The following is a 115,343-nucleotide window of genomic DNA, read 5'->3' as shown; positions in this document are numbered from 1 at the left end:
GGTCTCCTTTTTTTGTTGAGCCGTGATAAATTAAGTGCAGTATTTCTTTTCGAGTAAATTCTTTACCTGTGTGTTTAAAAATTACTTCACTATTATTATATTCTAAAGTTACCTCAATAGTATTTGTGTCTTTAGCATCTTTTGCATTTTGTAATAACTCCCAGAACCATCTACTACCATTTTTATCTATTTCATTTTCTAAACTGCGTATGTGCTGGTAGATGAATTGTGCATTGTTTTCTACTAATACATCTTCTTTGTCCTCATCAATTGTGCTCATACGCTAATTATTTCAATTTCTTAATTGCTGGTTGTAATGCAGATTCAAATTTTGGTAAGTATTCAATTAAAAATCCACTCATTTTATCCCAATCAGCTTTATCAAATAAATTAACACCAGTTAGCTCATACTTAATTCGACTCATTTTATGTTCTGCCAATTCTTCCCATTCCAAAGGTTTACCGAAATCATTTTCAATACTATCTTTTTGATTTAATAGTTTTTTAAAGTATTTCTTGTTCTTCTCTTTGCTTGAAGATGTAATACCCAATTCAATTCTTGCGTATTTACTTGTTATTACAAAAGTGTAGTTTAAACCACTTATACCTGCTCCAGAACTTAACCAATGGTCTTTTGATGCATTTACATTGCCAAATAATTCTGTATCTACAATTTGAGGTAATAATTGCTTCCAAAACTCTCTACGTACTGCAAATCTATTTTGCGAATCTTTACTTTCTTTATCTTCATATTTTATAACTAATTCATCTTCAAGCTCAAATAGATTAAGTATTTTTTTTAGGCTACTAAACTTTGAATTACTATCTAAATTAGATTCTATAAAATAACCATTATCTAATTCTTGTGGTGTTCTAAAATCTTCGGCATTCCTTGTAATTTTAAAAATGTCTGTCGCTTCTAATAGTAGTTGTGGGTTCTTTTCATATAGTTTCTGAATTACATAAACATACATTTGAGATATTACCTCTTCATCTACTTTAGTATTTTCAAAAATGAAATACTCTAACTTCTTATGCGTTGGTGATTCTGCATTAAATATGTTTTGTGCTTCACTATTATCTGAAACAGGAATAGTTACATTAGGGTATTCCCAAATCTTTAAAAACCTATTGTAGATTAAATCAAAACGTTTATTGTAGTTGCTAATATCCCAATTATCTATTGATTTAAGATAATCATTCAGCCAAAGGCGACTAAAATTATAACCTTGTTCAGCACCTTGTCTGTTCATTGATTTTTTCTCTTGAAAAGACTTATTACTCAAAGCACCATTATTACCTGATAATGTTAGATTAGCTATTGTATTAACATACTTTTCTTTAAACTGAAAATAATCATCAGGTGTAATATCCTTATTCCAATCATCATTAGGATTTTGAGGAAAAATATGCTCAATAGTTATATTCTCATTAGATGTATCTACATATTCACGGTTATTAAAATTCTCTAATAACTCAAACATATAGTTCCTGTTTTTAGATTGGATATTGTATAAATCTTTATCTCTTAAAGCTGTTTTTAAATCTTCATCTGTTGGAAACTTTGCACTACCTCGTTTCTTTATTAAAGCTAGCGCTATGGAATCAAAATATTCTTCTGTATCTACTTCAGAATATAGAGTCATAAATATTTTATTTAAAGCATTGGTAGGTAAGCCTACAACAAACCTACGCCAAGTATAGGTCTGTATTAACTTTAATACTTTAAGTAATTCTTCATTTGTTATCAATCCATTTTCTGCATCTTCAAATACTTGCAATAGAAATGGAAATGCTACATTAATTTCAAGACGAGAAATATATTCTAATTCTCTTCTTATGTTATGTTCTTGAACTGTAGACGGATTAATAAACTTCTTATAGTGTGTAGAAAGCGATTTAATATTTTCTAACTCTTGATGATATGCTTCATCTTTTATGGTGTATAGCTTCTTGAACTCTATATACACCTTGTTTTTATTAGGTATTTTTTTATTACGTAGTGTTAGGTAGTCTCTTATGTAAGATGATACTAAAGATTTCTGTTTTGTTAAATCTCTTGCATTTTCTTCAATAGGGTTCCAAATTTGCTCAAATACTTTATGCTGATTTTTTGGGTCTAAATCCATTAGAATATAATTCCTAATTAAATCGGATTGTGATAAATCTAAACCTGTAGAGTTTAAACTCTCAAAAATACGTTGTGGGTCATCCTTACCACGTTCTAAAGATATTTCTACAAAAATGAGGCGTTTTAAGCCATTAAGTATCGTATTGAAGCTATCTTTAGTAATAGCCAATTTGAAAAAATTAAAGTTCTCAATTACATTAGAATAGTGTCCAAACTCATTTTCTGTACTATTCATTATCGCTTTAAATGCTAATGAATTGGTATCTGTTTGCTTTAACTTTAGTTTACTTGATTCTTGCTGAACGTATTGATTTACTAAAAACATATTGTGCAACATATCTGCTTCTTGTTGCATACCGTTATCTTTTGCAAAACGATATAATGCTACATATAAAATGTTGATAGTAGTCAACCTTTGTTGGCCATCAATTATAACTAACTCTTTAACCTCACTTGTACTATATGCACCCTCGTGAATAAAAACGATGCTACCAATAAAATGTGTGCCTCTATCTGCTGTTTCTACAGCTATTATATCGTTTAATAATTCCTTACATTCATTGTTTGTCCAATCGTAATTACGTTGATATACAGGTATTACAAATTGTACATTAGGTGCTTGTAAAAAATTTATAATTGGTAGTTCGTTTGCTTTCATATAGAATAAAGAATGGTCTTATTGGTTTGTATATTTTTTTTGAAATATCTTTTTATATATTTCTTACTCTGCTATCTATATAGCTCCATTCGTCATCTGTTATGCCCCAAAGTTTACATAATTGCTTATCCGTGTATGTACCTTGATATGTTTCTAAATCAGGAATAAATGCAAATACCTTTTTGGTAACGTGTTGAGAAATAACTCTCTGTAATAAAAGAAATCTTACGGTTTTTGTTAGGAGATAAGTTTTAAAAGATTGGACTTCTTTTTCTGTTTCAAATGCTCCTGCAATAATAAAAGACTCAGTACAACATTCCCCTGGTTTTGCTATACGAGTATTCCCGTCATAATAAAAGCCTATTGGTTTTGTAAAATCTGTTTGACCCGCAATTGGCGCAGGTGGAACTAATAATTTCCACTTATTTAAATAATTTCCACTATCAATTACATCTTCTTCATTAGCATATTTTAAACCTATTTTTTGAATGAACCAACAAGGAATACCTTTGTTTTTTGGTTTGTAATTTGTTGGAAGAGCAAATGGTTTTCTTGAAGAAACTCTATCAGCTAATGTATTATTTGATGCATTTAAGTTTTGTACTTTCTTTAAAATAGGAATTGCTTTATTGTCTCTAATTAAAATATCAAATGTATCTAAGTCTCTTGTGTCTGTACTTAACTCACCGTTTATATAATTTGTTATTTTAGTTTTTCCATTGTATTCTTTATCCCAAAGGAAATAACACAAACCACCTGCAATATCTACGTTTGTAAAGCAATCGTTAGAATTAGGATAATCAAATAATTTTGAAATGCCTTTATCATTAAGCATTGTTTCTCTAAATGTATCTAAACCTTTACCACCTGCATACCATCTTGCTGGCATAATTAAAGAGACATAATCAGGTTTAATACTTTTTGCGATGTCTACAAAGTGATGATATACTGGTTTTGCGCTTACGCTATTACCACCATCCATTACTTGATACGGTGGATTGCCAACTATTGCGTTAAATTTCATATCGTTATTGTTATTTGCTTTTCTGTAGGTTTTTCCTTTTCTAATTTTTTCGATGAATTTATCAGGTCTATCGGTTATTTGATGTACTAAATCTTCAAAGTAACGTGTGTTAACTGCTACATCTCTAAAGCCTACCAACGTGCGTTTAGTAATACTTTTTGCCATTGGTGTTTTACACAGTACATAAACATTATTTGCTACTACTTTATCCCAAATTTTATGTTGTTCTTTAACTGTTAGCTCATTATATTCTTTTTCAGGATAGGCTATTTTTATTGCATTTCTATATACACTATAAGCCATAAATAATGGATATAAGCCTGATTTTGAATTAATTTCAAGGATATAACTATCTGTATTGTATACCTCTTCTGTTACTTTATCTTGTTTTATATAGCGAGGTTCAAGTGTTGTGTTTTCAAATTTCTCATCAAAAAATACATAACCACCAAGACAATTACCTATATGCATATTAACTACTCTCCAAGGTGTTAATACGGTTTCTTTATCAGGGTTTTTAAATTTCCCAAATATTGCTGTAATGCGTTCTATGCGTTCATCTATAGTTAAACTATCTGTTGCTCTTGATAGCGCACGTATGCGTTTTCCTGCTGCTCTAAACACGTCTGGCTCATAGTATTTCTTGAATTTTTTAAATGTAGCTTTTGTTACGCCTTTAGGCATAAATTCTTCCCAAGATTGGTCGTCAACTAAGTCAGCAAAATTATCAATAGTTAATTCCCTTTCTTCATTCTTAATATCTGCGCCATAAATTAGAAGTGGCATACGAATAGAAATACCTCTAAGAATAGAAACCGCTGTATCTCTATTTTTCTTTTTCTCTTTTCGTTCGTCTAAAAGTCTTTTATCCTCTTCAGTTAGGTCTTCTTTTTTCTTTTTCTTGGCAGCTTCTAATTTTTCGTGTTCTTCATCTGTAAAACCTTGTTTATTTACATCTATCTCACTTGTTTTAGGCATTGCCTTTGTGCTACCAATAATCTTTTTAAGTCCATCAAATTCCTCTAATTCTACAGACTCCAGTTTCATTAATTGGTCGTTATTGTATAAGTGAGAATCTTCAAAACCATTACTTACTACACGCTCTATATATACTTTTTTAAGTTGTTCAAGCATTGTATTGACGTTATACTCTTTCATTTGAGTACCATCAGCAGAAATAATAGGACAAAAGTTGAGGAACTCGCCCATTATTTTACGGTCTTGGTCTGTTGTTTTACCTGCCTTGGCAGACATTTTAGCAGTTTCAGCAATAACTTTAAGTGTTCTATCTGGTGCAAAGTCGAATACAAAACATTCTTCCTTAACCTTACCATTTATGGTTGCAGGTGTTTGCACTCTAAAAATAGTTTGCATATAACTTGAAGCAGAAGTATTGTGAGAACCTGATAACATAAAAACAGCTGTCCACGCTTTTACAGAAACACCCGTTGTTAGACGACCACAGGATAAGGTTATTGTATATGTATCTTGTGGTTTATCTGTTATAGCATTTTCTACTTTTTTAAGTGCTTCTTCGTTAGCTTCTTCCTCATCTCCATCTCCAGCAACATTGACAATATTGAAGTGACTAAAAACTGGGTGTGATTTTAATAAGGCACTTAAAGCACGAGCTTCTTTAACACCAGGAACCATCCATAAAGAATGTCTAAAGTTATCTCTGTATTCCTCTGTAGCGAATGGGTAGTTACTTTCAGAATCACCTTTACAAATAAGATTTAGAAATTTCTCTACGTCCTTTTTATGTATAAAGTTGTCCGTTTCATCAACTCTAAAAAACTCTTTAAAATTAAAAGCAACATCTTCATCAACAAAATTATTAATAAGTTTCCCTAAATCATAAGTAAAAATATTCATCTTAGGTAGAGATGTATATGGGTTAGGGTCACCAAAGTGTATTTCGTCCCATTCGGCTTTTGCCTTTTGCTCCATTACATAATCCCAAGTGTAGATTTCCTCTTCTTTATAATCATCAATTAAATTAAATGGTGTACCTGATAAATGAAGAATTTTAGGATTATTGTTTTTTAGACCATTTAGCACATTTTTACCAAGGTCGGTTTGCGTTCCTTCGTGTGCTTCATCTACAATTATAAAATCCCAAGCAGCATCAAAAATCTCATCATTTTTATCAAAATTACCACCTACCGACTCAGAACCTCTTAGGTCTTGCATAGATGCAAAATAGATGTAATGAATATCTTCTTTTTTACTACGCTTTTCTAAAGAAAGAAACTCACCACCTTTATTTTTAGAGCCATAATGATACTCTTGTTTGTCATAAAATATTTTACCAAAATCTTCAAACCAACCAGAATCTACAACAGGTCTGTGCGTTAAAATTAATGTTCTTTTGAAATCGTGTTCTCTAATAACTTGTAAAGCTGAAAGCGTTTTACCAAAACGCATTTTAGCAAACCAGAGCATTTCATTACTCCTCTTAAACTGCTTTTTAGTTCTTGCAATAGCATCTTTCTGTTCAGGTCTAAATATTATAGGACTTTGATTAGTAGACACTTCACTTGCGTTTAAAGATGCTTTGCCTTCTTTTACAGCCTTGATTGCTTTTTTAACAGTTTCTAAATCCGTTATAAACCACTCATTAGCCTTGTTTTCAATATCAAAAACCTTTCTTTTAATACCAGACCTTATTAATACATTGTGAACTTCCGAATCGGAAAAAGAGCTAATTGTTCCGCTATTATTGTAAAGTGTAACTTCTGTATATAATAAATCGTAAGAGATACCAGCAGTTTGCGTGTATTGATTAATTCTTGTCTTAGCAGACTTATTAAGTAAACTACTATTTGGTTCAAGTCCCCAAATATCTCCACTATCTGAAGTAGCTTCGCCAACTTTTAAACAACCCAAATGTGCAGTATCGTTAATACGAAACACATATATTAATTTAAGTTTTAGTGATGATGTAAATTTCATTAATCTTAATTTTTTAATAGGTCTATAAATCTCATCTTCTTGCCTTTGCGCCCTGTTGTTTTATCTTTATTTGACCAGTCCTTTACTAAACAGTATATTCCATTATGCTTTTTGATATTATCCTTTTCACAACCAGCACAAGGGATGCACTTAATTTCTTCGATACCAAATAAGATTTCGGTGGTTGTACAATTTGTTTGGCAAGAATCAGGAATAACTCCTTTTATACCATCCATTTGCCAAACATTCCAAGATATTATATAAGCTATGTATTTTATTGACTTTAGCAATGGTTCTTTACCAAATTTCAACGTGTAGTTTTCAATAAATGTAAATAACATTGCTTCTCTTGCTAACAACAAACTATCTCCTTGCCATTCATAAGCATAAGTAGATTTAAAAGCATCTTGCGCAGCTTTTAACCATTCACCAGATGTATTTTCATTCTCATTAATCACTCTAAGTTTACGGTCTAATATTCCTATTCTTTCATTTACAGGGATAAATGCTCCTGTAGTTGTATCATAACGACTTGTTATATAAGGTGCTTCACCACAAGCCATTTCAAGACGTTTATCTCGTATATAATCTTTCCACTTTTTATTTTTTGGAAAAGTTATTTTTTGTGGATTTACCTCCCAAACCCAACTACCATTATCAAGCTCTATTTCTTTATTAAAAACGTTTTGTTTCTCGAACCAAGAATTATCAATAAGATTATTTTGTGCATTACAAATCCAAGATGGTGTAAATACTTCCGCCATATTTCTTGCTCTTGATTGTTGCAAGATTTTATCCTTTTGTACTCTTGGCATAATTACATTTCCATTATGACCTGTAATAGATTCAGGACTAATTTCAGATTTGTAATTATACGATTGACCTAAGTCGCTATAGTTATTAGTAGCCCATAAAATATTGCGTTGAGTTGTATGGTCTCGTAAAAGAACATCCAAAACATCAGGATATTTTTCAAGAATTTCATTTTCTAATATGTCTACTTGTGCGTACACTTAATACTATTGTTTTTGCGTAACTAATAATTCTTTTGCATCTATTTTAAGTATTGAAGCAATCTCGTATAGGGTTTCTAAACTTGGCTGTGTACGATTCTGCACATAACCATTTACAGTATTGAAACTCTTACCTAATCGCTCAGCAAGCCATACCTGCTTAACTCCTCGTTCTTCGAGGACTTCTTTAATACGGTTCATAGGGAATTATTTTGAATGTTAAATATAGTATTTACTTTGTATTAATACATCGTAATACGTTATATATTTATAATAAATATGAATGTAGGTGATTATGTGTTAAGCGACAACCTTTGCTTTCTCCTTTAAAGTTTCAAGATGCTTCACCATATTGCTCTTACACCATTCCTCTGGCTCTAATTTAGGTGGGTGACCTATCGCTTTGGTTAATTCCTCTGTCATTATAGCCTCAACTACATCTACATATTCTGCTGTGGTAGAAATACTATCGTGTATTGTATATATTGGTGCATCTGGATATTCTATAGAAATACGTTTTGCTATAACATCTATCATTAAGTAACTCTCAATACTCTGCAACAATCTTGGAAGTAGTGATTTGTCTTTACTCTTAATCTGTCTAAACACCTCATACACGTATGGGAACATCTCCTTAAACATTTTCTTTGGTTTTGCATCCTCTTGCCCCAAGAATCTATTATCTGTAAATAGCACTTGGAATACTGCTGTTTTAACCTCTTTGCGGTTAGCAAATGTTTCTCCCAATCGCTGACTAAACTGCTGTTCTAAAAACTCATAAAGTGTACCACTCACCACAAGGTTTATATACTGACTAAACTCATTATTCATAAGGGTTTTATCAATATCTCCTAACATAATGTAAGAATCAGTATCGTGTATTTTGATATGTGATATATTCAATCTATCATCAATCCTACCATCAATCTCATAATTATTATCATTTATATTATTAAAAGAAGAAAATAATGACTTTTTGGGCTCGTCAAACGTGATTGATAACTCTTTTGGTGCATTTGGCTCATTTTTTTGCTCAATCCAGAACGAGCGACTCAACAATATGGTGCTTAAATATGGTTGGCTATTTTTAATATCAATCGAAATTAATTTTTGGCCATCATACGTTACTGCATTTCTGATAACGCTTCGCATATTAGTAAGGTTGGAATGAAAGCGATATACATTATCATCGTGCAACAAATAATAATCTTGACGACTTATTTTTTCTGCGCTAATTTTTGCGTGGTTTAATTGGTCAATCGGTCTTTTATATTTGACTTCGACTTTGCCATAATTATTAACCTTTTTGGATTGCCACAAAGATTTGTTGTCTTTCTTCAACGCATACTCTTCTGCTAAAAACTTGTTGACGTAATCAATATCAATTTCTAATTTTTCATCAAACCATTTGGTTAGATAGTTTAGATGTTTTACTGAAACTGCTCTATTATTACGCTCCACTTTTAGTTTCCTATGAAATGTTTGGTCGCTAATAGAATGAATAGCTACTTCGCATCTGTATTTTTCAGTAAGTCTAAACCCTTTTGATTTTGAGCCAACAAAATATTGATTATCCGTTTCTATAATTTTTGCAACATTGATAAGATAGTTTAAGTACTCTTTATAATTAGAGATTTTGTCCTGCAAGATTTTTGCACTTATAGATACAAAGTCATCATACATTAAATCTTTGTTGTAGAGTGTAAGCGCATTTATTAAGTGAATAACATATAGTAGCTTATCTCTTTTGTGTTTGTATTTCTTAAAATTAGGTGGGTAATCATAGACAATTTGGTCTATGTCTAAATTCTCTGGTATGTATAATCTCATTAAGCACTTTTGTTTTGGGTTAAAATTCTAACTACATCGTCATACTCATAGTACATTGTTTTACCCATTTTGGTAAAGGGTAGTGTACCATTGATTCGTAAATTCTGCAAAGTACCTGGTGATATATTTAATAGCTCACGTACGTCTGCTGATTTTAACCACTTTTTTTGCTCTGTTTGGCTTCCTAAAATTGTCTTAAGTTCTGTAATGATTTCTTGTTTTAGAGTCTTTAAATCATCCTTTGTAATTACTTCAAATGTCATTCTGTATAAAAAAATATTAATAGGTATTAACTACCTGATTTCTAACATACAATATACGCCAAAATCACCTTTTTTAAATGAAAAGTTATTGAGAGTTATTAACGAAACAGCAACATTTATAAACGAAAAAACCCTTGAATTTACAAGGGCTTAAGCATATACTTATGTTCTTTGTTTATATGTGTTAATTAGCGATTCTTTTGGAAGCATCATTATTAGTTTTATTAGCAAACTTTTGTTTTAAAATTGCCATATCATCGCTTACTTTTCTATCCAATATTTTAGCATAGTGTTGTGTCGTTTTTAGTGATTTATGACCTAACATCTTGCTTACAGATTCCATTGGCACACCATTAGAAAGTGTTACTGTAGTTGCAAAGGTATGACGAGCTAAATGGGTGGTTAAGTTTTTATTGATACCACACAAGTCTGCTATTTCTTTTAAATAGGCATTAGACTTTTGATTGCTTAATACAGGAAGTAATACATCTTTTGTAACTGCCTCTGGGTGGTTCTCATATTTCTTGATGATTTCTAAAGCTGTTGGAAGCAGGGGAATGTTACTGCGTGTATCTGTTTTAGTACGTTTTACTTTTATCCATTTATCGCCATCTATACCAAATACCAAATTATCATTAGTAAGTTTCTTAACGTCACTATATGCTAAACCTGTGAAGCAACAGAATACAAAAATGTCTCTCACTTGCTCTAAACGATTAGTGTGTAACTCTTTTTCGAGCATTGTTTGTATTTCTTCTTCTGAAAGGAATTGACGTTCCACTTCTTTTAAACGAACTTTATAATTAAGAAATGGGTCTCTTTTTATCCAATTATTGGCGATTGCAATACGTACTATTTTCTTGAAGTTCTTAATATATTTTATAGTACTGTTATGACCGCAGTTTCTAACTGATTTTAAGTAAAACTCAAAGTCTGTAATAAATTGATGGTCTATTCTTTTAATGTTTATATCGCTTATTCTGTATTGGTACTTTATAAACTGATGTAGATGTTTACGTACTGTTTTATAGCGTTCTAAAGTACCTGGTGCAAATTCTCTACCAAGTAATTTCTCTACTTGCTTATTGTGATTATCAAAGATGGTTAAAAGTGTTCTTTCCTTGTCTTCAATACCTAAAACCTTGTTTTTTAGAGTTTGAGCAGTTACATCTTTATCATCTTGAATCAAGTCTCTTTGACTTTGATATACTTTTGTCGTTAGTGAATCTAAATAGGCGTTAAGCTCTCGTATATCTTCTGTTCTTCCAATAGCTTTATTGGCTTGATTGCTCCATTTTGCAATCTCAATTGTACGCTTTGTACTAATCTCTGTACGCTTACCATTTATGGTAATACGTAGATAAATAGGGCATTTGCCCTGTGCATCTACTTTACTCTTTTTTAAGTAGAATAATAATCCAAATGTTTTGTTCATTCTGGTGACCTTTAATTATACATTAATTTACAAAATATTGAGGTCTTTTAATTGATTTATATTGCTGATTTATAAACAGTTATAAGTAATTAGGTGACCTAATTAAGGTTTAAAAAAGGTCACCGAATAGGTCACCAACAGAATGGTTTTTAATACACTTTTTGATGTTTTGGGATAAATAAAAAGTCCCGTAAACATAGTGTTTACAGGACTTTGATAGAAATTGAATAAATTTCAGCGGAGAAAGAGGGATTCGAACCCCCGGACCTGTGACAGTCGCTAGTTTTCAAGACTAGTGCATTCGACCACTCTGCCATTTCTCCTGAGTGCCTCATCAGGTATTCCCTGAATGCGGATGCAAATATAGAAACCTTTTTTAAAATTGAAAACAAAAAAGAGACTTTTTTAAGAAAAAAATCAAAAAAAATCCACAACACTTTTTTAATGTATTGTGGATGTTATAGTTATCCTATATTGGGCATTCGTTAATAGAGAGTATACACCAAGTATCTGTACATCTACAACTATTTCCTTGTGTTACGGTACAACAAGCTGTCCAATATGTGCGTCCACCTTTAACTTCTTCTTGCTGTAAATTAGAAACTGATTTCTTGTTTAAGGATAATCCTTTTAAATTTTGTTTTTTCATTTTTATAAAATATTGGTTATGAGTATAATACTACAAAAAATAAAGCGAAAAACATAATTTTAAGAAAAGGTATTCTAGTATATGTGTTTGATTATGTGATACTTATTGGGTTTTTGTTATCGTCAATAGCAACAAATGTAAAGAAACCTGTTACTGCTTTTTTCCGTCCATCTTTATACATATTTTCTCTAAAAATATCTACTTGTACCACACAACTAGTATTTCCAACTTTTACTACTTTTGCAACAAGTTCTACTAAGGTTCCTTGTGGAATAGGCTCTGTAAAATCAATCTTATCTGTAGAAACAGTTACAACTTTCTTTCGACTAAATCGAGTAGCGCAAATAAAGGACGCCTCGTCCATTAATTGCAATGCTGTTCCACCAAAAAGTGTATCGTAATGATTGGTAGTATTTGGGAAAACAGCTTTAAATATATGAGTTTCAGAACTTTCAATGCGACTTAATGTATGTGCGTCCATGAGGATTGTATTTTATTTATAAGGCAATTAATTTAATCTATAGGAAAGCATGAGTTTTCCCTTTTAGTATTGCGTATTTTTGTTTGAATGTAATTTAATCGAATTCAAAGATAGAATATATGCAAATAATAGACAGTCTAAAATGGCGATATGCCACGAAAAAGTTTGATGCAAATCGCTTTTTAGATGATAATCAGATAGAAACACTAAAAGAATCCTTTAACCTTACTGCAACTTCATATGGTTTGCAGCCAATTCGTTTAGTTGTTATTAAAAATAAAGAGTTACAAGAGCAACTTGTAGAACATTCTTGGAACCAACGTCAAGTAGCAGATGCATCTCATTTGTTAGTGATTTGTATTGAAAACACGGTAGATGAAGCGTATATTGATTCGTATTTTAATCGTGTAAAAGCAATTCGTAACACACCAGATGATATTTTAGCACCTTTTAAAGACTTTATGATGAATTCTTTTAAAGATAAAACACAGGAAGAATTAAAAACATGGTCATCAAAACAAGCTTATATTGCCTTAGGGAATTTACTAACAGTTTGCGGAGTTGAACAAATTGATGCATGTCCAATGGAAGGTTTCATTCCAGAAAAATATGATGAAATTTTAGGTTTGGAAGCACACGGACTTTCTTCAGCATTAGTATTGCCAGTTGGATACCGAGCGGAAGACGATATGTTTGCTGATTTTAAGAAAGTACGCAAGTCTATTTCAGAAAGTGTATTAGAATTGTAATAAATTGGCAAGATTATTGTTTTAAAAGAAGAAAAATATATATTTGTTTATTGCCTTATAACACAACACATATGAAAAAGTTTCTGTTTTTAGCCGTTTTATTCATTGGATTCTCAGTGAGCGCACAAGAAGAAGTAAAGCTTACTTGGTTGACTGATTTTGAAAAAGCGAAAAAAATTTCCAAAAAGGAAAAAAAACCAATCTTAATCTATTTTACTGGAAGTGATTGGTGTCCACCATGTAAAATGCTAAAAGAAGATTTCTTTTACACAGAGAAATTTAAAGAAAAATCAAAAAACTTTGTATTAGTAATGGCCGATTTTCCAAGACGTATTGATATCATTACTGAAGATCAGCGCGAGGAAAATAAAAAATTAGGAAGAAAGTATAATGTTAAAGGAAAATTCCCAAATATTGTAGCTGTTGATCATAAAGGCAAAGAAATTGACAATATAACGTCGTACAATATGATGAGAGATACATCAAGACATTATAAATTTCTTGAAAAAATAATGAAAAAGTATTAATACGATATACATAAAAAATAACCTCTTTTCTATACTTTTGTATAATAGGAAAGAGGTTTTTTCTTTTGTATTAGTTTCTTTGGACAAACAAAGAAAATGATAATATTGAACTTAAATTAGATAAAAATATAAGTTATGCCAGGATTTGAATTATTTAGTGACGCCGAACGAAAAGAAGTACATGACGTTTTGGATAGTGGTGTATTAATGCGTTACGGATTTGATGGAATGCGTAATGGACATTGGAAAGCAAAAGAACTAGAACGAGCTTTAGAAGCGCAATTTGATGTAAATCACGCGCAATTGGTTTCAAGTGGAACGGCAGCCGTTTCAGTAGCATTTGCAATTACAGGAATTGGAGCAGGAGATGAGGTAATTATGCCAACATTTACATTTGTAGCTAGTTTTGAAGCAATCATGATGTTAGGCGCAATTCCGGTATTAGTAGATATCGATGATACACTTACGTTAGATCCTGAAGCAATTCGAAAAGCAATTACACCAAAAACAAAAGCAATCATGCCTGTGCACATGTGCGGAAGTATGGCAAACTTAGACGAAATCAAGGCTATCTGTGATGAACACAATTTAATCTTGGTAGAAGATGCTTGTCAGGCAATTGGAGGAACGTACAATGGAAAAGCATTGGGAACAATTGGTGATGTTGGTTGTTTTTCGTTCGATTTTGTAAAAACGATGACTTGTGGTGAAGGCGGTGCCATCATTACAAATAATAAGGATTTTTCTACACATGCAGACCATTACAGTGATCACGGACATGATCATGTTGGAAATGATAGAGGAGCCGAAACACATCCATTCTTAGGATTTAATTTTAGAATTTCTGAATTAAATGCTGCAGTTGGTTTGGCACAAGTTCGCCGTTTGCCGGAATTCTTAAGCATTCAAGAAAAACACTATACAATTTTACGAGAAGCATTAGCAGATATTCCTGAAGTAACCTTTAGAACAGTTCCAGAAGGTGGCGTTGAAAGTTATGCTTTTTTAAATTTCTTCATGCCAGATCTAGCTATAGCTAGAAAAGTGATGGCAGGATTTAAAGAAAATGGTATTGATGTATGTTTTCATTACTATGATAACAGTTGGCATTACATTCGTAAATGGGAACATTTAAAAGAATTAAAATCATTATATCCAATTTCGAAAGAAGTCAAAGATGGAATGCAATATTTAGATACAAAAACATTTGAGCAATCAGATCATTACATTGCTCGAAACATTTCTTGTTTAATAAAAATGTCTTGGACTGAAGAAGAAGTAAAAGCAAGAGGAGCAAAGATGCGTGAAGTGATTTTGAAAGCAATTTCATAATTGTTTTATGTCGTCACTTTTAGAAATAGCGAAATTTTTTGAAACAGAACATCCTTTAAATCAGGAAGGTTTGCAAGAATTGTTTGCGGCGTTTTCAGTTCGAAAGTTTAAAAAAGGAAGTTGTATTCTACAAGAGCATACATTAGAGAACCATTTACGTTTCTTGAACTATGGAACGGTAAGAGAGTATTATGCAACTGAAGATAAAGAGACGAATATTAACTTTTATATAAAACCTCAATTTATTACGGATCTATTGGCGTTTAATAACGATTCAGAAACGCGAAAATTTCAAGAATGTCTAACGGAAGTTGAGTTGTTAATAATTGATAAAACTACATTCCGATCACATTTAGAAAAATATACCTGTGGAAAAGAATTTGTAAAAGCTACATTTCAAAAGTTATTTCGACATAAAGAATTGTTAGAATACAATAGAATTACCAAAACACCTGAAGATTTATATAAAGAGTTATTGATCTACAAACCAGATTGGCTGCAAAAAATTCCACAATATCATATTGCTTCGTACTTAAATATTACTCCAGAAACATTGAGTAGAATTCGAAAACGCATTTCTTGATTTGAATCAATGTGATTGGTTTCAATGTGTAATTTCTTTGTAAAAAGAATAAAATACACGCAATCATGTTAAAAATTCATCACTTTAGAAATGCTACTTTTGTTATAGAAACGGACACAGATGTTGTTTTGGTTGATCCGATGCTTGGACCAAAAGGAATAATGCCTCCATTTACTTTTTTTAGAGCAAAAGCTCGCAAAAACCCTACTGTTTCATTGCCAGAATCTTGTAATGAAATCCTTCAAAGAGTCACGCATTGCTTAGTAACACATAGACATCCAGATCATCTAGATACAGCTGCGATTCGTTTCTTGAAAGAAAAATCAATTCCTGTAACCTGTAGTTATAAAGACGAAAAAATACTAAAAAAGAAAGGTTTACAAGTCGCAAATGCACTTTCATATAAAAAACAAGTTTCTTTTTTAGGTGGAATCATTGAAGGAATTCCAGCAAAACACGGTTACGGATTTGTGGCTAAACCTATGGGAAATGTAATGGGTTTTTATATTGAATTGCCAAATCAGCCATCTATCTATATAAGTTCAGATACTATATATACAGCTGTTGTTGATGAAGTTTTGAAGCAGTACAAACCTCAAATTACAGTAGTTGCTGCTGGAAGTGCACAATTTGATCTATTCAGTCCTGTATTAATGACAATGGATGATATTATCACTTTCGTTAGAAACTCTCCAGGAAAAGTAATTGCAAATCATTTAGAAGCGATCAATCACTGTCCTACAACGCGAAAAAACTTGCGAATGACTTTAGAGGAACATGGACTTTCTGAAAAAGTTTATATTCCTGAAGATGGAGAAGTAATTACAACGTTGGTATAAGCAGGTAATCATATAAAAATTAATAAAGATTAAAAGAAATCATGGTCTTTTTTGATTGATGCTTTTAGAGTGAAAACTCTATTTATACCTTACTACACAGCTTTTTATGCATATTACACAATGCGTATGTTTTTTCTTATATATGTTTTATATTATTGTATCACTTTAACCAAAATAATGAAAACATGAAAAAAAGAAACTTAAAGAAATTACAACTAAATAAGAAGTCAATTTCTAGAATTCAAGAAAAAGCTATTGCAGGAGGAGACGTATCGTTACCAAATCCAGCTACAGGTCATTTATGTGATCTTACAGGTGCAAATTTTTGTCTCTCTTGGCAAGCATGCAATACAGTTCCAAATCTTACATGTATATTTACTGTAAATCCAGGACCAACAATACCTGGTGGATTAACAAACGATTGTATTATTTCAAGACTTGCTTGTTAATAAAAAAATATAAATCCAGCGTGTTAAAGACATTCTGGATTTTTAGTTGGATATAAATAAATATGTGTTTTTAATTCGAATTGAATCATTCAAAGATAAAAAGGAGCAAAGCGATTTAAAAACTTAAAGGTTATTCCAAAGCATTTAATAACTCCAATGCTTTTGAATATTGATAATTAGTTTTTGAAGCAGTAATTGTCTTTAAGGTCTTCTGTAAATTCTTGGTATCTTCTGTTTTCAAATAAATCAACGCCATATACCACAATCCTTTACTTGCATCAATAGCATCACTTTCAGAAATCGTTTTAAACGTAGTCAATGCTTTTGTGTATTCACTCAATTTCACCAATGCAAATCCTTTGTAAATCATCACATTTGTTTTGTCGGTACTTGAAGTGCTTAAAAATGTTTCGGCAGTAGTAACACATGCTTCGTATTGTTCATTTTTATATAAAAGTTCAATTTGTTCTTTTAGATTAGTTGCATCTTGATCTTGTACAATGAAAGAAGGTGTATCATTCCAAGTTCCATATTCAGTGTACAATTGTTCCATAGTTGGTTGTGACGTAAACTGATATATAACTGTCATAAATAGTGCAATACATGCCGCAGCAATAGGAATCCAATATTTTCTTAATGAATATACTTTCTTTTTAGTTGTAAATGCGATATCAGCATGTTGTTGGATTTTCTCTTTAAAATTGAGCACATCATCTTCTTGATACCATTTCTTTACCGTATTGTAATGTGCATTCGTATTTTTATGATGCAACCAATCATCTTCACTTAGTGCTTGTTGTAATTCTTTGCTAAGCGTTACGTATGCTTTTAAATCAGGATTGTCAATTTGTTCCTGTTCAAAAGCTAGAAGTTCTTCTGGCGTCAATTCGCTATTCAAAAAGCGTTCGGTTTTTAATTCCCAAAGAAAATCTTCCATGCTAGTTATTTTTTAGTTTTTTGAATCTAGGATCCGATTGTATCATCTTAAATAATTTGGTTTTACACCGAAATGTTTTCTGTCGTGCTGCATTCTCATTAGAAAAATTTAGTTTTTTTGAAATTTCAGCATACGAAACTTTTGCTAAGGTCATTTTAATAATTGTCTTGCACATTTCTTTTAACAATTCTAGCTTCTCTCTATATAAATCCCATTGCAATTGCTCTATGTGAAAATGGGCTAAGTCTACAGGTTCATCAACAAGAGTTTCTATAGTTAATTTTGTTACGTTGTTTTTAGAAGATTGTTTAATCCATAAATTTTTACAGACTGAAAATAAATAGTTGTCAAAAGATGAAATTTGTATTTTTTCTTTTTTCAATAAGGTATATAAAACTAATAATCCTTGCTGAAAAATATCTTTTGCTTGTGCTTTAGTTCCACTATTCTTTAATACATACGTTTCAACACCATAATAGTTTTTGGTGTATAACTGTTGTAGAAAAGTAGCATCTCCATTTAAAAATTTACGAATAATAGCTTCGTTTTCAGTCATTTAAAAATTTGTAATTATTTTTTTTGATAAAAAACCGTAACAAAGATGCTAAAAATACTCTACATGAGAAAAACAACGTTTAACATCCGATACGCGATTTCAAAGTTGGATACAATCTAAAATTAACCTTATAATGAAAAAAACCATCTTTATGTTAGTAGCCTTAGCCTTTTTTAGCTGTAGTACTGATGACGAACAAACCATTCAAGAAGAAGCAAAAACAAATTCTGAAACTATAATAGCGAAAGCAAATTATAGAAACGATCAATGGGGAAGTATGAATGTTTATGATCCTGTAAATAGAGAAGCAGTGAAAGTATGGGTGAAATATGGAGATTATAATACGTTAAAAAGGCAAGGAGCCAGCGGAATGGAAGTTTATAAAGTACCAAACAGACCTGTGTATCTTATAGGAGCGAGAATAAATAATGGAGCTTCTGATGGAACACCATTTCCAAATACTGGAGGTGAAGATCCATTACCTTTTGTAGACTGCAATTATTTTAATGATTTTGCCAATGGTTCATCTTTTTGGGCATTGGATCTTATTGCAGGAAAAATATCTTTAGAAAAAGCAATAGAATATGAATATATTTCTCAAGAAGCAGAAGCATATGCTACTGGTCAAGGTATCTTTTTAGTGGTATGTTACAATGGCGTTGTGGTTGGAGTTATAAGTGTCATTCTTGATGATATAGGATTGGTGTCAAATCCAGGCGGTGTAGTAACAGAACCAGGAGAGCTATCTGGTTCATGGAGTCCAGCTGAGTAATACATAAAAACAAAGCTCTTCTTTTAAAGGGCTTTATTATCTTTCTCCTAAACTTACCTAAATCTTTTATGATGAAAAAAATTATATACCTTACATTAATTATATGTTTTATGAGTTGTGAATCTGAACTGATTGAAGCTACAGCTATAAACAAACAAGAGCAACTTCAAAAAGCGTCAACTGCGCACAATAATGAAAATGTAGTCATTCGTTTTACCGCAGGATTATCGGAAATAGAAAAAGCTACAATAAGAGCTGATTATGGCGTAATTAGCTATGAAGTATGTTCGTGCGGCGATCAAAATTTAGAATCATGGGATTTAGAAACAATTCATGAAGGCGCTACTATTGAAGAACGTGTAACTTCAATGGAGCAAGATCCAGAAATGGAAGGCGCCGATTTCAATTTTGATATGGCAGTTTCGAGCCAAGTTCCTTCAGGAGTTATAACTGGATCTATACATTATCAAAGTGTATTTTCAAAAATAAAAACACAAAAAGCAACTGTATCAATAGGCGTGTTAGATACTGGAATTAATCCTGAATATTTCGGGTTTCAAGAAGCATTTATACACAACAGTTCTTTTGATGAAACAACTTGTGGAAATGAGTTTTTTGGTTGGAACTTCGTCGAAAATAACAATCTACCTTTTGATGACAACGGACACGGAACCATTGTAAGTTACTTAGCGTATCAACAACTTGAAAACACAGGAACTAATTTTGAAATAGTACCAGCAAAAGCGTTTGATGCGGAAGGAAAAGGAACATTATTTCGCGTAGGTTGTGGTTTAAGTTATCTAATCAATAAAAGAGTAAACATCATTAATATGAGTTTTGGATGGACGGAAACTTCTTCTACAATCATTGAAAACTATATAAAAGAAGCAGAACGCGATATTCTAATGGTGACTTCTGCAGGAAATACAGGCGAAAATAATGATGAAGTTGAACATTACCCATCATCATATACGCCAAGAAACATTTTAGCAGTCACTGCTATAGATAATGCAACGCCACCAAATCTTGTAGATTCATTATCTAATTACGGACAAACCTCTGTAGATATTGCTGTAAAAGGTGTTGGAATTCCGTTTTATATAGCACCAGAAACAGCGCCAATTTCGATCACAGGTTCATCCTATTCAAGTGCAAAAGCAGCAGGTTTTTCTGCGTCTAAGTATCAAGAAGAAATGTCGATGTCCGTTTTTTATCATAAAATTTTATTCGATAAAATTCAGGCTGGTAGCTTGAATCAAATTAAATATGCTTCCTATTTAGATTTATAGTATTTTAGTATCTTCTACCAAAGAAGATCAACAAATGAGCGTACCAGTTTCTAGTAAAATGAGCAGTCTAAGGCAAGCATTACTAGTAATTTGTATGCTCTTTTTATTGCTTGAAGTAAAAGCACAACACGATGCGCAAAAAGTGTACGATTCTGTCATGGAACTTTCTATTTCTAGAAAAGAAAAAATAAACATCTTCGAGTCTGAAATTCTTCAGAAAAATTATACAAATACTGAAACACATGCAACGGTTTGTTATTTGGTTGTAAAAGAACTGTGTTTGAAAGTAGACAGAGCAAGTGGAATTCCTTTTTTGAAAAAAGAACTTGCGTTGCGAAAGAAACATGTAGCATCTAACGAAGATTTAATTGCCAGAACTTATAATAACTTGGGTAATTTTTATTGGTATCAAAAAGACTATGCGAATGTGTTGAATTATCATGATAGTTTAGTTTCCTATACTACGGTAAAAAATAAAAGGTGCGGAAATGCATATAGAGTTATGGCTGATGTCTATAAAAAAATAGGTGATTATCAACGCGCATTAACACATTATGAACAATCAGAAACCATCCTGAAAAAAGTTGGAGCAAAAGATGCTTTACTAACAACATACAGCAATAAATTAAGTATGTATGTTGAACAAGAATATGGAATTACGAAAGATGATTTTAGAATCTTACGATTAAAAGCAACAAAGCTTGCGGACGAAATTAAAGCAAAAGACAAGAAGCGACTTAGTATTGTGTTTAATTCTGGAGCAATGTTATATCATTATAAAGAATACGAAGCTTCTTTGAAGTCTTATAACAAGTCATTATCAATCGCTGAAAATCTAAAAGATTCTTTAAGAATTGCTGAAATTTACACAAACATGGCTTTAATTCATGTGAGAAAAGAAAGGATAAATGAAGCACTTTTGATAAATGAAAAAGCACTTTTATTTGTTGGAAATGATTCAGATCAAAAAAGTACGATATACGACAATTTAGGCGACATTTATAAGGGAAAACAACAGCATGACACTGCTTTAAATTATTACAATAAAGCGGTTAATGAATTGCTACCTTTTGACTGGAAAACAAAAGAGAATCTTCCTGAATACGAGCGCATTATAATCTCTCCAGATCGTAAAAATATTTTAAGTTATTTGATTGATAAACAGAATGTTTGGCTTGCATATTACGAACATACAAATGATAAAAAATACTTAGTAGCTGCTGAACAAACGTTACAATTAATTGATAAAACGATTGATTACGTATACTTTGAAAGCAAAGAGAAAATATCAAAATTATTCTGGAGAAAAGAAGGCGCAGCGCTTTATATAAACGCAGTGAAAATATGTTTTTTGCTGAATAAACCGGCAAAAGCATTTTATTATATTGAAAAAAATAAAGGAGTTTTGCTATTAGATAATATTTCTGCATTTAGCGCAAAACGAATGGCAAAATTGCCACAAACGATTATTGATAAAGAGTATGAGTTACAAAAAAAAGTAAAAGCACTGGAACAAAAAATGATTTCACAAACAGTGCCGGATAGCGTAAAGGAAAACTATTTTGTAGTAAAAGAAACGTATTATAAATATGTAACTAGTATTGAGAAAGAATATCCTGAATATTATCAATATAGAACAAGTTTGCCTATCCTTTCTACAAAAAGTGTTCAAGAAACTTTAGAAGAAAACGAAGTTGTCATTGCTTATATTTTGGGAGAAGAAATTGGATATGTATTGTTGATGGATCAAAAAACAACACAATTATATCCATTGAATAATGTCTCTGCATTTGAAACCGAACTTATAGCATTTCAAAAATTATACGCAAAACCTTTTGAAACTGAACTTGAAGCAACACAATTTCAACAGCAAGGAAATGAAATCTATCAAGAAATACTGCCTTTTAGAAATGATTCTATTTATCAAAAAGCAAGGAAACTCATTGTAATTCCTGATGGAATGATCAATTCACTTCCTTTGGAAATATTGCCAACGACTACAACGCAAAATTTGAATGATGCATATCTCATACAGAAAAAAGAAATAAGTTATTGTTATTCATTCTCTTTAGATGCACAAAACGAATTAAAACCTAGTAAAGCGAGGTCTGAAAGTACTTCTTTTATGCTCACAAAATTCAAAGATGCTACATTAACGACGCTAACTGTGAGTCCAACAGAATTAGTTGATAATGCAACGCACATCAATGAAAAAGCTACCAAAGAAAGCTTTTTGAAATCATATAATAAAGCTTCAGAAGTTTACGTTTCTTCGCATGCAGGAAACACGAATGACATTCCGTGGTTGGCTATGTATGATGGAAAAGTATATCCGAATGAATTATTTCTCTTAAACAATTCGAAAGATTTAGTGGTGTTAAACGCTTGTAAAACATCTGCGGGAATATTTAAAGAAGGAGAAGGCGTTTTTAGCTTGACACGAGCATTTTTAAATTCTGGAAGTAAAAGTGTGGTGTCTTCTTTATGGAATCTGAATGAAACAGCAGGAATGGAAATTTTCAATACATTTAGAGGAAATCTAAAGTCAGCACAAACAAAATCTGAAGCGCTTCAAAATGCAAAACTTACGTATTTAGAAAAGTATAAAAATACAAGTCAAAGCTCACCATATTATTGGGGCGGAATTGTCATAACGGGAAATACAGATGTATTACACACACCTTTTAATTATTGGAAGTCAATAGGTTTCGCTATTGCTGGAATCATTATTCTTTTTCTATATTTTAGGTATAGGAAGCGTGCTTATTAAATCATTATTAAAGTCAAAGTACTTCTCGATACAATTCGCTTAGACGAATCACTCGAAGTGACGTTTCAGTATTGTTGAATTGAAAAGGCATTTGGTATTAGTTAGAACACAAGTTGTTAAGTCATAAAAAGATGTTATTAGAAGCAGAAATAATTCGTGTAAATATTCTACAGGAAACAAAAAAGAAAAACAATTCGTGCATTCGTGACAAAAAAATCAAAGTACTTCTCGATACAATTCGCTTGGACGAACCACTCCTTTAGACGATTTGAAATGATGAATGTCAAATACTAAATGTAAAAGTATTTTTGAATAACGAATAACGAATAACGAATAACGAATAACGAATAACGAATCAACAAAAAACATTGAGCGAAGCGAGCCAAGAGCCAAGCAAGTCTAAAAGCGAAGCGTTCTAATACCTAATATCTAACAGCGGCAGCGATCTATTAATAAGATACATAATCTACAATCTCTAAACCGTAGCCGATCATTCCGACACGTTTTTCTTGATGTGTATTTGTAACTAATTTTATTTTGCTAATGTTGATATCATGTAGAATTTGTGCGCCAATTCCGAAGTCTTTCGAATCCATTTTAATTCTTGGAGCTTTGTATTCACCATCGTTTTGTAATGCTTTCAATTCCTTGATTCTTCGTAGTAAATTCAACGAACTAGAATCCTGATTGATAAATATAATTGCGCCTTTTCCTTCATCATTAATCAAGCGAAACATATCATCAAGCTTTTTATCTGCATTATTTGTCAACGTTCCTAAAATGTCATCATTAACTAACGTAGAATTGATTCGTGTCAAAACAGGTTCGTCATCTGACCAACTTCCTTTGGTTAACGCTAAATGTATTTGACTGTTTGTCGTTTGCTGATAAGCGCGTAAACGAAAATCTCCAAAACGTGTTTGTACGTCAAAGTCTTCTTTTTTCTCAATCAAAGAATCATGTTCCATTCGGTAAGCAACCAAATCTTCAATAGAAACTATCTTAAGGTCGAAATTTTTTGAAACTTCCATTAATTGTGGTAAGCGTGCCATCGTTCCGTCTTCGTTCATGATTTCTACAATCACACCAGCAGGTTGTAATCCAGCTAAACGCGCAAAATCAATTGCAGCTTCTGTGTGACCAGTTCTACGCAATACGCCACCTTCTTTTGCTTTCAATGGAAAAATGTGTCCAGGACGTGCTAAATCGAACGGACGTGTATTTTTATCAATAAGTGCTTGTACAGTTTTTGATCTATCTGCGGCTGAGATTCCAGTTGTTACACCATTTCCCTTTAAATCCACAGAAATTGTAAACGCCGTTTCCATCGGATCGGTATTATTACTTACCATCATGCCAAGTTGCAATTCTTTACAACGGTTTTCTGTCAATGGTGCACAAATTAAACCACGACCATGAGTTGCCATAAAGTTGATCATTTCTGGCGTTACCTTTTCAGCTGCAGCTAAAAAATCTCCTTCATTTTCACGATTTTCATCATCAACAACAATGATTACTTTTCCTTGACGAATATCTTCAATGGCTTCGTGAATACTATCTAGTTGTATTTTAGTACTTGCTTTCGTAGTTGCGGTCATGAATTTGTAAGTTTGCTCACAAAAATAATAATTCTTATTGAATCCGCTTCATAAAAACATAGCAAAGATTGATGCGAGTATTGGGAGATTTTATGGGGAAAGTTTAAATAAAAAAAACGAGCCGAGACTCGCTTTGTAATTTTAACAACAAACCCATTTTTCTCCATTAAAGGTGAGGCAAGCACAGACCAATCCGCCAGTGACTTCTTTTTGAGTTTCTTTGTTTAATTCTTGTACGCCTTCTAGCGCTAAAATGTTTTTTAACATGATCTAAAGTTTTGGTTATGTAGTAAAGTTACAAAACCAAAAGACTGTTACCCAGAAAATTTAAACTTATAAAATACTCTTAATATCTTGCTTAAGACGATTTTTGATAAAAAAGTATACTACAAAATAAAGCGGAATACCAATTAATATTAAAAGACCTGATAATAATTTATTTGTTGCTTCATTTTTTGTAGCATCCGTAATATTTTTCAAGTAAATATTGGTACGGATATAGTGGTATAAATAGAATAGGGCAGCAACTATTGTAATTGCAAATAATCCAATCATCATCCATTCTTCCATATCAACATTATTGTTTATGATTGGTAAAGCTAAACCAAGAAGTAAATATGGAATGTAGAAGTATAACGTAAGTTTAGATGATTTTTGTAAAGATTTATAATCTTCTTTTGCTGCTTCATAATCTTTGTTTTCAAATGCACCAAGTATCTGTAAACGTTCTTCTGTGACATCTCTAGAAGCTAAAATATCAACTCCAAGCGATCTTTGTCCTTCTGTATAATTGTATTGTTGGTAATTTCGAACAAGGTCAATTAGTTGCTGATCACTTAGTGAACTGAATTTATCAAAACTTCCTTGATCGTGCTCAGTAATGAGTGATTTTTCGTATACGACTTCTTTTTCGGCATCTTCTCTTGGTTTTACGAATAGATGTTTAAGTCTTACAAAGAATCCGCCAAAACTAAACAATCCTTGATCAGAAGTTGCACGTCTTGTAAAGTAGACACTTAATGGGAACATAATTAGCGTGGACATCCACGCACCTAACCAAGGAGGAATACTTCCGTCTTCGGCACTGTTTTTACCAAAGATTCCTATAAAGTGATAAGCTAAGAATAGACAAATAGCAATTACCATTGGTAATCCAATTCCACCTTTACGTATGATGGCTCCTAACGGTGCACCAACAAAGAATAGTATAATACATGCAATTGCAACGGCAAATTTATCGTGCATGTATATCTTTTGATGATTTATTTTCTTTTCTATTCGTTCAAAACGATGCTTTGTATTTTCAAGTGTTTTACGACGACCACCAATACTACTTATAGAAATATCTAAGGCACGTTTTTTATTTTTAAGCGATAAAACATCTAGTATGTTTTCAATAGTAGCAATAGAATCTTGGTGGACTCTATTGGTCGTATCTTTAGCGATGACGACTATGCCTGTACGTTTATACATATTGTCACCAAAACCAATTTTCTCTCTCTTATATTCACGTTCAATACCATTAATAGTGTCAATTAGTTGCTGTACATTGAACATTTTATAGGTACTATGCTTTTCATCTTCAAAATCGACTTTGTTTATTTCACGTAAGTCAATATTCATGGTATATTTCTCAAACGAAACTTTTGCATGTGGTACACGAGCAATGTCTTTTGGTTCGGAAGGATTTATATCTTCATAACGATTTCCATCAAACAAAACCATTTGTAAAATGTCTGAATCTGGACTACTTTTCAGTTCTCCACTTTTAGATTTTATTACAGTACGATTCTTTCGATCTTTTGATTTTTGATGAATAATTACTTTGTCTAGTAATTGATCATTATCACCGTGTTTTCTATCTACCTTAATATTATTGTTCCCAATATCATTAAAAACACCTTCACCAATAGCTAATGCAGGTTTTTTCTTGGCTAAATTTTTACGTAAGTTATATTGTTTGAATTCTGACCAAGGAATAACATTGTTTGCAAAGAAAAATGTTCCGACACTTAATAAAACGATGAATATGATCAAACTTCGCATAGCACGTTGCAATGAAATCCCTGTAGATTTCATGGCTGCAAATTCGTAGCTTTCTGCAAATTGACCAAAGGTCATAATAGAAGATACTAAGATACTCAATGGTAAAACAAGCGGAATTAGTTTGGGCGTTGTATACAGTAAGAATTTAAGAATAATTCCTGCATCTAAGCCTTTTCCAGCAAGTTCACCTATAAAAAGCCAAACGGTTTGTAATATAAATATGAACATAAATATTACAAACACAGTAAGGAAGGTAAAGAGATAACTCTTTAGAATATATCTATCTAATATTTTCAAGTAGACTAATCGTTTTTATCAATATAATAATCCTCGTATTTCGATTCGTCAAATATAAATAAGCTTTTTGATAAAGGCTGATTAGTTTTAAAAGAATTAACAGTTAAAGTGGTATTTGTGCCATTTTTTCCTGTTTCAATTAAGTTGTAGATATGTTTTGTTTTGATGTCAATTCCTAGTAATACACTTTTAATGTCTGATTCACTGTCAGTTGGCGTTAATTTGATGTATTGAATTTTTCTTCCTTTAATATTTTGTAAAATATCCCAAGTATATGAATATCCATTTTTATAAAACGTCAACATTTGTGATGGAGATAGTGAACCTTCTTCATCTTCTGCATTTGCAACGGTAACTTCTTCATTTGCAGGTACAATAGTGTATACCTTTTTTGTATCGTATATTTTTGTAAATCCTAAAAAGTTCAATAAATATTTTTCACCTTCTAAGGTTACATTCCCTTTAGATTCTTGCTTTGTATTCGATTCTCTATTGTTAAGTTCATACTTGAAATCGATATATATATTGTTGTAACTATTTACTTTCTGAGAAACTTCATCCAATAGTTTTTTTGCTTTGTCTGCATTTTGCGCATTTGCACTGAATGCGAATACTCCTAATACCAACACTAAAACTAATTTTTTCATCTTATCCATTTTTTTCGTTTTCTAATAATTGTTCTAAAGCTAAAATATCAGGAACAAGCACTTGTCGCGCTTTACTTCCTTCAAATTGACCTACAATTCCTGCTGCTTCCAATTGATCAATAATACGTCCAGCTCTGTTATATCCAAGTTTTAGTTTTCGTTGTAGTAACGAAGCCGAACCTTGTTGCGCAATTACAATAACTTCTGCAGCCTGACGGAATAGTTTGTCTCTGTCTGAAATGTCTATATCAAGACTTGTGCCACTTTCTTCACCAAGATATTCTGGTAATAAATGTGCGTCAGGATATGCTTTTTGAGCGCCAATAAAATCTGTAATTTTTTCTACTTCTGGTGTGTCAACAAAAGCACATTGAATTCGAATTAAATCGTTTCCTTGTGTGTATAACATATCTCCACGACCAATTAATTGATCGGCTCCAGAATTGTCTAAAATTGTACGTGAATCTATTTTCGACATTACACGAAACGCTACTCTGGCTGGGAAGTTTGCTTTAATCATACCTGTAATTACGTTTACAGAAGGACGTTGCGTAGCAATTATTAAGTGAATTCCAATGGCACGTGCTAACTGTGCTAAACGTGCAATTGGTGTTTCTACTTCTTTTCCTGCTGTCATGATTAAATCCGCAAATTCATCCACAACTAAAACAATATATGGTAAAAACTTATGTCCGTCATTCGGATTTAGTTTTCTGGCTTTAAACTTTGTGTTATATTCAACGATGTTACGACACAATGCATTTTTTAGCAAGTCATAACGTTGATCCATCTCTATACAGAGTGAATTTAATGTATTAATTACTTTAGAATTGTCTGTAATAATTGCTTCTTCCGAATCTGGAAGTTTGGCTAAGTAATGACGTTCTATTTTGTTGAATAAGGTTAATTCTACTTTTTTTGGATCGACCAATACGAATTTTACTTCCGCAGGATGTTTTTTGTATAAGATTGATGTTAAAATACAGTTCAATCCAACCGATTTACCTTGTCCAGTTGCTCCAGCCATTAATAAGTGTGGCATTTTAGCTAAATCAACCACTAAGGTTTCGTTGCTAATCGTTTTACCAAACGCAATTGGTAACTGCATTTCTGCTTCCTGAAACTTCTTTGATGCAATTGCAGAACGCATAGAAACAATTGCAGGTTTTTTGTTTGGAACCTCAATTCCGATCGTTCCTTTTCCTGGCATTGGCGCAATGATACGAATTCCTAATGCTGCTAGTGATAAGGCAATATCGTCTTCTAAGTTTTTAATTTTAGAGATACGTACACCAGCTTCTGGAATGATTTCGTATAAAGTTACCGTTGGTCCAACAGTTGCTTTTATGCTTGCAATTTCTATTTTGTAATTACGAAGTGTAGTTACAATCTGGTTTTTATTTTCTTCAAGTTCTTCTTGATTTATCGTAATTGAACTTCCGTTGGTATAATCTTTTAAAAGCTCAATAGTTGGGAAACGGAAATTGCCAAGTTCTAATTTTGGGTCAAATTCGCCGTGTTCTTTTACAAGTTTATCCGATAAATTTTCAGTAACTGTTTTTTCTTCTACAACTTTTTCTACTTCAATTTCTGTTTCTTCTTCTTTTGGAATTTCTACTTCAAATGAGGTATCTTTTATTTCTATATCTTTTTTCTTCTCGTCTCGATCAGAATGATTTTTTATAGTTGGTTGCAGGTTTTCAACAGATAATTCAAATTCAGATTTTTCATCTTCTACTTTTATTTTCTTTCCTGTAGCTTCTGCAATGGTAGCATTTTCAGGTGATACTTCAGTTGAATTTCCCGTAGTAGTTTCTTCCTTTAGTGTTGGTTCAATGTCTGCTTCATTTGCAGCAAAGTCTTCTTCAAGCGCTGCTTTTTTCTTATTGAAATATTCCATTACATTTTCTGGCGTAAGCCTTAAACGTAGTACTCCATATGTGATTGCGCCAAATAATAATACGAGGACAACACCAATTTTACCAATATAATCCTGCAAAAATGAATTGATTTCAAAACCGATAGTTCCACCTAATAACGGATATGAGGAGAAGAAAAATCCTGAAAATATAGAAAACCAAATTACAATGATGCTCCCCCAAAACCAATTGTTGAAGAGTTTTCGTTCAGATGATAAAAACATGCTTAGTCCAGAAAAGAATAGGAGACTGGCAAAAATTAACGATGCAATTCCAAAACCTTTATAGATAAAAAAGTGGCTAATATTAGCGCCAAATTTTTGCATCCAATTTTGTGTTTCGGAAACTCTAGTAATTTCGCCTAATTCACTTTGGTCAACTTCCCAAGTAAAGAAAAAAGAAATAAACGCAATAAACAGCGCTAAGGCAAATAACATAAGTAAACTTCCCAAGACAATTTTGTGTTGTCGAGTGAATGTAAAATCAGGTTTTTTGAATTTCGAGACTTTAGGAGTTTTTTGGGTTTTCTTTACGGGTTTCTTCTTTGCCATTCAGGAATCTCTATTTACTGCAAAAATACAAATTATGCTTAATCTGCAAGATATTTAAAATTATCTGTACCCGAAAAGTTTTTCCATAAAATACGAGTATATATAATGAATAAGAGTGAAGATGTGCTTTGTGATAAATAATTTATGGAGAGAAGTGTATAGAAAAAGAAAAAGCGGGATTGCTCCCGCTATGTTTTAATTAGGAACAAAAATCGGTTTTTATTTCACAATTTATGATACCACAAGTTTTTCGAATTGGTCCAACACATCCTGTTGCGTTTGGACATTCTTTTAAAGTAGGAATAGCTCCTCCTCTCAATACATTTTCTAAATTAGAAATAGACTTCTTGTTTAATGCTAAATTTTTTAATTCTCGTTTTTTCATTTGATGAAATGTTTTTTGATTAATATTACTAACAAGGTAAGAAAAAATTGAACATGTAATACAGTTTATGTAGCAGAGTAATGAATTTTTAAGAAAACTTTGGGATATAGATGAAGCAACCAATAATGACTGCTGCAATGGCAAATATGAATACCGCACCTGCCGCCAAATCTTTAATGAGTCCTATTTTCTTGTGATGCTCAGGATGTATGAAGTCTGCAATTTCTTCAATTGCAGTGTTGAGTCCTTCTAAACTCATAATAAGCCCAATAGTAAGTATTTGAACAATCCATTCGGCTGTGGATATGTTGAAGTAAATTCCAGCAATAGTAATTAGAACGCCAATAAAGAATTGCGCTTTTACACTGGCTTCGGTAGTAATGAGCAGATATGCGCCTTTAAACGCATATCCGACTCCTTTTATTCGTCCTTTAATGAATTTAATCATCTAATAATGCTTCTAATGCTCCTTTATAATTCGGCTCATCTACGATTTCAGAAACTTGTTCAGTATATTTTACAACTCCGTTTTCGTCGATAACAACAACTACACGTGAATGTAAAGTGTCTAATGGACCATCAACAAAGTTTAAACCGTAATCTTTTCCAAAACTTCCGTTCTTATAATCAGAAAGGTTTACAACATTTTCTAAACCTTCTGCACCACAAAAGCGTGCTTGTGCAAATGGTAAATCATGAGAAACACACAAAACTTTTGTGTTTTCTAATTCACTTGCTTCTCTATTAAATGTACGAACTGAGGTTGCACATGTTCCTGTATCAATACTTGGGAAAATGTTTAATACTACTTTCGATCCTTTAAAGTCTTCTAGTGTTTTTGTTGATAAGTCATTTGCCGTTAATGCAAAATCAGGTGCTTTAACTCCAACTTCAGGTAAACTTCCTGAAGTATGAAATTCGTTTCCTTGTAAGGTTACTGTTGCCATGGGTTATTTGTTTTTATAGTTTCTAAAAATAACTATTTTCTATTCCAAAAATCGTAAATAATCGTTAATTTTTTCAACAACTTAGTATAGTAAAAATCTATCACAAAATAAAAACAATCAATTTGTTTTATCGAAAATAACGATATTATTAAGTAATTTTAAGACATTGAAATTAGACAGTACAATAATTAACCAAATATCAAACACTAAAAAATTATGAGCGACGAAGGTAAGTGCCCATTTGGGCATGGAACTACAAAAAGAATAGCTGGCGGCGGTACTTCAAATAGAGATTGGTGGCCAAACGAATTAAAACTAAACATTTTGCGTCAACATGCAGAGAAATCTGATCCAATGGGAAAAGATTTTGATTATGCAGCGGCATTCAATAGTATTGACTATGCAGCGTTAAAACAAGATGTCATAAACTTAATGACCGATTCTCAAGATTGGTGGCCTGCAGATTATGGACATTATGGAGGTTTCATGATACGTATGGCTTGGCATAGTGCCGGAACTTACAGAGTAGGAGATGGACGTGGAGGCGCAGGAACAGGAACGCATCGTTTTGCACCATTAAATAGTTGGCCAGATAATGGTAATTTAGATAAAGCTCGTTTATTGTTGTGGCCCGTAAAACAAAAGTATGGGCGAAAAATCTCTTGGGCAGATTTAATGATTCTTGCTGGAAACTGTGCATTAGAATCAATGGGCTTTAAAACGTTTGGTTTTGCTGGTGGACGTGCTGATGTTTGGGAGCCAGAACAAGATATATATTGGGGAATGGAAAATGAGTGGCTTGGAAATGAACAACGCTACGAAACAGGAGAATTGGAAGATCAATTAGGAGCTGTGCATATGGGACTTATTTATGTAAACCCTGAAGGACCAAATGGAGAGCCAGATCCTTTAAAGTCAGCGCATGATATTCGAGTGACTTTTAAGAGAATGGCAATGAATGATGAAGAAACAGTTGCTTTAGTTGCTGGAGGACATACTTTTGGAAAAGCGCATGGAGCGGCAGATCCAGATGAGCATGTTGGTCCAGAACCACATGGAGCTTCTATAGAAGAAATGAGTACTGGTTGGAAAAATACATATAAATCGGGTGTATTAAATGATACAATTACAAGTGGAATTGAAGGACCATGGACACCAAACCCAATACAATGGGACGCTGATTTCTTTGATGTGTTATTAAATTACGATTGGGAATTAACAAAAAGTCCAGCTGGTGCACACCAATGGACACCAACAGCAGCATCAAACGCACGAACAGCTCCAACAGCTGGAGATGCTAACGAGCGACAAGCGTTGATGATGACGACGGCTGATATGGCATTGAAAAGAGATCCTGAGTTTTTAAAGATTTCTCAGCGTTTCCATGACGATCATGCAGCTTTTGAAGATGCTTTTGCACGTGCTTGGTATAAATTAACTCACAGAGACATGGGACCAAAAGATCGTTACTTAGGTCCAGAAGTACCAAAAGAAGAATTAATTTGGCAAGATCCAATTCCAACAGTAAATTATACATTAAGTGGTTCAGATCTTACAGAATTAAGAAAATTAATTTTAGGTTCAACTTTAACCGTTTCACAATTAGTGAAAACAGCTTGGTCTTCTGCTTCAACGTATAGAGGATCGGACATGCGTGGAGGCGCAAATGGAGGACGTTTACGTTTAGAGCCACAAAGAAGTTGGGAAGTAAATAATCCTGTAGAGTTAGGGAAAGTATTAAGTGTACTTGAAGGAATTCAAAATGAATTTAGTGGAACGATTTCTATGGCAGATTTAATTGTATTTGCTGGAAATGTAGGAGTTGAAGAAGCTGCTAAAAACGCAGGAGTTACTGTAACAGTTCCTTTCACTCAAGGTAGAGGAGATGCTTCACAAGAACAGACAGATGTAGAATCTTTTAATAATTTAAAGCCTGTTGCAGATGGTTTTAGAAATTATATGAAATCTGGTTTGAAATCTGCTGCAGAAGATGCATTGGTTGATAGAGCTAATTTACTGACATTATCTATTCCAGAAATGACTGTATTGGTTGGAGGATTACGTGTGTTAGGCGCAAACTACAACGGATCTAATCACGGAGTATTTACAGATACTGTTGGAAACTTAACAAATGACTTTTTTACAAATGTGTTAGACTTTGCAAATACGTGGAAAGCAACATCTGATGATGATCAGTTGTTTGAAGGGCGAGATAGAAGAACAGGTCAGATAAAATTCATTGGAACACGTGCAGATCTTATATTTGGTTCAAATACAGAATTGAGAGCTATTGCAGAAGTGTATGGAGCAAATGATGGACAAGAAAAATTTGTTCACGACTTTGTAGCTGCTTGGGCGAAAGTGATGAATCTTGATAGATTTGATTTAAAATAATTCATAAATTCACTCATAAATAAAAAGTCACTTTGTACAATACAAAGTGACTTTTTTTATGCTTGAAAATAATTATCTGTATTACTTATCAATTGATCCCATAACACGTTTCATAAAACCATTTAAAGCTTCTTTTCTTGGTGTTCCTTCCTTTTCTATTTTATGTACTTCAAGTGCTCCATACATGTTAGAAATAAGTTCACCAATAACATCCAATTCTTCATCTTTTAATGAAGGTACTTCTGTTAACGCTTCTAATGTTTCAATAGTTTCCACAACATAGTCCTCATCATTCTCAGCAATAAATTGTGTTAAGTGTTTAATTACAGGTAATTTCATTGAAAATTTTATTTTTCATTCCCGTAAAAACGGAAACCTTGTTCTAATTATTAAGCTATTTCTGCTACTAATTCTTTCAAAACATCAAACTTGTTAGTTTGTACTTGATTTACAAATGCACCATTTTTGAATGTTGCAAAAGTAGGTAAGTTATCAACTGTAGCTAACTGTCTTGATTCTGGGAACTTTTCTGCATCAGCGATTATAAAAGTAACATCTTCTAACTCACTCGCTAGTTTTTTTACTTTCGGTTTCATGATACGGCAATTGCCACACCAAGTTGCAGAATATTGTACAACAACTGTTTCATTGTCGCTTACAAGTTCTTGTAAATTATCTTGATTTAATTCTTGAACCATTGTAAATTAGTTTACATGTGCAGCTAAATACTCAGCAACACCATTTCTATTTGCGTCCATTGCTTCTTTTCCTTCTTCCCAGTTTGCAGGACAAACTTCTCCTTTTTCTTGAACGTGTGTGTATGCGTCTACCAAACGAATAAACTCATTTACATTTCTACCTAATGGCATATGATTTACACCTTCATGAAAAACAGTTCCTTCTTCGTCAATTAAATATGTAGCTCTGAAAGTTACATTATCGCCTTCAACCTGAACAGTTCCAGTTTCTTCATCATATACTTCGTTAGTAATATCTAAAATACCTAAAATGCTTGATAAGTTTCTGTTTGAATCTGCTAATAAAGGATACGTAACTCCTTCAATTCCTCCGTTATCTTTAGCTGTATTTAACCAAGCGAAATGTACTTCAGGAGTATCACAAGAAGCTCCAACTACGATTGTGTTTCTTTTTTCAAATTCACCTAAAGCAGCTTGAAAAGCATGTAATTCTGTTGGGCAAACAAAAGTAAAATCTTTTGGGTACCAGAATAACAATACTTTTTTCTTATTGTTGATTGCTTCATCTAAGATGTTTAATTTAAAAGTATCGCCCATTTCGTTCATTGCGTCTACATTTAAATTTGGAAATTTTTTTCCTACAAATGCCATAATTATATATTTTTAAAAGTTATTATTTTTCAGCGGCAAATATAGCTAAGTAGATCTAGGTTTTATGTGAAGAAAATTTTAATTACTTATCAAGCAATAGATATCATTTATACTATGGGTTTATGGAAATAAAGTACGCTTATACAAATTCTTAAATACGTCAGATGGCGTATTTTTTAAGTTGCTAATTTCTAGGAGATTTGTCTTAATTAAAACAAATATTGATACGCTATGGTTTTGGAATTTTATAGAAAAGCATCTACCTTATCCTATTATTTAAAATTATTAAATTAATTAGATTTTTATCACATGAAATTAATTCGACAATTTACATATAAGGTTTTTATAATTATTTGTTTGCTACAATGTGTTTTTACTAGTTTATATGCGCAAGCGAATCAGCAAGTAATTGATAGTATTTCGAAAGTTTCTAGCACAATGGAAAACGATTCTACACGCGTGCAATACTTACACAAAGTATTTTTTAAATATGCGTATTCAAAACCTGAAATCTCAAAGGAATTATCAGAAATAGCTTTGCAAAAAAGTAAACAGATAAAAGATAATTGGCTTGTAGTACGCTCGCTATTGCGGAAAGGAATTTACTATGATATTATTGGAAAAAAAGACAGCGCACTTTATACATATGACTTGGCATACGATATTGCTAAAAAAGAAGCAGATAAAGATGCGATGGCTTCCGTGTATAATAATAAAGGTTTGATTCATTGGGGAAAAGAAGAATATCAGCAAGCAATGGATTATTACTTGAGTTCATATGAAATATTTAAAGAACTAGGGAAAGAAGGAGGACAGGCTAACAGTTTGAATAATATAGGTTTATTACTTTCTAAACTGCAACGACATAAAGAATCGAATGTATATCACAAACGCAGTTTGGCACTTCATAAAAAAAATAATAACACCTACGGAGTTGGCGCTTCGTATACAAATATGGTGATGAATTTTTCATCACTTAAACAATTAGACTCTTGTGTGTATTATGCACAAAAATCAATTGTTACCAAAACCAAAATTAACGATGTCAAAGGATTGGCGACAAGTTATAATAGTTTGGGGAAAACATATCAACAACTAAAACAACGCGATTCCGCGATTTACTATTTAGAAAAAGCAGATAAAATCTATGCACGTTTCAATGCTAGAAAACATCGTGCAAAAAACATTCAATTATTAGGAATTGCACATTATGATCAAGGAAATTATAAAGCTGCCGTAGATGCATATACGATTGCTTTGAATAACTTGGATGATTCTCAGGTAATGATCAAAAGTCAAGCAGTTCGTAGAATGGCAAACGCGTATCGTGAATTGGGCGATCATAAAAATGCTTCTGATTATTATCAGGAAACGATCACGTTATTAGATACAATTCAAAAAGAAAAAGAAACGATTGCAACAAACGAAATTTTTGAAAAATACCAATCTTCCGAAAAGGAAAAAGAAATTCTTTTACAACGTGCTCAAATTGCAGAACGAAATTCAAAAATAGTAAATAAGAATATGACCATTTACGGAATGTTAGCAGGTATTTTGGTATTATTCGCAATAGGTTATTTACTCTACAATCAACAAAAATTAAAAAATAGACAATTACAAAAAGAGCACGAGTTAAAAGATGCTTTAATCAAAGTAGAAACACAAAATAAATTGCACGAGCAACGTTTAAAAATCTCTCGCGATTTGCATGACAATATTGGTTCGCAACTAACATTTATAATTTCATCAATAGACAATTTAAAATATGGTTTAAAAGAAATGAATCCTGAGTTTACTGAGCGTTTATCGAATATTAATTTCTTTACTAGAAATACAATCAATCAATTGCGTGATACGATTTGGGCAATGAATATGGATACGGTAAATTTTGAAGATTTAAAAACACGTATGATGAATCATATTGGTCAAGCCAAAGTATTAACAGGCGCTTCTATTGAGTTTGAAAATGAAGTTTCTGAAACCACCACATTTTCATCATTGGTTGGAATCAATATTTTCAGAATCATGCAAGAAGGTATAAACAATGCAATAAAACATGCAAACTCTAAAGACATTACGATTAATTTCAAAGAAACAAAAGATCAATATATTTTACACATTGAAGATGATGGAGTAGGTTTTGATAATGCTTCTGAAGCTCAAGGAAATGGTTTAGAAAATATGCAGTTGAGAGCTGAAGAAATCTATGGAAAACTCAATATAATATCTGCTTCAAATGCAGGAACGAAAATTACACTAACTTTAGATAAAGTAGTTGCAGATAACATTTAATAACATATATTCATATGAATTATAAAATTGCCATTGCAGAAGACAATACTTTTTTAGCGAATGCTTTAGTAGAAAAACTTTCTTTCTTTAAAGAAACACTTCAATACACATTTCGTGCACGTGATGGTAAAGAACTGATTGAAAAATTAAAAGAGGATGTAGCGGTTGACTTGATTCTAATGGACATTAAAATGCCTAATATGAATGGAATAGAGGCAACAAAATATATAAAAACACATTATCCAGCGATAAAAATTGTAATGATTACTGTATTTGATGATGATGAAAACATCTTTCAATCTATTCAATCTGGGGCAAACGGATATTTATTAAAAGAAGCAACTGCTGACGAGTTGCATAAAGGAGTTATAGATGTTATGAATGGTGGCGCAACGATGACACCAAGTATTGCCATGAAAACACTCAAAATACTGCAAAACGCTGAAATCAATACGTATGAAGAAAACCACGATATCAAACTCAGTAAGCGTGAAAAAGAAGTTTTAGAACAACTAAGTAAAGGTTATGGATATCAGTTAATTGCTGAAAAACTATTTGTATCACCAGCAACTATTCGTAAACACATTGAAAACATTTACAGAAAGTTGCAAGTACACAATAAAATAGAAGCTTTAGAAAAAGCAAGAAGACATCGTTTGTTATAAACTAAAAAGCCTCTAATTCTACATTAGAGGCTTTTTTATATCTGATAATATCTTATGCTGTTTTTGTTGTCAATTGCTTTATTTTGATTCGGAAAGCTGCGAATAATAATGTTGTAAATGGACTCAGCCAGTTAAAGATGGCGTAAAAGAAATATTCGCCAACGCCAACGCCTAACACTCCAGATTGATACGCTCCACAAGTATTCCACGGAATCAATACTGATGTTACAGTTCCAGAATCTTCAAGTGTTCTACTTAAGTTTTCAGGTGCTAAACCTCTATCTTCGTATGCTTGTTTAAACATTTTACCAGGTATTACGAGTGCTAAGTATTGATCAGAAGCAATAACATTCAATCCTAAACAACTTGCTACTGTACTTGCAAATAGTCCAAAAACGCTTGTTGCCATTTTTAACAATGCTTGTGTGATTCTAGATAATGCGCCAATTGCATCCATAACACCACCAAAGACCATAGCACAAACAATAAGGAAAATTGTCCATAACATTCCGTTCATTCCACCAGAACCAAATAACTTCTTTAACCTTTTAATTGTGATTAATTTTTCTAGGTTTTGTGCTTTGATCGCAACGTCAGTTTGTGACAATGATAAGCCAGTAAAAACACTTTCTAAATCTTCTTTGGTATAAATATCCTCAACATCATCATCCGTAAAAATGTTATTTAAATCTGCATTAGATTTTATTGCTGTAAGTTCTTGTTGATTAAATGTAGCAATATATGTATCGTTTGGAATTTCAATATTAGTATCAGTCAAGAGTGCATTTGTAATCACTTCAGTTTTAGAAGATGATAATTTATTGATCACATCTGTTTGAAATATCAGTGCAAATATTGCTGCAAGAATAACACCAGTAGCCAATGCAATTAATGGTTTTACTTTAAATAATATTAATGCAATTACTGTTAGCGGAACTAGAAATAACCAAGGTGTAATATTAAAATTTGTGCTAATAGTTTCTAGTAAAAATGCAGTATCAGTATTTCCGTTTGTTTCAATAGTTGTACTTAAAATTGTAAATGCAATTAGCGTTACTATAATTGTCGGAACTGTAGTTAATGACATATAGCGAATATGTGTAAACAAATCTGTTCCAGCCATTGCAGGTGCTAAATTTGTAGTATCACTCAATGGTGACATTTTATCTCCAAAATATGCTCCAGAAATTACAGCTCCAGCAATCATTCCTGTTGGAATTCCTAATGTACTACCAATTCCAATTAAAGCAATTCCAACGGTTGCAGATGTTGTCCAGCTACTACCAGTAGCAATAGAAATAATAGCTGCAATAATTACAGATGCTGGTAAAAATATTTCAGGACTCAATACTTGTAAACCATAAAAAACCATTGCTGGAATAATTCCACTAATCAACCAAGTTCCTGCCAAGGCACCAACAAGAAATAAAATCATAATCGGGACAAATACACTTCTAAGATTTTCCCAAATTTCCTTTATCATTAAACTGATAGAAACTTTATTAAATAGCCCGTCAACAATAGCAACTGCAGCACCAAGTAATAAAATTATTTGATTCGTATATGCTCCAAATAATTCTTGTCCTTCTACAAAAAAGATGTTGTACGCTAATAATCCCATAAGAATAACTACAGGGATTAATGCTTCCCAAATACTTAATTCTTTGTTATTAATAATTCTTTGGTCATTAATCTGAGTTTCAGAAATGTTATTTTCTTCTTGCATAATAGTGTGGTTGGTTTCCTAGCGTAATGTTACGATTTTGTAAACTAGTATGCAAATCAATTTGGTTGTGTACCTTTGCGAACTTATAATTAATCATAGTTTGATAATAGCATACTATATATTTCTGTGGTTTTTTCTTTTTCTGAAGTGTAGAAAAGGTTTTACGTTGAATATTTCTGAAGCCTTGGAAGAAATTTAGTAAAAGATTTTAGATTTTAGTTTTCGATAGAAAAACTAAAAACACCTGCCAGAAAAATGCCTTTTCTTTTGTTTCTATTTTCTTTGGGCGAGCAAAGAAAATGAAAGTAATAAATAGAAATGGTTGTTATTATAAATGTTTAAAATTTAAAATTGTTCATGGATTCATTAACGCAAATAGTATTAGGAGCCGCTTGTGCAGAAGCAGTTCTAGGAAAAAAAATAGGAAATAAAGCGTTATTGTATGGTGCAATTGGTGGTACAATTCCAGATTTAGATGTATTTATTGGAGATTGGATTTATAACAATCAAATTGACGCCATGCTGTTTCATAGAGGATTTATGCATTCACTACTCTTTGCAATATTAGCTTCGTTTTTGCTTGCTTGGCTTACGCATAAAGGATATGAAGGCGGTAAAAAGAATAAAATTATTAAATCGATATTTTCATTTCTTGAAAGATTTTGGATAAGTAGATTCCTTTTTAGATGGTATGACAGGTATAGAAATGAAGTTGTAACTACTCGAAAAAACTGGATTTGGCTATTTTTATTAGCTATAGGAACACACCCTATTTTAGATTGCTTTACAGGATACGGGACACAATTATTTTTGCCATTCTCAAATTATCGCGTAGCATTTAGTAATATTTCTGTTGCTGATCCGGCATACACATTACCTTTTTTACTGTGCCTGATTGTGATGATGTTTTTCAACCGTAAAAATCCAACACGAAAATTATGGTTAAAACTGGGTGTTGGAATTAGTTCTGTATACATGTTATTTACGATTGGAAACAAGTTTTATATAAATTCTGTATTTGAAAAATCGTTAGCTGAGCAAGGAATCCAATATGATCGTTACAATACAGAAGCTTCTATTTTGAATAATATTCTATGGTTTGGAATTGCGGAAACCGAAACCGATTATCATGTTGCGTTCTATTCATTATTTGATACAAAATCTACTTTTACAGATTGGAATGTAATTCCAAAAAACCATGATTTAATTCCAAAGTCAAACGAAGATTTAGCACAACTAACTTGGTTTAGTAATGAATTTTACAATCTTCAAGAAAACGAAGACGGAACATACCTTTACAGTGATTTGCGATATCCTTCTATAGATACAGGAAACGGAAAATCGGCAGTTTTCTCGTTTATAGTATTTGAAGATGGAACTCGACTCGACATGAGACCTTTTGCACCAGAGTTTGATGAAAATATGACAATTGGAGATATTTTAAGGATCTTTTGGAAGCGTATAAAGGGGAAATAATTTTATGGTTATGAGTTGAGGATATTTATCAAAAACGTCTCTTCGAGTGATTTTTCATAATGAAATGCAGAAAAATTGCATCGAAAAATAATGTATTTTGTTTAAAACCAGTGTGTTACATGTGGATCTATACTGTAAATTCACAAACATTTTCTACAAACTATCCTCATATAAGCCATCTTCATACAAATGTCCAACACATTTGCTACAAACGTTTTTTCCGACTTTCGCACATTGTTTTCGAGCACTATTTTCAGGTTGACAAGAAAAAATAGTCCATGAATTTTCTTCAATATCCATTTTTCCACAAATTGATTTTTGTTGTGAACGACAATCATCATCTTTAGTTTTAGAGGCTAAAAATAAGTGCATTTCTCCTGAGTCTCTATGTTCTCTTAAAATATAAACGTTTTGGGCCATTCTGTAGGTTTCTTATATAAATCATTGAATTCAGAATTCAATGATAACTATAACCTATAAATGAATTTTACGGAAAACCGTAATGCTGTAATATTTTTTAAAAATTAGGTATAACTACTTAAGTTTTTTCTTTTTTTAGCGTAAGTATTTATATAAAAAAAGGAACATCTTTCGATATTCCTTTTTTCTCGTAGTAACTAAAATTGCCTAATTACACTAAAACAGGCTTTAAAATATTAAGTTCATGCATACATTCACGCATGATTGTGTAGGTTCTTTGAATATCATTGTCCAAACCTATAGAGAAACGAATCAAGCCATCTGTTAAGCCCATTGCTGCTTGTTCGTCTTCCGGGATTTCTGAGGATGTTGAAGTTCCTGGTGCACTAAATAGTGTTTTGTAAAACCCTAAACTTACTGCCAAGTATCCTAAATTTCTTTTTTGCATTAACTCCATAAATTGGTTGGCTTTGTCTATACTTCCAACATCAATGGTAAGCATACCTCCAAAACCATATTCTTCATTCATCATACTTTTAAATAATTCATGTGAAGGATGCGAAGCCAAACCAGGATAGACCGTTTTTAAACCGTCTTCTTGAAATTTTTTTGCTAAATATGCTGCATTGTGACTGTGTTGCTTCATGCGAATGTGCAGCGTTCGTAAATTTTTCAATACGGAAGCTGCTCGCAAACTATCCATTGTAGACCCCAATAGCATAGAAGCACCGTCATTTACATTTCGCAATTCATCAATAAATGCTTGTGTTCCACAAACAACACCACCAACAGTATCACTTGAACCGTTGATAAATTTTGTCAAACTATGAATCACTATATCAGCGCCTAACTTTACGGGCGCAATTGATAATGGAGAAAATGTGTTATCAACCACTAATTGTAAATTATACTTCTTGGCTAATTTGGCTAGACCGGAAATATCAGCAACTTCTAACAACGGATTGCTCACAGATTCACAGTATAATACTTTTGTATTTGGCGTAATTGCTGCTTCAACAATAGCTAGCTTTGTAATATCTACAAAGGAAGTTTCAATATTAAATCGCGGTGTGAAGTTTTTCAGAAAGGCATACGTTCCACCGTAAATAGTTCTACTAGAAACAATATGATCGCCACTTTTACACAATTGTAATAATACTGGCGTAATGGCGCCCATTCCAGAAGCAGAAACATTTGCTGTTTCTGTTCCTTCCATAGCTGCCAATGCTTCGCCCAAATATAAATTACTTGGAGAAGTATGTCTTGAATATAAATAACAACCATCTGCATTCCCTTCAAATGTATCAAACATGGTTTTTGCAGACAAAAATGTATAGGTTGATGAATCTGAAATAGAAGGGTTTACACCTCCGAATTCACCAAAATATTGTAAATCTTGAATAGTATTAGCTGGATTAAATTTCATAGTTTGTAAGCTTAAATTTTTATCAAAAATCTATAATACTAGAATTAAAATCAAGTATTATTAAGTTATATAGAAAATAAAACTATTATAATTTATTTAAGGTGAAATATTTTTTATATTTGATTGAAAAATAATTGAATCGTAGAATTTTTTCCATGTTGAAACTAGATCAAACTGACCGAACGTTGTTAATGCTGTTGCAAGAAGATAGCAAACAAACAACCAAAGAGTTATCAAACAAGTTAAACTTATCTATTACAGCGGTGTATGAACGTATTAAAAAGCTTGAAAAAGAAGCCGTTATTAAAAAATATGTAGCAATTTTAGATAAGAAACGAATTGCAAAAAGTTTTATGGCGCAATGTCATGTCCGTCTCACACAACATTCAAAAGACTTTGTAATGAAGTTTGAACGCGAAATCATAAAACTTGAAGAAGTGTTAGAATGTTATCATGTAAGTGGTGATTACGATTATATTCTGAAAATATTAGTGGAAGACATGGAAGCATATCGCGATTTTATGGTGATGAAATTAACGGCAATTCCCAATATTGGAAATACACATAGTATTTTTGTAATTGGAGAAGTAAAACATACTACAGCAATTTCTGTTTAGAAATACATACCTTTAGCTTTTAACACAATATCGAATGGATTTTCAAAACATCAAATACAAACTCACAGAATTCTTCTTGATTTTTATTCTCATGCCCGTGAGTTTAGTTTTAGACTATCCTGTATGGTTAAAACTCGGATTTGGTGTAACTGGTTTTGTATATATCTGTTGGATGTTACTCAGAGTAGAAAAACAACGTTTTAAACTCAATGAACATCTCAATTGGAAAGCATTTTGGAAACGAACTTTAATTCTTTTGGCTTGTATTTGTGTGTTGACAATTGTATATGTGTGTGTTACAGATGTTTCAAAACTCTTTATTGTTCCCAAAACAAAACTGCTTCTTTGGGTATTTATTCTATTCTTTTACAGTGTATTTTCAGTATATCCACAAGAGTTGATTTATCGTACGTTCTTCTTTGTGCGGTATGAAACCTTATTTAAAAATAAAAATCTATTAATATTTATCAATGGAATTGTATTCTGTTTGGCACATTTCTTTTTTCAAAATACATTGGTATTAATCTTAACCTTCTTAGGTGGAATTTTATTTGCGCTCACTTTCATGAAAACAAAATCAACACTATTAGTAACTATTGAACATGCTATTTACGGAAGTTGGTTATTTACGGTTGGAATGGGAGAAATGCTAGGATTTCCAGTATAAATTACCTCAGTTTTTCTTTTAAAATTGCTTTATAACTTTTGCTGACAGGAATTTTTACAGTATTGATAAGTACATGATTTTGGTCGAATAATTCAATACGTTCCAATTGTATAATGTACGATTTGTGGACTTGAACGAAATTAGAAGGTAACTTTGCTAATGCTTCTGAAATACTTTCTCTAGCTAAAATTTTCTTTGAACTTGTATGATATGTCATATAATTTCCTTCTTTTTCTAGATATAATATGGTTTCTGGCGCAATTTGAAATGTTTGGTAACCACTTTTTATAATAATTCGTTTAGAAACTTTAGTCTCTTTACTAATAGAATTAGATTTCAATTTGTCGATAGACTTCACAAAACGTTGAAACGTAATAGGCTTCAATAAATAATCACTTGCATTGAGTTCATAACTTTCTACAGCGTATTCAGCATATGCAGTAGTGAAAATAATATGTGTAGATTTTGGAATAATTTTAGCAGCTTGAATTCCTGATAAATTGGGCATGTTGATATCTAAAAAAACGACATCTGGCGCTTTTTTTTCAATATAAAGCAGTGCTTCTACTGGATTTCGAAACGTTTGCATACATTCAATATTGGGAATTCGATCACAATAATTTTCAAGTAATTCAATTGCTTTTGGTTCGTCATCTACAATAATGGCTTTTAAGATCATAGCGTTAATTTTAAGATGACTTCATATATGTTTTCTTTTTCTGTAATAACTAATGAATGTTTGTCTGGATACAAAATTGCTAATCTTCTTTTTACATTTTGTAAACCTACACCAGAATCTTCTTTTGGTAAAGTATCATTTTTAGATTTTGTAACAATAGAATTATGACACTTAAAAATAAGTTCTGAAGCTTGCATTTGTATAGAAATATCTATGAAAGATGGTTCGTATATAGAAATTCCGTGTTTAAATGCGTTTTCAACAAAAGGAATAAAAACGGCAGGCGCAATAGTTTTATCTAAAATAGTAGGATCAATAGTAAGCTGAATATTTATAGGATCTTTTACGTCAAATCGCAGTTTATTGAGTTGAATGTAATTTTCTATAAAATGAACTTCCTTTTCAACAACAATAAGATCATCGCCTGTAGAATATAACAAAAAACGGAGCATATCTGATAATTGTGCAATACTGCTTGAAACTTCTGTTTGTTGATGTTTTTCAGCAATGGACAACATGTTGTTTAATGCATTAAATAAAAAATGAGGATTGATTTGAGATTTCAAAAGGTTTAATTCGGCAGTCAATCGATCTTCTTTCAATCGCTGTTTTAAAGCTTCTTCTTTTTGCCAGCGTAAAATCATTAAATGCACAAAGGAGGTTCCAACAAAAAAGATATACAACCATACATCTACCAAGAATGTTTCAAACCTATAGAACTTGAAACCATAAATGAATCCAGACTTTAAATAGTCTAGCACAAAAGCAATAGATATGGTAATGAGTAGAAAAAGGACATATTTGCCAAAAGCCTTTCGATCTATAAATCTTGACAAAAAATATACATTTATATAATACAAAATCATTTTAATAAGTAAACCAATAGAACTGCCATAAATTGACATTGCATCATAATGAATTTCTACTGTTTCGATACCGTCAACAATTTCAATTTCACGATTCACAGGGCTGAAAATCATGAAAATGACACAGCAACTAATAGTCCAGAATAATAGATTCAATCCTATGGATATGATTTTTTTCATATTCAAAAATAAGTTTTAAAATGGAGAAGCCTTTCTTCAAAGTACAATATGTGATAAACGTGCTTTTAAATGGTACCAATAAACAGAATGTAAAGAAAATACCGTAAAAAAGAGGTCTCATACCATTTTATTGTAAGCTTTTGCATGAACAAGTACTTTCGATCTAAATAATAAAAAACGAACAGAATGAAAAAAGTAATAGTAGTAATGTGTGTACTTATGTTGCACATGTATTGTAAAGGGCAAAATCAAACACCTAACGAAGTAAAAGGCAAAATTGAAAACTATTTAAAAACACTAGAAAAGGAAGGATTTTCAGGAAGTGTTTTGGTTGCATATAAAGGAAAAAAGATAATTTCGGACGGATATGGATTCGCGAATCGAGAAAAGGAGATTAAGAACACAAAACAAACCGTTTTCGATATTGGGTCTATCACTAAACAATTTACGGCAGCTGGTATTTTAAAGTTGGAAATGCAAGGAAAGTTAACTGTTGATGATAAAATTTCTAAATACTTTAAAAACGTTCCAAAAGACAAACAAGCAATCAATATTCATCATTTATTGACGCATTCATCTGGTTTGCCGTCTGCAATTGGAGATGATTATGAATACATAACAGAAGCTGATTTTGTAAAGAAAACATTCAAAGACAAACTAACATTTAATATTGGAACATCATATAAATACTCAAATGTTGGCTATACATTATTAGCTATGATTATAGAAAAAGTTTCTGGCGCATCATATGAAGATTATTTATATAAAAACATATGGAAACCAGCTAACATGTTTCAGACAGGTTATGAGCGACCTAATTACAATCAAAAAGAAGTAGCTATTGGATATGGGAAAACAAAAGTTTTTGGAAAGCCTAATGAAAAATGGGATGCAAACGGACCTTCATGGCATTTAAAAGGAAATGGAGGCGTATTATCTACCATAGAAGATATGTATAAATGGCATAAAGCTTTGGCAGGAACAAAAATACTAAGTACAAACACAAAGCAAAAATACTATACAAAACATATTGAAGAAGGTGAAGATGCAGGCTCTTATTACGGATACGGATGGGCAATTTTTCCAACGCCTCGAAATACAGAGTTGATTGCGCATAATGGTGGAAATGGAATATTCTTTGCTGACTTTTGGAGATATCTAACAGAAGATATTGTAATCTTTTCTACGAATAATGCTATTTCTGGGCACTATGATCGCATTAACATGGAAATAGCAGGAATCATACTTAGAAAAGAATATGAACCCAATACGGATTTAGGCAAATCTAGCGGAGATAACTTTGATGGAAATGAAGTAGAAGAATTAGGTGTGATTTTCTTGAAAGGCATTCAACAAAATGATAAAAAGAATTGGAAAGAGTTTATTCAAACACATACAATGGATCATTTTCAAGAATTAGTTTCTATGGAAAAGCACCTAAAAATGTTTACTAAAATTCATGAAAAAGTAAAAAATAAAAAATTGAAAGAAGTACGATTAAGCGAAGGTGAATTAACTCTAATAGTAGGAAACAAAGAATTGATTTTGAATATAGAACAGCAAAATAAAAAACTAAAAATTGCTGGCATTTTTATAGAGTAATCTAAAAGCGAAGCAGCCAAAAGTGATAACGTTCTAAGAGCAATGTGTGTTCAGTAAATCAGTCATATGAAAAATTTATGATGTTTTTTCATTATGTAATATTTTTAACAAAAATGCAACTCAGTTGCATTAATATAACATTAGTTTTGTTAAAGCTATTTTTTTAACAACAACCTTAATGTAACCTTAATTTTTCTATTAAAAAAATGTAAAAACCTTAAAAAATGTATGTTTAACTTTTTTTAGCCACTAAAAATTTTAGATAATATTGTGCATAACCAAAAATTAAATAACATGAAAAAAAATGTAACACTGATTTACGTATTACTATTAGTATTCTTTGTATCCTGTTCAACGGATGACAGTACAACAATAACCGAAACCGACAACCTGTTGGAGAAAAAATTTGACCAAGCAGAAGTTATACCTGGTGAATATATTGTGGTATACAAAAAAAGTACTACACCTAGCAAGATGAATTATTCTGCGACAAGAAGAGGATTAACTCCAGAGTTAAAGAAAGTTCAAGATTATTACAAAGAAAGATCAATAGCTACGTTAAAGTTAATTGGTAGAAGCGAGAAAAATTTAGGACTTGTTTATACTGGAGCAATTCAAGGTTTTCATGCTAAAAATCTATCTATGGACGATGTAGAGATCTTATTAAGCGACGAAACGATTGACTTTATTGAACCAAATCGTAGAGTTGTAAGCGATTTACCAAAGCCAAAAAATCCTCAAGGAGTAAAATTACCATCAATTAATGAAGTAATCAACAAAGCAGATAGCTTTTTACCGAGTGGAGACTTTTTACCATGGGGTGTAGATTACACTGGTAGAGGGAATAACGCTGGTACGAATAGATATGTATTTGTAATAGATACAGGGATTGATCAACATCCAGACTTAACTATTGATACTGGATTATCAGCAAGTTTCTATCCTGGAGAAAACTGGGTTGACAGAAATGGTCATGGTACACACGTTGCTGGAACAATTGGAGCTAAAGCAAATGGCTCTGGAGTTATAGGTGTGGCTTACGGATCTACATTAGTAGCAGTTAAAGTACTTGGAGGTACACAAGGAACTGGTTCTGACGCAGGAATTATTGCGGGTGTTGATTATACATATAATAATTCTATAGCAGGAGATGTATTTAATTATTCTGTTGGGTATCGTACAAGACGAACTAGCAACGCAATAGACAATGCATTTACAACATTAGATAATAAAATATATGGAGCTTTAGCAGCAGGGAATAGTAATGATAATACATTATACTATTCTCCTCAGCGTTTACAAACTAGTCGTACTTGGATGGTTGGTAATCTAACTCGTAATATTACTCCAAACTCTGGTTCAAATTTTGGGGCATCTGTAGATAGATGGGCGCCAGGTACAGACGTATGGTCAACTTGGTTAAACGGTCAGTACAACAGAATTTCTGGAACTTCAATGGCATCTCCGCATGTAGCTGGAATATTGGCAGTTCGCGGAAACAATTCAGTTGGAACAAACGGAAATACAAGCAAAGGCGGTTTTACAGCTCCAAATGCAAAAAAATAAGTTTATAACTTTTACTTCTTCGTTTGATACCTACAAAAAACGTTGAAATTTTTAAACGAATGAAATCTCAGGTAAGATAACTGTCTTATCTGAGATTTTTTATATGTTTTCAGTTCACCTTATTTGATGGTTAGTATCATTAAATGTTTACCGAGATTTAGTTATATTTTCGAAAGTAAAGTACTTCCAATAGGCGAAGCGAGTCAAAAAAATCTAAGAGGAAGGCGCGTCCAAAAGCTATAGTAAGTCTAAGAGCAACGCGTGTCTAAAAGCGTCAGCGTTTCTAAAAACACTTGTGCTGAGTTTACCGAAGTGAAGTGTGTCTAACAATCTAACAACAAAGCATTGCACAACCCTAAAATAATTGTACTTTTGTTGTATTGACAAATAAAAAAGTTCAAAAAATAAGAATATGAATTCATACGATGTAGCCGTAATTGGCTCTGGTCCTGGTGGATATGTTGCTGCCATTCGCTGCGCACAACTAGGCATGAAAACTGCAATCATTGAAAAATATAACACACTTGGTGGAACCTGCTTGAATGTAGGTTGTATTCCGTCAAAAGCGTTGTTAGATTCTTCTCATCATTACGAAGAAGCAATCAAGCATTTTGATACGCACGGAATTGAGATTTCAGGAGAAGTAAAAGTAAATCTTGAAAAAATGATTGCCCGTAAAGCTGCTGTTGTTGATCAAACTACTGGTGGAATTGATTTCTTGATGAAGAAAAATAAGATTGATGTATACGAAGGTTTAGGTAGTTTTAAAGATGCTACACACGTAAACATCGCCAAGAATGATGGAACTTCTGAAGAAATTGAAGCAAAAAATATCATCATTGCTACAGGAAGTAAGCCATCAAACTTGCCATTCATTACACTTGATAAAGAACGTGTAATTACTTCTACAGAAGCATTAAAACTAAAAGAAGTACCAAAACACCTAATCGTAATTGGTGGTGGAGTTATTGGACTTGAATTAGGACAAGTATATAAGCGTTTAGGTTCAGAAGTTACTGTACTTGAATATGCTGATAGAATTATTGGTGGAATGGACGCTGGACTTTCTAAGGAATTAACGAAAGTGTTGAAAAAGCAAAAATTCAAAATCAATACATCTCATGGAGTAAAATCTGTAGAACGTGTTGGTGATGAGGTTGTTGTAAAAGCGGATAATAAAAAAGGAGTAGAAGTAGAATTCAGAGGAGATTACTGTTTAGTATCTGTTGGACGTCGTCCTTACACAGATGGGTTAAACGCTGAAGCTGCTGGTGTAAAAATTGATGACAGAGGTAGAGTAGAAGTAAACGAACATTTACAAACGTCTGCTTCAAACATATATGCAATTGGTGATGTTGTAAAAGGAGCAATGTTAGCACATAAAGCTTCGGAAGAAGGTACTTTAGTTGCAGAAATCATAGCGGGACAAAAACCACATATTGATTACAATTTAATACCTGGAGTTGTGTATACATGGCCAGAAGTTGCTGCAGTTGGTAAAACAGAGCAGGAATTAAAAGATGCTGGAGTTGCCTACAAATCTGGTCAATTTCCAATGCGTGCGTTAGGTAGAAGTAGAGCAAGTATGGATTTAGATGGTTTCATCAAAATCTTAGCAGACGAAACTACAGATGAAATCTTAGGAGTTCACATGATTGGAGCAAGAGCAGCTGATTTAATCGCGGAAGCGGTTGTTGCAATGGAATACAGAGCATCTGCGGAAGATATAGCACGTATGTCACATGCACATCCAACATTTGCAGAAGCAATCAAAGAAGCAGCCTTAGCAGCTACAGAAGATAGAGCATTACACGTATAAAACGTTTTACATACAAAATTAAAAACTCCAGTTTTCGCTGGAGTTTTTTTGTATAATTATGCGATGAATTACCATTTTACAGGATCAAATGCATTTTAATAATTTACCATAAAATTTAATACGTATTTATATATAAAGAAAGTAAATTCGTGTCAAATTTTAAAGGAAATAATTATGATTAAGAAAGGTCTAATAATGATAATGTTCGGTTTAGGGCTGTTAGGTTTTACTGCATGTTCTAGTGATGATAACTCTGTTGCTGTACCTATGTCTACACTAACATTGAATCTAAATGGATTGGAAACTTTAGATAGTGGATTTGTATATGAAGGATGGATTATTGTAAATGGTACACCAATTTCTACTGGGAGATTTAATACGGCTACTATAAATTCAACACAAGTATTCACTTTAGTAACATCTGAATTAGAAGCTGCTACACAATTTGTTTTATCAATAGAGCCAGTCAATGAAGATGTTCCTGCACCATCTGATACAAAAATATTAGCAGGAGATTTTGTTGCTAATGCAGCAACTTTGTCAATAAATAGTGTAGTTGGAAACTTTGCAAATACTGCAAATCCATTTTCTGGATCATTTGTAACAGCAACACCAACAGATAATACAAATGGTGTTGATAATGGAAACAATGATCGTGGAGTATGGTTTATTCAAAATCCAACTACTGCAGGATTGATCAATTTACCTCAATTATCAGCAGGATGGAAATATGAAGGTTGGGCAGTATTCAATAATGGAAACTCTCCAGCTACAACTGGTCAATTTTCAAATGCTTCTGGAGTAGATAGTTCTTCACCTTACAGTGGAAACGAACCAGCTCCATTATTCCCAGGAGAAGATTTCTTATTTAACTTACCAGCAGGAATAGATGGTGTTGTTACAGGACTTCCTATTGTAATTTCTATAGAGCCAGATTTAGATGGAGATCCAAATACTCCATTCTTTTTAAAGCCAATTGGAGGAACAGAAGGTATTAGTGGTAATGCCTTAACAGTTACAAATAATATTAACGCAACGATTAATGGAACTGCGGTTAGATAACAAAAATATTTATATAGATAAAAAACTCCAGCAATTCGCTGGAGTTTTTTTATGTTCAAAATGTAAGTTCTTACTTTTTTACCGACTACAAAATCAATAACCTCGATAAACCTAAAAAAGTAATAACAAATAGTATGAATTCTCTTTGGTATCTTAATGATGTAAATCTCTTCAATATCTTATGTCCACATAAGTTTAAGAAATTCAAAAAAGGTCATGAATTTGATGCGTATAAAAAGCAGGATTACATTTACTTTGAGGAAGACTCAGCTAATAAACTGTATCTTATTGAAAAAGGAAAAGTAAAGCTTGGTTACTATACAGAAGATGGAGAAGAAGTCGTAAAATCAATTTTATCGAAAGGAGAATTGTTTGGAGAAAAAGCCATCTTGGGTGAAGAAAAAAGAAATGAATTTGCACAGTCTGTAGACAACACAACATCTATCTGTCCGATTGGAGTTGACACGATGCACGACTTAATGAGAGACAATCAAACCTTCACATTAAAGATATATAAGTTCATTGGTTTTCGTATCAAAAAACTAGAACGCAGATTACAATTGTTACTATTTAAAGATACCAAAACACGCTTACTAGAATTCCTAAAAGAGTTGTGTGAAGAGCATGGATATGACTGTCCAGAAACTGGCGATCATGTAGTGAAACATCCATACACACAAAAAGATATAGCAAGCTTAATAGGTACTTCGCGCCCAACATTAAGCACTATAATGAACGAATTAAAAGAAGCAAATATCATAGATTTTAACCGAAAAGAAATTCGTTTTATTCGTTAAAAAAACACTATATTTAAAACATACAAAAAACGACTATTTTATAGTCAAAAAGCACCCGAAATTGGCATGACAGCATGACAGTTTCGGGTGTTGTTTTTATGTTGTATTTTTTAATGAAGTAAGTGTATTTAATTATTTGATTATTAATTAATTGAAAATAAATAAATTAACCATTATGTAAATAAATATTTTCAAGAATTTTGCTATTTTTTTCAGAAGTGTCAGCTAGCTAACATTTCACGTGATTTTGCCATCATATATTTGTACCATAATCATAAAAAAAATACTCGCAATGATAAAAAAAATGTTTTTGGGATTAGCGTTAGGATTCTTCGCAGTCTCATGTAGTAGTGACGATGATGCCACAGTTGCATTATCAAGTTTAAATGTAAACTTAAACGGATTAGAAAATTTAGGTGCAGACTTCGTATATGAAGGTTGGATTATTGTAAATGGAAGTCCAGTTTCAACAGGAATTTTTACAGTAAACGATGCAGGAGCTTTATCAAGAAGTTCTTTCACAGTTGATGCAAATCAATTAGCAGCTGCAACAACATTTGTGCTTTCAATTGAGCCAACTGTTGATACAGATCCAGCGCCAGCACCAACAAAATTATTAGCAGGTGATTTCTCAGGAGATACTGCAGCTGTAGGATTAGGTCCGGTAACAAGTACTGGAGACTTTAACAATGCTTCAGGAGTATTCTTTTTAAGAACTCCAACAGACGAACTTCCAGGATCTGGAAATAACGGAAACGATCAATATGGTGTTTGGTACGGTACTCCAGGTATGCCACCAACATCAGGCTTGAACTTGCCTACTTTAGCTGACGGATGGAAGTATGAAGGTTGGGTAGTAGTTGATGGAGTAGGTCCATTAACAACAGGAACATTTACAGCATTTGGTTCTGTTGATGAATCTAACGATTTCAGTGGAACAGAAAACAATGTCGGACCTCCAATTCCAGGAGAAGACTTTTTCCTTAACGAACCAGCTGGTTTTACATTCCCACTAGATGTACGCGGACGTACCGTAGTAATCTCTGTAGAACCTAGCCCAGATAACAGCCCAGCACCATTCTTATTAAAGCCCCTAGTAGGAACTGCCGGAACTGCAACTGCGCCAACAACTAACAACTTTAATCTAAACGCTTCATCATTCCCAACGGGAACAATAGTGCGATAATCTTTATGATTATTATCGTTAGATTTGAAACACGTTATCACTTGTGATAGCGTGTTTCTTTTTTTTGATCGTTTTGCTTTTGAGTTGTTAATTTTATTTTAAAATAGTTTATCCAAGAAAGTTTTATCTAGACTAACGACTAATTTGTATCTTTCATTTTATAAATATTAAGTATGAACATCACCAAAAAACAATGGAGTAATATTATATTTTTCATTGTCTTAGCACTAATTATTTTTACGCCAGTTGGTACGTATATAAAAGTCAAATTGAATCAATTTAAGATCGTGTTCTCAAAACCTTCAAGCATTGAAGAGGTGAAAAGAGAAGCTGTAAATGATTTTAACTGGAATTTGGTAGATAGTGCTGGTAAAAAAGTGAACTTTAAGGAAATGGAAGGAGAAGTAGTCTTACTTAACTTCTGGGCAACTTGGTGTCCGCCATGTGTTGCCGAAATGCCTAGTTTAAATGAATTACATAAAGATTACAAAGATAAAATCAGGTTTGTATTTGTTGCTAATGATAATGTAAAAAGTGTAAATACTTATTTAAAAAAGAATCAATTCGATTTACCTGTATACTATTCTTCAGATGATGCACCAACAGCATTGTATTCTAAAAGTATTCCTGCTACATTTTTAATTGATGATCAAGGTAAAATTGTGATGAAAGAAATTGGTTCTTCTGACTGGAATAGTACAAATGTTCGCAATCAAATAGATGAGTTACTTGCTTTTTCGCTTGCTGAATAATTGCATTAAGAATAAACTTGAAAGAATCATTGTAAACGCATATACGCTATCTTCTACAGGAATTGTTCCCATACGAATGCCCAAATTTTCAACGTTGTTATACCAAACGACAGGACTTTCAATCCAGCTTCCTGTTAAAACGCCATTCACAATAAAGAAAGGAATTAACATCACAAGAAACGTCAAATAGTAGCTTTCTAAAATTTTTGGTGAAACTTTTAAAACGATACATAATAAAATTGCACCATATCCTAAATCAACTACCGTATACCATTTGTCGTAGAAAACAATCGCGCCAAGTGTAAAAATAGCTAACAGAATATAACTAATTATTTTTGTCGTTTTTGATGACAATCGCATATTCGGCAATAAATGTTGTAATGAATAATGTGTAAAAATACATGCGTACGGAATACAAATGAAAAACAACCATTCTTCAATTGGCAATGAAAAGATGGTGTATTCTAAATAGTAGTCTGTATTAAATCCCCAAAAATCGTTTATTGTAAAAAGTACATCCCATGGAATAAACACCAACATGGTGATTAAAATGGCTGGGAACAAGTGTTTCCAATGTTTATAGAATTTTAATCTTGGATGAAAACTAAACAGAAATGGAACAATAAATGATCCGACATTTAGTAAAATATACAGGCTCTTCATGTGATTATTTACGCTTAAAATATTTCATAGGAACCCAAAGCATTCCGAAACATTCTCCATCACCTTTTCCTAAGTGTTTGTGGTGAATTTTGTGCGCTCTACGGATTCCTTTTGCATACCAATTGTCAGCATTTCGGAATAATTTGAAACGTTGATGAATAAAGATATCATGTACAATAAAGTACGCAAGTCCATATGCGAAAATCCCAATTCCTATTGGTAATCCTGACCAGAAAAGTTCAAATTTCCACAGTAAAAAACATCCAATGCTTATGATTGCATAAAATATAAAGAAAGCATCATTACGTTCAAACCAAGAATCATGATCCTTATTATGATGATCTTTGTGAAGTGACCACAAAAAACCATGCATTACATACTTGTGCGTTGCCCAAGCCATGAATTCCATCATGCAAAATGTTCCTAAAAATATTGCGATCCAAATAAGCGTTGTCATTGTTTCCTATTTTATATAAGATTGAGTTGATAATTAACGTACGACTTTGCTAATAACGCCATTTTTTGATAATTCGGAATACGAATTCTAGCATTTTTTATATTCTTTGAAGGCGTTTTCTTTAGCTTTTTTAATAACTTGAAATAATATTTATATGCAGTAAATACACCAAATTTAGCTTCTATTGGTAATCTTCCAATTCCTTCTAAACCTAATTTGAAATCGTGTTCAATTTCTGCAATAATTTTTTGTTTCGATTCTTCATCTAAGTTTTTTAAATCAGCATCAGGGAAATACGTGCGATCTAAATCTTCAAAATCAGCTTTTAAATCACGTAAAAAATTCACTTTTTGAAAAGCAGAACCTAATGACATTGCTGAAGATTTCAATTCTTCATATTTTGTAACATCACCTTTTACAAATACTTTTAAGCACATTAAGCCAATAACATCGGCCGAACCATAAATGTATTCATTGTATTCTTCCTGTGTTAAATAAACTTTTTTATCTAAATCTTGACGCATACTTTTCATAAAAGCATCGATCAAGTGTTTAGGAATATTGTATTTAAGAACCGTATGTTGAAAAGAATTCAAAATAGGGTTTAAGCTAATTTTCTGTTCAAGTGCGCAGTCTAAATCGTTTTGAAACTTATTCAGCAAAAATTCTTTATCGTACTCATGAAAAGAATCTACAATTTCGTCGGCAAAACGGACAAATCCATAAATATTGTAAATGTCTTGTCGAATAGAAGGTGATAACATTTTTGTAGCTAATGAGAACGATGTACTATAGGACTTCGTTACGTGTGTACTACATTGATATGAAACAGAATCAAATAGGGCTTTCATGAGTATTTGGTTGATGTCTAATGATTAATTCGGCTGCTAACTTCCCTGAAATTAATGCTGGAGGAACTCCAGGGCCAGGAACAGTTAATTGTCCAGTAAAGTATAAATTGGATACTTTTTTACTTTTCAATTTAGGTCGTAAAAATGCAGTTTGAAGCAACGTGTTTGCCATTCCATATGCATTTCCTTTATATGAATTGTATTCTTTTATAAAATCATTTACACAAAAGGATTCCTTAAATATAATATGATTTGAGATATTTTGTTGCGTAATTTCCTGAAATCTATTCATAATAATTTTAAAATATTCTTCACGAATCTCAGGCGTATCTTCCAGTCCTGGCGCAATTGGAATTAAAAAGAAACCAGCTTCTTTTCCTTTTGGAGCCATTGAAACATCTGTGATAGAAGGGAAATTTGCATAGAATAAAGGCTCTTTTGGCCAAGCAGCTTTATCGTAAATGACATGTGCGTGTGCATCAAAATCAACATCAAAAAATAATGTATGATGTGATACATTTTGTATTTTCTTGTCAAAGCCAACATAAAATAAGAGGGAAGAAGGAGCAAATGTTTTCTTGTCCCAATAATTTTCTGAATACTGACGATATTGTGGAGCTAACAACGTTTCAGAATGATGATAATCGGCTCCAGATAATACAATATCAGTTTCAAATTCATCATGCTGTGTTATAACTTTGGTAGCTTTTTTATTTTCAACGTTTATTTCTTGTACGTTTTGATCGGTTTTAATGGTAACGCCTAAGTTTTTTGCCAGTGTTTCCATTGCTTGGATCACACTATACATTCCGCCATTTGGATGCCAAGTTCCTAGTCCGAAATCGGCATAATTCATAAAACTATAGAACGAAGGTGTATCACTTGGCTTTGCGCCTAAAAATAATACAGGAAATTCTAATATTTTGATCAATCGATCATTTTTGAATTCTTTTCGAACATCACGTTTAATGTTGCTAAAAAATTGACCTAATCTTTTTATAGTTTTAGCATTTACCAGTTCTAAAGGTGAAACGCCTGGTTTATATACCAGATCTTTAATGGCAACATTGTAATTATCTTCAGCGTTTGCAATAAATTTTTTAAGCTTTGTGCTACTTCCTTTTTCTTCATTTTCAAATGCTGCACAAATTTTTTCAAGTGTATCTTCAATATGTATAGTATCTTCTTTACCAAAATATACTTGATACGCAGGATTTAATTTGTCTAATTGATAAAAGTCAGAAGTTTTTTTGTCAAAATCATTGAAGAAACGTTCAAATACATCAGGCATCCAGTACCAAGAAGGTCCAATGTCAAATGTAAATCCATCTCTTTTTAATTGTCTAGCACGTCCACCAACAGTAGCGTTTTTTTCAAGAATTGTTACTTCGTATCCTGCTTGTGCTAAATAACAAGAAGCAGATAGAGAAGAAAAACCAGAACCTATAATTATAATTTTTGATTTCATTGTTTAACAAATATAGTAAAAAGTTAAACAAAAATGAGTATAATTTTAAATTTCTTTAACTAAATCTTTAATTGATTTGAAAGTTTTCAGGTGTTTTAAGTTTTTGCTATTCTTTACATTCCTTGCTTGATATCCAAGAAGCCATAAATGATGTGTTTCTAACCCAATTTTATCGTGAAACTCTTCAATATAACCTTCAACTTTATTGTCTGGAGGAGTTACTGTAAAGTAAGAAATAAAATGTAACTCTGGAAAGAAATTGTGGATATTAGTTAAACTATCAATCGGAATTGTTTGTCCAAGATATATTGTATGATATCCTTTTAATTGTAGCTCGTAATTTAAGTACAATAATCCAATTTCATGAATTTCATTCTCAGGTAAAAATAGTACAAATGTTTTAGATTTGTTAAACTTTTCTAATGTCTGAGTTCTTTCTATATTGAGAATAATTTTTTGCTTTATTAAACTAGAAACAAAGTGTTCATGTGCTGGATTTATAGTGTTTGTGTGCCATAAAACACCAAGTTCATTTAATAAAGGAATGAAGGTGTCTAAAAAGATTTCTCTAAACGATTGTTCTGCTAAGAGTTTATTGTAGGTATTGTAAAATAAACTATAATCAAAGTTAAGCATGGAAAGTTTAAAAGAATTCAATGCTTGATTATGAATATTCTTTTCTGAAGCAATTTCCCTTACTAAATTGTGAATTTTATCTTCTGATATTCCGGCGATCTTAGATATCTTGTAACCGTTTTTATAGAGCAATGTTATGTTAAGTAACTTTTGCAAACTTTTTATATCATAAGTTCTGATATTTGTATCAGTTCTGTCAGGAGCTAACAGGTCGTATCTTTTTTCCCAAATACGAATAGTATGCGCTTTAACTCCAGAGAGATTTTCTAAGTCTTTTATGCTAAACTTGGTTTTTACACATTCCATTTGTTCAATCTTTTTTACAACAACTTCAACAAAACTAATGTTTTTTATTGATTTTAGCACTATATAAATGATTTCTCTCTTACTAATAATCATTTTAAGAGTGTTTTTTCGCAAAAAAAAAGCTGCCATTTATAGACAGCTTTTAAGTTTTAAAAAAGATTAACAATTTTTGTCTAGTGTCTGACACCAAACTTGAACTGTATACGCTACGGTACAGTTTCCAAGTGGCCTAGGTAGCGTTTGACATACATGTGGTTGTACCGTTAATGCAATTGTGCAATTACTTACAGGTATTGCACATGTAACTGTAGGTTTTTGGTCTGCTCCACCAAGAATTGAACTTTGGTTTAAGGCAGAAACAACTTGTTTTTTAAGTTGTAATCCATTTAATTTTCTTTTTTTCATGATTTAATAATTTTATGATTTAAATAAAAATACAAACAACTGAAATAGAATAAAATATAAGTAGATCGCCATTTATAAATGACGATCTACTAAGTAAATAATCACGCTTCTCCTATTTGTTTGGATTACAACCAACTACTGTTAGATTACAGTTAATAATTCCACATGTGTGTATTGGTGAATCACATCCTGTGTTACAAATGTTTAATATTGAAACAGGACTCGGTGCAGCAAGACCACCTTTTAATACTGAAATTGATTTTTTGTTAAGTCTTAAATTTTTTAAATTTCGTTTTTTCATGGTTATAAGTTGTTGATTTATAATTGAATATACGAAATAAATAGCGAGTGTAGTAAAATTCACTCGTGACAATTTATAAATTACCACATGTCAATGAATGTGAAAATAGTTGTGTGTATTAATTATTTAGATGAATTGGCGAATAGCTTTGTAAAGAGTGACATTACTACAAAAAATAGTAATGCGCCAATTAATCCGCTAAAGAAAAAAATAATAATTTCAAGGAAGAAATCACTTCTATAATTTAATAAATGCTTTGCTGCATAATAATCAAAAGTAAAAAAAGTAACTACCCAAGAAGCTCCAAATAAAAGTGAAATGGAAGCAGCTTTAAGAAAAGTAAGTAAATGTTGTATATAATATCGCATTACTGTAAAAGTACTAAAAAGTAATTTTACATTTTTAAAAAAATAGACTAAGATTAGATTCTTTATATATATTTACATGTATTACATTCATCACAAAAATAGTTTTATGAAGAAAATAGAAAAGATTTTAGGTTTTAGTGTCATTGGTTTTATGATCATCCGATTGTTTATTAGTTTTCCATTTAGTTCAATATTGATAGTATTTCCGACCATCTTTCTAATGTTTCTATACTCTATATTTAGCTTTGTACTTTTGAATGGAATTTCTTTTCGAAAAATGTTCAAAAAAAAATCTTATAAAGGCATTAGCTCATGGCGAATAATAGGAACTATTGGAACAGGATTCGCTTTATTAACAACAATTACAGGAATTCTTTTTGTCTACCAACGTTGGCCTTACGGATACGCAAACTTGCAAAACGGATTGGTTATGTTAGGTGTTGTTTTAATTGTGATAGTTTTAAAAAAGAGCCTCTCATTTCATGAAATATATACATATATACTTGTACGAATTGGTATTGTGGGGCTCATCGGTTTGTGTTTATTATGTACTCCAACTGTAACGTTGTTTGAAATGAAATGTCATGACTGTTCAGAAGCATATATGGAAGCAGAAAAAGCATCGATGAAAGATCCTGATAATAGAGAATTACAAGAAAAAGCATATCAAGAACGTATAAAAATGCACAAAACTGAAGAAGAAAATGATAAGTAATTTGTAATGCATTCACTTTTGTAAATTGAGAAGTTTATTAATGTAGTTAAGAAATTATTTACAAATACTTATATTTAGAGATAATTATTCTTCAATTCATTTATGGGACAAAAAATTTCTTCAGACTCTTTAAAATCTTATTTACAAGGAGAACTTACTCCTTTTGAAGAATTTCATCAAAAAACGGAAAAGCATCACTTAAATATTAAAAGGTTTGATGATCAAATCGTTCTCAAAGGTGATTTCGAAATGGAAGACGATTTGGTGTTTCAGGAAGGAGAAATCTATGATAGAGAAATCATATTTGATGGTGGAGATTATAAAAACATCATTTTTCGTGGCGGAACATTCAAAAAGCTATTTTTTAGAAGAGGAAATTTTGACGGTTATGTAAGTATCAGAGGCGGAAAAATTGATAGCTTAGTATTGTTAGGCGGAAATTTTAACCACTGGCTAGGCACCTTAGATGGAATCAAAAATGAAGACAAAAATGGTCGAATACTAGCAGAAGAATCTTTAGTTATTAAGCGTTTTGAGTTAGAAGGTGGTTCATATCATCACGGTTTGTGGATTTCAGGTGGTAAGATTGACCGTTTTGAAATAAAATCGATTAGTGATATTATACTGCATTGCAAGCCAAGTGATGAAGAAGATTATAATGAAAATGTTGGGGAATATGATAAAAGACATCCTTCAGCTCCGATGATTAAAGACTTAATCATTTCGCGTTATTGTAATAAAAACTCATACTATCATTTTAGTGAGTTGCACTTAGAAAGCTTACAGTTTAAAGATTTCACAAACCTTGGAAATATTACGATTTCAAATATTAAACTGTGGCATAGATTAATATTTGAAAACTCTGATTTAGGAAAAACAACATTTATTAATTGTAATTTTTCAAGACGAAAAATGATTTTTGATAGTTCTAAAATTAATGAAATTGGGTTGGCAGGAACAAAATTACCAACATCAGCAAATATTAAAGTTTTAGATGAAAGTCAAGCATATCAAAAGAAAGAAGCGCTTGGTCAACTAAAAAAAGTTTACCAAAATTTAGGCGACACGGTTACTGCAAGAGATTACCAATCTGAAGAATTAAATACACATTTAGCGACTTCAAAACCACCTTTAGGAGAATGGTTAACGCTTTTTTTTAATAAACATTCCAATAATCACGGACAACGAATGGGACAAGCATTATTATTACTTTTAGTATCATCGTTGCTGTTTTATATACTTTACTGTTACTCACTAGGTTTTGTGTACGATACAGCTCCTGGAAGTTGGGATGTATTTTGGAAAAATGCGAGTTATTACTTTGAATTCATAAGTCCATTTAGAAAAAGTAACTTTATTCCAGAAGCGTTATTAGGAAAAGGGAGAGAAGCATCAAATTGGTCAATTGTAATTGATAGTTTATCTAAAATTGTGAATGCATACTTGTTGTATCAATTTATTGCTGCGTTTCGAAAATTTGGAAAATCAAGCTAATGTAGTTGTAAAATAAAGCTTGAAATGTAGATTTCACAAAGTATATTACACTAATAACTTGACCAAAAAACACAAATTCTGACTGATTCATATACGTATGTTATGAAAAAGTTTGATCTTAGCTACTTCGTATAAAAACAACAATAAAAATAAACAGTATGAAACATATCAAAATTGCACTTATAGTTGTTACTATTTTTAGTTTTTTATCCTTTCAAACAAACGATTCTGTTACAGGAAAGTGGGAACTATTTAAAATGGAAAATTCAGATGGTCAAGTGCAAGAAGCTAGTGGACGTTGGATGGAATTTCAAGCTGATGGCGTATTAAAAGGTGGAAATTCAGCAGACTCAGTCAACAGAACAGGAAACTGGGAATATAACAAAAAGACAAAAGAGTTATCAATCAGTTCACCTGAAAAACGACCAGGAGAAGGAACGTTTGTGGTAAGTTGGGTTGATAATAAAACGATAAGTCTTGATGTTGGTCAAGGAAGAAAAGTATATTTAAGAAGAATAAAATAAAAGTATACAATATCAATACATTAAAACGCAAGCTATTTTAGCTTGCGTTTTTTTATTCAGATACTTTCAAATGTGTTTTGTATTGATTGTCTGTCAATAAAAAAATGACGTAATTTGATGAGCAATTCGAAAAATCATATCATGAATTCAAAAAACAGAAAATAAATTAGCTGCATGAAATATATCAACTATAACAAATGGGCTTTTCATTTTCTAATTTGGATTGTAATTATTGGTTTGCTACAACTTTATTTAACAATAGACTTCAATACATTTAAGTACAGTCAAATTCGTATGATAGAAGTAATGCAGTACTTTGAAATCATAGCATTTGTGTTATTTTTAGGAATTATACTCTTTTTAATACTTAGTAATATATATATAAAAGTAAAAAACTATCAATTTTGGTTTGCATTCATAGGCGCTATTGGATATGTTTTAAGATTTGTATTATCTATAATTTTCTATACACAATCATACTCATGAAACATCATTTACGGAACATTACAATTAGAGAAGTACAACTTGCATCTTTTGGTAGAAAACTAGAAGGAGAAAAAGATGTATTAAAAAGATTCAAACTTGAACAACTTCAAATCACTGACAAAGCGGTTTTAGCAGTTAGTAATGAAGAGTTTCATCCAATTGCGATTCAAACTAATCATGAAAACGATACTATATCTAGAATTTTATATAATATTTCTCTGGAAGAACTATTGGAAGCAGATCGCTATGAAGTATTAGACTATAAAAGAGTAGAAGCTATATTTCAATCTTGGAATAAAGGTTGGATTTATATAAAAGCATAGCACGATAAAAATGAACAAAGAAAAAGCGAACCGAAGCTCGCTTTATACATAATACAATACCAATATTACATTGCAGTATCCGTAATGGTATCTGTAATTGTATCCGTGATCGTGTCAGTGATTGTATCTGTAATTGTATCGGTTATGGTGTCTGTTTCAGTATCTAATCCTTTAAGACCACCTTTTAATTGGTTCAGGTTAGAAACTAATTTTTTGTTCAACTCTAACGATTTTAAACTTCTTTTTTTCATAATATTTTTTTTAAAGATTAATACTTCAATTTAGGAAGTGTCAAATCGTATTAATTACGGTTTAACCATAATTAACATTCATATTATCAATAGTTTAACATATTCTGTTTAAAATTCCTTTCTCTTAGTTTTCAAGTGTTTTTATAGTTTATTGTAAAATTCTTTTGTTTTAATTAGGAATCCTAACTATATTTGTATCGCAATAATGCAAAACTTAAAAAAAGTAAACATGAGTACATCAATTTTTTATCACGCAGGTTGTCCAGTATGCGTAAGTGCAGAACATGACATTATTAATTTAATTGGAGCCGACAATTTAGAAATTGTCAATATAGGCGAAGACAGAGCAAGAATTGCTGAAGCTGAAAAAGCAGGAGTGAAGTCAGTTCCAGCATTAGTGACATCAACAAATAACGTTTTACATATCAACTTTGGAGCTTCAATGGCGGATGTAAAAGGCTAATTTTTTTAATTCAAATAGTTAGGAATCCTAATTTAATTTAAAAACAATAACAATGAAATCAATTCTAGTATCAATTACAGTAGTATTATTTTGTGTAGTTAGCACGAATTCATGCGCACAAGAAAGTCAGTATAAAAATGAAGATTTTATCATTAAAAATGTTCAAGTACGTCACAATATAGATTTAGGTGTGACAGTTTGGGAAATTAATGTTTCTGGAAACGCTGGAAGCACAACGCCAATAAAAATTGGTCAACTTGATGGTGCGCCAGTTTTAGGGTATGTATTTCCAACAACATTAAAACCGACGGATGTTGGATTTAGTGAAACTGATGGAATTGTCGCTTTAGCATTAACTTCTCATCCCGATTTTGACGATACACCATTATGGGATGAAAACGCAGATAAAAAGTTTGACAATGACGGAATTGTGTGGCATCCACATTGGGTAGTTTTACACAAAGATGAACGCGTGGCTGGAGGACTTTCTGTAAAGCAAATCAAAAAAGATGATAAAACCGTAGTACTTCCGCCAACAAATCCAGGAATGCCAATGTATATGGATTCTCCAGGGTATCCAGTACTAACGAATAGTAATACTATAAAAGTGATTGTTCCTGATTACAGAATTAATAACAAAACAGATTTTAATTATGATGGAGTTGCGGCTTTTATGAAAGTGAATACTAGTAATAAAAACTTACCAATGTTAGGAGTTTATGAAGTATTTAGTGTTGCTAGCGGAAACTTGTCATTACCATATAAAGTTCAATAAATATGAAAGTTTCAGTTTGGGATACATATATAAAGCGTGAAGATGATCGCATAATGCACTTTGATATTTTAGTGCCAAGTGATCTTACTGATGAAGATAAAATCTTTTCATATGGCGCAGATTATTTAACGACGAAAGCTATAGAAGGAAAAAGGTTGACAACCAAAGAATGTCAATTTTGTCATATCGAAAAAGCTTCAGATGAAGTCATCGCAGCTATTACAAAAAAGGGATATTTCATTATTGAAATGGAAAATTGTAGTTAATTTAATTAGGATTACTAACTTTGCCTGTCGAAAACTAACTTCGGCAGGTTTCTTTATGGAAGATCAAAACATATTCAATCCAAATGTATCACAAGATGTTTCAAGTAAAATTGTAACTGGACTTGAGCGTATTTCGGAAGTTTTCAAGCTATTACTGTGGAAAAAAGCAAAACTTATTGGGTTGAGTCCTATTCAAATTCAAATCTTAATATTTATAGCATTTCATAAATCTGAATTATGCAATGTAAGTCATCTTGCCAAAGAGTTTAATGTTACAAAGCCTACAATTAGTGATGCAATAAAGGTTTTGGATAAAAAAGGAATCATTTTTAAAGACTTCTCACCAGTTGATCAACGTAGTTATATAATTCAATTAACAGCTTTAGGAAAACAAACTGTTGCTGAAACTAATAATTTTGCATCGCCATTAAAGGCACAACTTGATACATTTGAAATAGCAGAATTGAATAGTGCGTTTAAAACGTTAAGCGAATTAATATACAAACTCAATCAAAGTGAAATTCTAACTGTACAACGAATATGTTATGGCTGTAGATTTTACAAAAAAGATGGAGCTATGAGTTATTGTAATCTATTAGAGAAAGAATTGAAAAATAAAGACATACGTTTGGATTGCCCAGAATTTGAAGAAAAATAAAAGGAAACTCTTTGAAGTTTTTAATTCACTAATAGTTAATTATTTACATTAAAGTATGTGTGTGTGTTTATAGAGTCTAACTTATTTAAATTTTTGATATTTATCTTTTTTTAGATGATGTAATCCTACACTAGGGTAGTTTTTAAAAAGAGTAGTATTGACAAAGATTTAAAGTCATAAATAAGAGAAGCTTCTTTGCTAAGAATGAAAATTAATATTTTTTAAGTAAAGTGTTTATAATCAATGAAATTTAATAAGTTATAATGACAAATAATTTTTGAATTAACTATCCAATTTAGTACACAAATATTAGTTTCAATAATGTAAAAAAGAAAATTTTTAAAGCCAAATTGCGACTTGCTGACGTTTTAGTGTTTTTATATTATGTATTTTCTTATAAAAAAAGTAAATAATGGATTCATAAATGTCTTATTTCCTGAATTAGTCATAAGTTTTAAGGAATGATTCTTAACATATGGACTAACTATTCTTATCTATTTTATCGATTTTCTCCATCTTTTTATGTTTTATCCGTAAAAGAAATCCAGTTAAACCATACTCATATTATTTATTATAAATTTCACATTTTTTTATATTGTGACACAAATTTTGGTAAAAAAAAATTCCTATACTTGTACATATAAAATTAATAATTGTAAGAATATAACCTTAGTCAATTAACAAGAATTATTTTTATTAAAAAGTATTAAAATTCTCCCGCCCAAAACATTTTTAAATAAAAGTAACTCATGTGATTGAGGAAGGAAAAGATATTTCCTAAAATGAATTATGCTATGAAATTTACTGTTGGTTGGTATGTATTATATGTCAAGTCTCGTTGGGAGAATAAAGTACATCAATCTTTAAATGAAATATCTGTCGAATCGTTTTTACCACAAGTTAAAACCGTTAGACAATGGAGTGATCGTAAGAAAACTGTAATAAAGTCATTATTTCCATCATATGTTTTTGTGTATATCAAATCGTCTTTAGAGTTCCATCAAGCGCTATCAGTATATGGTGCTTGTGCATATATCCGTTTTGGAAAAACATATGCGCGTGTAAGTGAAAAAGAAATTAATCAAATAAAAGTATTGATAGGTGATACTAATATCTTAGATTTTGAAATTACCCCTCAACTTCCTAAAATTGGTGATACAAATAAAATTATCCATGGACCATTAAGCGGACTTAATTGTGAGATTGTACGAGCTGATAGTCCAAACAAAATTGTCGTGCGTTTAGATTCATTACGACAAAACATTACCGTAACAACTCCATCCTATTACTTAGAAGGAGCATAGAAGCTTCTTAAAACACAATAAACCTTATTTTGAAGACAAAGAAATAGATTTCTATATCTCGCATTCAAGTGAAATAGTAGTTTGTGTGATATCAGAACCTTATAATTTAGACATTGATATTGAAATCATGAATGAAATCGGTATCAACAATTTTAAGTCACAAATGACAGCTAATGAATGGGATTTAATTGTCAACGAACTGATCAACAAAAGCTATTTATAATTACTGGACAAAAAAAGAAACCGTTGTCAAAACACATGAGAAAGGCTTACCGATTTTTTTGCAATCTTTTGAGGCAAAGCGTAATACGACAACTATTGATAGAAGAACATTTACGCTATTAAATCCTCTTATTTAAGTAAGAAATGTTGTAATTTTTAAGTAATAAAAATATTTTTATTACGAATTTGTATAAATTTTTACTTACTTTTAGATATGGCAATAAGTTCTAACCAAGTTTATTGTTGTGTATAATGGGAATCATTTGAACATTGAAATAGGGTAATTTCAAGATCATCCGGCTTACGGAAAAAAACTAGAGGGAAATACAAGTTTAAGAAGTTGAACTGATGACCAAACGGTCAAAAACTAATCGCACAAGACCAAAATGGTGCAATCAAAATTTTATACCATGAAAAATTTATTTTTTGTTTTCTTATTAGCATTCGGCTTAATGAGTTTCACACCTGCTGAGGAAGTTGAAACAAATACTGACTTTACAAGCTCTACACAAGTAGAAAATCTTGTAAATGAAGATTTTCCATGTAGATGGAGAACATGTACATACGTAAATGGAGTACTTGTTGGCTGCACACCGTGGACTTATGGTGACTGTAAAATAACAATAGAAATAACAATAGAATAAATCAATAACTACCAACATTATTCAACATATTGAGTAATGTTGGTAGTTTTTAAATGTTAAAGAAATGAATAAATCAATACTAACTATTTTATTTATAACAATTAGCTTTCTATCTTATTCACAACAATCAAAAATTTGTGGAGAAGTTGATTATGTGCAATCTACACACTTTTCAAGAGATTTCTCAAGAAGTTTTACACTAACATTTAATACTACTCATTCAGTATATACAGAAGCAAATGTTAACAAAACGAAAGAGAAAATTAATGAGTTAAATGGAGATAATCAACGACAAATAGATAGAAATATAGCTCGAAATAATACAACTCCAGAATTTTACTATAATGACCGACAAAGCTTTCATTTCACGGAAATATGGTTTAATAAAGAACTTGTCGTTAAAGAAGATGCTTTTAATTGGAAATGGAACTTAACAGAAGAAACAAAGAAAATAGGTGAATTTAACTGTCAAAAAGCAACAATACTTTTTAGAGGAAGACTTTATAGTGCTTGGTTTACAAAGCAAGTTCCTGTTCCGTTTGGTCCATGGAAGTTTAAAGATTTACCAGGTCTTATTCTTGAAATATATGATGAGGATAGAGTTTTTCATATTGTCGCAACAAAAGTTAAGGTAGACAAAAACTTAGTATGTAAAATAGAAGTAGATACAACAAAATTCAAATCTGCATTAACAATTAAAAAATATGTAAAAAGGAAGGTCGAGTTGATAAAAGAAGATTTTGCAAAACTATCAAGTAGATTGCCTAAAGGTACTGCACCCTTAACATATGACGAAAATTGTGATGATTGTAGAGAAGAAGTAGAAAAATTTGGAAAAAAATAAAATTCTATATTTCATTATCGCTTTTACATGTTTTAATTTTTCTTCTATTTGTTTAGCACAAACAACAGTTGAAGGAAGTATAGAAGATGCAAATAAAAAAGCAATACCTTTTGTGAATGTTGTGATAAAAAAGGACACACTTTCTACAATTATTGATTACTCATATTCTGATAATAGTGGAAAATACAGTATTCAAATCAACAAAAAAGGAAACTACAAGCTATCTTTCTCATGTTTAGGATATGAAACAAAAACACTGAAAATTGAAGTTAATGATTCAAAAAAAGTAGTAGTTCAAAATATAACATTGATAGAGAAACCATTCTCTCTTGACAAAGTTATTATAACTTCAGAAAAACCAATTAGAGTAAAAAAAGACACAATTGTATTTAATGCAGAATATTTTAAAACAGGTAATGAGGAAGTAATTGAAGATTTACTAAAAAAAATTCCTGGCATTTCTGTAGATGACAATGGTACAATAAAAGTTGGTAATCAAGAAATTGAAAAGCTAATGGTAGATGGTGATGATTTCTTTGAAAAAGGATACAAATTATTATCCAAAAACTTGCCACCGGAACCTGTAGACAAAATTGAATTATTAAAAAATTACTCCAATAATAAGCTTTTAAAAGATATTGAAGATAGTAATAAAGTAGCGTTAAATCTGAAACTTAAGGATGGTTTTAAGCGCATATGGTTTGGAAATATTGAAGCAAATTATGGAATCATCTCAGAAAATAATTATGAAGCCAAATTTAACCTTGCAAATTTTGGCAAAAAAAACAAATACTTTTTTCTAGCGAATCTTAACAATATTGGTTTTGACGCTACAGGCGAAATAGAGCATTTAATTAGACCGTTTCGAGACAAAAATGAACCAGCTAGCATAGGTGATAATGAAAGCGTAAATGGAGTATTAGATTTATATCCGCTAAGCTTATCCTTAAAGAAAAATAGATTCAACTTTAATAATGCAGAATTACTATCCTTAAACGCGATTTTTAATCCAACAAAAAAGCTCAAAATAAAAGCACTCGGATTCTTTAATTGGGATGAAAAAGACTTTTTTAGAAATAATGTTAATACGGTAAATACAAATGGAGTAAGCTTCACAAACACTGAAAATTATCAATTACGAACGAAGGATAGGATTGCCTTTGGAAAATTAGATCTTTCGTATTCTATTTCTAAAACCAAAACGCTTGAAGCTATTACGAAATACAATAATGGTGATTTTGATGATGCTTCTAATTTGATATTTAATGGAGAATCTACCATAGAAAATCTAGAAAAGCGAAATACATTTTTTGATCAAAAAATAGTCTATACTAATAAGCTTACTGATAAAAAAGCATTGTTAATCACAGGACGTTTTATTGATGAAAAAAAACCACAAGAATATAGCGTAAATAACTTTTTCTTTCTAGACTTATTTCCTTCACTTAATACAGCAACGAACAGTACGGAACAAAGTATGAATCAGATGCAGTTTGTTGGAATCAATGCACATTTATTGAGCCGCAATAAAAAAGGGAATTTACTTGAATTGCAAATTGGAAATGTATTTCGACAAGATAAACTATCATCAAGGTTTTCAATCTTAGAAGATGATATTGTATTGGAAAATCCTGTAGGTTATCAAAATCAAATCAAATATGCAGTAAACGACTTATACATAAAAAGTAAATACCGTATAAAGCTCGATAATTTTTCGATTGGATGTAGACTCAATATTCATCAACTCTTTAATAGTTTAGAGGCTAATGATGTCAATGCAACACAAACACCATTCTTTATAAACCCAAGCATAAGTTTTGATTGGGAAATTAACGACACAAACAAAATCATTTCTTCATTTGTAAATAATACAACAAACGCAAAAGTATTGGATGTTTTTAGCGATTTTTTAGTGACTGGATTTCGCTCTTTTTTACAAGGAACAAACGACTTTAATCAACTAAATGCTTCAAGTGCTACGTTAAATTATCAACTAGGAAATTGGAGTGATCGTTTTTTCTTAAACACCTATATTGTGTATAATAAAAACCATGATTTCTTTTCAACAAATACAATTGTAAATCAAAATTATACACAATCAGAAAAAATACTAGTCAAAGATCGTGAATTCATAAGTATCAGTTCTAAATTAGATTATTACTTTAAATCTATAGCTTCCAATATTAAACTAAATTTTGGATATAGTAAAAGTGAATTTAAAAATGTGGTAAACAATTCTGAATTCAGAGAAGTTATTACAAATAACTTTAACTACGGACTAGAAGTACGTTCTGGCTTTAAAGGAATTTTTAACTATCATTTCGGAACTACTTGGAATACTACTGAAATAACGGCAAATACAAGTAATTCCTTTACAAATAACACTAGTTTTTTAGATATATCATTTGTGTTTAATGATAAATTTAATCTGCAATTTCTAACAGAACGTTATCATTTTGGAAACTTACAAACAGACAATACCTACTACTTTTTAGACTTTGATGTACGTTACAAACTCATAAAAAACAAGCTTACGCTAGGACTTACAGGTAAAAATATATTTGATACTAAAAAATTTAGAAACTTTAACGTTAGTGACATTGGTAGCTCAACGACGGAATACAGATTATTACCAAGATTTGTATTATTAAAAATGGAATACAGACTTTGATTTTGGTAACATAAGACTATTTAAAATATTGACATAAAACACAAAAGCGAACCTACTAAGGTTCACTTTTTTTATGCTATAAACTATTCTGAAAAACTGATTACTTACAAATGTATTTCAAGTATCATGTGAGAAAAATTTGTATTTTTATGTTAATTACCAAGAAGCTACAATGAGCAGAAGGTAAATAGTTCCCCAAATCTCAATAAGTATATGTATAAAACATGAGGAAAATCAACATCTTTCTAGCATCTTCTAATGAACTTCTGTCTGATAGAGAACAGTTTGAAATGACTTTTGGTGTATTTCAAGAAACTGATATAATATTTTAGATAATTTTATTGCCATATGCAAATTTTAAAGAAAATAACATGTCAAAAACAGGAGTTTTACGATCCGCATTAAAAATAATTTAATAACGAAACGCTTACTAATATTATTTTCAACCAAATATGTCGGATATACACAATAAATTTAATGGAGCTACCTTTACCAATACCATATTTGACTATGGTGGAAAAAAAATACCAAAAGCACTAGGAGGTTTCCCTGTGTCACCAAATATATTTATTGGAAGAGAAAATAATACAAAACTGATTCATGAGAAGCTAAGTAGCAAAACGAATCAACATTTGTTATTGCTCGTCAATGGAAAAGGTGGAATTGGAAAAACTACAATGGCTTCACAATATTATTTTGAATATGCGGAGTATTATTCACACTTAATCTGGTTGGTTTCTGAAACAGGAATCAGCGATGCCATTATGTCGTTGGCACTTTCTTTGGATATTCGTTTTGAGAATAATATGGCGCAAGTACAGAAAATTAGAGAAATCGTTCGTGTAATTTCTACGCTAAAACGGCCTGTATTGATCATTATTGACAATGCAAATAGTATGGAAGATTTAGATACGAACAATCAACTACTACGACAATTTCATAATACACATATTTTATTGACATCACGAATTGAGAAATATGAAGATATTCCTACGCATAAAATAAATCATTTAGATGAACAAGCCGCAAATACATTATTCAAGCATTACTACAAAGCATTCAAGGAAGAGGAACAAGCATTGTTAGACGCTGTATTGGAAGCTATTGGGTACAATACCTTAGTCATTGAGTTATTGTCAAAAAACCTGAACGAATTCAACACCGATATAAAACAACATTATCCATTACAAAAGCTATTAGAAGACATTCAAAAGAAAGGTGTATTAGCGATCAGTAAAAGTGTCAAAGTACGTTCAGATTACAAATTAGAACCTGCAACATCGGAAGCAATTATCAGTACGATGTATGATATTTCAGAACTCTCAGAAGCTGAAAAACAAATACTCTCCATTTTTGGAACTTTACCAGCAACTGCGATCCCTTTTCATCATTTAGAACAATTTCTTCCAGGGATTGAAATGTTAGATTTAGTGTTACGAAAACTATCAGCTAAAGGTTGGATAGATTATGACAAAGCGTTGAAAAGTTATAAAACAAATCAAATCATATCTGAAATTGTTAGAACACAAAATAAAAGTAGGTTAGAAGAAGATACGAAATATTTAGGAAGTTTTTTGATTAATATATTGAACCATGAACCTGGAGTTGGTCATATCGATGGTAATTTTGATGAAATTAAAATTAGTGTTAGATATACAGAAACTTTTATACATAATCTTAAAGTTTTAAATTATGAAAAGGCTCTCTTATATGAAAGGCTAGGGAATTTTTATAGTTCTTATGGAGATTTAGACAAATCGTTAGAATTTTTTGAAGAACGATCAAGATTAGGTAAGGAGTTGTATGAGAGAGATTTAACGAATATAAAGTATATAAATGGCTTGGCAATTTCCTATGAAAGACTAGGAAGTGTATATACTGCTTTAGGAAATTTAGACATAGCTTTACAATATTTTGAAGAAAGGTTGATATTAGGAAAAGAACTTTATGAGAATAACCCTAATCATATAGGTTTTAAAAAATGTTTGGCAATATCTTACGAAAAACTAGGAGAAACACACACTGCTTTAGGAAATTTAGAGAATGCTTTACATTTTTTTGAAGAAGATTTGAAATTAACAAAAGAACTTTATGAAAGTAATTCACATCATATAGGTTTTAAAAATGACTTGGCAATATCTTACGAAAAAATTGGAGAAATACATAAAATAATGGGGAATTTGCAGAAAGCCTTGCATTTTTTTGAAGAACGATTGAAATTTGCAAAAGAGTTACATAAAAGTAACCCAAATCATGTAGGTTTTAAAAACGGTCTGGCAATTTCCTATTCTAAACTTGGTTTAATCTATCTAATGCTAGAAAATATAGAGAAAGCCTTGCGTTTTTTTAAAGATGATTTGAAATTAGCGAAAGAATTATCGGAAGCTTATCCAGCTCATGTTGGGCTTAAAAATAGTCTAGCAATTTCATATATAAAATTAGGTTATTTATATGTTGATAAACTTAATAAAAAAGAAAAAGGATTATCATATTTACATAAAGCTTTGGTTTTGTATAAAAAATTAACAATTGATTTCCCAAGCTATATGAAGTTTAAGGGGAATTATAAATTGGTGGTTAATAAACTTAAAAGCCTAGAGTAGGAGCAACATAAAGAACATTTTTTAGAATTGACATATATGTTGATAAAACTACAGGTAAATTAAACCATTTGGATAAAGTCCAATTTACCTTTGTTATACCTATGTTTGCTATTGTTTTTTACTTAATAAACTTTATCTGTTAATTACTCTTTAGGATACATATTAACATCTTTGTGTTGCCAGATAAGATTAATAATAGTCCATTTTTTATCTAACTTTATTAATTGTAAATATTCTACCCAATTATCAGATACTAGCTTTACAGTTGCTATTCTATTATAAATATCAAGAATAGTTACTTGGTTGTTTGGTTTGGTAGGAAACTTGGTGTTAGATTTATTCCAAGAAGTTGCAAATGCTATCATTTGCTCCTTTGTAGTAGCTTTAGCATATTCTTTTTTTGTTTTTCTGCTCCAGCCAATTGTTATCTTATTTAAGCTATCATTCATCACTTCTTTCATCAAATCTGGCTTTAAATCTTGTAGCGCAATTAAATACCCTAAAGAAATTCTTTTAATTTCTATAGAATCTTTTTGAGAAGCCTTTGCTGCTAATTCTATTGATGTGTTTGTTGGCACCTTTCTATCTCGTATTTTTTTCTTGTTAGTATCAAATTGCTCCAAACCAATTTGATTTCCAATGTTATCATATTTTTTTTCACCATAAGCAAAACCCCATTGATTCATTACTAATTCATCTTTGGCATTATGATAACTATACGTAATATGATTTCCGTTTGCATCATACACGTCCTGATAAGAAGCAGTACCTTTATCATTCTCTATAACTTTTAAGTTATCATCTAAATTATAATGCGCTTTAGGAAATCCTTTTTTATTTAATAGAATTCCTGTAATCCCAAATTTAAAATAGGGTGAAAGTGGTACAGGTTCGTTTTTTAAATTATATCTTTTTTCAATAATTAATTTCCCTTTCTTATTCCAACTATATTCAGAAATACTCCAATTAGATTCCATAGGATTATCTTCTAAATCATAAAAAGACATTTTATAATTGCTTCCATTTTTAACTTCATAGACTTCTTTGTAAACTTCTCGGTCATTTTTAATTCTCCTTCCGTTTTTATCATAAAACGTACGAATTGCTTTATTTCGATCATACGTTATTGTCAATTTATAAACTCCTAAAGAAGCCAACGGATGTTTTCTTTCAGTATGATAATGATTATTAATAATCTCAATTAATCGATCATTTTCATCATAATTAAAAATATAATGAGATGTGTTTTCTGCTACAGATTTATCAATAGGATACGTGCCAGAAAGTTCCAAATAAGGTGAAACGTGATTGTATCTTAAATGACGAAAATATTTAGTGTTAGAAATAGTTTGTGCAAAAGCTGAAGTGCTTATGAAAAGCAGCATTAATATTTTTAATGTTTTCATTGGTAAGTTCTAAATTGTTAAGACAAATTTGTTAATGTATTTTTTTTATAATAATCTCCTATCGGGATTTCTATTTCTTGAATTTCTATATCTTGTTTCGTAAATGCAGTTATCTTTTCTTTATTTACAAGGTAAGAACGATGTACTCTTAAAAAACGAGAATCCAACTTTTTCTCAAAAGCCGTAATTCCATGTTTTAAAACTATTGTGGATGCATTTTTAAGGTGAATTCGGATGTAATCTTTAATACTTTCTATATAATTGATATCGTCAAATAAAACTTTAATATTCTTTTTATTACTTTGAACATATATAAAAGCGTTAGTTGAAACGGGCTCTTTTTGTGACTGAGCTTCGGGTTTAACACTTTGAATAAATTTTTCAATAGCCTTAAAGAATCGTTCAAAAATAATGGGCTTTAATAAGTAATCAACTGCATTTAATTCAAAACCTTCAATAGCATAATCGCGATACGCTGTTGTGAAAATTACTTTAGGTTTTTTGGTTAGATTTTTCAAAAAATCTGTTCCTTTTAAAACAGGCATTTCTATATCTAAAAACAATAAGTCTACATCTTCATTTTGCAACACTTTATATGCTTCAATTGCTGATGCGCAAGAAGCTACAATTTCAAAGTTATCTAATTGAGATAAGTGTGTTTCAATGAGCTCTCTAGCCAAATCTTCATCATCAATAATAAGACATCTATACTTCATTTGGCGTAATTTTTAAGTTTACAGAATATGAATTTGTTTTATTTTCAATAGCTAAATTATAATTGTTCGGATACAATAAATCGAGCTGCATTTTTATGTTTTGTAAACCGATAGCATCACGATTATCAGCATCATTTCTTTCAGAAACGTTCGGTTTTGTATTCTTTATTTTAAACTCAATTAATTTTGAATCACTTTTTATGCCAATGTCAATTGTTGCAGTATTTATTTCTTGACTAACACCATGTTTAAATGCATTTTCTAAAAATGTGAGTAATAATAATGGCGCAATTAGCGCTTCATCTTGTATATTTTCATTGAACCTAATTTCTACTCGTTTGCCATATCTGATTTTTTCTAAAGAGATGTAATTATGCAACAAATTGACTTCGTTTTTAAGTGGAACATATTTGCTTTTACAGCGATATAAGATATAGTCTAAAATATCTGAGAGTTTCGCAATAACTTCTGGAGTTTTATCAGACTTTTTTAAAGCTAAAGTGTATAAATTATTAAGTGTATTGAACAAAAAATGAGGATTCAATTGATTTCTTAAAGCGTTCAATTCATTTGTTTTCTTTTGTTCTAATAGACTTGCTGTTTCTTTTTGTTTTTTATAATAATTGAATGCAACTAATACAATTGTTGGAGAAATATAACTTGGTAAACTTCCTAAAAAAGTATAAACGTCTGTAATTCTTTGAATAAAATCTAGTGGTGGTCTATATGAAAAATCCTCTTTAAACATTTCTGCTAAATAGAAACATCTAAAGGCAGAATAGAAAACATATGAAATGTAAATCATCAAGAAAGTACTAATAAAAAAGTACACTCTTTTATTATTATTTAACAACTTCGGAATAAAATTATAAATAATAAGATACGCTAAACCAATTTGAAATAAAAGGTCAAAAAGGACAGCTTGAGTTAAAAGAGTTTTATTCTTTTCATACAACCAAGATGTACTCAGGTAATAAAGAAAAACAATGACCCAAAATAGCAAATGCTTAAGTAATGTTTTATTAAAAAATGGAAATATATTCTTCTTACTCTTCATGAAAATTGACGCTTGCAATGGAAAGATTGTAAATCTACAAATTATACTATAACCTTTCTACAATTATAGACGTATCAGTTTTTTGAGAAGATAAACACTAACGATTTGTCTATTAAACAAGTATTCGGTTTGTAACATCTTTCTATTTGCGTAAAGTTAGCTTTTGTCTACTTTTTTAATAATCAATGTTTTAGAGATTTATTTTTACATGAAATTATCTGCAAGATTTTAAAATTTATAAAAAAATAAACCTATTTACTTCTAATGAAACGAATTCCAATTATTACCATAACACTAATCTTGCTTTCTTTTATGGCAAGTTATGCGCAAAACACCAAACTTGAATACTCAAAACTAATTCAAAATGGTTGGAAACTTTGTTTGGCTAAAGAATTTAAAAATTCAGCAAAGCTTTATGAAAAAGCATTTAAGTTAAATGAAAATGTGCCGTTAGCCGATCGTTATAATGCAGCTTGTATTTATGCATTAGCTGGAAATAATGATGGTGCATTTCGTCACTTATTTATTACTGCAAACGAATTAAAATGGGATGATTTTAATCATTTAAAAAATGATACAGATTTAAACTCATTACATACTGATAAGCGTTGGAGTCAATTAACACAACTTGTACAAAAGAATAGAGAACAAGCAGTAGCCCATTTTGATAAAGATTTAGTAGCAGTTTTAGATAAAATATACTTTGATGATCAAAGTACACGAAATAAAATAATGGCGAAAGAAAAGAAATACGGCAGAAACTCTAAAGAAATGGATGCTTTTTGGCAAACCATTCTTAAAAAAGATTCGATCAATTTACTTAAAGTGAGTAAAATTTTAGATACTCAAGGTTGGCCAGATAAAAAACGAATTGGTAAGCGAGGAACTTCTACATTATTTTTAGTGATTCAGCATGCAAATCAAGAAGCTCAAGAAAAGTATTTACCAATGATAACAAAAGCTGTTGCAAATAATAACTTGCCTAAACGACAATTTGCAATGTTTTATGACCGGTTAATTTTAAGACGTGGAGAAAGGCAAGTATACGGAACACAATTAGCAATGAATAGTGAAAGTGAGAAGCCTTATGTATTGCCATTGAAAGATCCTAGAAATGTAGATAAACGTAGAGCAGAAATGGGATTAAATACAATGCAAGAAAACTTAAACAGATGGAACCTTATTTGGGATGTTGAAGCATATATAAAGTTGCTTCCTGCTATTGAAGCTAGAGAAAAAGAATTAGATAAGAAAAATAAGAAAAGCAAATAAATTTATACTATCAAAAAATGAAAATTCAAAAATATACAGCCTTGTTAGCATTCCTATGTATAGTTACAATAGCTAGTGCTCAAAAGAAATCTTCTTTTAAAGAAGTAACTGCTAACACAAAAAAAGTAACAACAAATTATTTTAATAATTACATCAATCTTGATTTTGAAGCAATGAAGAGTCAAGCAAATGAAGATATATCTTTTAATGATACAACAGCAAAATTGATTTTTGGAATTGAATTAGTAGAAGGGAAAAAAGCAGTTTTTGAAAATTTCAAAAAAAACTATGCATCAATTATAGAAATGAAGTCAGCGGTTGTAAGAACTATATTTTCTAGCAATGTTGGAATTTTTGAAATAGAATTGACTTATAAATTTAAAGCTTCTGCTGAAAAAATAATTACAATTAGGAAGATGCCTTTGATTGTTACTTTAACGGTTAAAGATGGTGAAATTATAGAACATAGAGATTATGGAGACTACAATCACTTTTTAGAACAGTATAAAAAACAAGCGAAATAATTGAAACAGTCATTTTTTTAATTCATAAAAAAAAGCTAAAAAAATGACTTGGATGTTAATTAAAAACTAAACCGCACGCTGCTTTCTTTCTTCAAAAGAATAATTCTGATATTTAAAAATCTAAACTAGAGAATGAATAAACAAGTTCAAGAATTAGGAACTGAAAAGATAAGCAAGTTACTATTAAAACAAGCTATACCTGCATCTATAGGAATCTTAGTCATGTCTATAAACATGATTGTAGATACTATTTTTGTTGGTCGTTGGATTGGTGTTATGGCAATAGCTGCAATTACTGTTGTATTGCCAATTGTATTTTTACTTTCTTCTATTGGTATGGGGATTGGAATAGGAGGAAGCTGTATCATATCGAGAGCATTAGGAGCAAAAAATAATTCGAAAGCATTTGAAGTCTTTGGAAACCAGATAAGTTTAACAGTAGGTTTATCTTCTCTTTTTGTATTTCTAGGAACTTTTTTTTGTTTGCCAATACTTCAATTGTTTGGAGCAAATGGAGGAATTGTTGATCCGGCACAAGATTATTTTCACGTGATCATTTGGGGAGTTCCTTTTTTTACGTTCGCAATGATGGGAAATTCAGTGATAAGAGCAGTTGGAAAGCCAAATTATGCCATGCTTACACTAATTTTTCCAGCGATTTCAAATATATTTTTAGATATTGTTTTTATAAAATACATGGATTTAGGGATGTACGGAGCTGGTTTGGCGACAGCTATATCTTATTGCATATCTGGGCTATTTGTATTATGGTTTTTTCTTTCAAAAAAATCTGAATTAAAAATTATCCCTAAGTACTTTAGAATTAATTTTTTCATTCTAAAAGAAATTATTGCTTTAGGAGGAGTTACTATCGCACGACAAGGAACGATTAGTTTATTAATTATAGTCCTAAATTATACTTTATTTAAATATGGCGGAGAGGTTTCAATAGCTATATATGGTATAATTAACCGTGTAATGATGTTTGCGCTATTTCCTGTTTTAGGAGTAATTCAAGGATTTTTACCTATAGCTGGTTATAATTATGGAGCAAGTAATACTGGTAGAGTAAAGCAAACTATAAATACATCTATCGCTTTTGGAACTGGAATTGCAACATTAATCTTTATCTTAATTATGCTGTTCCCAACAGAAATGGTTGGGATTTTTACTGAAGATGAAAAATTACTAAAATTAACGCCCAGTGCTCTGATGATTGCTTTTTTAGCGACTCCAGTAATTACGACACAATTAATAGGCTCTGCATATTTTCAAGCTGCTGGAAAAGCCGCTCCTGCGTTATTTTTAACCCTATTAAAACAAGGAGTATTCTTAATTCCTTTAGTGTTTATTTTACCTTTATATTTCTGCGTAAATGGTGTCTGGATGTCTTTTCCAATTGCTGATATATTATCTACTTTAGTTACGTATATATTTCTGAAAAAGGAGATGAAGCGATATTTAAACTAGCATAAATTCTTTAGTGTACTTTTTTGTTACTTAAATCATATTCTACTCTGACGAAATTATCATTTCCTCAGCTTTTATAAGGGACTTTAGAGTACTTAGCTAACTAATTATAAAATAGAAGTTATGCTTAAAAAATATCCAAAAACAAAATGGACATTAATTTCGATAGCTACTTTATTGGTTCTTCTTATTTCATTTGGAGTATGGTTTATCAATTTGTTGCCGCTAGATGAAATGAAAAAAGATTTATCAATTAGTAAAGTTGAAGATATTCCTTATTTGTCTCAGAACATTGTCCCGAAGAGAGGAAAAATATTGGCAGTAGTTACTAGTAAAGAAACGATGGGAAATAGTGGTAAAACCACAGGTTATGAATTAACAGAATTGTCACGAGCTTATTATATTTTTGAAGCAAATGGTTTTGAAGTTGATGTAGCAAGTCCTTTAGGAGGAAAACCGCCAGTTGTTATTGATGATGATGACATGGGAAAATTTGATTACGCGTTTTTAAATGATTCTATTGCTCAATACAAAACGAGTCATACATTAGCGATGAATGATGTTAAAGCAGAAGATTATCAAGCTATATTTTTTGTTGGAGGAAAAGGCGCTATGTTTGATTTTCCAGAAAATAAAGCAATTCAAGAAATAGTGAAAAATTATTATCAGTCTGGTAAAGTGATTGGCGCAGTTTGTCATGGTCCAGCTGCTTTGGTTAATGTAACTTTAGACAATGGTCGTCCTCTGTTAGAAAATAAAACGGTTAGCAGTTTCACAAATGAAGAAGAACTGCTTCTTATTCCAGATGCAAAAAATATATTCCCTTTTCTTTTACAAGATAAGTTAACTTCACAAGGAGCTACATTTAACAAAGGTGCAATGTACTTAGAAACCATTAGCCATGATACTAATTTAGTAACAGGTCAAAATCCTTGGTCTACATGGAAACTAGCAGAAACAATGATACAGCAATTGGGTTATACACCGAAATATAGAGAAGTAACAGGAGAAGAAAATGCAGGAAAAGTACTTTTGATCTATGAAAATGAAGGTTCTGAAAAAGCAAAAGAATTAATCTATAAAATAATAGTCCAAGAGAAAAAACCTCTTGATAGATTTTTAATAGCTTCGCATAGTATTATAGCTGCAATGAAAGGAGAAATAGGACGTTTCTTTGGATTGATAAGATTAACTTCTTATGCAAAAGATACCGCAAAACTAATTGAATAAGTGTGTTTTTAATCGGTTTTCAGAAATCATGAATCATACATAATTTGTCGTTCTTTTGACCTAAATATCACTAAATTTGAAAAAAATAACCTATTGAGTTTTTTAGAAATTCTTCTTATTATCATTAGTAGTGCAGGACTCTTGCACGGAGTTTTATTTGCTTATTATTTGTTCTTTTTCAAAAAGAAAAAAACACTAACCAATTTGTTACTAGGATTAATTCTGACTTTTATGGCATTCAGAATAGGTAAATCTGTAATGATGAATTTCGGAGATGGTTTAGAGCCTATATTTATCTTTGCAGGGTTGGCTATTTTATTGTTAATTGGACCATTTCTTAGATGGTATGTTTTAGGAATGACACGCCCAAATTTCAAATTATCAAAAAATTATTTTTTTGAATTGATCCCTTTTAGTTTAATCTTTATAATGAGTTTTTTCATTACCAAAGAATTGTTTGAAAACAATAAAATAGTAATTATACTGTTTGGAAGTGTTCTTATTTTCATCTACTTACATCTTGCTTTTTACATTGCTGTTTCATGGAAAATACTAAAAAAGACAAAACAAAAATTTAAAAAAGAAGAGCAAACAAAATCACAAAAAGCAATATTTAGTTGGTTGAGCTTGTTAATTATTGGTTTTGTTATTATTTGGATTTCCTATGTTCTAAACATTTTAGATGACACAGTGCCTTATATTATTGGACCAATTGTGTATTCTGTTGTTATTTATTTTTTAAGTTATAAAGCCTTTCAATTCAAAACAACAGAAATCGACGGAGATACTTTTAAGGCAAATGATGATGCAATATTGTTTAAGAAAATATTTAAATTAATTATAGACGAAAAATTATATATTGAATCTGATTTATCGCTTTCAAAGTTGGGTAAGTTGATTGGGAAAAGTACTCAAAAAACCTCTTCGATTATTAATCAATACGCTAAACGAAACTTTAATGATTTTATTAATTACTATCGAATTCAAGATGCTAAAAAAATGCTTTCTAATCCGGAAAGTGAAAAATTTACCATTTCTTCAATAGCTTTTGATACAGGTTTTAGTAGTCTATCTTCTTTTAATAGTGCGTTTAAAAAATTTGAAAACACAACACCTTCTTCTTACAGAAAAAGCCAGCTTTAATATTGATTAAAGTATCACTAAGGCACTATCTTTTTCGTTTTTAAGTTCTTTTACATTGAAAAAATAAAAAGATTGTAACGAATTTTTATCAAGATTTTTTTTGGAGACCTTAATTTGAATCTACAAACAACTATATTGGAATTAATGAGTTCGTTGTCAATTGTTTTTGATGAAAAGAAAAGCGAACCAAAGTTCGCTTTAAAGTCATTATAATTAGTTACAATTGGTTAGTCTTACATCGGTCTCAGCACATTTAAGACGGATTGAAGGGCAACGAGAAGTTCCACCAGCGCCAATAATTTTAAACAATTGATTCTCATTGATTTTTGAAATAACTTTTTTGTTAAGTTTTAACGATTTAAAATTTCTTTTTTTCATGGTCTAAAGTTTTAATTAGATAAAAAAAGGTATAGAAACAAAATAGTAACCGCTTACGGTAACACCGTAATTAACATTTAAGCAGTAGAAATCATGAAATTTTTATATGAACTATAAAATTACCAATTTAGAAGGTCTGAGCGATTTGGGTAAGTGAAAATTTTATAACCAATTAAGATTAATACAAGAAGTTTAATATAATTCAGAATATTTAGTGCAAGAGTTGCATAAGCCAATTTAGCTGGAGAATTAAATATACTCAGTAAATAATCTGTATCAAAAAGACCGATTAATATCTGAATCAGCCAAATGGATAGATAAACAATAATAAAATGCTTAATTTTCATTAAATCTAATATAAGAATTTAAAATAACAGTTGAAATCATGTATTGCCATAAAAAAACTAAAGAGTCACCTATAAAGTATTTTAAAGGTGACTCTAGCTATTTAACTATACTATTTTTTATTTCTATTCAATCACTACACGTTTTGTAATAACTTCATCTCCAATAGTAAAAACGAAAATATACAATCCTTGTTTTAGTTTTGAACGCAAGTCTAAATTGAAATCTAAGGTTCCTTTATCTAGTTTTAACTGTTCAAAATTCTGTATTTGGTGACCATTAAAATTGTGAATTTTTAATGAGACATCTTTTATATTCGTATCAGCAACAACTTTCACATTCATCATTCCTTTATTTGGATTAGGTGAAACAGAAGTTATAGCTACTCTACTACTTAAAGAATGACCGTAACGCACACAAACCAGGTCTGAAGGTGCAGAGGAAGAACCATCGGAACATAGGGCTCTTACTTGAACAGAAGCACAATTGTTAAAACCTAAAGGTATGGTAACACTTGTATTCAAAGTTTGAATCGGCACGATAGAGATTGGCCAATTACAATTACAATCCTGTAACCAAACATTTGTACTTTCTACAACGTATGCAACAGCTCCTGGAACTGGATTCCAAGCAACCGTACTACCAAAAACCTGTACATTTGTCGGAGCATCTAGTAGACAACATTCTTCAAGTGTAAAACTTTGCTGTAGCCATACTTGACCACAAACGGGATCTTTAATTGACAATTTTATAGCATAAGTTCTATCATGAAAAGTAACAGCATCATTGCCTGGTAAGTTCTCAAAAATATCTATAATATTTATAGGATCATCTAAGTTGCTTGGTATCCAATCCGTACCTACAATCCATTCATAATTCCCACTACTACTTAGAACCCATAGACTCATGAAAATTTCATCAACATCAATACTATCACTTCCATTAAGATATACACCTTCTCCCAAACAGAATGTGTCGTCTTTGTTACCGTCTTTATCTTCGAAGTGATATGCAATAGATAGATCTCCATCTACATACGTAAAATCTTTCTGAAGCGATAATTGACCACAACCAGGGCTTTTAAGTGATAATTTTACAGCATAGGTTCTAGGGTGAAAAGTAACAGCATCAGTACCTGGCAAGTTTTCAAATATATCTGTAACATTTACAGGGTTTTCTAAGTTCCCTTGTATCCAACCTGTACCTACAATCCAAGTATATGTACCACTTGAATTTAATTTATATAAAGTCATAAAATATTCATCAACATCAAAACTATCGCTTCCGTCAAGAAAGACGTCATCGCCTAAGCAAAATGTATCATCTTTCTCTTTGTTTGCATCTTCAAAATGAAAATCTACATTGCTACCATGCATTGTGAAATCATGTTCCAATGGAAACCATCCACATTCATTACTATTAATAGCTAATTTTACTCGATACGTTACGCCATTTTGAAAAATCAGACTTCCGTCTGGGTCATTTGCGTATAAATCAGTAATATCGATTAAACCTGGACTACCATTAAACCAACCAGGAGATGTAGAATTAGAAGATCCTTGACTTGCCAACCAAGTGGTAGTTCCGTCATTGTTAACTCTCCAAACATCCATATAATACTTATTCTGCGAACCTTGAATGGTTGCGTTAGCATTTAAAAAAACAGTTTCTCCATCGCAAAATTCGTCTTTTATGTTTCCTTGATCATCTTGAAAATGAAACGCTAATACTTCATTTATATCACTCTCATCACCTACACCAACAGCATAAAAAGCATTTTGAGTTGCTACTACTTGAGGAGAGCATGCACCAAATAAATCAGTTGCGGCATTAATTGCACCTTCACGAGCAAGTGCAAAAGTAGAACCTGAAGTTAGATATTCGGTTTGCATTCTGTATACTATTTGTTCGGCATCAATAATACCAATTCCATTCACAGTAAATGTATCTCCATTATCATTTATTCCATCAGTAGTTGCTGATCCTTCTACTAATAAAAAGAACCAATGATTTAATACGCTACTGTTTGTATGAACACCTCCAAAATCATCTGTACCAGTAGCCCAAAAAGTACCTTGATACGTATCAGGTAAGTTTAAATTATTCGGATCAGCCATATCCCTTACTGCATACGCAGTAATTAATACATCTTCACCTGCAAACCATCTGTTCTTTTCAGGAGCAGCCATACTTACAACACAAGCACCCCAAATATCTGCCAGCCCTTCATCAAGCGCTCCGGATTCATTTAGATATACTAAATTAGAAGAGAATTGATCTACTGCATGCCCCAATTCATGGGCGCAAATATCTATAGATGTAAGTGGATTCACTGCTGTACCATCACCATCTCCAAATACTATATTGGTTCCAGTCCATTGTGCATTATTAGGAGTAGTATCAACAATATTTCCAAAATTATCTCTGATTGGAAAAATTGCGTGTACAAATGCATTTATTCGAGCATTACTACCATCATAACTATCTCTTTCATGGACGATAGAAAAATAATCATAGGTCATTTCCAATCCCCAATGTGCATCTAATGCAGCTTGATCTTGGTCAGCATTATTCCATTCTGCAGCGGTCCAATCATCGTCTACGTCTAAAAATTCAACAGCGTTGCCTAAAACTTCGCTTAAAGCACCTTGATTATTTCGGGTATGTATTCCATTACCTCTAGTAGCGTCAAAAAGTCTAAAACCGTTCGGAAAACCAATCGCTGCGCCTTGTGTTTCAATATTTCTTTGCCCACTGTACATGGTATCTGCATCTGAAGAACACATCACTTGTTCTTTAGCAACTATGTCACCTGAATTGGCATCAACAAAATAAATAGCTCTGTCAAAAGGTACTAACGTATAGATATCATATTTATAAACTAATTTGTATTCAAAACCAGTTTTCTGATTATTCTTAATTGGAAGAATCACCAATTCACCTTCAGGTTTCTGATAATCACCTCGTAGCGGATTATCTTTATTTTCCCAAGCATAGGCTTTGGCATTAATCTTAGTCAGAAGAGTTCCAAATGCGCTCTGAGAAGAAATAGTTGCAGTTGTTGACGCTAGTTTTACCTCGTAAAATTCGCCATTAGCACGTTTTAGCAATCCATCTTTAGTATGAACTTTATAAATACCATGCTCAACTTTTATGTTGTTGTAATAGTGTTGATAGATGTAATGAGTGAAAGAAAGACGATCCGTTTTTGTATCAATCTTTTTTAGCGCATCATTTGATTTGATTTTTAATTCTTCTTTAAAGAAAGATTGTACTTGACTGACTTTATAAGAATTTGTTTCATTGAAATTGATAAAAGTAGAATTTCCAAGTTTGGAAATTACTTTTCGCTCAATTTTACTTTCTTGTGCTACTCCTTGAAGAAATAGCCCCAAAAAGAGGATACATAAAATAAGTATTTTTTTTGTTTTCATAAGTTTGTGTTTTAATTAGAATTGTTTTTTTGAAGTAAATACTGATTAAATGTAAAGACTAAAAAAGCTCAAAATATTATCGCATATGACAATTCACGGAATTATATACAGCAATTCACGGAATTATGAGAAACTTCAAAAAAATGTATATTGATTCGTGCATTTTGCATGAGGATTTGAAAGCAATTAGCACGTATTTTGAGAAGTATTCTTATTTTTAAGAATGTCTAGAAAAGTTGTATTTTTAGAAAAAGAACAAGAATTCCATACGCATACGTTAGTAAATATTGAAGAATGAGAAAAATAAAACTAAAATATGGTTTATGTACATTGGCGTGTATCATTTGTCTCTTCACATGGTCATGTTCAAGTCAAAAGAAAGTAATTATGTCAAAAAATAAAACAAAAGATATATCATCTGACAAAGGGAAATATATCATATCAGTTCCAGTGATTATAAAGAGTTTCGTTAAAAAAAATGGTACGGTTACAGAACATAAAGAGATGTACATTCGACGTTCAATACAAGATTATTATATAAAATTCTGTGAAAGTAAAATTAGTAGTGAAGATTTAGAAAATCACTTATCTATAATGGATGGAGAAATAAAAGTCGCCACGCTTGAAGTTGAATTTATTGACGGACATTGGGATATTTGTGATGGTGATTTTGAACAACAAAGTAGAATAGGTGAGTACGTCATTATTCATAGAATAGTTAAGTAAAATAGCCAAGAAGTATGGAAATTGATTTTAAAGAGCTTATTAATAAAGGTAAAAAGACATGGAATAATTGGATGCTTGAAAATCCTTCTGTTATTGTTGACATATCTGAATTTGATCTATCTGATTGGGATTTATCAGGATACGATTTTAGTACCATAACTGCTCAATCAACAAATTTTTCTAACAGTAGATTAGTTGGAACAGATTTTGGACATACAGAACTTCTTGGGGCAAATTTCGAAGGAGCAAATATTACAAATGCTAGTTTTGACAATGCAAATTTGGTTGAAGTAAACCTTGTAAATGTCAGAGCTATTAAAGCAGATTTCTATCAAGCAACTTTAGAAGGCGCAAACCTTAGTAATGGTATTTTTATAAAAGCAAAATTTGTAATGAGTCGTTTGGTAAACTCAAAACTTGATGGAGCTGATATAACAGACGCAATAATGTGGGAATCTCAAAGAACTCTATGGTCAATTAATGATATAATATGTGAAAGATGTTTTTGGGGAGAATCTAAACATAATTCTCCTAGTGAATATGAAAAAGGAGAATTTGAAAGATTACATAAATATAATCCAATTATAAAAGTTCATTTTCCGCAAGGAATAAAGCCCTTGGAGTTCTATTCAGTTCCACATTTAGTACATGGTGTCGCAAACTTTTTTGACGGATGTCGAATGAGAATCTCTAGTATTAGTGAAGCTGGAAAAGGAGCGGAAGTAAAAATAGTTCTCGAAGAGCATAAAAAAGAACAACTAGAGCAAATAGGAAATACTTTAAATGACATTCCAAATTTTCTTAGGCAAGATAATAATATAAGTTATTTGAAAGGTGTTAACAAAGGGCTACAAGTCTCAATGGATAAATTGGTTCAAGGACTTATGAAAAAAGGATAAATAACAAATCAATTACGGAAATTTAAAATATGAGATTGATGCTATCAAATATGGAGTTAGCGATTATCTTTTAAAATCAATTCTTTTTATTTGTTTATAATTACTTAGGTTACTTCTGTTTTTCAACTACATATAATTTAATGAGGAACTACATATTGTAGACACCACCATTAATATCAAGTGTAGCACCAGTAATAAAACCATCATATTCAGAGGCTAGATATATAACAGCTCTAGCTACATCATCTGAATTCCCTGCTCGTTGTATTGGAATGCCAGCTGTTGTTTTAGCGGCAGATTCTTTTGTAGTATGTGTATTATGAAATGAAGTCCCAAGAATAAGACCTGGAGCAACTGCATTAACTCTAGTTCCTTGAGGTCCAAATTCTGTTGCAAGCGCTCGGGTAAACGTTAAAATAGCTCCTTTGCTAGTTGCATACGCTAATGATCCTGGGTGACCGCCTTTTCTTCCTGCAAGTGATGCCAGATTAACAATACTACTATTTTCATTTTTCGCCAAATGAGGACCAGCGGCTCGCGTTACAAACATCATTGATGTAAGGTTGATGTCCATAACTTTATGCCAAAAATCAGTTTCCATTTCGTTTAAAAGGTTACGTGCAACAAGCGAACCAGCATTATTGATCAGTATATCCAAACCACCAAGCGCTTCTACTGTTTTTTTTATCATTGTATTTGCATCAGCTTCTTTTGTTAAATCACCAGCTATAGCAACCGATTTTTGTCCTTTCTTAGTTGCGTATTCAACCAATTGGTTTGCTGTATCAGCACTAGAGAAATAGTGAATTGCAACATTGGCTCCACTATCAATAAAGTGTTTGGTGATTGCTTCACCAATTCCTTGAGCACCAGCAGTGATGAGTACATTTTTGCTTGTTAATTTAGTATTGTTTTTCATATTATTCTTATATCAATAGCGTTGATAATCGTAGTTAGATTATTATTTTGATTTATTTGAATTGTATTTTGTATAACAAATGGTTGTGTTAAAAATATTCTATTAATGCTATAATTCCATTATACGAAATGACTAACGAAAAGAACAAGGCTGCATACATTCCAATATACACTCCAAGACTTGTTTTATAATCTTTCATTACTTTTTTACTACTTAATAATAGTATAATTCCAAGTACTACAATTGGCAATACAAATACATTGAATACTTGTGATAGAATTTGAACTTCAATAGGATTTGCTCCAAATGCAGGTCCAATTAAAGCCACCAAACAAGCTATTGCTGTAATGACTCTAAACTGACGCGAATTGGTGTCTATCGTTCCTGATTGATAATCGGCAACTAATAATGGTGCGATGAGTAAACATGGAAATATTGAAGACAAACCAGCACTTAATGCACCAAAAAAGAAAATAGTAACTGCCCATTGACCCGCTACTGGTTCTAAAGTATTTGCCATATCGAGTACATGTGTCACTTCTTTCCCTTGATGAAATAATGCACCAGCAGCTACTGCCATAATTGTTCCGCTTATGATAAATATGAGAATCGCAGCTGTGATGGAATCTCTTTTTTGTTGTTTTATGTTTTTGATAGTCCATCCTTTTCCTTTTACAAATAACGGACGCGATAAAAAGGTTGCTGCTGCCATTGTAGTTCCTACAAAAGCTGCTACTAACATTTTCCCACCTGGTACATCAGGAATACTTGGTATAAATCCTTTAACTACATCTACAGGAAGTGGTTGTACAAAAAATAATGAAAATATAAACGAAAACCCCATTAGGGTTACAAATATGATGAGTATTTTTTCAAAGAAAGTATACTTTCCAACGAGCATTAATAAGTAAAAAGAAACAATAATTATAATAGCTATTGTTAAGACTGTTTCGTACTGAAAATCTTTCAATCCTTCAAAACTTACACTCAATATTTCAAATATAATATTCGATGAAATTCCCAAAATTCCCATGAGCGAATTCCATTGTCCAAAGGTGATTCCAACAATAATTAAAATGGCTAAAACTTTACCGAATTTTAAATGCTTTTTAAATCCGTACAATGCTGTTTCGCCAGTAAGCAATGCATAGTTACCATAGGCAAACATTAAAACACCTGAAAAAAGACAACTTAATAAAAGTACCCATAATAGTTCCATTCCAAATTTACTACCTGCAACAATCATTGAAGTTACACTACCTGTACCAATGGTATAGCCAATGGCAAAAATTCCAGGACCAAACCCTAATACAAGAGCAATGATTTTTTTAAATAAAGACACTTTGTTTTTAGTTGTTGGCATAGTTTTGTGGTTTTAGTTGAGTTTATTGTTTCCAGTTGGTATGATAGAACTTTCTAGTAACATCATCTATTCTTTGATAGGTATGCGCGCCAAAATAATCACGCTGCGCTTGAATGATGTTTGCAGATGAATTTGTGACTGCAAAACTGTTTAAGAAATTTATAGATTCACTTAATGTTGGAATTGGTAAATCATGCAAAATGCATTCAGAGACTACCTTTTTTACTGCTGACTTTAATGTATTGATCTGTTTTATGATGTTCTCATTTGTCAATATATTGTTTGTGTTTTTGAAAGTTGTGACGAGTTCCGCCATTAAATCGGATGTTATGATGCAACCATTTGTCCAAATTCGAGCCAATTCACTTAGGTTTAAGTTCCAATTGTAACTTTTTGAAGCTTCCTGTATAAGAGTAAATCCTTGATAATGATTTATGATTCTAGCAAATTGATATGCTTTTAAAATTTCAGAAGTGGTAATGTTAGGTTTTGTATTTGTATCCGATTGAAAATTGTTATTAGCAATGATTCGTTCTTCTTTATAAAACGAAGTATAGCGAGCAAATAGGGCAGAAGCAATCATGGTACTTGGTACGCCTAATTGCGCACTTGTAATGGTTGTCCAATTTCCTGTACCTTTATTTCCAGCTTTGTCCATTATTTTATTGATCAACCAGTCATTTCCTTCTTTTTTTCTGAGAATGTCAATCGTAATATTCAGCAAATAGCTATTTGTGCTTGTTTTCCATGATGCTAGAATTGTAGCAATTTCATCAGGATTATTACCTAAGGCTTTCAAAATTGTGCATACTTCAGCTAGTAGTTGCATTTCTACGTACTCAATTCCGTTGTGTACCATTTTTACAAAATGTCCGCTGCCTTCATTTCCAATATACGTGCAGCATGGCAAGTCATTTTTATCTTTTGCAGCAATTGCTTCTAAAAAAGGTTGTACTTCTTTATATGCTTCTTTGGTTCCGCTTGGCATGATGGAAGGACCTTTTAAAGCTCCTTCTTCACCACCAGAAACACCTGCGCCAATAAAATGAATGTTCTTAGATTTTAAATAATCGAATCGTTCTTTGGTTTTGTTGTAATTTGAATTTCCACCGTCAATTAAGATGTCTCCGCTTGATAAGAATGGAAGTATATCTTCAATGACAAAATCAATTGTTTTTCCTGCATTCACCATAAGCATAATTTTTCTTGGTGTTTGCAATGAGTTGATAAAAGATGGAATATCGTCAAAAGCTGCTGCCTGTGACAATTCTGGGTAATTTACCTTAAATTTTTGAGCAATATTTTCTTCAATGCCATCAACATGTCTGTTAAACATTGAAATTTTAAATCCTTTGTTGGCTAAATTTCTACAGAGACTTTTTCCCATCACGCCAAGTCCAAATAAACCAAATTGTGATGTGGTAATGCCTTCTTTTTTGATAATTTTTAAAATGGTATTTGTTGGTAAGCTACTATCAATTTTTATAGCATTTTTTGGTTCTTCTAAGGTATCAAATTGTGATTTTAATAAACCTGAACTCATAAAGTGATCTTTACGACTATCAATTCTTTTTTTAATTTGTTCAAACGAACCGTAAAGAAAAATCCATTTTGAATTTTGTTGAATATTTTTAGTTAGAATGTCACGATAGCTTTCTTTTAAAGCAGAACACGCTATGATAATACTATTATCTTTTGTTTGATTAATGGCTAGTTTGTTCAACGTTTGTAACCATTCCAATCTATCAGCATCAGTTAATGCTTGTCCTTGAGACATTTTTAGAATATTACTTTCAGGATGAAAATCATCTCCATCAAAAAAGGGAATATTCAAATCTTTAGACAGTAATTTCCCGATAGTGCTTTTTCCACATCCAGAAACTCCCATAATAAAGATTGCTTTTTTCATTGTATAAATTGCTTTTTTAGACTTGATTAATACATGAGCTTCATTACTAAATTTTCTTCAGTTTTTATTTGCCCTGAATTAGTCAAGCTATTTTCTGATTCCGTATTGTTTTTTGCGCCCCATAAAATAGACACAAACTGAACTTTGTTGTTTTTAAAAGTGTTTTTGGTAATATGTACATTGATAATACCTCTGTGATTTAATAGGATTCGGTTTTTCTCTTTTTCACCACAATTAGTGAATGTACTATTGCTTACTAAAAGATTTCCGCCAATGGTAGATTCGTCATATCCGCCACGGTAATAATCAATGACATTTTTTCTAACGTTTGTAAAATCACAATTAGTTATGGTTAAGTATTCTGTATTGTAATCTCCTTTATCGTTTGTTTCTTCAGATAATTCGAGTCCGTTTTCGCAATTTGCAATGGAAGTGTTTTTAAAAGTAATGTGTTCCGCAAAGGATTCTTTATATACTTTTAAAACATAATTAAAGTTACTGATTTCAGTATTTGAAACAGTTAATCCAAAATGATTAGACATGTTTTCTTTTAAACTTGCAAAAGCATAGTTTGTAGCGTTTCCTTTTAAAATTAAGTTACTTACAGTTAGTTTACCTTTGGGTTGTAATGAAAATAGTGGAGTGTTGGCTTCTCCGGAAAAAATCACTTGTACTTTTGCGTCTCCACTAGATTTAATCGTAAGTGTTTTGTTGATTACTAACGATGTATTTATAGTATACACACCTTCTGTTAAAGCGATGATATCACCAGTAGTTGCTTCATTTATTTTAGTTTGAAATTCTTCTGCCTTTATAACGGTATGTGTTACAGGATCTTTAGCTTCGATTTCATTTGAAAACCAAGTAGTTCCATATTTAGATTTATCTAATATATTTGGATTGGAAACATCGACACCGATAATTGCACCAATACTTTTGTTATCTTTTCTAGAAGTGCCAAATAAATCATTTTCAATAGTATTAAAGTCAAAACCATCATATACTTCTACATTATTAGGGATTCCCGTTGGCAACAGTATATTGTTTGATATTTTTTTTAATTCTAAAGGAACTTCAATAATACCATCATTTAAGCTATTAAATTTCACACCTTGATTCTGTACGATATTACTCTTAAAGAGTACACCATCTGCCTTGTCATGTTCAATAACAATAGATTCGTTTCCTTTTTCATTGTAAATAATATTGTTAGCTACCGTAGTTCTAATCGGTCTTGCCGAACGGATTTCAGATTTTGGCAATACAGAAGCTTGTGTAATGTTTGTTCCTACGCCAAATTGCCATGGCGAATCACAATTTACATACGTATTATAGGCAACAACAACATCTGTAACCTGATTATAACGGTTTAAAGGTGATTTAGGAATACCGTTCATTACTGCCAATGGGCTTCTAAAGCTTTTTCCTTTTAAATTAAAAAAGTAGTTATTAGTTACCCAATGTCCTGTATTGATCAAACGAATACCTCCAATATTTTCATTTGTTGAATCTCCAATGAAATAATTCCCATCAATAATGCAGTAATTCCCATGACGTGTTACTAGAGAACCTTCACTTTTATAGAATACGTTGTTTCTAAATTCGTTAAAGTTTGTTTTACTTGAAATTACCTCAACTTCGCCGTTACACTCTTCAAATAAGTTATTAGCAACCATTGTATAACTTGGAGACATAGATGTGTAACTATTCCCCAATTGGATAGTTTCTCCACTTGGTCCACCTTTTACTGGTCTTGGCCCGAAATGATTATTTACAATTTGATGATAATTATTAATGCTTTCAATGCCAGCAAGATTCACTCTAACAGTTGGACCTCTGTTTGTTTTCCCAGCTATATAACAGTTACTCAATTCGTTGTGCCTTCCCCAAAAGTTCACCCATAAATCACTGTTGTCTCGTTTAGGCTTATTAAAATCTTCAATAACACAATTCGTAAGTTTACAATGTGTCGCTATTTCATCGGGCATACTTTTATGACTTATTTTAAAGTCTACAACTGCCTTAGATGGTGAAAATCCATTTTTAAAGTGTAAACCTTCTACAATTAAATATTCACCTCCAAATTTTAGATAAGATTCACCTTCAATGGTAACCTTTCCAACTGTTTCTGCTTTAATAATAATAGGATTTTTTTTAGTCCCTTTTCCTCTAAACTTTATTTTTACATCTTTCCAAATACCATTTTTGAGGACGATATCATCACCCGGTTTCGCTTTTTTAATTGCGTCGTTTAATTCTGTTATATTCTCAACTAATGAATTATTAGTATTACCAGAATTACTGTGATTATCAACATTTCTTTGACAAGAACATATAATAAAAGCTGTTATTAGTATATAAAAGAGACTTCTAATCATAATTTTATGATGCTAAAATTAAATTGGTTTACCAGATTGGTTTACCAAATATATAAATATATGTATGTCTTACAAATTTTTAACAAAAAAATATACCAATCGTTCAAATGATCAATGCATATTAATAATAAAATTAGGTTGAAAAGAGAGATGTTATGTTTGTAGTATTAGGATAAAAAAGCTTTAGTACATGATCTAGCTATTTCAAAAATTAAGAAAACTGTTAAAAGAAGTTGTGTAAAATTATAAATAAAGAAAATTAAAAATGTGCATCATTTATAAAACACTCCGTCTTAAAGGGTGAATTAAAATTATAAACGATGCAAAACAATAATTTACCCATAGCAATAATTGGTGGAGGACCAGTAGGATTAGCTGCTGCTGCACACTTAACTATAAAAAATATTCGATTCATTGTATTTGAAGCAGGACAATCTGTAGGACAAAATATGTTGTCATGGAGTCATGTTCGTGTCTTTTCTCCTTGGAAATATAATATTGATAAAGCTGCTAAAGAACTTTTAGCGAAGACAAATTGGATTGCTCCAGATGAAGATGGACTACCAACAGGAAAAGAATTAGTAGAAGATTACTTTAAACCATTAGCAGAGTTACCACAAATAAAACCTAACATTCACCTAAATTCTAAAGTACTTTCTATAGGAAGAAAAGGGTTAGATAAAATGAAAACTTGGGGACGTGACGACAAACCATTTTCAATAAAGGTTGAGGAAAATGGAGCTATCAATTATTATGAAGCAAAAGGAGTGATAGATGCTACAGGAACGTGGAATCAACCAAACCCTATAGGTTCAGGCGGTGTTTCGGCAGAAGGTGAGCAAGAATTAAAAGGTCATATTTTTTACGGAATTCCAGATGTAAAATCTAGCTATATAGATCGTTATAAAAATAAAAATGTAGTGGTTGTAGGTGGCGGACATTCTGCTATTAATGCATTATTAGATTTAGCAGAGATTCAGAAAGAATATCCAAAGACACAACTTAATTGGGTGTTAAGAAAAGATAATATGGATAAAGTGTATGGAGGAAAAAAGGATGATACCTTAGAAGCCAGAGGTGCTTTAGGTATCAGAATTGAGGAATTGGTGAATAGCGGAAAGTTAAATGTTTATACGCCTTTCCATATTTTAAAATTAAACAAAGTTGATAGTGGAATTCAAATTATTGGTGACTTAAATGGAGAGAAGAAAACTATTAAAAATGTAGATGAAATTATTAGTAATACAGGCTCTCGCCCTAACTTAGATATGATTCGTGAAGTACGGATAGATTTAGATTCATCATTAGAATCTGTATTTGATTTAGCCGAACTGATTGATCCAAATGTTCATAGTTGTGGAACTGTAAGACCTCATGGTGAAAAAGAATTGCGTCATCCAGAAAAAGGTTTTTATATCGTTGGTTCAAAAAGTTATGGTAGAGCGCCAACTTTTTTAATGGCAACAGGGTACGAACAAGTACGTTCTATTGTTGCTTATATGGCTGGCGATATTGAAGCTGCTGAACGCATTGAATTAAACCTTCCACAAACTGGAGTTTGTAATTCTAATCTTGGTGGAGGTGATGATGTAGCTTGTTGTGGAGCTGAAGAAATAGAAGAAGAAACAAGCGGCATTTTTGCTAATGCATCAGAAGGCGACGGAAAGAAAGTTGTAGCAAAAATAGGGTGTTGTTAAGAAAATAATGCATCATTTTTAAAAGAGTGCGTCTTAGCAAGTGAAGTGAATAACAATTAAATAAAAAATATAAAATCGTAAACAAATGAAAACAAGAAATTCAAGCATAGAAATAAAAGAAGTTCAAGCAGATGGTGGATGTTGTGGTTCAACAATGGAAACTGCTAATACCACTACTAATACTGCTGAGCAACAATGTTGTGAACAACCTACAGATGGTTCTTCTTGTTGTGATGATAGTGAAACTAAAGAAGCAAATATTGCAAACGTAGGGTGTTGCTAACAAAACATATAATATTAAAAAAACAAAGCTCCTCATTTCGAGGAGCTTTGCGTGCTAGTGATGTAATGGCATTTTCAACTTTAGTTGATATCAAACAAGAGCAAAATGTTTTACAATCAATCTCTAGTGTAAGTGCATGGTGGGATTTAGGAACAGCTTTAAGGGCTTTTATAGGAATCTATACCATTGAAATTACAGGAATGCAGCATCTATTTTTATCTTTGTTTATAATCACTACTATTTTATTCATCAATTATTATATTAAAAATGCAAAATCAAGTTACACAACTATATAACCCTTTATTTGGTTACGTTAAAAAGCGTGTACGCAATCAGGAAGATGCAGAAGATTTAACTCAAGACGTATTTTTAAAGTTATCTAAATCAAATAACAATGGTGTCGATAATCTTAAAAGTTGGGTATATACTATTGCAAAAAATACAATTACTGATTATTATCGAAAGAAACAGCTTGAAACAAATTCGATTGAAGATGACTCTTATTTTGATCATGAAATTAATAAAGATGCTGGTATAGAGTTGGGAAAATGTGTAAATTCTTTTATAAAACAATTGCCAGAAGAATATAGTGAATTAATGATTTTGTCTGAAATAAAAGAAGTGCCTCAAAAGAAAATCGCTGAGCAGCTCGATATGAATTATGTAACAGTACGTTCAAAAATTCAGCGAGGACGAAAAAAATTAAAAGAATTATTTGAGGGTTGTTGTACTATCTCGCAAGGCGGAAAAGGAAGTATTTTAGGGTTTGAATCAAAAACAGGTTGTGATCGTAAAACATCTTGCTCTTGATTTTTGCATCATTATAGAATTATTACGTCTAGAAAAATAAACTTTACTTATGAGTCAATTTGATATAGCTCACGATACTTACGAACATAAATTTGCTAAGAGTAATCCTAATTACTTAAAAGCAATGTTTGGGACAATAGATGTTCAACCACTTTGGATTGCCGATATGGATTTCAAAATCGCAGAACCAATTACAAACGAACTGCAACGCCTAGTAAATAGAGGTATTTATGCATATGAATTTGATCCTAATACAATATTTCAGGCAATTGCTGACTGGAATTTAAAGCGTCATCAATTAAAACTAAATAGCAAATCTTTTATTCAAGTATCAGGTGTACTTACTGGTATAGCTGTATTGATTAGAGAATTGTCTAACGAAGGTGATGGAGTGTTAGTTCAAACTCCAGTGTACCATCAATTTTATAATATTATTAATACTGCCAATAGAAAAATAGTACGAAATCCGCTCAAAGTTGTTAATGGAAAATATGAAATGGATTTTGAAGATTTAGAGCGAAAACTACAAACAGAAAATGTAAAAGTTTTATTGCTTTGTAATCCACACAATCCAGTAGGTCGTGTATGGAATACGCAAGAGTTACAGAAATTAACACAATTAGCAGACACTTATAATGTTAGGATAATTAGTGATGAAATTCACTCAGACATTATCTATTCTAAAGCTACATTCAATAGTATTGCATCAGTTAGTAATAAACATATAGCGATTTTAGGCTCACCAGCTAAAACTTTCGGAATGCAAAGCATCTCTAATGGTTATCTTTATATTTCTAATGGGGAAATTTTCTCAAAAGTTAAAGCAACCATAGGTTCAATGTATCTCGATCATGGAAATGCATTTTCAACTTTTGCAACCATTGCTGCCTACACAAAAGGAGAAGAATGGTTAAATGAATTGATTACATATTTGGAAAAAAGTATAGAGTGGATTCAAGATTTTGCAGAAAAGGAATTGCCACCGATAAAAGTATTTGTTCCTGAAGGTACTTATCAAATTTGGTTAGATTTCAGTAAATTGAATTTATCAAGTGAAGCATTAAATGATTTAGTTTTTAGCAAATCAAAATTAGCTCTAACACCAGGAACATGGTTTGATAAAGGTCATTCTCAATTTATGCGTATGAATATAGCGTCACCTTTACCGAAGCTTCAGGAGGCCTTTTCTAAATTAAAAACTGCAATACATGAAAATATATGATACGTTGGTTATTGGTGGCGGACAAGCAGGGCTTTCAGTAGCTTACTTTTTAAGACGTAACAAATTAGATTACCTTATTTTAGATGATCAAAAAAAAGCTGGTGGTTCATGGCTACAAACTTGGGAGAGTTTAAAATTATTCTCACCGACAGAATATAGTTCACTTTCGGGTTGGGGAATGCCAAAAAGTGAAAATGAATATCCATCAAAAGACGAATTCATTTCATATCTAGAACAATACGAATCAAGATATGATATTCCAGTAAAAAGAAACACAAAAGTTATTTCGGTTCGTAAAGAAAATGATCTATTTAAAGTTGAAACGAATCAAGGTGCATTTTACAGTAAAACGCTTGTAAGTGCTACTGGAACTGCGCAACAGCCTTTTATTCCTAACTATTCCAATCAAGAAATATTTAAAGGAGAACAATTGCATTCTTCTCACTTTAGAAATACAAATAATCTTGTTGGTAAAAAAGTATTAATAATTGGAGGCGGAAATTCTGGAGCACAAATCTTAGCTGAGGTTTCTAAAGTTACACAAACTCAATGGATTACTCTAAATGAACCTTATTTTTTGCCAGATGATATAGATGGTCGCTATTTATTTAATGCGGCAACTCAACAGTTTTTGGGCAAATCGACAAATGCTCCATCTGGCATCAAAGCTTCATTAAGCAATATAGTAATGATTGAAAGTGTAAAGGAAGCACGAGATAGAAATGTATTACATGCTAAACGTCCATTTAAATCGTTTTATGAAGATGGAGTTATTTGGGATGACAACAGTAAAGAAGAATTTGATGTTGTGATTTGGTGTACAGGATTCAAGGCGAATTTAAATCATTTAGAATCGCTAAATATTATTGAAAATAATCGTATAAAAACACAATATACACATGCTGTAAAAGAACCTAATCTTTGGTTGGTAGGTTATGGCAGTTGGACAGGTTTTGCATCTGCAACAATTTATGGAGTTGGTAAAACAGCAAGACAAACTGTCAAAGAAATCATTGAATCTTTAGGTAAATAAAAAATAATTAAATTTTCCTGCATCATTTTTTAAAGCCTTCGTCTTATCAGATAGAAACAAATGTTTAATTCAAAAATCTGATAAAAATGAAATTCAATTTAAGATCATTAGCCGTAACAATTACAATGGCAATCGCTATGCTATTTAGCGCAAATGTTAATGCGCAATCATCTTGTTGTGGAGGAGAAAAACACGACGAAAAAACTTGCACTACGGATCACAAAGGTGGCGAAAAATCTGCTTCTTGCGGAACAGCATCTAAAACTAATGAAGCTACATCTGGATGCGCACCATCAAGTTGTCGTGGTTCGCAAACAAAATTTGGAGAGGCAAAAATTATTTCAAATTTGAGAAGCAATCTCGTAGCTCTTAAAGCTGAAATGGAAAAATCTAAAACTACAAAGTTTGAGGCGCGTTCATACGATATTCATGGTGTAGTCGGTGAAACGGATGATGAAAGCTTACAAATAATTGTTGAAGAAGTTAAATTAATAGAAAAGGAGTTTTCTAACCAAACAAAGTTTAAACCTTTAGCCTTTGGATTGCCTGAAAATAAAGCGAAGCAAATCATTTATTTAGCAAGTAGAATAGAAGAACTTAAAAAATTCTTGTAATAAATCCCTAATTATATAAAGTTTGTTCAAGCGCAATTGAAACCTGTTTTTAATGTTTCGACTCCTTTTTTATTATAACATACTAATTTAGTGTTTCTATGACTTTTAGAAAAATTATTAGCCTGTCTATCTGTATCAGTTTCATAGTAGTATTTGTAACAGGAATTCTATCATATTTCCATGTATACTCTCGAAGTACAGCTACCATACATACAGTATTTGGAATTTTATTTTCATTAGGAATTTTATTTCATTTAAAAAATAATATTCGTTCCTTAAAAATATATACTAAAGGAAAATGGCTATTGTTTTTAGTATTCATAGGCACATTATTCTTTTTGGGAGCTTTTTATCAAATAGTACCTTTTAATGAATTAATGGATTTTGGAGCAAAACAAAAAGCAACTACTGAAAAGGGATTAAATTTATCTACCTATGAGGTTGTTGAAATGAATACATCTAACGACATTCAATTAATAATTGATGTATTGCGCTCAGAACATTATTGGCATCCTCAAATGGCAGTTTGGATAGAAGATGAACAAGGTAATTATGTTGAGACACTCTTTGTGTCAAAAGCAACTGCAAGAGGTTTATTTTTTGGAGGTAGAAGTAAGGATAATTTTAAAATCTTTGACGAAAACAAAGATGCTTTAGGTGATTATAGACGCGTGAATGCTTTACCTGTTTGGTCGCATAAAAGAAATGTGAAGTATTCAGATGGATTGTATGTTCCTCCAAGTAATGATCCTTTGCCAGATGCAATAACTGGAGCTACAATTGTAGATAATTTTCAATTATTATCCTCTATCAATAAAATATCAAAATTTAAACTAAAGATTGAAATTAATGTAGCATTCGATGACAATGAGTATTATTCAGAATACGATTTTCCAGATGATGAAACATTCCATAGTGGCACAGGGCAATTAGGACAACCTTCAATCATTTTTGAATCATTAATCGATATGAATGACAACAAGAACTATTATTTAATGGAATTCATTGGTCATGGACATCACTCAGGGCAAGACGGAACTATCAATCCAGACGTATCAACTTTAACTACAGCAAAACAAATAATAGAACGTATTATCGTTGGTGTTAAAACAACTTTATAACTCTTTATTTAAAATATAATAACTGGATCAAGATTTTTTATATAAATTTTCTTCTTAAAACAAAAATCCCAACATCGCTGTTGGGATTTTTGTTTTGTACTAAAGTAGCAACTGACGTGGCAACTAATATTATCACACCCTATAAATAAAAGGTTTCTAAAATCGAACTTTTTGATTGAAGATTTGAAAAAGATCAATGAGTTTTTAAATGATGCATACTGTATTTCTCGATCAGAATGAAAAATTAAATTCTCAGATATTGTTCGTTTAAAAGTAGCCATTATCCAAGCTGGAATAATAGTTTGATTGGAATGGTATAAAGAATATATATTCAAAAAATTCTAAAAAATAACAACTTCTTTGTTATCAAGCTTTTTTTAATACTATATTAGAAGAGCCTTGGTTTCATGGTGTTCATATTTGGGATTGGCAAGGTCAAGGTATATCAGATGGCAACAACACCAATTTTACTATTGAGGGTAAACCATCCCTCAATCTCATTGCAAAATATTTTAATATGCTGTCATACACGAATATAAATAAACGGGAGTAACAAACTTAAAGTATCGAATATGATCTACCACCAACAAAAGGCAAATTCCATTTTGAAACCCTACATCAGATGCTTTTGGTGGTTAGATAACGATTCAACAAAAAACATTAATTACACAATTTTGCCTGACGGATTTTTTGATATTGTTGTCCGCTTCAATAATTATGAATACCAAAGCACTGTGTTAACAGGAACATATACTAAAGAAATTGAAGTGGTAATCCCTCCAAATCATCAACTTTTCGGAATACAATTCAAATTACTAGCTGCAGAATATATATTTGGTGAAAGCATTGCTCCATTATTAAACACCGAAAAAAAATTACCCAATGATTTTTGGAATTTGAATGAATTAGACTTTTCCGAAAACTTAGATACTATTGATATGTTAAGTTCAATAATAAGTCATGAAATCGATAGGCAAAATAATCTAGACAACCGAAAACTTCATCTTTTTAGGTTACTAAGTCAAACTAAAGGCAATCATAGTGTGAGCTATTTTGCTGATAAAGTATTTTGGTCGAGTAGGCAGATCAATAGATATTTTAATAAAATGTTTGGGCTATCACTAAAAAGCTATTGTAATATATTACGATGTTCTGCAGCATTCAAAGACATCAAAGAAGGAGATTTATTATCAAACCAAAACTATTACGACAGATCACATTTTAATAAAGAAATAAAAAAGTATACCAACCACACTCCAAAAGACCTATCCAATAACGAAAACGACCGATTTTTACAAATTTTTATCATACCTAACAAGTAACTTTGCCATATTACTAACCATAGTAAATCAAATTAGGAATGGACAAAGAAGTACTTGCTTGGAAGAATAAAGGCAGAATGGTAGATGTAAATGATCATCAAATATTTTACATAAAAGAAGGCAATGGACCAAATCTTTTAATACTTCACGGCTATCCTTTCAACACTTTCGAATGGAAATATGTTTGGGATAATCTAGTAAAGGATTACACCGTTCATACTTTTGATTATTTAGGGATGGGGTTTTCAGATAAACCTAAAAATCATAATTATAGCTTTCATGAGCATTGCGAAATAGTCAATTTTCTAATCGAATTTTGGGGTGTTAAAGAAACCCATGTTCTATCTCATGATCTTGGAGTCAGTATTGCTCAAGAGTTATTAGCTAGAGATATAGCTTCACGAAACTGCTTTAAAATACAATCGTTAGTATATATGAACGGTGGTTTGTTTATGGACAGTTACAAACCTAGAATGATACAGCGATTACTTTCACAATCTCCAAAGTTTATTGGGAAATTGTTGAGTAAGTTGCTCACTAAAGAGAAATTAGAAAAATCCATACAACCAATTTTTGGTCCTAACACCCAACCTACCGACCAACTAATCAATCAATTTTGGGATATTTTAAATTATAACGATGGTAAGTCAATTGCATATTTGATTGGGAGGTTAGTTTTCGAGAAACTAAATCATCAAGAAAAATGGATAAGTGCAATGCAAAACACAACGATTCCTATGTGCTTTATAAATGGACCGTTTGATCCCAATTCTGGTATTCATATGGCTAATCGATATAAAGAACTTATTCCTAATCCTAATGTGAAGTTACTTTGTCAAGATATTGGACATTGGCCACAAATTGAGGACTCAGGTAGTGTTTTATTGAAATATCAAGAATTCAGAGACGAAATTAATAAAACATTTACTGGCAACTAAACTGATTACAAAGGGTTTATCAAACTTGATAATACTTGAAATAAAATAAGAAATGCAACATTAATTATGTGTAATCTAAAAACAAATAGTAATGATAAAAAACAGCAATAGTATTTAGTGTATTTCTATATACAATTGTAGTCCCTTTTTTGGACATCAATGAAACACATGTTTAGAATCCAGATTGGACGCCTCATGTTAGAATCCATGAAGTTTGGCAATTAATTACCAATTCAAGTATTGGAGTTTTAGGCTTTGGAGTAGCATTCTTATTCTTAATATTTTCTCACGTACTGATAAAAAACAAAAAAACAACCTCCTAGACTCTATAACATGTGACTTTCGTCACTAATTAATTGTGACAAAAGTCACGGAACTGTTCGCCACTTTTTTGGATATTGAACATATCTTTTTTTAAGATTAAATTAAATTCTTTAGATCAATTTAAAAATAATGAGCAGATACAATTGTTGTAGCCAATTAAAAAACTAACTATGAAATTAAACTATTATCAAATAGATGCTTTTACTGATAAATTATTCGGAGGAAACCCAGCTAAAGTTGTGCAACTAAATGAATGGTTGGATGACGGATTACTTCAGGACATTGCGAAAGAAAATTCAGTTGACGCAACTGCATTTTTTATTATTAGTGAAGATGCTATAGAATTAAGATGGTTTACACCTGATTTAGAACTCGATTTATGCGGACACGCTACACTTGCAACTGCTCATGTTCTAACGACTATTTTAGAATATAAAAAAGACAAAATAGTTTTTAATACCAAAAGCGGACAACTGTATGTTGAAGTTAAAAACGAACATTATGTAATGGACTTACCTCAAAGAAATCCTTCAAAGGCTAAATTACCCAGTTTTATAAAAGAATCTCTTAATAAACAGCCTAAAGAAGTTCTCAAGTCGAGAGATTATATTTTGGTATATGAGACCGAACAAGATGTTAGGAATATTAAAATTGACAAAAGTATATTTAATAGAGAAAATATTGATCCAGGAGGTGTAGCAATAACAGCAAAAGGAAATAACTCTGATTTTGTATCAAGATTTTTCATTCCTCAAGCAACAATTCTTGAAGATCCTGTAACAGGTTCATTGCATGCTTCATTAGTCCCTTATTGGAGTAAAGTTTTAAATAAAAAGGAGATGACAGCAATTCAATTATCGTCTCGTAAAGGAAAATTGCTTTGTACAAATTTAGAAGATAGAGTATTAATTACAGGAAAAGCAAAAACCTATTCAGAAGGAATTATTAAACTATAATAAACTGGCAACAACAAAAGATATATTTAATACAGGTTTTGTTGCTTAACCAAAGTTGAAACGTTAGATGTAATGTAGCAAAACCACTATCTATTAGTCTTTTTAAAAACAAACTAATAATTAAAATCAAATGAAACAACAATCGATTGAACGCAAAGAAGCTTGGAAAACAATTTTTATTTTCCTAATTATTGTTACAGTTGTAAGCACACCATTTTATCTTGCAATTGTTAATTTATATCCTTCTCGAATATACGTTGGAGCACTTATGTGGTGTCCAGCAATAGCTGCAATAATTACACTTAAAATAAAAGGGCGACCTATTTCTTTAATACATTGGAATTGGGCAGATTGGAAATATATTCGCTGGTCTTATTTTACTCCTGCTATATATGTCTTCATTACCTATATACTCATTTGGTCTTTTGGATTAGGAGAATTATCGAATGTAAAGAGCATTATGGAATGGGCTAAAGAACTTGGATTAGTTGGATTTGGGACATTAAAACCAACATTTATTATAATTATAGGTATTGTTTTACTAGGAACTGTCGGTGTTATAAGAGCAATGGCAACAGTTTTAGGAGAAGAAATAGGCTGGCGAGGTTTTTTAATCTATGAATCAAGAAAAGTTCTTTCTTTTACCGGTGTATCCCTTTTTGTTGGATTCATCTGGGCATTATGGCATTGGCCAATACTATTATATTACAGTGAAAATGTCACTTTGGAATTTATAACTTTTTTTGTGTTTGTAATTTCGATGTCATTTATTATGACTTACTATACTTTTAAATCTAAAAGTTTATGGCCAGCAGTAATTTTTCATTCGGTAAGTAATGTATTTGTTCAGAAAATATTTCCTCCTTTAACAGAAAAAATTGAAGGAACTGAACATTGGCTTGGAGAGAATGGAATCATGTTTGCCATTGTAACCTTTGTATTTGCAATATACTTTTGGAGAAAAGCACTTAAAGAAAAATTATAATAGATACATAAGCAGATTTAATAATCAACACAATAAAATTTGATGAATACCTTAATAGAGTCAAAAAGAATAATATCTATTTTAATATTATATCTAATTAGCTTAAATTTTTCTTATGCACAATCTGATGGTTTAAAGAAACCAAAATTGGTCGTTGGAATTGTAGTAGATCAAATGAGGTCTGAACAATTATATAGATATGCAAAAAAATATAGCGAACATGGTTTTAAAAGAATTTTACGAGATGGATTCAATTTTAAAAACACCCAATATAATTTTACACCAACAGCTACTGCACCGGGTCACTCATCAATATATACAGGTACAACACCAGCAATGCATGGTATTATAGGTAATAGTTGGTACAATCGGTATAAAAAGAGATATACTAGTAGTGTGGAAGATACTACCGTAGTTTTAATTGGTAGCAAGAAGCAAAATAATACAGGAGCTTCACCCAAACAGTTATTGACTACTACAATTTCCGACCAACTACGTATGAATACTAATTTCCGATCAAAAGTAATTAGTGTTTCATTAAAAGACAGAGCGGCTGTATTACCTGGTGGTCATCTTGCCAATGCAGCATACTGGCATGATATCGAAACAAGTCCAGGGTATTTTGTTTCGAGTTCTTATTATATGAATGAATTACCTAAATGGGTAAGTCAGTTTAATGAATTAGAGAAATCGAGCAAATATTTAGATACTGTTTGGAATACGTTATATCCGATAGAGAGCTATACTGAAAGCTATGGGGATAACAACAAATATGAGGTTGTCCTTGGAGAAAACAGCCCAACCTTTCCTTATAATTTCAAAAAACTTAGAGAAAAATATAGAAAAAGAAATATAGAATATTTGATGTTAGGGTTTTCGCCAGCTGGAAATACATTACTCACTGAATTCGCTATGGATGCTGTTAAAAATGAAAATTTGGGTAGTGATGAAGAAACAGATATGCTCACTATTAGCTATTCTGTTACGGATAAAGCTGGACATATATTTGGCCCAAATTCAGTTGAAATAGAAGATATTTATATAAGATTGGATCTTGAAATAAGTAAACTTTTAAGATACTTAGATAAAGAAATTGGCAAAGGAGAATATACACTATTTCTTACTTCTGATCATGGTGCAGTTCCTGTAGCCTCTTATTTAAATGATATAAAAATCCCTACTGGAGTTGCTAGAATAGCAAGATATAAAAACCGATTGAGTAACTACTTAAACACTAAATATGGAGAAGGTTCATGGATTCAAAATTTCGATGGAGATCAGTTGTATTTGAACAGAAATATCATCAATGAAAAAAAAATACAATTAGAAAGTATTCAACAAGATGCTGCAAATTTTTTAGTAAATCTTGAAAGAATTAGCGGTGCTTTAACTGCCTATCACTTACAAACCAGTCAATATAATTCTGGTTTAAGGGAGCTCGTTCAAAATGGATATCAACAAAAAAGATCTGGCGATGTTCTTATAACTTTTGATGCTGGTTTAGTTCAAGATGATGATTCTGAAATTGAGATATCTTCAGTAAAAGGAACCATTCATGGTTCAGGTTATAGTTATGATACACATGTTCCTTTACTTTGGTTTGGAAATGGAATAACACATGGAGAATCAGTAAGGAAAGTTTCACCTATTGATATTTCTTCAACACTAACAATGATGCTTAATCTTCAATTGCCAAGTGGAAATAGTGGAAGTCCATTAATAGAATTATTTAAATAATGAACTCATTAAGTCTATGAATTAAAATAAATCTAAAAAAAGCACCTAAAACCATGTATAATTAACTGCTATAACAAGTGATTATACACAAACAGTTTTAAGCACAATACATAGAAATGAACGTCAACTTAAATAATAAAAAAATTAAATATGAATTCAATTCGGAAAATGGAGAAGTTTCCAGTAAGACAATATTTTCTTATAATCAAAGGGATAATATAATTTGGGCTGAATATAGCGGCGGAGAAATTATAAAAGATAATATTGTTAAGAATCATTTTGAATTTATTTATCAACGCATAAACCAAGAAAATGAATTAATGGCAGTAAATTATAAAAGCTACCTTGAACAAACAAAAAACGGGAAAATCAGAATGAATGAAACGTGGCAATGGATTTGTAAAGATCATAGTTCGGGTAAAACCATATTAATTGAGATATAAAATGAAAGTACTGATTATATATTGTCATCCAAGTAAAGAATCTTACACATATCAGATTTTAGAACAATTAAAAGAAGGTCTGAAAAGCGAAAGTATAGAGTTTCAAATCTCAGATTTATATGAGATGGATTTTCAAACTGATATGACCGAACAGGAATATATGCGAGAAGGACTTTTAAATTTAGATTTACCAATTTCAACAGATATTCAAAAAGAACAGAAAAAAATTGAAAATGCAGACTGCATAATTTTCCTGTATCCCGTTTGGTGGAGTGATTGTCCTGCTAAATTGAAAGGTTGGTTTGATAGAGTATATTCAGTTGGATATGCATATGGGTATGATACTGAAGGACATAAAATTAGGAAAATGAAAACTATCAAATATGGAATTTGTTTGTGTACAGCTGGGCATCCTAATGAGTTTTTAGGTGAAATTGGTATTGCTGAAAGTATGAGAAATGTAATGATTGATGACAGATTGGGGCAACGGTTTAATAAAAAGGAGATGATAATATTGGGAGGAACTTTAGACCAAGGAAAAGTCGAGAATGAACATTCTGAAATAGTTAAGAACATTGGGAAACGAATAAAAAAATACTGTGCTTAATGATGCATATGGTCAAAAGGTAAATATAGTAAAGTACCTTTTAGCTAAAAAATTAGCAACATAACTCCCTTAACTTTTTGCCCATGTTTTTGTTGCTAGCCCAGTCGAACCACAAAACTAAATAGCGTATTAGAGTTAATAAGCTTACTATCAATTGTTTTTGATAAAAATAAAAAGGGACAAAAAAAACAAAAATGTTAGTTTGTCCCATTCAGTACCCCCAAGATTTCTAAAATCGAACTTTTTGATTGATGATTTGAAAAGTATTAGCCTGTTTGTTGAACAACATGCTGCATTATTAATCGCATCTTAAAGTATTGATAATGCAACACAATCGGCTTCATATACCAATAAATTAATTTTAGCGTCATTAATAATAGGCATAACTTCTTAAGTACTACTTTCTACATAATTTAAAATTAACAGGTAAAAGCCTTCGGTATTTGTTGTTTGAAATAGATTAACGATGTAATTTCTGTTGTATAGATTTTATTAATGGTAACTATTTAAAAAATAAAGAATTAAGAGCCTCTTTTAAAATTTAAAAGACGTTCTTGTAGTTCAACTAACCAATTGTCACCATTCAAAATTATGTTACAAAAATCTGCCCTATTTTTTATTCTTTTTTTATTCCTAAATTCAATAACAATACAAGCCCAATGTATAATAGATCAAACAGTAACAATAAGTCAAACTTCTAACAGTTGTTCTGAAAATGTAATGGTATCTTTAAGTTCTTCCGAAACAGGAGTTAACTATTTTTTACGTGATAATGCAGACAATTCTATTATTGAAGGTCCTATAGCTGGTACTGGAAGTCAAATAGACTTTACTTCTGAAACCATAACTGAAGAGAAAACCTATAATGTATATGCTGAAAGAACAATTACAGCATTGGATTTTGATACTACAGGATATGTTGTTACTGCTAATGATATTATAGGAACTCAAACTGCTGTTACTCTAGAATTATGGGTAAACTATACCACACAACCAGGAACATCTGGGATGCCGCTTTCTATTGAAGGAGCTATGAATTGCCAAACCTTTAGTAACGGAGATCTTCGATTCTTTTTTGATGGTACCCAATCTGGAGCACCAATTTATGAAGTTGATATTAACGACGGAAGCTGGCATCATGTAGCAGCCTCTCACAGTAGTGGTATGACTAGTGTGTATTTAGATGGTAATCTTTTAGGTTCTTTCGCAGAAACACTTCATCCTTTAACGACCTTAACTAGGCCAACTGCTATTGGAAGTACTTGGAATGGAACATCGTTTAAGTATCAAGGAAAAGTAGATGATGTTAGAATATGGTCTACTGCAAAAACACAAGCACAAATACAAGCTAGTATGAATGCTTGTTTAACAGGTTCAGAACCAAATTTAGAACTGTATTATACATTTGAAGATGGCACAAATAGTAGCACAGTAACCGATCAATCTACAAACGGAAATACAGGAACATTAACCAGCATGGATATTGCTAACGATTGGGTTACAGGAATAGGCGCAGTTATGACAACAATGACCAATACACCTACAGCAACCATTCCTAATGATACTGAAAACCCTACAATTATGTGTCCTTCAGACATTGTAGCCACAACTACCGCAATCATAAATCCAACAAGTATAGTCTCTACATTTTCAATTCCAACAGGACCTGGTCAAACTGGAGGTGGAGTAGATGAAACTCTCGTTAATATGATAAACGGATCTGGATTATCGTCTTTCCCATCACTAACAGCTACTCATCAGAGTGGTAGTAACTCTGGAACATGGACTGGATCTGGTACTTCCGGAGAACTTACATTTAATCTTGGAGGATTACAAGCTGTAAACTCTTTATCTTTTTGGAATATTAGCGGTAATGCTAGTACTCAAGGAGTAAATCAAGTTGAAATATTGGCTTCTACAGATGGAGTTAACTTTACACTTATTCCAGATACGCCTACTAATTTTGCAGAAGTATCTACAATACTAACACCTCAAATTTTTAACTTCCCAACTACAAATGCTACTCATATTAAATTCAATATCATAAGTAATCATGGGTATACAGGTAGTACCGCACCAGGTGGTGGTGGACCTTCTGTTGGAATAGCTGAAGTCGCTTTTGGATTTCATGAATCAATTTGTAGTGCTAACAACGTAAATTTAGGTACACCTACTACATCAGACAATTGTGGAGTAGCATCTGTTACCAATAATGCGCCAGCGACATTTCCAGTAGGAAATACGACAGTTATCTGGACCGTTACTGACAACGCTGGTAATACTGCTACATGCTCTCAATTAGTTACTGTAAACGATACAACAAGCCCAACGATTACCTGTCCTTCGGACATTGTAACAGTTTGTAACCCTAGCGATTTGGGTACACCAGTTACATCCGATAATTGCGGAATAGCGTCGGTAACTAATGATGCTCCTGCTACATTTCCGGTAGGAGATACTACAGTTATCTGGACAGTTACTGACAACGCTGGTAATATAGCTATGTGTTCTCAATTAGTTACAATAAATAATGATACAGAAAACCCAACGATTACTTGTCCTTCAGATATTGTAACAACAACATTAAATACCACAATAATAAACCCTATAAGTGTAACATCAACTTTTACATCATCTTTCCCACTCTTGGGAATGATAAATGGTTCTGGTCTAACATCTTTTCCTTCACTAACAGCTATTCATATCAATAATTTTGGGGATATCAATAATCCCCCTAACTATTGGGTAGCTAATGGTCCTTCTGGTGAAATCACATTTAATCTTGGTGGGTTGAAGTCTATAAATTCTTTATCTTTTTGGAATCTTGGAGGCTCTATGGGAGGTGATCAAAGTGTAGGTGTAAATGGAGTTGAAATATTAGCTTCTACCGATGGGGTAAACTTTACACTTATTCCAGATACACCTACTAATTTTGAAATAAAAGAAGTATATTCTCATACTCCAGAAATATTCAACTTCCCTACCATAAGTGCTACTCATATTAAATTTAATATTTTAAGTAATCATGCCGTCGATGGTAATACTAATTCCGTTGGAATAAGCGAAGTAGCTTTTGGGTTTTCTGAAATACTTTGCACTGCTAACAATGTAAATTTAGGCACCCCAGTTACATCAGACAATTGCGAAGTAGCATCGGTTACAAATGATGCTCCTGCTACATTTCCTATAGGAGATACAACAGTTATTTGGACGGTTACTGACAATGCTGGTAATACCGCTATGTGTTCTCAGTTAGTCACAGTAACTGCACCAGAAATAAATGTATTGGGTAATGCTATTACTATTGTAGATGGAGATGCTACACCTGATGCAGCAGATAACACACAATATGGAGATGTTTATCTTGGTGATTATTTGGAACGTACATTTACTATAGAAAATACAGGAGATGAAGATTTAATCTTATCTGGCACACCATTGGTGGCTGTTTCAGGAAGTACTGATTTTACAGTAACTGTAGCTCCTATTTCTCCTGTAACTTCAGGAGGAGGAACAACAACGTTTACTGTTCGTTATACGCCAAGCACAGTTGTTACAAATGATACTGCTACTATAAGCATAACAAGTAATGATTGTGATGAAGCAATTTATGATTTTGCAGTACAAGGTACTGGTATTGAACCTATTCTTCTTAGTGCTAAAGTATATCTACAAGGCGCTTTTATGAATCCAGATGTAGATGATACTAGTTTAATGCGTGATGACTTAAGAGATGCGAATTATATCCCTACAACTTCACCGTATGCTGATGGATTAACTTGTAACGCAACCGTTTTTAATACAGGAGGAACTGACGGAACTGGACCAATAAGTAATGATATTGTTGATTGGGTTTGGGTAGAATTAAGAGATGCTACTGATAATACGGTAATTACAGAAGCAAAATCGGCGCTATTACAACGCGATGGAAATATCGTTGCTGTTGATGGTCTATCAGATGTACCTTTCTCACAACCTAACAATAATTTTTATGTCGTTGTAAAACATCGGAATCATTTAGGAATCATGACTGCCAATACAATTGCATTATCATTGACGCCCGTAAGTGTTGATTTTACAAATAGTACAACTCCAATTACTTTTGGTACTAATGCACAAGCAACTGTAATCGGATCACCAAATATAGCAGCACTTTGGGCTGGTAATGTAAATAGCGATCAATTGATACAATATTCAGGGACGAGTCCTGATACACCAAGTATTTTATCGAATATCTTAAATGATGCTGGAAACTTTTTAAACTTCCCAACATACACTGTTTTAGGATATAATGTGAATGATGCTAATATGAATGGAAGCTCTCAATATACTGGCACAGAACCAGATACTCCTTTGTTATTACAAAACGCACTAGCACATCCAGGAAACGTTTTAAATTTCAGCACGTATGAAATAGAAGAACAATTGCCTGAAAACTTAATCATAGACTAAATCATTTAATTTTGTATCAGCTTATTTAAGTGCGTAACATTCAATGAATAAAAAAATCCCAACATCACTGTTGGGATTTTTTTTAAGAAGAATTTTCTTAGTACCCCCAAGGTTTCTAAAATCGAATTTTTTGATTGCCGATTTAAAAAGTATTAGCCTGTTTGTTGAACAACATGCTGCATTATTAATCGCATCTTAAAGTATTGATAATGCAACAAGACTACAACAAAAAACTACTCAAAAAAAGATCCTCGAAGTATTCAATTCCTATAATGAATATATTCCATTTTCAGAAGATATATATTAACTTAACACAAGGATACATTCACATAGAAGCCAACAATCGTAGCATTAGTGAAGTTCGTTGATTGCTGAATATTCAATTAATATAAGTAATAACAAAAAAATAAGTTTGGCTTAAATAAACAGTTCTAAGCTTCTGATTGTATTTTTAATGCTTATAGACTTGGCGAGATTCAAATTCTTATATACTATTATTTTCAAGCTTAGGATAGGAAATTGGTTCTCACACATAAAGTTTAAAAATGCTAAACATTTTAGCTTTGAAGTTTATTAAGGTTAAAAATCTCTATTTTTTTGTGATTACTTTAGTTGAATTACGGAAAACCTCAATTTTTAACGTAAACAAAATCTTATATTTATCCAAAGAAACAATAATGTTTGAGATAAATGATCCCTTATTCGAAACGTTGTAAATAATAGCTATTGCTGTATTTTTTTCTTACATACTATTAAGAT

Annotated in this window: 106 protein-coding genes and 1 tRNA gene (1 of these 107 only partly in view); 60 read left to right on the top strand and 47 right to left on the bottom strand. The window is 31.5% G+C overall.

From position 1 onward, the window contains the following. The 11 genes from ACUUYC_RS22750 to ACUUYC_RS22700 all read right to left on the bottom strand — a co-directional run. Positions 1–280: the 5' portion of a sacsin N-terminal ATP-binding-like domain-containing protein gene (locus ACUUYC_RS22750; RefSeq protein ID WP_474269682.1), read on the bottom strand. It extends 3,074 nt beyond the left edge of the window; only the first 280 of its 3,354 coding nucleotides appear in the window; its start codon is at positions 278–280; the stop codon falls past the left edge of the window. A gap of 7 nt (positions 281–287) precedes the next feature. Further along, complete coding sequence (locus ACUUYC_RS22745; protein WP_474269680.1) at positions 288–2,789, bottom strand: DUF4268 domain-containing protein; 2,502 nt, start codon at positions 2,787–2,789, stop codon at positions 288–290. 52 nt (positions 2,790–2,841) lie between these two features. Continuing rightward, on the bottom strand, positions 2,842–6,768 hold the full coding sequence (locus ACUUYC_RS22740; protein ID WP_474269678.1) for an Eco57I restriction-modification methylase domain-containing protein: 3,927 nt from the start codon (positions 6,766–6,768) through the stop codon (positions 2,842–2,844). Positions 6,769–6,773: 5 nt separating this feature from the next. After that, complete coding sequence (locus ACUUYC_RS22735) at positions 6,774–7,781, bottom strand: restriction endonuclease subunit M (RefSeq protein WP_474269676.1); 1,008 nt, start codon at positions 7,779–7,781, stop codon at positions 6,774–6,776. Positions 7,782–7,787: 6 nt separating this feature from the next. Continuing rightward, a complete protein-coding gene (locus ACUUYC_RS22730; RefSeq protein WP_474269674.1) occupies positions 7,788–7,982 on the bottom strand; it encodes a helix-turn-helix domain-containing protein in 195 nt (64 codons plus the stop codon). A gap of 99 nt (positions 7,983–8,081) precedes the next feature. Beyond that, complete coding sequence (locus ACUUYC_RS22725; protein WP_474269672.1) at positions 8,082–9,611, bottom strand: hypothetical protein; 1,530 nt, start codon at positions 9,609–9,611, stop codon at positions 8,082–8,084. Beyond that, positions 9,611–9,874, bottom strand: coding sequence for a helix-turn-helix domain-containing protein (locus tag ACUUYC_RS22720; RefSeq protein ID WP_035325026.1), 264 nt, complete (start codon positions 9,872–9,874; stop codon positions 9,611–9,613). The genes ACUUYC_RS22725 and ACUUYC_RS22720 overlap by 1 nt, the downstream gene beginning before the upstream one ends. A gap of 184 nt (positions 9,875–10,058) precedes the next feature. After that, on the bottom strand, positions 10,059–11,309 hold the full coding sequence (locus tag ACUUYC_RS22715) for a site-specific integrase (RefSeq protein WP_474269670.1): 1,251 nt from the start codon (positions 11,307–11,309) through the stop codon (positions 10,059–10,061). Between the two features lie 238 nt (positions 11,310–11,547). Beyond that, positions 11,548–11,632: transfer RNA gene (locus ACUUYC_RS22710), tRNA-Ser, on the bottom strand. 146 nt (positions 11,633–11,778) lie between these two features. Continuing rightward, the gene (locus ACUUYC_RS22705) at positions 11,779–11,958 is read right to left on the bottom strand and encodes a hypothetical protein (protein WP_474269668.1); all 180 of its coding nucleotides are present in this window, start codon (positions 11,956–11,958) and stop codon (positions 11,779–11,781) included. 91 nt (positions 11,959–12,049) lie between these two features. Beyond that, positions 12,050–12,439: an acyl-CoA thioesterase gene (locus tag ACUUYC_RS22700; RefSeq protein WP_474269666.1), complete on the bottom strand. Its 390-nt coding sequence runs from the start codon at positions 12,437–12,439 to the stop codon at positions 12,050–12,052. Between the two features lie 119 nt (positions 12,440–12,558). On the opposite strand from ACUUYC_RS22700, the gene ACUUYC_RS22695 reads away from it, so the two are divergent. The 6 genes from ACUUYC_RS22695 (at position 12,559) to ACUUYC_RS22670 (ending at position 16,918) form a co-directional block, all read left to right on the top strand. Continuing rightward, positions 12,559–13,188, top strand: a complete 630-nt coding sequence (locus ACUUYC_RS22695; protein ID WP_474269664.1) for an NAD(P)H-dependent oxidoreductase — start codon at positions 12,559–12,561, stop codon at positions 13,186–13,188. Positions 13,189–13,259: 71 nt separating this feature from the next. Continuing rightward, entirely contained in the window at positions 13,260–13,715 is a 456-nt protein-coding gene (locus ACUUYC_RS22690; protein ID WP_474269662.1) for a thioredoxin family protein, read from the top strand. Positions 13,716–13,850: 135 nt separating this feature from the next. After that, on the top strand, positions 13,851–15,047 hold the full coding sequence (locus ACUUYC_RS22685; RefSeq protein ID WP_474269660.1) for a DegT/DnrJ/EryC1/StrS family aminotransferase: 1,197 nt from the start codon (positions 13,851–13,853) through the stop codon (positions 15,045–15,047). Positions 15,048–15,054: 7 nt separating this feature from the next. Beyond that, a complete protein-coding gene (locus tag ACUUYC_RS22680; RefSeq protein WP_474269658.1) occupies positions 15,055–15,630 on the top strand; it encodes a Crp/Fnr family transcriptional regulator in 576 nt (191 codons plus the stop codon). 65 nt (positions 15,631–15,695) lie between these two features. Continuing rightward, a complete protein-coding gene (locus ACUUYC_RS22675; protein ID WP_474269656.1) occupies positions 15,696–16,469 on the top strand; it encodes an MBL fold metallo-hydrolase in 774 nt (257 codons plus the stop codon). 185 nt (positions 16,470–16,654) lie between these two features. Next, positions 16,655–16,918, top strand: coding sequence for a hypothetical protein (locus ACUUYC_RS22670; RefSeq protein ID WP_474269655.1), 264 nt, complete (start codon positions 16,655–16,657; stop codon positions 16,916–16,918). A gap of 130 nt (positions 16,919–17,048) precedes the next feature. On the opposite strand, the gene ACUUYC_RS22665 is transcribed toward ACUUYC_RS22670, so the two are convergent. Together ACUUYC_RS22665 and ACUUYC_RS22660 are read right to left on the bottom strand one after the other, a co-directional pair. Then, positions 17,049–17,855 carry a hypothetical protein gene (locus tag ACUUYC_RS22665; protein WP_474269653.1) on the bottom strand — a complete coding sequence of 269 codons (807 nt, stop codon included), beginning with the start codon at positions 17,853–17,855 and terminating at the stop codon, positions 17,049–17,051. A 1-nt stretch (position 17,856) separates the two neighbouring features. After that, on the bottom strand, positions 17,857–18,411 hold the full coding sequence (locus ACUUYC_RS22660) for an RNA polymerase sigma factor (protein WP_474269651.1): 555 nt from the start codon (positions 18,409–18,411) through the stop codon (positions 17,857–17,859). A 133-nt stretch (positions 18,412–18,544) separates the two neighbouring features. On the opposite strand from ACUUYC_RS22660, the gene ACUUYC_RS22655 reads away from it, so the two are divergent. The 3 genes from ACUUYC_RS22655 to ACUUYC_RS22645 all read left to right on the top strand — a co-directional run bounded on the left by ACUUYC_RS22655 (position 18,545) and on the right by ACUUYC_RS22645 (position 23,242). Continuing rightward, positions 18,545–19,183, top strand: a complete 639-nt coding sequence (locus ACUUYC_RS22655) for a hypothetical protein (RefSeq protein ID WP_474269649.1) — start codon at positions 18,545–18,547, stop codon at positions 19,181–19,183. Between the two features lie 68 nt (positions 19,184–19,251). Continuing rightward, a complete protein-coding gene (locus ACUUYC_RS22650) occupies positions 19,252–20,472 on the top strand; it encodes a S8 family peptidase (RefSeq protein WP_474269647.1) in 1,221 nt (406 codons plus the stop codon). A 34-nt stretch (positions 20,473–20,506) separates the two neighbouring features. Continuing rightward, complete coding sequence (locus tag ACUUYC_RS22645) at positions 20,507–23,242, top strand: CHAT domain-containing protein (protein ID WP_474269645.1); 2,736 nt, start codon at positions 20,507–20,509, stop codon at positions 23,240–23,242. Positions 23,243–23,691: 449 nt separating this feature from the next. Here ACUUYC_RS22645 and ribB read toward each other — a convergent pair whose 3' ends face one another. The 8 genes from ribB to tpx form a co-directional block, all read right to left on the bottom strand. Continuing rightward, a complete protein-coding gene (ribB, locus tag ACUUYC_RS22640; protein WP_474269643.1) occupies positions 23,692–24,840 on the bottom strand; it encodes a 3,4-dihydroxy-2-butanone-4-phosphate synthase in 1,149 nt (382 codons plus the stop codon). Between the two features lie 141 nt (positions 24,841–24,981). Then, positions 24,982–25,107 (bottom strand): hypothetical protein, encoded by a 126-nt coding sequence (locus tag ACUUYC_RS22635; RefSeq protein WP_474269641.1) that lies wholly within the window; start codon positions 25,105–25,107, stop codon positions 24,982–24,984. 66 nt (positions 25,108–25,173) lie between these two features. Next, positions 25,174–27,183 carry an LptF/LptG family permease gene (locus ACUUYC_RS22630; RefSeq protein ID WP_474269639.1) on the bottom strand — a complete coding sequence of 670 codons (2,010 nt, stop codon included), beginning with the start codon at positions 27,181–27,183 and terminating at the stop codon, positions 25,174–25,176. 5 nt (positions 27,184–27,188) lie between these two features. Then, complete coding sequence (gene lolA1 / locus ACUUYC_RS22625; RefSeq protein ID WP_474269637.1) at positions 27,189–27,830, bottom strand: outer membrane lipoprotein periplasmic chaperone LolA1; 642 nt, start codon at positions 27,828–27,830, stop codon at positions 27,189–27,191. 1 nt (position 27,831) lies between these two features. Beyond that, positions 27,832–30,300: an FtsK/SpoIIIE family DNA translocase gene (locus ACUUYC_RS22620; protein WP_474269635.1), complete on the bottom strand. Its 2,469-nt coding sequence runs from the start codon at positions 30,298–30,300 to the stop codon at positions 27,832–27,834. Positions 30,301–30,499: 199 nt separating this feature from the next. Further along, the gene (locus ACUUYC_RS22615) at positions 30,500–30,685 is read right to left on the bottom strand and encodes a hypothetical protein (RefSeq protein ID WP_474269633.1); all 186 of its coding nucleotides are present in this window, start codon (positions 30,683–30,685) and stop codon (positions 30,500–30,502) included. Positions 30,686–30,773: 88 nt separating this feature from the next. After that, the gene (locus ACUUYC_RS22610; RefSeq protein ID WP_474269631.1) at positions 30,774–31,133 is read right to left on the bottom strand and encodes a diacylglycerol kinase; all 360 of its coding nucleotides are present in this window, start codon (positions 31,131–31,133) and stop codon (positions 30,774–30,776) included. After that, on the bottom strand, positions 31,126–31,632 hold the full coding sequence (gene tpx / locus ACUUYC_RS22605) for a thiol peroxidase (RefSeq protein ID WP_474269629.1): 507 nt from the start codon (positions 31,630–31,632) through the stop codon (positions 31,126–31,128). The genes ACUUYC_RS22610 and tpx overlap by 8 nt, the downstream gene beginning before the upstream one ends. A gap of 216 nt (positions 31,633–31,848) precedes the next feature. Here tpx and katG point away from each other — a divergent pair, with 216 nt between their 5' ends. Then, entirely contained in the window at positions 31,849–34,026 is a 2,178-nt protein-coding gene (katG, locus tag ACUUYC_RS22600; protein WP_474269627.1) for a catalase/peroxidase HPI, read from the top strand. An 81-nt stretch (positions 34,027–34,107) separates the two neighbouring features. Here the strand turns inward: katG and ACUUYC_RS22595 are convergent, their stop codons facing one another. Genes ACUUYC_RS22595 through ACUUYC_RS22585 form a run of 3 tightly spaced genes read right to left on the bottom strand, consistent with a single transcriptional unit; the run spans position 34,108 to position 35,375 of the window. After that, on the bottom strand, positions 34,108–34,365 hold the full coding sequence (locus ACUUYC_RS22595) for a DUF6952 family protein (RefSeq protein WP_474269625.1): 258 nt from the start codon (positions 34,363–34,365) through the stop codon (positions 34,108–34,110). 50 nt (positions 34,366–34,415) lie between these two features. After that, positions 34,416–34,724: a thioredoxin family protein gene (locus ACUUYC_RS22590; protein WP_474269623.1), complete on the bottom strand. Its 309-nt coding sequence runs from the start codon at positions 34,722–34,724 to the stop codon at positions 34,416–34,418. 6 nt (positions 34,725–34,730) lie between these two features. Continuing rightward, positions 34,731–35,375, bottom strand: coding sequence for a peroxiredoxin (locus ACUUYC_RS22585; RefSeq protein WP_474269621.1), 645 nt, complete (start codon positions 35,373–35,375; stop codon positions 34,731–34,733). Between the two features lie 309 nt (positions 35,376–35,684). Here ACUUYC_RS22585 and ACUUYC_RS22580 point away from each other — a divergent pair, with 309 nt between their 5' ends. Both ACUUYC_RS22580 and ACUUYC_RS22575 read left to right on the top strand, forming a co-directional pair. Next, positions 35,685–37,667: a tetratricopeptide repeat-containing sensor histidine kinase gene (locus ACUUYC_RS22580; RefSeq protein WP_474269619.1), complete on the top strand. Its 1,983-nt coding sequence runs from the start codon at positions 35,685–35,687 to the stop codon at positions 37,665–37,667. A 14-nt stretch (positions 37,668–37,681) separates the two neighbouring features. Beyond that, a complete protein-coding gene (locus ACUUYC_RS22575) occupies positions 37,682–38,332 on the top strand; it encodes a response regulator (RefSeq protein WP_474269618.1) in 651 nt (216 codons plus the stop codon). Between the two features lie 52 nt (positions 38,333–38,384). On the opposite strand, the gene ACUUYC_RS22570 is transcribed toward ACUUYC_RS22575, so the two are convergent. Next, on the bottom strand, positions 38,385–40,058 hold the full coding sequence (locus ACUUYC_RS22570) for a Na+/H+ antiporter NhaC family protein (RefSeq protein WP_474269616.1): 1,674 nt from the start codon (positions 40,056–40,058) through the stop codon (positions 38,385–38,387). Positions 40,059–40,415: 357 nt separating this feature from the next. Here ACUUYC_RS22570 and ACUUYC_RS22565 point away from each other — a divergent pair, with 357 nt between their 5' ends. After that, on the top strand, positions 40,416–41,534 hold the full coding sequence (locus ACUUYC_RS22565; protein WP_474269614.1) for a metal-dependent hydrolase: 1,119 nt from the start codon (positions 40,416–40,418) through the stop codon (positions 41,532–41,534). Between the two features lie 153 nt (positions 41,535–41,687). Here ACUUYC_RS22565 and ACUUYC_RS22560 read toward each other — a convergent pair whose 3' ends face one another. Both ACUUYC_RS22560 and ACUUYC_RS22555 read right to left on the bottom strand, forming a co-directional pair. Next, complete coding sequence (locus tag ACUUYC_RS22560; protein ID WP_474269612.1) at positions 41,688–41,954, bottom strand: hypothetical protein; 267 nt, start codon at positions 41,952–41,954, stop codon at positions 41,688–41,690. 211 nt (positions 41,955–42,165) lie between these two features. Then, the gene (locus ACUUYC_RS22555; protein ID WP_474269610.1) at positions 42,166–43,380 is read right to left on the bottom strand and encodes an aminotransferase class I/II-fold pyridoxal phosphate-dependent enzyme; all 1,215 of its coding nucleotides are present in this window, start codon (positions 43,378–43,380) and stop codon (positions 42,166–42,168) included. A gap of 155 nt (positions 43,381–43,535) precedes the next feature. Here ACUUYC_RS22555 and ACUUYC_RS22550 point away from each other — a divergent pair, with 155 nt between their 5' ends. Together ACUUYC_RS22550 and ACUUYC_RS22545 are read left to right on the top strand one after the other, a co-directional pair. Further along, positions 43,536–43,997, top strand: a complete 462-nt coding sequence (locus ACUUYC_RS22550; RefSeq protein ID WP_474269608.1) for an Lrp/AsnC family transcriptional regulator — start codon at positions 43,536–43,538, stop codon at positions 43,995–43,997. Positions 43,998–44,031: 34 nt separating this feature from the next. Then, positions 44,032–44,664 (top strand): CPBP family intramembrane glutamic endopeptidase, encoded by a 633-nt coding sequence (locus ACUUYC_RS22545; RefSeq protein WP_474269606.1) that lies wholly within the window; start codon positions 44,032–44,034, stop codon positions 44,662–44,664. Position 44,665: 1 nt separating this feature from the next. Here the strand turns inward: ACUUYC_RS22545 and ACUUYC_RS22540 are convergent, their stop codons facing one another. Then, complete coding sequence (locus ACUUYC_RS22540) at positions 44,666–45,343, bottom strand: LytR/AlgR family response regulator transcription factor (RefSeq protein ID WP_474269605.1); 678 nt, start codon at positions 45,341–45,343, stop codon at positions 44,666–44,668. Next, positions 45,340–46,389, bottom strand: a complete 1,050-nt coding sequence (locus ACUUYC_RS22535; RefSeq protein WP_474269603.1) for a sensor histidine kinase — start codon at positions 46,387–46,389, stop codon at positions 45,340–45,342. The genes ACUUYC_RS22540 and ACUUYC_RS22535 overlap by 4 nt, the downstream gene beginning before the upstream one ends. A gap of 186 nt (positions 46,390–46,575) precedes the next feature. Between ACUUYC_RS22535 and ACUUYC_RS22530 the strand changes: the two genes are divergently transcribed. The 7 genes from ACUUYC_RS22530 (at position 46,576) to ACUUYC_RS22500 (ending at position 55,173) form a co-directional block, all read left to right on the top strand. Next, positions 46,576–47,991, top strand: coding sequence for a serine hydrolase domain-containing protein (locus ACUUYC_RS22530; RefSeq protein WP_474269602.1), 1,416 nt, complete (start codon positions 46,576–46,578; stop codon positions 47,989–47,991). A 294-nt stretch (positions 47,992–48,285) separates the two neighbouring features. Beyond that, positions 48,286–49,557, top strand: coding sequence for a S8 family serine peptidase (locus ACUUYC_RS22525; RefSeq protein ID WP_474269600.1), 1,272 nt, complete (start codon positions 48,286–48,288; stop codon positions 49,555–49,557). A 412-nt stretch (positions 49,558–49,969) separates the two neighbouring features. After that, positions 49,970–51,376, top strand: coding sequence for a dihydrolipoyl dehydrogenase (lpdA, locus tag ACUUYC_RS22520; RefSeq protein WP_474269598.1), 1,407 nt, complete (start codon positions 49,970–49,972; stop codon positions 51,374–51,376). Positions 51,377–51,550: 174 nt separating this feature from the next. After that, the gene (locus ACUUYC_RS22515) at positions 51,551–52,438 is read left to right on the top strand and encodes a hypothetical protein (RefSeq protein ID WP_474269596.1); all 888 of its coding nucleotides are present in this window, start codon (positions 51,551–51,553) and stop codon (positions 52,436–52,438) included. A 134-nt stretch (positions 52,439–52,572) separates the two neighbouring features. Continuing rightward, the gene (locus ACUUYC_RS22510; RefSeq protein ID WP_474269595.1) at positions 52,573–53,235 is read left to right on the top strand and encodes a Crp/Fnr family transcriptional regulator; all 663 of its coding nucleotides are present in this window, start codon (positions 52,573–52,575) and stop codon (positions 53,233–53,235) included. Between the two features lie 292 nt (positions 53,236–53,527). Continuing rightward, positions 53,528–54,421: an anti-sigma factor gene (locus ACUUYC_RS22505; RefSeq protein ID WP_474269593.1), complete on the top strand. Its 894-nt coding sequence runs from the start codon at positions 53,528–53,530 to the stop codon at positions 54,419–54,421. A gap of 173 nt (positions 54,422–54,594) precedes the next feature. Further along, the gene (locus tag ACUUYC_RS22500) at positions 54,595–55,173 is read left to right on the top strand and encodes a TlpA family protein disulfide reductase (RefSeq protein ID WP_474269591.1); all 579 of its coding nucleotides are present in this window, start codon (positions 54,595–54,597) and stop codon (positions 55,171–55,173) included. On the opposite strand, the gene ACUUYC_RS22495 is transcribed toward ACUUYC_RS22500, so the two are convergent. From ACUUYC_RS22495 to ACUUYC_RS22460, 8 genes are all read right to left on the bottom strand, one after another. Next, positions 55,147–55,836, bottom strand: coding sequence for a lycopene cyclase domain-containing protein (locus ACUUYC_RS22495; RefSeq protein ID WP_474269589.1), 690 nt, complete (start codon positions 55,834–55,836; stop codon positions 55,147–55,149). The genes ACUUYC_RS22500 and ACUUYC_RS22495 overlap by 27 nt on opposite strands. Positions 55,837–55,840: 4 nt before the next feature. Then, positions 55,841–56,293 carry a sterol desaturase family protein gene (locus tag ACUUYC_RS22490; RefSeq protein WP_474269587.1) on the bottom strand — a complete coding sequence of 151 codons (453 nt, stop codon included), beginning with the start codon at positions 56,291–56,293 and terminating at the stop codon, positions 55,841–55,843. A gap of 11 nt (positions 56,294–56,304) precedes the next feature. After that, positions 56,305–57,144, bottom strand: a complete 840-nt coding sequence (locus tag ACUUYC_RS22485; RefSeq protein WP_474269585.1) for a phytoene/squalene synthase family protein — start codon at positions 57,142–57,144, stop codon at positions 56,305–56,307. Beyond that, positions 57,128–58,612 carry a phytoene desaturase family protein gene (locus ACUUYC_RS22480; RefSeq protein ID WP_474269583.1) on the bottom strand — a complete coding sequence of 495 codons (1,485 nt, stop codon included), beginning with the start codon at positions 58,610–58,612 and terminating at the stop codon, positions 57,128–57,130. The genes ACUUYC_RS22485 and ACUUYC_RS22480 overlap by 17 nt, the downstream gene beginning before the upstream one ends. A gap of 45 nt (positions 58,613–58,657) precedes the next feature. After that, positions 58,658–59,554 (bottom strand): MerR family transcriptional regulator, encoded by an 897-nt coding sequence (locus tag ACUUYC_RS22475; protein ID WP_474270561.1) that lies wholly within the window; start codon positions 59,552–59,554, stop codon positions 58,658–58,660. A 159-nt stretch (positions 59,555–59,713) separates the two neighbouring features. Further along, positions 59,714–59,959, bottom strand: coding sequence for a hypothetical protein (locus ACUUYC_RS22470; RefSeq protein ID WP_474269581.1), 246 nt, complete (start codon positions 59,957–59,959; stop codon positions 59,714–59,716). 112 nt (positions 59,960–60,071) lie between these two features. Beyond that, positions 60,072–60,260 carry a hypothetical protein gene (locus ACUUYC_RS22465; protein ID WP_474269580.1) on the bottom strand — a complete coding sequence of 63 codons (189 nt, stop codon included), beginning with the start codon at positions 60,258–60,260 and terminating at the stop codon, positions 60,072–60,074. Positions 60,261–60,382: 122 nt separating this feature from the next. Beyond that, entirely contained in the window at positions 60,383–60,628 is a 246-nt protein-coding gene (locus tag ACUUYC_RS22460) for a hypothetical protein (RefSeq protein WP_474269578.1), read from the bottom strand. Positions 60,629–60,734: 106 nt separating this feature from the next. On the opposite strand from ACUUYC_RS22460, the gene ACUUYC_RS22455 reads away from it, so the two are divergent. The 5 genes from ACUUYC_RS22455 (at position 60,735) to ACUUYC_RS22435 (ending at position 64,170) form a co-directional block, all read left to right on the top strand. Beyond that, positions 60,735–61,343, top strand: coding sequence for a hypothetical protein (locus ACUUYC_RS22455; protein WP_474269576.1), 609 nt, complete (start codon positions 60,735–60,737; stop codon positions 61,341–61,343). A gap of 102 nt (positions 61,344–61,445) precedes the next feature. Beyond that, entirely contained in the window at positions 61,446–62,837 is a 1,392-nt protein-coding gene (locus tag ACUUYC_RS22450; RefSeq protein ID WP_474269574.1) for a hypothetical protein, read from the top strand. A gap of 158 nt (positions 62,838–62,995) precedes the next feature. Further along, positions 62,996–63,361: a hypothetical protein gene (locus ACUUYC_RS22445; protein WP_474269573.1), complete on the top strand. Its 366-nt coding sequence runs from the start codon at positions 62,996–62,998 to the stop codon at positions 63,359–63,361. A gap of 174 nt (positions 63,362–63,535) precedes the next feature. Next, positions 63,536–63,847: a hypothetical protein gene (locus tag ACUUYC_RS22440; protein ID WP_474269572.1), complete on the top strand. Its 312-nt coding sequence runs from the start codon at positions 63,536–63,538 to the stop codon at positions 63,845–63,847. Beyond that, entirely contained in the window at positions 63,844–64,170 is a 327-nt protein-coding gene (locus ACUUYC_RS22435) for a gamma-glutamylcyclotransferase (RefSeq protein WP_474269571.1), read from the top strand. Before ACUUYC_RS22440 ends, ACUUYC_RS22435 begins: the two co-directional genes overlap by 4 nt. A gap of 65 nt (positions 64,171–64,235) precedes the next feature. On the opposite strand, the gene ACUUYC_RS22430 is transcribed toward ACUUYC_RS22435, so the two are convergent. Then, on the bottom strand, positions 64,236–64,421 hold the full coding sequence (locus ACUUYC_RS22430; RefSeq protein ID WP_474269569.1) for a hypothetical protein: 186 nt from the start codon (positions 64,419–64,421) through the stop codon (positions 64,236–64,238). Between the two features lie 229 nt (positions 64,422–64,650). On the opposite strand from ACUUYC_RS22430, the gene ACUUYC_RS22425 reads away from it, so the two are divergent. From ACUUYC_RS22425 to ACUUYC_RS22380, 10 genes are all read left to right on the top strand, one after another. Continuing rightward, the gene (locus tag ACUUYC_RS22425) at positions 64,651–64,884 is read left to right on the top strand and encodes a thioredoxin family protein (RefSeq protein ID WP_474269568.1); all 234 of its coding nucleotides are present in this window, start codon (positions 64,651–64,653) and stop codon (positions 64,882–64,884) included. Positions 64,885–64,936: 52 nt separating this feature from the next. After that, entirely contained in the window at positions 64,937–65,659 is a 723-nt protein-coding gene (locus ACUUYC_RS22420; protein ID WP_474269566.1) for a hypothetical protein, read from the top strand. Positions 65,660–65,661: 2 nt separating this feature from the next. Then, positions 65,662–65,925, top strand: a complete 264-nt coding sequence (locus ACUUYC_RS22415) for a DUF2024 family protein (protein WP_474269565.1) — start codon at positions 65,662–65,664, stop codon at positions 65,923–65,925. After that, positions 65,861–66,583 (top strand): MarR family winged helix-turn-helix transcriptional regulator, encoded by a 723-nt coding sequence (locus ACUUYC_RS22410; RefSeq protein ID WP_474269563.1) that lies wholly within the window; start codon positions 65,861–65,863, stop codon positions 66,581–66,583. Before ACUUYC_RS22415 ends, ACUUYC_RS22410 begins: the two co-directional genes overlap by 65 nt. A gap of 794 nt (positions 66,584–67,377) precedes the next feature. Further along, positions 67,378–67,887: a UpxY family transcription antiterminator gene (locus ACUUYC_RS22405; protein WP_474269562.1), complete on the top strand. Its 510-nt coding sequence runs from the start codon at positions 67,378–67,380 to the stop codon at positions 67,885–67,887. A gap of 85 nt (positions 67,888–67,972) precedes the next feature. After that, the gene (locus tag ACUUYC_RS22400) at positions 67,973–68,110 is read left to right on the top strand and encodes a hypothetical protein (protein WP_474269560.1); all 138 of its coding nucleotides are present in this window, start codon (positions 67,973–67,975) and stop codon (positions 68,108–68,110) included. A 409-nt stretch (positions 68,111–68,519) separates the two neighbouring features. Further along, entirely contained in the window at positions 68,520–68,753 is a 234-nt protein-coding gene (locus ACUUYC_RS22395) for a hypothetical protein (RefSeq protein ID WP_474269559.1), read from the top strand. A gap of 64 nt (positions 68,754–68,817) precedes the next feature. Beyond that, positions 68,818–69,597 carry a GLPGLI family protein gene (locus ACUUYC_RS22390; RefSeq protein ID WP_474269557.1) on the top strand — a complete coding sequence of 260 codons (780 nt, stop codon included), beginning with the start codon at positions 68,818–68,820 and terminating at the stop codon, positions 69,595–69,597. Next, positions 69,584–72,268 carry a carboxypeptidase-like regulatory domain-containing protein gene (locus ACUUYC_RS22385; RefSeq protein WP_474269556.1) on the top strand — a complete coding sequence of 895 codons (2,685 nt, stop codon included), beginning with the start codon at positions 69,584–69,586 and terminating at the stop codon, positions 72,266–72,268. Before ACUUYC_RS22390 ends, ACUUYC_RS22385 begins: the two co-directional genes overlap by 14 nt. Positions 72,269–72,720: 452 nt before the next feature. After that, on the top strand, positions 72,721–74,871 hold the full coding sequence (locus tag ACUUYC_RS22380) for a tetratricopeptide repeat protein (protein WP_474269554.1): 2,151 nt from the start codon (positions 72,721–72,723) through the stop codon (positions 74,869–74,871). Positions 74,872–75,014: 143 nt separating this feature from the next. On the opposite strand, the gene ACUUYC_RS22375 is transcribed toward ACUUYC_RS22380, so the two are convergent. The 3 genes from ACUUYC_RS22375 to ACUUYC_RS22365 are packed head-to-tail and all read right to left on the bottom strand — an operon-like array spanning position 75,015 to position 77,798. Continuing rightward, entirely contained in the window at positions 75,015–76,277 is a 1,263-nt protein-coding gene (locus ACUUYC_RS22375; protein WP_474269553.1) for a nuclear transport factor 2 family protein, read from the bottom strand. Between the two features lie 17 nt (positions 76,278–76,294). Next, positions 76,295–76,993 (bottom strand): LytR/AlgR family response regulator transcription factor, encoded by a 699-nt coding sequence (locus tag ACUUYC_RS22370; protein WP_474269551.1) that lies wholly within the window; start codon positions 76,991–76,993, stop codon positions 76,295–76,297. Continuing rightward, complete coding sequence (locus tag ACUUYC_RS22365) at positions 76,983–77,798, bottom strand: sensor histidine kinase (RefSeq protein WP_474269549.1); 816 nt, start codon at positions 77,796–77,798, stop codon at positions 76,983–76,985. Before ACUUYC_RS22365 ends, ACUUYC_RS22370 begins: the two co-directional genes overlap by 11 nt. A gap of 516 nt (positions 77,799–78,314) precedes the next feature. Between ACUUYC_RS22365 and ACUUYC_RS22360 the strand changes: the two genes are divergently transcribed. The 5 genes from ACUUYC_RS22360 to ACUUYC_RS22340 all read left to right on the top strand — a co-directional run bounded on the left by ACUUYC_RS22360 (position 78,315) and on the right by ACUUYC_RS22340 (position 83,689). After that, the gene (locus tag ACUUYC_RS22360; RefSeq protein ID WP_474269548.1) at positions 78,315–79,322 is read left to right on the top strand and encodes a DUF6624 domain-containing protein; all 1,008 of its coding nucleotides are present in this window, start codon (positions 78,315–78,317) and stop codon (positions 79,320–79,322) included. Positions 79,323–79,339: 17 nt separating this feature from the next. Then, on the top strand, positions 79,340–79,846 hold the full coding sequence (locus ACUUYC_RS22355) for a nuclear transport factor 2 family protein (RefSeq protein WP_474269546.1): 507 nt from the start codon (positions 79,340–79,342) through the stop codon (positions 79,844–79,846). Between the two features lie 132 nt (positions 79,847–79,978). Beyond that, positions 79,979–81,316 carry an MATE family efflux transporter gene (locus ACUUYC_RS22350; protein WP_474269545.1) on the top strand — a complete coding sequence of 446 codons (1,338 nt, stop codon included), beginning with the start codon at positions 79,979–79,981 and terminating at the stop codon, positions 81,314–81,316. A 123-nt stretch (positions 81,317–81,439) separates the two neighbouring features. Beyond that, positions 81,440–82,546: a type 1 glutamine amidotransferase domain-containing protein gene (locus ACUUYC_RS22345; RefSeq protein WP_474269544.1), complete on the top strand. Its 1,107-nt coding sequence runs from the start codon at positions 81,440–81,442 to the stop codon at positions 82,544–82,546. 93 nt (positions 82,547–82,639) lie between these two features. Next, complete coding sequence (locus ACUUYC_RS22340; protein WP_474269543.1) at positions 82,640–83,689, top strand: AraC family transcriptional regulator; 1,050 nt, start codon at positions 82,640–82,642, stop codon at positions 83,687–83,689. Between the two features lie 213 nt (positions 83,690–83,902). On the opposite strand, the gene ACUUYC_RS22335 is transcribed toward ACUUYC_RS22340, so the two are convergent. Then, positions 83,903–84,067, bottom strand: a complete 165-nt coding sequence (locus ACUUYC_RS22335; protein WP_474269542.1) for a class I lanthipeptide — start codon at positions 84,065–84,067, stop codon at positions 83,903–83,905. A gap of 470 nt (positions 84,068–84,537) precedes the next feature. Then, positions 84,538–87,846, bottom strand: a complete 3,309-nt coding sequence (locus ACUUYC_RS22330; RefSeq protein ID WP_474269541.1) for a M4 family metallopeptidase — start codon at positions 87,844–87,846, stop codon at positions 84,538–84,540. Positions 87,847–88,233: 387 nt separating this feature from the next. Between ACUUYC_RS22330 and ACUUYC_RS22325 the strand changes: the two genes are divergently transcribed. Next, positions 88,234–88,572 carry a hypothetical protein gene (locus ACUUYC_RS22325; protein ID WP_474269539.1) on the top strand — a complete coding sequence of 113 codons (339 nt, stop codon included), beginning with the start codon at positions 88,234–88,236 and terminating at the stop codon, positions 88,570–88,572. A 14-nt stretch (positions 88,573–88,586) separates the two neighbouring features. Next, the gene (locus tag ACUUYC_RS22320) at positions 88,587–89,471 is read left to right on the top strand and encodes a pentapeptide repeat-containing protein (protein ID WP_474269538.1); all 885 of its coding nucleotides are present in this window, start codon (positions 88,587–88,589) and stop codon (positions 89,469–89,471) included. Between the two features lie 148 nt (positions 89,472–89,619). On the opposite strand, the gene ACUUYC_RS22315 is transcribed toward ACUUYC_RS22320, so the two are convergent. From ACUUYC_RS22315 to ACUUYC_RS22300, 4 genes are all read right to left on the bottom strand, one after another. Continuing rightward, positions 89,620–90,390 (bottom strand): SDR family NAD(P)-dependent oxidoreductase, encoded by a 771-nt coding sequence (locus tag ACUUYC_RS22315; protein ID WP_474269537.1) that lies wholly within the window; start codon positions 90,388–90,390, stop codon positions 89,620–89,622. Positions 90,391–90,478: 88 nt separating this feature from the next. Further along, positions 90,479–91,753 (bottom strand): Nramp family divalent metal transporter, encoded by a 1,275-nt coding sequence (locus tag ACUUYC_RS22310; RefSeq protein WP_474269536.1) that lies wholly within the window; start codon positions 91,751–91,753, stop codon positions 90,479–90,481. A 22-nt stretch (positions 91,754–91,775) separates the two neighbouring features. Beyond that, positions 91,776–93,662 (bottom strand): NADP-dependent phosphogluconate dehydrogenase, encoded by a 1,887-nt coding sequence (gndA, locus tag ACUUYC_RS22305; RefSeq protein ID WP_474269535.1) that lies wholly within the window; start codon positions 93,660–93,662, stop codon positions 91,776–91,778. A gap of 26 nt (positions 93,663–93,688) precedes the next feature. Continuing rightward, a complete protein-coding gene (locus tag ACUUYC_RS22300; protein ID WP_474269533.1) occupies positions 93,689–96,040 on the bottom strand; it encodes a chondroitinase-B domain-containing protein in 2,352 nt (783 codons plus the stop codon). A 320-nt stretch (positions 96,041–96,360) separates the two neighbouring features. On the opposite strand from ACUUYC_RS22300, the gene ACUUYC_RS22295 reads away from it, so the two are divergent. The 16 genes from ACUUYC_RS22295 to ACUUYC_RS22220 all read left to right on the top strand — a co-directional run bounded on the left by ACUUYC_RS22295 (position 96,361) and on the right by ACUUYC_RS22220 (position 114,584). Beyond that, entirely contained in the window at positions 96,361–97,737 is a 1,377-nt protein-coding gene (locus ACUUYC_RS22295) for an NAD(P)/FAD-dependent oxidoreductase (protein WP_474269531.1), read from the top strand. A gap of 85 nt (positions 97,738–97,822) precedes the next feature. Next, positions 97,823–98,020 carry a hypothetical protein gene (locus ACUUYC_RS22290; RefSeq protein ID WP_474269530.1) on the top strand — a complete coding sequence of 66 codons (198 nt, stop codon included), beginning with the start codon at positions 97,823–97,825 and terminating at the stop codon, positions 98,018–98,020. A gap of 65 nt (positions 98,021–98,085) precedes the next feature. After that, positions 98,086–98,316 (top strand): hypothetical protein, encoded by a 231-nt coding sequence (locus tag ACUUYC_RS22285; RefSeq protein WP_474269528.1) that lies wholly within the window; start codon positions 98,086–98,088, stop codon positions 98,314–98,316. Further along, on the top strand, positions 98,288–98,830 hold the full coding sequence (locus ACUUYC_RS22280) for a sigma-70 family RNA polymerase sigma factor (RefSeq protein WP_474269527.1): 543 nt from the start codon (positions 98,288–98,290) through the stop codon (positions 98,828–98,830). Before ACUUYC_RS22285 ends, ACUUYC_RS22280 begins: the two co-directional genes overlap by 29 nt. Before the next feature lie 49 nt (positions 98,831–98,879). Continuing rightward, positions 98,880–100,052: a MalY/PatB family protein gene (locus ACUUYC_RS22275; RefSeq protein ID WP_474269526.1), complete on the top strand. Its 1,173-nt coding sequence runs from the start codon at positions 98,880–98,882 to the stop codon at positions 100,050–100,052. Next, complete coding sequence (locus tag ACUUYC_RS22270; protein WP_474269525.1) at positions 100,039–101,085, top strand: ArsO family NAD(P)H-dependent flavin-containing monooxygenase; 1,047 nt, start codon at positions 100,039–100,041, stop codon at positions 101,083–101,085. The genes ACUUYC_RS22275 and ACUUYC_RS22270 overlap by 14 nt, the downstream gene beginning before the upstream one ends. Before the next feature lie 86 nt (positions 101,086–101,171). Next, positions 101,172–101,699: a hypothetical protein gene (locus ACUUYC_RS22265; RefSeq protein ID WP_474269523.1), complete on the top strand. Its 528-nt coding sequence runs from the start codon at positions 101,172–101,174 to the stop codon at positions 101,697–101,699. A gap of 98 nt (positions 101,700–101,797) precedes the next feature. Further along, positions 101,798–102,820: a DUF4405 domain-containing protein gene (locus tag ACUUYC_RS22260; RefSeq protein ID WP_474269521.1), complete on the top strand. Its 1,023-nt coding sequence runs from the start codon at positions 101,798–101,800 to the stop codon at positions 102,818–102,820. 572 nt (positions 102,821–103,392) lie between these two features. Next, complete coding sequence (locus ACUUYC_RS22255) at positions 103,393–104,142, top strand: DUF6597 domain-containing transcriptional factor (RefSeq protein ID WP_474269520.1); 750 nt, start codon at positions 103,393–103,395, stop codon at positions 104,140–104,142. A gap of 38 nt (positions 104,143–104,180) precedes the next feature. Further along, positions 104,181–105,080: an alpha/beta fold hydrolase gene (locus ACUUYC_RS22250; RefSeq protein WP_474269519.1), complete on the top strand. Its 900-nt coding sequence runs from the start codon at positions 104,181–104,183 to the stop codon at positions 105,078–105,080. A 494-nt stretch (positions 105,081–105,574) separates the two neighbouring features. Then, positions 105,575–106,360 (top strand): PhzF family phenazine biosynthesis protein, encoded by a 786-nt coding sequence (locus tag ACUUYC_RS22245; RefSeq protein WP_474269518.1) that lies wholly within the window; start codon positions 105,575–105,577, stop codon positions 106,358–106,360. Positions 106,361–106,490: 130 nt separating this feature from the next. Then, a complete protein-coding gene (locus tag ACUUYC_RS22240; protein WP_474269517.1) occupies positions 106,491–107,345 on the top strand; it encodes a CPBP family intramembrane glutamic endopeptidase in 855 nt (284 codons plus the stop codon). A 42-nt stretch (positions 107,346–107,387) separates the two neighbouring features. After that, a complete protein-coding gene (gene pafA, locus ACUUYC_RS22235) occupies positions 107,388–109,082 on the top strand; it encodes an alkaline phosphatase PafA (RefSeq protein WP_474269515.1) in 1,695 nt (564 codons plus the stop codon). 116 nt (positions 109,083–109,198) lie between these two features. After that, entirely contained in the window at positions 109,199–109,525 is a 327-nt protein-coding gene (locus ACUUYC_RS22230) for an avidin-fold protein (protein ID WP_474269513.1), read from the top strand. Between the two features lies 1 nt (position 109,526). Beyond that, complete coding sequence (locus ACUUYC_RS22225) at positions 109,527–110,132, top strand: NAD(P)H-dependent oxidoreductase (RefSeq protein WP_474269511.1); 606 nt, start codon at positions 109,527–109,529, stop codon at positions 110,130–110,132. Positions 110,133–110,852: 720 nt separating this feature from the next. Beyond that, positions 110,853–114,584: a LamG-like jellyroll fold domain-containing protein gene (locus tag ACUUYC_RS22220; RefSeq protein ID WP_474269509.1), complete on the top strand. Its 3,732-nt coding sequence runs from the start codon at positions 110,853–110,855 to the stop codon at positions 114,582–114,584. The last annotated feature ends 759 nt before the right edge of the window (positions 114,585–115,343 follow it).

It is taken from the genome of Kordia sp. E (assembly GCF_056033805.1).
The sequence above is the reverse complement of the archived record's forward strand: the minus strand, read 5'-3'. Positions and strand labels throughout refer to the sequence as shown.

Bases quoted from the DNA above. Each gene is read 5' to 3' on its own strand.
- ACUUYC_RS22405 (WP_474269562.1), top strand. From the start codon at position 67,378: ATGAAATTTACTGTTGGTTGGTATGTATTATATGTCAAGTCTCGTTGG.
- ACUUYC_RS22270 (WP_474269525.1), top strand. From the start codon at position 100,039: ATGAAAATATATGATACGTTGGTTATTGGTGGCGGACAAGCAGGGCTT.
- ACUUYC_RS22280 (WP_474269527.1), top strand. From the start codon at position 98,288: ATGCAAAATCAAGTTACACAACTATATAACCCTTTATTTGGTTACGTT.
- ACUUYC_RS22330 (WP_474269541.1), bottom strand. From the start codon at position 87,846: ATGAAAACAAAAAAAATACTTATTTTATGTATCCTCTTTTTGGGGCTA.
- gndA (WP_474269535.1), bottom strand. From the start codon at position 93,662: ATGAAAAAAGCAATCTTTATTATGGGAGTTTCTGGATGTGGAAAAAGC.
- ACUUYC_RS22430 (WP_474269569.1), bottom strand. From the start codon at position 64,421: ATGAAAAAAAGAAGTTTAAAATCGTTAGAGTTGAACAAAAAATTAGTT.
- ACUUYC_RS22440 (WP_474269572.1), top strand. From the start codon at position 63,536: ATGAAATATATCAACTATAACAAATGGGCTTTTCATTTTCTAATTTGG.
- ACUUYC_RS22260 (WP_474269521.1), top strand. From the start codon at position 101,798: ATGACTTTTAGAAAAATTATTAGCCTGTCTATCTGTATCAGTTTCATA.
- ribB (WP_474269643.1), bottom strand. From the start codon at position 24,840: ATGACCGCAACTACGAAAGCAAGTACTAAAATACAACTAGATAGTATT.
- ACUUYC_RS22695 (WP_474269664.1), top strand. From the start codon at position 12,559: ATGCAAATAATAGACAGTCTAAAATGGCGATATGCCACGAAAAAGTTT.
- ACUUYC_RS22420 (WP_474269566.1), top strand. From the start codon at position 64,937: ATGAAATCAATTCTAGTATCAATTACAGTAGTATTATTTTGTGTAGTT.
- ACUUYC_RS22245 (WP_474269518.1), top strand. From the start codon at position 105,575: ATGAAATTAAACTATTATCAAATAGATGCTTTTACTGATAAATTATTC.
- ACUUYC_RS22470 (WP_474269581.1), bottom strand. From the start codon at position 59,959: ATGAAAAAAAGAAAATTAAATGGATTACAACTTAAAAAACAAGTTGTT.
- ACUUYC_RS22660 (WP_474269651.1), bottom strand. From the start codon at position 18,411: ATGACTGAAAACGAAGCTATTATTCGTAAATTTTTAAATGGAGATGCT.
- ACUUYC_RS22495 (WP_474269589.1), bottom strand. From the start codon at position 55,836: ATGAAGAGCCTGTATATTTTACTAAATGTCGGATCATTTATTGTTCCA.
- katG (WP_474269627.1), top strand. From the start codon at position 31,849: ATGAGCGACGAAGGTAAGTGCCCATTTGGGCATGGAACTACAAAAAGA.
- ACUUYC_RS22535 (WP_474269603.1), bottom strand. From the start codon at position 46,389: ATGAAAAAAATCATATCCATAGGATTGAATCTATTATTCTGGACTATT.
- ACUUYC_RS22525 (WP_474269600.1), top strand. From the start codon at position 48,286: ATGAAAAAAAATGTAACACTGATTTACGTATTACTATTAGTATTCTTT.
- ACUUYC_RS22485 (WP_474269585.1), bottom strand. From the start codon at position 57,144: ATGAAAGCCCTATTTGATTCTGTTTCATATCAATGTAGTACACACGTA.
- ACUUYC_RS22390 (WP_474269557.1), top strand. From the start codon at position 68,818: ATGAATAAATCAATACTAACTATTTTATTTATAACAATTAGCTTTCTA.
- ACUUYC_RS22465 (WP_474269580.1), bottom strand. From the start codon at position 60,260: ATGAAAAAACGAAATTTAAAAAATTTAAGACTTAACAAAAAATCAATT.
- ACUUYC_RS22620 (WP_474269635.1), bottom strand. From the start codon at position 30,300: ATGGCAAAGAAGAAACCCGTAAAGAAAACCCAAAAAACTCCTAAAGTC.
- ACUUYC_RS22655 (WP_474269649.1), top strand. From the start codon at position 18,545: ATGAAAAAAACCATCTTTATGTTAGTAGCCTTAGCCTTTTTTAGCTGT.
- ACUUYC_RS22250 (WP_474269519.1), top strand. From the start codon at position 104,181: ATGGACAAAGAAGTACTTGCTTGGAAGAATAAAGGCAGAATGGTAGAT.
- ACUUYC_RS22680 (WP_474269658.1), top strand. From the start codon at position 15,055: ATGTCGTCACTTTTAGAAATAGCGAAATTTTTTGAAACAGAACATCCT.
- ACUUYC_RS22325 (WP_474269539.1), top strand. From the start codon at position 88,234: ATGTCAAAAAATAAAACAAAAGATATATCATCTGACAAAGGGAAATAT.
- ACUUYC_RS22240 (WP_474269517.1), top strand. From the start codon at position 106,491: ATGAAACAACAATCGATTGAACGCAAAGAAGCTTGGAAAACAATTTTT.
- ACUUYC_RS22510 (WP_474269595.1), top strand. From the start codon at position 52,573: ATGAATTCTCTTTGGTATCTTAATGATGTAAATCTCTTCAATATCTTA.
- ACUUYC_RS22575 (WP_474269618.1), top strand. From the start codon at position 37,682: ATGAATTATAAAATTGCCATTGCAGAAGACAATACTTTTTTAGCGAAT.
- ACUUYC_RS22685 (WP_474269660.1), top strand. From the start codon at position 13,851: ATGCCAGGATTTGAATTATTTAGTGACGCCGAACGAAAAGAAGTACAT.
- ACUUYC_RS22375 (WP_474269553.1), bottom strand. From the start codon at position 76,277: ATGAAAACATTAAAAATATTAATGCTGCTTTTCATAAGCACTTCAGCT.
- ACUUYC_RS22450 (WP_474269574.1), top strand. From the start codon at position 61,446: ATGGGACAAAAAATTTCTTCAGACTCTTTAAAATCTTATTTACAAGGA.
- pafA (WP_474269515.1), top strand. From the start codon at position 107,388: ATGAATACCTTAATAGAGTCAAAAAGAATAATATCTATTTTAATATTA.
- ACUUYC_RS22645 (WP_474269645.1), top strand. From the start codon at position 20,507: ATGAGCGTACCAGTTTCTAGTAAAATGAGCAGTCTAAGGCAAGCATTA.
- ACUUYC_RS22480 (WP_474269583.1), bottom strand. From the start codon at position 58,612: ATGAAATCAAAAATTATAATTATAGGTTCTGGTTTTTCTTCTCTATCT.
- ACUUYC_RS22415 (WP_474269565.1), top strand. From the start codon at position 65,662: ATGAAAGTTTCAGTTTGGGATACATATATAAAGCGTGAAGATGATCGC.
- ACUUYC_RS22590 (WP_474269623.1), bottom strand. From the start codon at position 34,724: ATGGTTCAAGAATTAAATCAAGATAATTTACAAGAACTTGTAAGCGAC.
- ACUUYC_RS22255 (WP_474269520.1), top strand. From the start codon at position 103,393: ATGATCTACCACCAACAAAAGGCAAATTCCATTTTGAAACCCTACATC.
- ACUUYC_RS22225 (WP_474269511.1), top strand. From the start codon at position 109,527: ATGAAAGTACTGATTATATATTGTCATCCAAGTAAAGAATCTTACACA.
- ACUUYC_RS22610 (WP_474269631.1), bottom strand. From the start codon at position 31,133: ATGATTAAATTCATTAAAGGACGAATAAAAGGAGTCGGATATGCGTTT.
- ACUUYC_RS22290 (WP_474269530.1), top strand. From the start codon at position 97,823: ATGAAAACAAGAAATTCAAGCATAGAAATAAAAGAAGTTCAAGCAGAT.
- ACUUYC_RS22265 (WP_474269523.1), top strand. From the start codon at position 101,172: ATGAAATTCAATTTAAGATCATTAGCCGTAACAATTACAATGGCAATC.
- ACUUYC_RS22530 (WP_474269602.1), top strand. From the start codon at position 46,576: ATGAAAAAAGTAATAGTAGTAATGTGTGTACTTATGTTGCACATGTAT.
- ACUUYC_RS22295 (WP_474269531.1), top strand. From the start codon at position 96,361: ATGCAAAACAATAATTTACCCATAGCAATAATTGGTGGAGGACCAGTA.
- ACUUYC_RS22320 (WP_474269538.1), top strand. From the start codon at position 88,587: ATGGAAATTGATTTTAAAGAGCTTATTAATAAAGGTAAAAAGACATGG.
- ACUUYC_RS22665 (WP_474269653.1), bottom strand. From the start codon at position 17,855: ATGGAAGATTTTCTTTGGGAATTAAAAACCGAACGCTTTTTGAATAGC.
- ACUUYC_RS22705 (WP_474269668.1), bottom strand. From the start codon at position 11,958: ATGAAAAAACAAAATTTAAAAGGATTATCCTTAAACAAGAAATCAGTT.
- ACUUYC_RS22310 (WP_474269536.1), bottom strand. From the start codon at position 91,753: ATGCCAACAACTAAAAACAAAGTGTCTTTATTTAAAAAAATCATTGCT.
- ACUUYC_RS22740 (WP_474269678.1), bottom strand. From the start codon at position 6,768: ATGAAATTTACATCATCACTAAAACTTAAATTAATATATGTGTTTCGT.
- ACUUYC_RS22675 (WP_474269656.1), top strand. From the start codon at position 15,696: ATGTTAAAAATTCATCACTTTAGAAATGCTACTTTTGTTATAGAAACG.
- lpdA (WP_474269598.1), top strand. From the start codon at position 49,970: ATGAATTCATACGATGTAGCCGTAATTGGCTCTGGTCCTGGTGGATAT.
- ACUUYC_RS22720 (WP_035325026.1), bottom strand. From the start codon at position 9,874: ATGACATTTGAAGTAATTACAAAGGATGATTTAAAGACTCTAAAACAA.
- ACUUYC_RS22670 (WP_474269655.1), top strand. From the start codon at position 16,655: ATGAAAAAAAGAAACTTAAAGAAATTACAACTAAATAAGAAGTCAATT.
- ACUUYC_RS22725 (WP_474269672.1), bottom strand. From the start codon at position 9,611: ATGAGATTATACATACCAGAGAATTTAGACATAGACCAAATTGTCTAT.
- ACUUYC_RS22650 (WP_474269647.1), top strand. From the start codon at position 19,252: ATGATGAAAAAAATTATATACCTTACATTAATTATATGTTTTATGAGT.
- ACUUYC_RS22500 (WP_474269591.1), top strand. From the start codon at position 54,595: ATGAACATCACCAAAAAACAATGGAGTAATATTATATTTTTCATTGTC.
- ACUUYC_RS22570 (WP_474269616.1), bottom strand. From the start codon at position 40,058: ATGCAAGAAGAAAATAACATTTCTGAAACTCAGATTAATGACCAAAGA.
- ACUUYC_RS22615 (WP_474269633.1), bottom strand. From the start codon at position 30,685: ATGAAAAAACGAGAATTAAAAAATTTAGCATTAAACAAGAAGTCTATT.
- ACUUYC_RS22360 (WP_474269548.1), top strand. From the start codon at position 78,315: ATGAAACGAATTCCAATTATTACCATAACACTAATCTTGCTTTCTTTT.
- ACUUYC_RS22425 (WP_474269568.1), top strand. From the start codon at position 64,651: ATGAGTACATCAATTTTTTATCACGCAGGTTGTCCAGTATGCGTAAGT.
- ACUUYC_RS22595 (WP_474269625.1), bottom strand. From the start codon at position 34,365: ATGAAATTACCTGTAATTAAACACTTAACACAATTTATTGCTGAGAAT.
- ACUUYC_RS22730 (WP_474269674.1), bottom strand. From the start codon at position 7,982: ATGAACCGTATTAAAGAAGTCCTCGAAGAACGAGGAGTTAAGCAGGTA.
- ACUUYC_RS22555 (WP_474269610.1), bottom strand. From the start codon at position 43,380: ATGAAATTTAATCCAGCTAATACTATTCAAGATTTACAATATTTTGGT.
- ACUUYC_RS22515 (WP_474269596.1), top strand. From the start codon at position 51,551: ATGATTAAGAAAGGTCTAATAATGATAATGTTCGGTTTAGGGCTGTTA.
- ACUUYC_RS22435 (WP_474269571.1), top strand. From the start codon at position 63,844: ATGAAACATCATTTACGGAACATTACAATTAGAGAAGTACAACTTGCA.
- ACUUYC_RS22540 (WP_474269605.1), bottom strand. From the start codon at position 45,343: ATGATCTTAAAAGCCATTATTGTAGATGACGAACCAAAAGCAATTGAA.
- ACUUYC_RS22455 (WP_474269576.1), top strand. From the start codon at position 60,735: ATGAAGAAAATAGAAAAGATTTTAGGTTTTAGTGTCATTGGTTTTATG.
- ACUUYC_RS22505 (WP_474269593.1), top strand. From the start codon at position 53,528: ATGATAAAAAAAATGTTTTTGGGATTAGCGTTAGGATTCTTCGCAGTC.
- ACUUYC_RS22350 (WP_474269545.1), top strand. From the start codon at position 79,979: ATGAATAAACAAGTTCAAGAATTAGGAACTGAAAAGATAAGCAAGTTA.
- ACUUYC_RS22745 (WP_474269680.1), bottom strand. From the start codon at position 2,789: ATGAAAGCAAACGAACTACCAATTATAAATTTTTTACAAGCACCTAAT.
- ACUUYC_RS22410 (WP_474269563.1), top strand. From the start codon at position 65,861: ATGAAGTCATCGCAGCTATTACAAAAAAGGGATATTTCATTATTGAAA.
- tpx (WP_474269629.1), bottom strand. From the start codon at position 31,632: ATGGCAACAGTAACCTTACAAGGAAACGAATTTCATACTTCAGGAAGT.
- ACUUYC_RS22395 (WP_474269559.1), top strand. From the start codon at position 68,520: ATGAAAAATTTATTTTTTGTTTTCTTATTAGCATTCGGCTTAATGAGT.
- ACUUYC_RS22690 (WP_474269662.1), top strand. From the start codon at position 13,260: ATGAAAAAGTTTCTGTTTTTAGCCGTTTTATTCATTGGATTCTCAGTG.
- ACUUYC_RS22370 (WP_474269551.1), bottom strand. From the start codon at position 76,993: ATGAAGTATAGATGTCTTATTATTGATGATGAAGATTTGGCTAGAGAG.
- ACUUYC_RS22565 (WP_474269614.1), top strand. From the start codon at position 40,416: ATGGATTCATTAACGCAAATAGTATTAGGAGCCGCTTGTGCAGAAGCA.
- ACUUYC_RS22275 (WP_474269526.1), top strand. From the start codon at position 98,880: ATGAGTCAATTTGATATAGCTCACGATACTTACGAACATAAATTTGCT.
- ACUUYC_RS22380 (WP_474269554.1), top strand. From the start codon at position 72,721: ATGTCGGATATACACAATAAATTTAATGGAGCTACCTTTACCAATACC.
- ACUUYC_RS22445 (WP_474269573.1), top strand. From the start codon at position 62,996: ATGAAACATATCAAAATTGCACTTATAGTTGTTACTATTTTTAGTTTT.
- ACUUYC_RS22315 (WP_474269537.1), bottom strand. From the start codon at position 90,390: ATGAAAAACAATACTAAATTAACAAGCAAAAATGTACTCATCACTGCT.
- ACUUYC_RS22580 (WP_474269619.1), top strand. From the start codon at position 35,685: ATGAAATTAATTCGACAATTTACATATAAGGTTTTTATAATTATTTGT.
- ACUUYC_RS22545 (WP_474269606.1), top strand. From the start codon at position 44,032: ATGGATTTTCAAAACATCAAATACAAACTCACAGAATTCTTCTTGATT.
- ACUUYC_RS22715 (WP_474269670.1), bottom strand. From the start codon at position 11,309: ATGAACAAAACATTTGGATTATTATTCTACTTAAAAAAGAGTAAAGTA.
- ACUUYC_RS22550 (WP_474269608.1), top strand. From the start codon at position 43,536: ATGTTGAAACTAGATCAAACTGACCGAACGTTGTTAATGCTGTTGCAA.
- ACUUYC_RS22475 (WP_474270561.1), bottom strand. From the start codon at position 59,554: ATGGAATGTGTAAAAACCAAGTTTAGCATAAAAGACTTAGAAAATCTC.
- ACUUYC_RS22335 (WP_474269542.1), bottom strand. From the start codon at position 84,067: ATGAAAAAAAGAAATTTTAAATCGTTAAAACTTAACAAAAAAGTTATT.
- ACUUYC_RS22285 (WP_474269528.1), top strand. From the start codon at position 98,086: ATGGCATTTTCAACTTTAGTTGATATCAAACAAGAGCAAAATGTTTTA.
- lolA1 (WP_474269637.1), bottom strand. From the start codon at position 27,830: ATGAAAAAATTAGTTTTAGTGTTGGTATTAGGAGTATTCGCATTCAGT.
- ACUUYC_RS22300 (WP_474269533.1), bottom strand. From the start codon at position 96,040: ATGATTAGAAGTCTCTTTTATATACTAATAACAGCTTTTATTATATGT.
- ACUUYC_RS22700 (WP_474269666.1), bottom strand. From the start codon at position 12,439: ATGGACGCACATACATTAAGTCGCATTGAAAGTTCTGAAACTCATATA.
- ACUUYC_RS22220 (WP_474269509.1), top strand. From the start codon at position 110,853: ATGGTATCTTTAAGTTCTTCCGAAACAGGAGTTAACTATTTTTTACGT.
- ACUUYC_RS22635 (WP_474269641.1), bottom strand. From the start codon at position 25,107: ATGTTAAAAAACATTTTAGCGCTAGAAGGCGTACAAGAATTAAACAAA.
- ACUUYC_RS22585 (WP_474269621.1), bottom strand. From the start codon at position 35,375: ATGGCATTTGTAGGAAAAAAATTTCCAAATTTAAATGTAGACGCAATG.
- ACUUYC_RS22365 (WP_474269549.1), bottom strand. From the start codon at position 77,798: ATGATTTACATTTCATATGTTTTCTATTCTGCCTTTAGATGTTTCTAT.
- ACUUYC_RS22490 (WP_474269587.1), bottom strand. From the start codon at position 56,293: ATGACAACGCTTATTTGGATCGCAATATTTTTAGGAACATTTTGCATG.
- ACUUYC_RS22460 (WP_474269578.1), bottom strand. From the start codon at position 60,628: ATGCGATATTATATACAACATTTACTTACTTTTCTTAAAGCTGCTTCC.
- ACUUYC_RS22560 (WP_474269612.1), bottom strand. From the start codon at position 41,954: ATGGCCCAAAACGTTTATATTTTAAGAGAACATAGAGACTCAGGAGAA.
- ACUUYC_RS22345 (WP_474269544.1), top strand. From the start codon at position 81,440: ATGCTTAAAAAATATCCAAAAACAAAATGGACATTAATTTCGATAGCT.
- ACUUYC_RS22355 (WP_474269546.1), top strand. From the start codon at position 79,340: ATGAAAATTCAAAAATATACAGCCTTGTTAGCATTCCTATGTATAGTT.
- ACUUYC_RS22230 (WP_474269513.1), top strand. From the start codon at position 109,199: ATGAACGTCAACTTAAATAATAAAAAAATTAAATATGAATTCAATTCG.